This is a genomic window from Sideroxyarcus emersonii (assembly GCF_021654335.1).
GTDB lineage: Bacteria > Pseudomonadota > Gammaproteobacteria > Burkholderiales > Gallionellaceae > Sideroxyarcus > Sideroxyarcus emersonii.
In genome coordinates this window covers 2,315,464-2,429,484 of sequence record NZ_AP023423.1, presented here as the reverse complement: position 1 = coordinate 2,429,484, position 114,021 = coordinate 2,315,464, and the positions used below count along the sequence as shown (strand labels likewise).

At 61.0% G+C, this 114,021-nt stretch carries 110 protein-coding genes and 1 tRNA gene (2 of these 111 cut by a window edge); 89 read left to right on the top strand and 22 right to left on the bottom strand.

The features are described 5' to 3' along the window. The 3 genes in view from L6418_RS11715 to gpmI are tightly spaced (at most 15 nt apart) and all read right to left on the bottom strand, a layout consistent with a single transcriptional unit that may run on beyond the window. Positions 1-1,129 carry the 5' portion of a S41 family peptidase gene (locus L6418_RS11715; protein WP_237247103.1) on the bottom strand. It extends 269 nt beyond the left edge of the window, so 1,129 of the gene's 1,398 nt are visible here — the first part of the coding sequence; its start codon is at positions 1,127-1,129; its stop codon lies off the left edge, out of view. A 15-nt stretch (positions 1,130-1,144) separates the two neighbouring features. After that, positions 1,145-2,269, bottom strand: coding sequence for a murein hydrolase activator EnvC (locus L6418_RS11710; RefSeq protein WP_237247102.1), 1,125 nt, complete (start codon positions 2,267-2,269; stop codon positions 1,145-1,147). Next, positions 2,266-3,816 carry a 2,3-bisphosphoglycerate-independent phosphoglycerate mutase gene (gene gpmI, locus L6418_RS11705; RefSeq protein ID WP_237247101.1) on the bottom strand — a complete coding sequence of 517 codons (1,551 nt, stop codon included), beginning with the start codon at positions 3,814-3,816 and terminating at the stop codon, positions 2,266-2,268. Before gpmI ends, L6418_RS11710 begins: the two co-directional genes overlap by 4 nt. 136 nt (positions 3,817-3,952) lie before the next feature. Here gpmI and L6418_RS11700 point away from each other — a divergent pair, with 136 nt between their 5' ends. The 10 genes from L6418_RS11700 (at position 3,953) to L6418_RS11655 (ending at position 13,177) form a co-directional block, all read left to right on the top strand. Then, the gene (locus L6418_RS11700) at positions 3,953-4,255 is read left to right on the top strand and encodes a metalloregulator ArsR/SmtB family transcription factor (protein WP_237247100.1); all 303 of its coding nucleotides are present in this window, start codon (positions 3,953-3,955) and stop codon (positions 4,253-4,255) included. A gap of 104 nt (positions 4,256-4,359) precedes the next feature. Continuing rightward, a complete protein-coding gene (locus L6418_RS11695; protein ID WP_237247099.1) occupies positions 4,360-5,394 on the top strand; it encodes an efflux RND transporter periplasmic adaptor subunit in 1,035 nt (344 codons plus the stop codon). After that, entirely contained in the window at positions 5,391-8,594 is a 3,204-nt protein-coding gene (locus L6418_RS11690) for an efflux RND transporter permease subunit (RefSeq protein WP_332875545.1), read from the top strand. The genes L6418_RS11695 and L6418_RS11690 overlap by 4 nt, the downstream gene beginning before the upstream one ends. 28 nt (positions 8,595-8,622) lie before the next feature. Further along, positions 8,623-8,832 carry a DUF2892 domain-containing protein gene (locus L6418_RS11685; RefSeq protein ID WP_237247098.1) on the top strand — a complete coding sequence of 70 codons (210 nt, stop codon included), beginning with the start codon at positions 8,623-8,625 and terminating at the stop codon, positions 8,830-8,832. Beyond that, positions 8,826-10,619 carry a PglL family O-oligosaccharyltransferase gene (locus L6418_RS11680; protein ID WP_237247097.1) on the top strand — a complete coding sequence of 598 codons (1,794 nt, stop codon included), beginning with the start codon at positions 8,826-8,828 and terminating at the stop codon, positions 10,617-10,619. The genes L6418_RS11685 and L6418_RS11680 overlap by 7 nt, the downstream gene beginning before the upstream one ends. Beyond that, positions 10,597-11,010 (top strand): rhodanese-like domain-containing protein, encoded by a 414-nt coding sequence (locus L6418_RS11675; protein WP_237247096.1) that lies wholly within the window; start codon positions 10,597-10,599, stop codon positions 11,008-11,010. The genes L6418_RS11680 and L6418_RS11675 overlap by 23 nt, the downstream gene beginning before the upstream one ends. Further along, entirely contained in the window at positions 11,010-11,273 is a 264-nt protein-coding gene (gene grxC / locus L6418_RS11670) for a glutaredoxin 3 (RefSeq protein WP_237247095.1), read from the top strand. Before L6418_RS11675 ends, grxC begins: the two co-directional genes overlap by 1 nt. 10 nt (positions 11,274-11,283) lie before the next feature. After that, the gene (secB, locus tag L6418_RS11665) at positions 11,284-11,751 is read left to right on the top strand and encodes a protein-export chaperone SecB (RefSeq protein ID WP_237247094.1); all 468 of its coding nucleotides are present in this window, start codon (positions 11,284-11,286) and stop codon (positions 11,749-11,751) included. Next, positions 11,751-12,185: an SH3 domain-containing protein gene (locus tag L6418_RS11660; protein WP_237247093.1), complete on the top strand. Its 435-nt coding sequence runs from the start codon at positions 11,751-11,753 to the stop codon at positions 12,183-12,185. The genes secB and L6418_RS11660 overlap by 1 nt, the downstream gene beginning before the upstream one ends. Next, the gene (locus L6418_RS11655; RefSeq protein ID WP_237247092.1) at positions 12,185-13,177 is read left to right on the top strand and encodes an NAD(P)H-dependent glycerol-3-phosphate dehydrogenase; all 993 of its coding nucleotides are present in this window, start codon (positions 12,185-12,187) and stop codon (positions 13,175-13,177) included. Before L6418_RS11660 ends, L6418_RS11655 begins: the two co-directional genes overlap by 1 nt. On the opposite strand, the gene L6418_RS11650 is transcribed toward L6418_RS11655, so the two are convergent. Continuing rightward, positions 13,150-13,635 (bottom strand): tRNA (cytidine(34)-2'-O)-methyltransferase, encoded by a 486-nt coding sequence (locus L6418_RS11650; protein ID WP_237247091.1) that lies wholly within the window; start codon positions 13,633-13,635, stop codon positions 13,150-13,152. The two genes, L6418_RS11655 and L6418_RS11650, sit on opposite strands and share 28 nt — an antisense overlap. Before the next feature lie 93 nt (positions 13,636-13,728). On the opposite strand from L6418_RS11650, the gene L6418_RS11645 reads away from it, so the two are divergent. From L6418_RS11645 to L6418_RS11565, 17 genes are all read left to right on the top strand, one after another. Further along, positions 13,729-15,432 carry a GspE/PulE family protein gene (locus L6418_RS11645; RefSeq protein WP_237247090.1) on the top strand — a complete coding sequence of 568 codons (1,704 nt, stop codon included), beginning with the start codon at positions 13,729-13,731 and terminating at the stop codon, positions 15,430-15,432. Further along, positions 15,432-16,673 carry a type II secretion system F family protein gene (locus tag L6418_RS11640; protein ID WP_237247089.1) on the top strand — a complete coding sequence of 414 codons (1,242 nt, stop codon included), beginning with the start codon at positions 15,432-15,434 and terminating at the stop codon, positions 16,671-16,673. The genes L6418_RS11645 and L6418_RS11640 overlap by 1 nt, the downstream gene beginning before the upstream one ends. After that, positions 16,670-17,266 (top strand): type II secretion system protein, encoded by a 597-nt coding sequence (locus L6418_RS11635; protein ID WP_237247088.1) that lies wholly within the window; start codon positions 16,670-16,672, stop codon positions 17,264-17,266. Before L6418_RS11640 ends, L6418_RS11635 begins: the two co-directional genes overlap by 4 nt. 142 nt (positions 17,267-17,408) lie before the next feature. Beyond that, complete coding sequence (locus L6418_RS11630) at positions 17,409-18,026, top strand: hypothetical protein (protein WP_237247087.1); 618 nt, start codon at positions 17,409-17,411, stop codon at positions 18,024-18,026. A gap of 196 nt (positions 18,027-18,222) precedes the next feature. After that, positions 18,223-18,657 (top strand): type II secretion system protein, encoded by a 435-nt coding sequence (locus L6418_RS13455; protein WP_269807813.1) that lies wholly within the window; start codon positions 18,223-18,225, stop codon positions 18,655-18,657. 248 nt (positions 18,658-18,905) lie between these two features. After that, entirely contained in the window at positions 18,906-19,340 is a 435-nt protein-coding gene (locus L6418_RS11620) for a type II secretion system protein (protein WP_237247086.1), read from the top strand. Beyond that, positions 19,330-19,821, top strand: a complete 492-nt coding sequence (locus L6418_RS11615) for a type II secretion system protein (RefSeq protein ID WP_237247085.1) — start codon at positions 19,330-19,332, stop codon at positions 19,819-19,821. Before L6418_RS11620 ends, L6418_RS11615 begins: the two co-directional genes overlap by 11 nt. Beyond that, entirely contained in the window at positions 19,821-20,699 is an 879-nt protein-coding gene (locus L6418_RS11610) for a type II secretion system protein J (protein WP_237247084.1), read from the top strand. Before L6418_RS11615 ends, L6418_RS11610 begins: the two co-directional genes overlap by 1 nt. A 7-nt stretch (positions 20,700-20,706) precedes the next feature. After that, entirely contained in the window at positions 20,707-21,150 is a 444-nt protein-coding gene (locus tag L6418_RS11605) for a hypothetical protein (RefSeq protein ID WP_237247083.1), read from the top strand. Positions 21,151-21,163: 13 nt separating this feature from the next. Further along, positions 21,164-24,784 carry a DUF6701 domain-containing protein gene (locus L6418_RS11600; RefSeq protein WP_237247082.1) on the top strand — a complete coding sequence of 1,207 codons (3,621 nt, stop codon included), beginning with the start codon at positions 21,164-21,166 and terminating at the stop codon, positions 24,782-24,784. 179 nt (positions 24,785-24,963) lie between these two features. Then, positions 24,964-25,902 carry an agglutinin biogenesis protein MshI gene (locus L6418_RS11595; RefSeq protein ID WP_237247081.1) on the top strand — a complete coding sequence of 313 codons (939 nt, stop codon included), beginning with the start codon at positions 24,964-24,966 and terminating at the stop codon, positions 25,900-25,902. Continuing rightward, positions 25,899-26,528 carry a fimbrial assembly protein gene (locus L6418_RS11590; protein WP_237247080.1) on the top strand — a complete coding sequence of 210 codons (630 nt, stop codon included), beginning with the start codon at positions 25,899-25,901 and terminating at the stop codon, positions 26,526-26,528. Before L6418_RS11595 ends, L6418_RS11590 begins: the two co-directional genes overlap by 4 nt. Continuing rightward, positions 26,525-27,202: a type II secretion system protein GspM gene (gene gspM, locus L6418_RS11585; RefSeq protein WP_237247079.1), complete on the top strand. Its 678-nt coding sequence runs from the start codon at positions 26,525-26,527 to the stop codon at positions 27,200-27,202. The genes L6418_RS11590 and gspM overlap by 4 nt, the downstream gene beginning before the upstream one ends. Then, positions 27,187-27,621, top strand: a complete 435-nt coding sequence (locus L6418_RS11580) for a hypothetical protein (RefSeq protein WP_237247078.1) — start codon at positions 27,187-27,189, stop codon at positions 27,619-27,621. The genes gspM and L6418_RS11580 overlap by 16 nt, the downstream gene beginning before the upstream one ends. Continuing rightward, a complete protein-coding gene (locus L6418_RS11575; RefSeq protein WP_237247077.1) occupies positions 27,618-29,357 on the top strand; it encodes a secretin N-terminal domain-containing protein in 1,740 nt (579 codons plus the stop codon). Before L6418_RS11580 ends, L6418_RS11575 begins: the two co-directional genes overlap by 4 nt. 5 nt (positions 29,358-29,362) lie before the next feature. Continuing rightward, a complete protein-coding gene (locus L6418_RS11570; RefSeq protein ID WP_237247076.1) occupies positions 29,363-30,316 on the top strand; it encodes an ExeA family protein in 954 nt (317 codons plus the stop codon). Then, a complete protein-coding gene (locus L6418_RS11565) occupies positions 30,313-31,383 on the top strand; it encodes a lipopolysaccharide assembly protein LapB (protein WP_237247075.1) in 1,071 nt (356 codons plus the stop codon). The genes L6418_RS11570 and L6418_RS11565 overlap by 4 nt, the downstream gene beginning before the upstream one ends. Before the next feature lie 15 nt (positions 31,384-31,398). On the opposite strand, the gene L6418_RS11560 is transcribed toward L6418_RS11565, so the two are convergent. Continuing rightward, positions 31,399-32,184, bottom strand: a complete 786-nt coding sequence (locus L6418_RS11560) for a ComF family protein (RefSeq protein ID WP_332875544.1) — start codon at positions 32,182-32,184, stop codon at positions 31,399-31,401. A gap of 6 nt (positions 32,185-32,190) precedes the next feature. On the opposite strand from L6418_RS11560, the gene bioB reads away from it, so the two are divergent. The 18 genes from bioB (at position 32,191) to L6418_RS11465 (ending at position 50,214) form a co-directional block, all read left to right on the top strand. After that, positions 32,191-33,186: a biotin synthase BioB gene (gene bioB, locus L6418_RS11555; protein WP_237247074.1), complete on the top strand. Its 996-nt coding sequence runs from the start codon at positions 32,191-32,193 to the stop codon at positions 33,184-33,186. A gap of 58 nt (positions 33,187-33,244) precedes the next feature. Then, positions 33,245-34,399 carry an 8-amino-7-oxononanoate synthase gene (bioF, locus tag L6418_RS11550; RefSeq protein WP_237247073.1) on the top strand — a complete coding sequence of 385 codons (1,155 nt, stop codon included), beginning with the start codon at positions 33,245-33,247 and terminating at the stop codon, positions 34,397-34,399. Next, the gene (gene bioH / locus L6418_RS11545; protein WP_237247072.1) at positions 34,383-35,150 is read left to right on the top strand and encodes a pimeloyl-ACP methyl ester esterase BioH; all 768 of its coding nucleotides are present in this window, start codon (positions 34,383-34,385) and stop codon (positions 35,148-35,150) included. Before bioF ends, bioH begins: the two co-directional genes overlap by 17 nt. Before the next feature lie 100 nt (positions 35,151-35,250). Further along, positions 35,251-36,120 (top strand): malonyl-ACP O-methyltransferase BioC, encoded by an 870-nt coding sequence (bioC, locus tag L6418_RS11540; protein WP_237247071.1) that lies wholly within the window; start codon positions 35,251-35,253, stop codon positions 36,118-36,120. Positions 36,121-36,211: 91 nt separating this feature from the next. After that, positions 36,212-36,892 (top strand): dethiobiotin synthase, encoded by a 681-nt coding sequence (gene bioD, locus L6418_RS11535; RefSeq protein ID WP_237247070.1) that lies wholly within the window; start codon positions 36,212-36,214, stop codon positions 36,890-36,892. Continuing rightward, positions 36,885-37,595, top strand: a complete 711-nt coding sequence (locus tag L6418_RS11530) for a sulfite exporter TauE/SafE family protein (RefSeq protein ID WP_237247069.1) — start codon at positions 36,885-36,887, stop codon at positions 37,593-37,595. The genes bioD and L6418_RS11530 overlap by 8 nt, the downstream gene beginning before the upstream one ends. Beyond that, positions 37,582-38,169, top strand: a complete 588-nt coding sequence (locus L6418_RS11525) for an SCO family protein (RefSeq protein ID WP_237247068.1) — start codon at positions 37,582-37,584, stop codon at positions 38,167-38,169. Before L6418_RS11530 ends, L6418_RS11525 begins: the two co-directional genes overlap by 14 nt. Continuing rightward, complete coding sequence (locus L6418_RS11520) at positions 38,166-39,986, top strand: hybrid sensor histidine kinase/response regulator (protein ID WP_237247067.1); 1,821 nt, start codon at positions 38,166-38,168, stop codon at positions 39,984-39,986. Before L6418_RS11525 ends, L6418_RS11520 begins: the two co-directional genes overlap by 4 nt. A gap of 55 nt (positions 39,987-40,041) precedes the next feature. Beyond that, entirely contained in the window at positions 40,042-40,728 is a 687-nt protein-coding gene (locus L6418_RS11515; RefSeq protein ID WP_237247066.1) for a response regulator transcription factor, read from the top strand. After that, on the top strand, positions 40,728-43,001 hold the full coding sequence (locus tag L6418_RS11505) for a DNA translocase FtsK (protein WP_269807812.1): 2,274 nt from the start codon (positions 40,728-40,730) through the stop codon (positions 42,999-43,001). The genes L6418_RS11515 and L6418_RS11505 overlap by 1 nt, the downstream gene beginning before the upstream one ends. A gap of 75 nt (positions 43,002-43,076) precedes the next feature. Beyond that, entirely contained in the window at positions 43,077-43,691 is a 615-nt protein-coding gene (lolA, locus tag L6418_RS11500) for an outer membrane lipoprotein chaperone LolA (protein WP_237247065.1), read from the top strand. Continuing rightward, positions 43,691-45,013 carry a replication-associated recombination protein A gene (locus L6418_RS11495; protein ID WP_237247064.1) on the top strand — a complete coding sequence of 441 codons (1,323 nt, stop codon included), beginning with the start codon at positions 43,691-43,693 and terminating at the stop codon, positions 45,011-45,013. The genes lolA and L6418_RS11495 overlap by 1 nt, the downstream gene beginning before the upstream one ends. A gap of 5 nt (positions 45,014-45,018) precedes the next feature. Further along, on the top strand, positions 45,019-46,383 hold the full coding sequence (gene serS, locus L6418_RS11490; RefSeq protein ID WP_237247063.1) for a serine--tRNA ligase: 1,365 nt from the start codon (positions 45,019-45,021) through the stop codon (positions 46,381-46,383). A 108-nt stretch (positions 46,384-46,491) separates the two neighbouring features. After that, positions 46,492-47,199, top strand: coding sequence for an ABC transporter ATP-binding protein (locus L6418_RS11485; protein WP_237247062.1), 708 nt, complete (start codon positions 46,492-46,494; stop codon positions 47,197-47,199). Next, the gene (locus L6418_RS11480; protein WP_237247061.1) at positions 47,196-47,357 is read left to right on the top strand and encodes a hypothetical protein; all 162 of its coding nucleotides are present in this window, start codon (positions 47,196-47,198) and stop codon (positions 47,355-47,357) included. Before L6418_RS11485 ends, L6418_RS11480 begins: the two co-directional genes overlap by 4 nt. Further along, on the top strand, positions 47,354-48,616 hold the full coding sequence (locus tag L6418_RS11475) for an ABC transporter permease (RefSeq protein ID WP_237247060.1): 1,263 nt from the start codon (positions 47,354-47,356) through the stop codon (positions 48,614-48,616). The genes L6418_RS11480 and L6418_RS11475 overlap by 4 nt, the downstream gene beginning before the upstream one ends. Positions 48,617-48,621: 5 nt before the next feature. Continuing rightward, on the top strand, positions 48,622-49,377 hold the full coding sequence (locus tag L6418_RS11470) for an outer membrane lipoprotein-sorting protein (RefSeq protein ID WP_237247059.1): 756 nt from the start codon (positions 48,622-48,624) through the stop codon (positions 49,375-49,377). Positions 49,378-49,425: 48 nt separating this feature from the next. Next, a complete protein-coding gene (locus L6418_RS11465; protein WP_237247058.1) occupies positions 49,426-50,214 on the top strand; it encodes an SDR family oxidoreductase in 789 nt (262 codons plus the stop codon). Between the two features lie 2 nt (positions 50,215-50,216). On the opposite strand, the gene mltF is transcribed toward L6418_RS11465, so the two are convergent. Next, positions 50,217-51,593 carry a membrane-bound lytic murein transglycosylase MltF gene (gene mltF / locus L6418_RS11460; protein ID WP_237247057.1) on the bottom strand — a complete coding sequence of 459 codons (1,377 nt, stop codon included), beginning with the start codon at positions 51,591-51,593 and terminating at the stop codon, positions 50,217-50,219. A 95-nt stretch (positions 51,594-51,688) separates the two neighbouring features. On the opposite strand from mltF, the gene L6418_RS11455 reads away from it, so the two are divergent. The 5 genes from L6418_RS11455 (at position 51,689) to L6418_RS11435 (ending at position 57,988) form a co-directional block, all read left to right on the top strand. Then, a tRNA-Ser gene (locus L6418_RS11455) sits at positions 51,689-51,779 on the top strand. 390 nt (positions 51,780-52,169) lie between these two features. Beyond that, a complete protein-coding gene (locus L6418_RS11450) occupies positions 52,170-53,042 on the top strand; it encodes a DUF3365 domain-containing protein (RefSeq protein ID WP_237247056.1) in 873 nt (290 codons plus the stop codon). Between the two features lie 21 nt (positions 53,043-53,063). After that, positions 53,064-55,154, top strand: a complete 2,091-nt coding sequence (locus tag L6418_RS11445; protein ID WP_237247055.1) for a protein kinase domain-containing protein — start codon at positions 53,064-53,066, stop codon at positions 55,152-55,154. 261 nt (positions 55,155-55,415) lie between these two features. Beyond that, a complete protein-coding gene (locus tag L6418_RS11440; RefSeq protein ID WP_237247054.1) occupies positions 55,416-56,462 on the top strand; it encodes a cytochrome-c peroxidase in 1,047 nt (348 codons plus the stop codon). 305 nt (positions 56,463-56,767) lie between these two features. Then, on the top strand, positions 56,768-57,988 hold the full coding sequence (locus L6418_RS11435) for a 4Fe-4S binding protein (protein WP_237247053.1): 1,221 nt from the start codon (positions 56,768-56,770) through the stop codon (positions 57,986-57,988). Positions 57,989-58,010: 22 nt separating this feature from the next. On the opposite strand, the gene L6418_RS11430 is transcribed toward L6418_RS11435, so the two are convergent. Together L6418_RS11430 and L6418_RS11425 are read right to left on the bottom strand one after the other, a co-directional pair. Beyond that, positions 58,011-58,844, bottom strand: coding sequence for a class III extradiol ring-cleavage dioxygenase (locus L6418_RS11430; RefSeq protein ID WP_237247052.1), 834 nt, complete (start codon positions 58,842-58,844; stop codon positions 58,011-58,013). A 25-nt stretch (positions 58,845-58,869) separates the two neighbouring features. After that, positions 58,870-59,406, bottom strand: a complete 537-nt coding sequence (locus tag L6418_RS11425) for an NAD(P)H-dependent oxidoreductase (protein ID WP_237247051.1) — start codon at positions 59,404-59,406, stop codon at positions 58,870-58,872. A gap of 136 nt (positions 59,407-59,542) precedes the next feature. Between L6418_RS11425 and L6418_RS11420 the strand changes: the two genes are divergently transcribed. The 5 genes from L6418_RS11420 to L6418_RS11400 are packed head-to-tail and all read left to right on the top strand — an operon-like array spanning position 59,543 to position 64,846. Then, positions 59,543-59,926, top strand: coding sequence for a helix-turn-helix domain-containing protein (locus L6418_RS11420; protein ID WP_237247050.1), 384 nt, complete (start codon positions 59,543-59,545; stop codon positions 59,924-59,926). 23 nt (positions 59,927-59,949) lie between these two features. After that, positions 59,950-60,639 (top strand): esterase, encoded by a 690-nt coding sequence (ypfH, locus tag L6418_RS11415; RefSeq protein WP_237247049.1) that lies wholly within the window; start codon positions 59,950-59,952, stop codon positions 60,637-60,639. Continuing rightward, entirely contained in the window at positions 60,636-62,234 is a 1,599-nt protein-coding gene (locus L6418_RS11410) for an MFS transporter (protein WP_237247048.1), read from the top strand. The genes ypfH and L6418_RS11410 overlap by 4 nt, the downstream gene beginning before the upstream one ends. Positions 62,235-62,275: 41 nt before the next feature. After that, positions 62,276-63,382 (top strand): metallophosphoesterase, encoded by a 1,107-nt coding sequence (locus L6418_RS11405; protein WP_237247047.1) that lies wholly within the window; start codon positions 62,276-62,278, stop codon positions 63,380-63,382. Positions 63,383-63,427: 45 nt separating this feature from the next. Beyond that, entirely contained in the window at positions 63,428-64,846 is a 1,419-nt protein-coding gene (locus tag L6418_RS11400) for a phospholipase D-like domain-containing protein (RefSeq protein ID WP_237247046.1), read from the top strand. A gap of 24 nt (positions 64,847-64,870) precedes the next feature. Here the strand turns inward: L6418_RS11400 and L6418_RS11395 are convergent, their stop codons facing one another. The 3 genes from L6418_RS11395 to L6418_RS11385 form a co-directional block, all read right to left on the bottom strand. Then, positions 64,871-65,140 (bottom strand): hypothetical protein, encoded by a 270-nt coding sequence (locus L6418_RS11395; RefSeq protein ID WP_237247045.1) that lies wholly within the window; start codon positions 65,138-65,140, stop codon positions 64,871-64,873. A 120-nt stretch (positions 65,141-65,260) separates the two neighbouring features. Beyond that, positions 65,261-65,482 carry a hypothetical protein gene (locus tag L6418_RS11390; RefSeq protein WP_237247044.1) on the bottom strand — a complete coding sequence of 74 codons (222 nt, stop codon included), beginning with the start codon at positions 65,480-65,482 and terminating at the stop codon, positions 65,261-65,263. Next, the gene (locus tag L6418_RS11385; RefSeq protein ID WP_332875543.1) at positions 65,479-67,728 is read right to left on the bottom strand and encodes a bifunctional diguanylate cyclase/phosphodiesterase; all 2,250 of its coding nucleotides are present in this window, start codon (positions 67,726-67,728) and stop codon (positions 65,479-65,481) included. Before L6418_RS11385 ends, L6418_RS11390 begins: the two co-directional genes overlap by 4 nt. 24 nt (positions 67,729-67,752) lie before the next feature. Here L6418_RS11385 and L6418_RS11380 point away from each other — a divergent pair, with 24 nt between their 5' ends. The 3 genes from L6418_RS11380 to L6418_RS11370 all read left to right on the top strand — a co-directional run bounded on the left by L6418_RS11380 (position 67,753) and on the right by L6418_RS11370 (position 69,449). Next, positions 67,753-68,004, top strand: a complete 252-nt coding sequence (locus L6418_RS11380) for a hypothetical protein (RefSeq protein ID WP_237247043.1) — start codon at positions 67,753-67,755, stop codon at positions 68,002-68,004. A gap of 271 nt (positions 68,005-68,275) precedes the next feature. After that, entirely contained in the window at positions 68,276-68,809 is a 534-nt protein-coding gene (locus tag L6418_RS11375; protein ID WP_237247042.1) for a heme-binding protein, read from the top strand. A gap of 73 nt (positions 68,810-68,882) precedes the next feature. Further along, entirely contained in the window at positions 68,883-69,449 is a 567-nt protein-coding gene (locus tag L6418_RS11370) for a hydrolase (protein WP_237247041.1), read from the top strand. A gap of 64 nt (positions 69,450-69,513) precedes the next feature. Here the strand turns inward: L6418_RS11370 and L6418_RS11365 are convergent, their stop codons facing one another. Further along, positions 69,514-69,918: a hypothetical protein gene (locus L6418_RS11365; protein WP_237247040.1), complete on the bottom strand. Its 405-nt coding sequence runs from the start codon at positions 69,916-69,918 to the stop codon at positions 69,514-69,516. 198 nt (positions 69,919-70,116) lie between these two features. Between L6418_RS11365 and L6418_RS11360 the strand changes: the two genes are divergently transcribed. Together L6418_RS11360 and L6418_RS11355 are read left to right on the top strand one after the other, a co-directional pair. After that, positions 70,117-70,782, top strand: coding sequence for a dUTP diphosphatase (locus tag L6418_RS11360; protein WP_237247039.1), 666 nt, complete (start codon positions 70,117-70,119; stop codon positions 70,780-70,782). A 229-nt stretch (positions 70,783-71,011) separates the two neighbouring features. After that, positions 71,012-71,758 carry a UPF0149 family protein gene (locus L6418_RS11355; protein WP_237247038.1) on the top strand — a complete coding sequence of 249 codons (747 nt, stop codon included), beginning with the start codon at positions 71,012-71,014 and terminating at the stop codon, positions 71,756-71,758. Between the two features lie 57 nt (positions 71,759-71,815). Here L6418_RS11355 and L6418_RS11350 read toward each other — a convergent pair whose 3' ends face one another. The 3 genes from L6418_RS11350 to L6418_RS11340 are packed head-to-tail and all read right to left on the bottom strand — an operon-like array spanning position 71,816 to position 72,774. Continuing rightward, a complete protein-coding gene (locus tag L6418_RS11350; RefSeq protein WP_237247037.1) occupies positions 71,816-72,046 on the bottom strand; it encodes a hypothetical protein in 231 nt (76 codons plus the stop codon). Positions 72,047-72,103: 57 nt separating this feature from the next. Next, positions 72,104-72,472, bottom strand: coding sequence for a TusE/DsrC/DsvC family sulfur relay protein (locus L6418_RS11345; RefSeq protein WP_237247036.1), 369 nt, complete (start codon positions 72,470-72,472; stop codon positions 72,104-72,106). A 44-nt stretch (positions 72,473-72,516) separates the two neighbouring features. Further along, the gene (locus L6418_RS11340) at positions 72,517-72,774 is read right to left on the bottom strand and encodes a hypothetical protein (RefSeq protein ID WP_237247035.1); all 258 of its coding nucleotides are present in this window, start codon (positions 72,772-72,774) and stop codon (positions 72,517-72,519) included. A 314-nt stretch (positions 72,775-73,088) separates the two neighbouring features. Here L6418_RS11340 and L6418_RS11335 point away from each other — a divergent pair, with 314 nt between their 5' ends. The 3 genes from L6418_RS11335 to L6418_RS11325 all read left to right on the top strand — a co-directional run bounded on the left by L6418_RS11335 (position 73,089) and on the right by L6418_RS11325 (position 74,570). Continuing rightward, positions 73,089-73,502: a hypothetical protein gene (locus L6418_RS11335; protein ID WP_237247034.1), complete on the top strand. Its 414-nt coding sequence runs from the start codon at positions 73,089-73,091 to the stop codon at positions 73,500-73,502. Beyond that, a complete protein-coding gene (locus tag L6418_RS11330; protein WP_237247033.1) occupies positions 73,499-74,032 on the top strand; it encodes a MerR family transcriptional regulator in 534 nt (177 codons plus the stop codon). The genes L6418_RS11335 and L6418_RS11330 overlap by 4 nt, the downstream gene beginning before the upstream one ends. Before the next feature lie 94 nt (positions 74,033-74,126). Further along, positions 74,127-74,570, top strand: coding sequence for a ribonuclease HI family protein (locus L6418_RS11325; RefSeq protein ID WP_237247032.1), 444 nt, complete (start codon positions 74,127-74,129; stop codon positions 74,568-74,570). A gap of 193 nt (positions 74,571-74,763) precedes the next feature. On the opposite strand, the gene L6418_RS11320 is transcribed toward L6418_RS11325, so the two are convergent. The 4 genes from L6418_RS11320 to L6418_RS11305 all read right to left on the bottom strand — a co-directional run bounded on the left by L6418_RS11320 (position 74,764) and on the right by L6418_RS11305 (position 82,946). Then, the gene (locus tag L6418_RS11320; RefSeq protein ID WP_237247031.1) at positions 74,764-77,088 is read right to left on the bottom strand and encodes an NACHT domain-containing NTPase; all 2,325 of its coding nucleotides are present in this window, start codon (positions 77,086-77,088) and stop codon (positions 74,764-74,766) included. Between the two features lie 59 nt (positions 77,089-77,147). Further along, positions 77,148-79,520: a DNA topoisomerase IV subunit A gene (gene parC, locus L6418_RS11315; protein ID WP_237247030.1), complete on the bottom strand. Its 2,373-nt coding sequence runs from the start codon at positions 79,518-79,520 to the stop codon at positions 77,148-77,150. 155 nt (positions 79,521-79,675) lie between these two features. After that, on the bottom strand, positions 79,676-81,634 hold the full coding sequence (locus L6418_RS11310; protein ID WP_237247029.1) for a DNA topoisomerase IV subunit B: 1,959 nt from the start codon (positions 81,632-81,634) through the stop codon (positions 79,676-79,678). 415 nt (positions 81,635-82,049) lie between these two features. Further along, the gene (locus tag L6418_RS11305) at positions 82,050-82,946 is read right to left on the bottom strand and encodes a DMT family transporter (RefSeq protein ID WP_237247028.1); all 897 of its coding nucleotides are present in this window, start codon (positions 82,944-82,946) and stop codon (positions 82,050-82,052) included. 143 nt (positions 82,947-83,089) lie between these two features. Between L6418_RS11305 and L6418_RS11300 the strand changes: the two genes are divergently transcribed. Next, entirely contained in the window at positions 83,090-83,392 is a 303-nt protein-coding gene (locus tag L6418_RS11300; RefSeq protein WP_237247027.1) for a hypothetical protein, read from the top strand. 19 nt (positions 83,393-83,411) lie between these two features. Here L6418_RS11300 and L6418_RS11295 read toward each other — a convergent pair whose 3' ends face one another. Further along, on the bottom strand, positions 83,412-83,828 hold the full coding sequence (locus L6418_RS11295; protein ID WP_237247026.1) for a diheme cytochrome c: 417 nt from the start codon (positions 83,826-83,828) through the stop codon (positions 83,412-83,414). Then, a complete protein-coding gene (locus tag L6418_RS11290) occupies positions 83,825-84,172 on the bottom strand; it encodes a hypothetical protein (RefSeq protein WP_237247025.1) in 348 nt (115 codons plus the stop codon). The genes L6418_RS11295 and L6418_RS11290 overlap by 4 nt, the downstream gene beginning before the upstream one ends. On the opposite strand from L6418_RS11290, the gene dnaE reads away from it, so the two are divergent. From dnaE to L6418_RS11185, 21 genes are all read left to right on the top strand, one after another. Further along, a complete protein-coding gene (gene dnaE, locus L6418_RS11285) occupies positions 84,140-87,658 on the top strand; it encodes a DNA polymerase III subunit alpha (RefSeq protein WP_237247024.1) in 3,519 nt (1,172 codons plus the stop codon). The genes L6418_RS11290 and dnaE overlap by 33 nt on opposite strands. Before the next feature lie 228 nt (positions 87,659-87,886). Beyond that, positions 87,887-88,600: a Crp/Fnr family transcriptional regulator gene (locus tag L6418_RS11280; protein ID WP_237247023.1), complete on the top strand. Its 714-nt coding sequence runs from the start codon at positions 87,887-87,889 to the stop codon at positions 88,598-88,600. 47 nt (positions 88,601-88,647) lie between these two features. Further along, positions 88,648-92,316, top strand: a complete 3,669-nt coding sequence (locus L6418_RS11275) for a PAS domain S-box protein (protein WP_237247022.1) — start codon at positions 88,648-88,650, stop codon at positions 92,314-92,316. 323 nt (positions 92,317-92,639) lie between these two features. Beyond that, positions 92,640-93,245 carry an LPP20 family lipoprotein gene (locus L6418_RS11270; protein WP_237247021.1) on the top strand — a complete coding sequence of 202 codons (606 nt, stop codon included), beginning with the start codon at positions 92,640-92,642 and terminating at the stop codon, positions 93,243-93,245. A gap of 131 nt (positions 93,246-93,376) precedes the next feature. After that, a complete protein-coding gene (locus L6418_RS11265; protein ID WP_237247020.1) occupies positions 93,377-93,532 on the top strand; it encodes a hypothetical protein in 156 nt (51 codons plus the stop codon). 8 nt (positions 93,533-93,540) lie between these two features. Continuing rightward, on the top strand, positions 93,541-94,311 hold the full coding sequence (locus L6418_RS11260; protein WP_237247019.1) for a FecR domain-containing protein: 771 nt from the start codon (positions 93,541-93,543) through the stop codon (positions 94,309-94,311). 22 nt (positions 94,312-94,333) lie between these two features. Continuing rightward, a complete protein-coding gene (locus L6418_RS11255) occupies positions 94,334-94,726 on the top strand; it encodes a hypothetical protein (protein WP_237247018.1) in 393 nt (130 codons plus the stop codon). Positions 94,727-94,746: 20 nt separating this feature from the next. Further along, complete coding sequence (locus L6418_RS11250) at positions 94,747-96,222, top strand: hypothetical protein (protein ID WP_237247017.1); 1,476 nt, start codon at positions 94,747-94,749, stop codon at positions 96,220-96,222. 169 nt (positions 96,223-96,391) lie between these two features. Then, the gene (locus L6418_RS11245) at positions 96,392-96,994 is read left to right on the top strand and encodes a penicillin-binding protein activator LpoB (RefSeq protein ID WP_237247016.1); all 603 of its coding nucleotides are present in this window, start codon (positions 96,392-96,394) and stop codon (positions 96,992-96,994) included. A 115-nt stretch (positions 96,995-97,109) separates the two neighbouring features. Then, on the top strand, positions 97,110-98,426 hold the full coding sequence (locus L6418_RS11240) for a COG3014 family protein (RefSeq protein ID WP_237247015.1): 1,317 nt from the start codon (positions 97,110-97,112) through the stop codon (positions 98,424-98,426). 53 nt (positions 98,427-98,479) lie between these two features. Then, the gene (locus tag L6418_RS11235; RefSeq protein ID WP_237247014.1) at positions 98,480-99,487 is read left to right on the top strand and encodes an LPP20 family lipoprotein; all 1,008 of its coding nucleotides are present in this window, start codon (positions 98,480-98,482) and stop codon (positions 99,485-99,487) included. 193 nt (positions 99,488-99,680) lie between these two features. Then, positions 99,681-101,690: a hydrogenase 4 subunit B gene (gene hyfB, locus L6418_RS11230; protein WP_237247013.1), complete on the top strand. Its 2,010-nt coding sequence runs from the start codon at positions 99,681-99,683 to the stop codon at positions 101,688-101,690. Further along, the gene (locus L6418_RS11225; protein ID WP_237247012.1) at positions 101,687-102,649 is read left to right on the top strand and encodes a respiratory chain complex I subunit 1 family protein; all 963 of its coding nucleotides are present in this window, start codon (positions 101,687-101,689) and stop codon (positions 102,647-102,649) included. The genes hyfB and L6418_RS11225 overlap by 4 nt, the downstream gene beginning before the upstream one ends. Beyond that, a complete protein-coding gene (locus tag L6418_RS11220) occupies positions 102,649-103,311 on the top strand; it encodes a formate hydrogenlyase (protein WP_237247011.1) in 663 nt (220 codons plus the stop codon). The genes L6418_RS11225 and L6418_RS11220 overlap by 1 nt, the downstream gene beginning before the upstream one ends. Next, positions 103,304-104,761: a hydrogenase 4 subunit F gene (locus L6418_RS11215; protein ID WP_237247010.1), complete on the top strand. Its 1,458-nt coding sequence runs from the start codon at positions 103,304-103,306 to the stop codon at positions 104,759-104,761. The genes L6418_RS11220 and L6418_RS11215 overlap by 8 nt, the downstream gene beginning before the upstream one ends. A gap of 4 nt (positions 104,762-104,765) precedes the next feature. Beyond that, a complete protein-coding gene (locus L6418_RS11210; RefSeq protein WP_237247009.1) occupies positions 104,766-106,316 on the top strand; it encodes an NADH-quinone oxidoreductase subunit C in 1,551 nt (516 codons plus the stop codon). 9 nt (positions 106,317-106,325) lie between these two features. Further along, on the top strand, positions 106,326-106,862 hold the full coding sequence (locus L6418_RS11205) for an NADH-quinone oxidoreductase subunit B family protein (RefSeq protein WP_237247008.1): 537 nt from the start codon (positions 106,326-106,328) through the stop codon (positions 106,860-106,862). 140 nt (positions 106,863-107,002) lie between these two features. Next, complete coding sequence (locus L6418_RS11200; protein ID WP_237247007.1) at positions 107,003-107,287, top strand: hypothetical protein; 285 nt, start codon at positions 107,003-107,005, stop codon at positions 107,285-107,287. A 74-nt stretch (positions 107,288-107,361) separates the two neighbouring features. After that, entirely contained in the window at positions 107,362-108,063 is a 702-nt protein-coding gene (locus L6418_RS11195; RefSeq protein ID WP_237247006.1) for a phytochelatin synthase family protein, read from the top strand. 65 nt (positions 108,064-108,128) lie between these two features. Then, on the top strand, positions 108,129-108,893 hold the full coding sequence (locus tag L6418_RS11190) for a class I SAM-dependent methyltransferase (RefSeq protein ID WP_237247005.1): 765 nt from the start codon (positions 108,129-108,131) through the stop codon (positions 108,891-108,893). A gap of 48 nt (positions 108,894-108,941) precedes the next feature. Beyond that, a complete protein-coding gene (locus L6418_RS11185) occupies positions 108,942-109,379 on the top strand; it encodes a hypothetical protein (protein ID WP_237247004.1) in 438 nt (145 codons plus the stop codon). A 114-nt stretch (positions 109,380-109,493) separates the two neighbouring features. Here the strand turns inward: L6418_RS11185 and L6418_RS11180 are convergent, their stop codons facing one another. After that, complete coding sequence (locus tag L6418_RS11180; RefSeq protein ID WP_237247003.1) at positions 109,494-109,715, bottom strand: hypothetical protein; 222 nt, start codon at positions 109,713-109,715, stop codon at positions 109,494-109,496. Between the two features lie 749 nt (positions 109,716-110,464). Between L6418_RS11180 and L6418_RS11175 the strand changes: the two genes are divergently transcribed. The 4 genes from L6418_RS11175 to L6418_RS11160 all read left to right on the top strand — a co-directional run. Further along, entirely contained in the window at positions 110,465-111,040 is a 576-nt protein-coding gene (locus L6418_RS11175; protein ID WP_237247002.1) for an ANTAR domain-containing response regulator, read from the top strand. A 381-nt stretch (positions 111,041-111,421) separates the two neighbouring features. Further along, positions 111,422-112,639 carry a CmpA/NrtA family ABC transporter substrate-binding protein gene (locus tag L6418_RS11170; RefSeq protein ID WP_237247001.1) on the top strand — a complete coding sequence of 406 codons (1,218 nt, stop codon included), beginning with the start codon at positions 111,422-111,424 and terminating at the stop codon, positions 112,637-112,639. Continuing rightward, entirely contained in the window at positions 112,636-113,409 is a 774-nt protein-coding gene (gene ntrB, locus L6418_RS11165; RefSeq protein WP_237247000.1) for a nitrate ABC transporter permease, read from the top strand. The genes L6418_RS11170 and ntrB overlap by 4 nt, the downstream gene beginning before the upstream one ends. A gap of 11 nt (positions 113,410-113,420) precedes the next feature. Then, positions 113,421-114,021, top strand: partial view of an ABC transporter ATP-binding protein gene (locus tag L6418_RS11160; RefSeq protein WP_237246999.1) — the 5' portion only. 191 nt of this gene lie beyond the right edge of the window; 601 of the gene's 792 nt are visible here — the first part of the coding sequence; it begins with the start codon at positions 113,421-113,423; the stop codon falls past the right edge of the window.

Below are 114,021 nucleotides of genomic sequence, written 5' to 3'. Positions count from 1 at the left end.
CGATGCCCTTGGCCTGAATGGAGCGCCCGCTCGGTGTGTAATAGCGTGCAGTCGTCAGTTTGATGGCGGTGTTGTTGCCTAGTGGCAGGATGGTTTGTACGGAGCCTTTGCCGAACGACTGGGTGCCCATGATGACGGCACGCTTCTGATCCTGTAATGCGCCCGCCACGATTTCGGAGGCCGAGGCCGAGCCGCCATTAACCAGCACAACCATCGGGACGGTCTTGAAAGCTTCCGGCAAATCTTTCAGGTAATCGCTCTTGCCGCTGCCGCGCAGGTAATTGTCCGGGCTGGCGGTCAGGCGCATCTTGGCATCTTCAGTTCGCCCTTCGGTATAGACGACCAGCGCATCTTTGGGCAGGAAAGCGGCCGATACTGCGACCGCGCCGGTGAGCAGTCCGCCCGGATCGTTGCGCAGGTCGAGCACCAATCCCTGCAATGGGCCATTGTTCTGTTTCTGCAGGTTCTGCAGTGCCGTTGCAAGGTTCTCGCCGGTGTGTTCCTGGAACTGGGTCACGCGAACGAAACCGAAGCCCGGTTCCGCCAGCTTGGATTTCACGCTCTGCACCTTGATGACCGCGCGCGTCACGCTGATCTGCAGCGGTTTCGGTTCGTTCTTGCGCACGATGGTGAGCAGGATGGAGCTGCCCGGTTTGCCGCGCATGCGCTTCACCGCATCGTTCAGGGTGAGTCCTTTTACCAGCGTGTCGTCCAGCTTGATGATGAGGTCGCCGCTCTTTACGCCGGCATTGAAGGCAGGGGTGTCCTCAATCGGAGAAATGACCTTGACCAGCCCGTCTTCCATGCCGACTTCGATGCCCAGTCCGCCAAATTCGCCTTGCGTACCGACCTGCAGTTCCTTGAAGGCGTCGGCGTCCAGATAGGCGGAATGCGGATCGAGGCCGCTCAGCATGCCGTTGATTGCCGATGTGATCAGGGTCTTGTCGCTGACGGGCTCGACATAATCGCTCTTGATGCGTCCGAACACTTCCGAGAAGGCGCGCAATTCTTCGACCGGCAGGGAAAGCTCGGTATCTTTGTCGGCGACAGCGGAAAATTGCAGGCTGACCAGAATTCCTGCCACCAGTCCAATGCCGATGAGACCATATTCTTTGAGGCGACGACTCATTTGATTTTCCTTGTTTTAATGCCTGACCCATTTGCCTGGGTCGAAGGGTTTGCCTTCGAAACGCAGCTCGAAGTATAAACCGGAATCCTGGTTGCCGCCGCTACTGCCGACGGTTGCTATCACGTCGCCACTGTGCAGGCTGTCACCCACCTGCTTGTACAGGGTCTCGTTGTTGCCATACAGGCTCATGTAGCCCTGGCCATGATCGATGATGAGCAGATTACCGAAGCCGCGCAGCCAGTCGGCATACACTACCTGTCCGGCGGCCACTGCCTTGACGGGCTGGTTGGGCGCTGCACGCAGGAACCAGCCGGTCCATGCCATGGTGCTCTCCGGACGTCGCGCCCCGAACTTGTTGCCTATTTTGCCCTTGACCGGCAATACCAATCTTCCCCTGAGGGATTTGAACGGGACGTTGTCGGTGTGAGCGTCAGGCAGGGCGTGCGCCAGCTTGTCGATCAATTGTGACAGACGGTTCTCGTTGTGCTGCAAACGCCCAATTTCGCGACGTTGCTGTTTGAGCTGAAACGCGATCTTGTTCAGCACCTGCTGGCGGGCGCGCCGGTCCTGCTCGAGATGCTGCCGCTGCCCCTGTTCTTCGGCCCGCAAATCGGATATCTCGGCACGTTTCCGGTTGACCTGATCGGTCACCGCCTGCAATTGGGCCAGGCCATTGCGCAGCGACTTCAGCGTTGTGGCACGGTCGCGTGCGATGTATTCGTAATAGCGGAATTCACGTGCAACCTGGTTGGGGTCGCTGTTGTTGAGCAGGAGCTTGAGATATTCCTGGTCGCCCCCGTCCAGGTATTGCTGGTATAGCAGCCGCCCCAGCATGGCCTGCTGGCCTTGCAGTTCCTTGTCCATCGCTGCTGCGCGCTGCTGCAATGACGCCAATTCGCGGTTAGCCGCTTGCTGCTGTTGCGCGAGCTCGTGCAGCCTGCGGTTGCTGTCGCTGATGGCACGTTCGGATTCGCGCAATCCATCCGCAACCTCGGATTTCGATTCGCTGGTTTTGTCGAACTCCTGCTGCAACGCAGCGATGCGTTTGCGCAACTTCTCGAGATCATCCGCCTGCGCGGCGTGTGCTGTCCCTGTCAGCAGCAGGAGGGGCAGCAGAACGAAACGCAGCGCAGCGATCACAGAATATGGATGAGCGACTTGCCGGTCATTTCCGGAGGTTGTGGCAGTCCCATCATTGCCAGCAAGGTGGGGGCGACATCCTGTAGTGCGCCTGTTCCGGTCGGCGCAATGTTCGCCTTGCGCCCGATATAGATGAACGGAACCGGATTGAGGGTGTGTGCAGTGTGCGCCTGGTGTGTCGTGCGATCCAGCATCTGTTCGGCATTGCCGTGGTCGGCGGTGATAAGAACTTCGCCGCCGCATTCCAGCATCGCCTTCACCACGCGACCGATGCAGACATCCAGCGCTTCCACCGCCGTGACTGCAGCGTCCATGATGCCGCTGTGGCCTACCATGTCGCCGTTAGCGTAATTGCACAGGATGGCCTGGTACTGCCGGCTGCGAATGGCTGCTTCCAGTTTGTCGGTGACTTCGAATGCGCTCATTTCTGGCTTCAGGTCGTAAGTGGCGACTTTGGGTGAGGGCACGAGGATGCGGTCTTCGCCGGGGAAAGGTTGCTCCTTGCCGCCGTTCATGAAATAAGTGACATGTGCATATTTTTCTGTTTCGGCGATACGCAGCTGCTTCAGCCCCAGATTGGACAGGTATTCGCCGAAACTGTTGTGGATTTCGTCGGCGGTATATGCGCACGGCAGGTGAAAATCTTCACCGTAACTGCTTAACGTGGTGAAGTTCGCCAGCCTGGGGAAGCGGCTGCGGGTAAAACCTTCGAACTTCTCCTCGGTCAGGGCGCGGGTGATTTCTCGTGCCCGGTCGGCACGGAAGTTCATGAAAACGGCCACGTCTCCATCCTGCATCGCGATGGGGTCGCCGACGATGGTGGCCTGCACGAACTCGTCGTTTTCACCGCGTGCATAAGCAGATTCCAGTGCGGCCTGCGGAGTGGCTGCATGGTATGGAGCCTTGCCGGAAGCAAGCATGTCGTAGGCGATCTGCACGCGTTCCCAGCGATTGTCCCTGTCCATTGCGAAGTAACGCCCGACCATGCTGGCGATGCGCCCGGCACCGAGTTGCGCACATTTGTCCTGCAGCGCCTGCAGCGATTGCGCTGCGCTGCGCGGTGGCGTGTCGCGTCCGTCGAGGAAGGCGTGGATGAATATTTTCTTTAATCCTGTGCGCGCTGCCAGTTCCAGCATGGCGTGGATATGCGCCTCATGGCTATGCACCCCTCCCGGGGAGAGCAGGCCGAGGATGTGCAGTGCAGTGTCGTGCTGTTTGGCCGTTGTCGCTGCCTGCAGTAACGCTGGATTGCCGAAGAAGCTGCCGTTCTCGATGGCCAAGTCGACTTTGGTCAGGTCTTGGTATACCACGCGGCCGGCGCCAATGTTCAGATGGCCTACCTCGGAATTGCCCATTTGCCCGTTAGGTAGCCCGACATGCAATTCGGAAGCGTTGATTAAAGTATGCGGATACTCACTCCAGATTTTTTCCCAGTTCGGTTTGTGCGCGTGGGCGACAGCGTTGAAGTCGGCATCTTCGCGATAGCCGAAGCCGTCGAGTATGAGCAGTAAGACGGGAGTGATAGCTTGAGTAGGATGGTTGGTCATGCTGGCTTTTTTGTCACCAAAATATCAAAATATAAGCGGTTGCTAATCTACGGTGTTTTGACGCAATACTTTTAAGGTGTAATTTTAGCTGATTTCGGGGCGCTATACGCCCCGCATCCAATGACGGCAGGCAAATATGACGAACGCACTGATTGATAAAGACGAACACATTCTGCAAGCATCGCTGGCGATGAAGGCTATCGCCCACCCTTTGCGATTAAAGATACTCTGCGTACTGGCGGACAGCGAACTGAGTGTCCAGGAGATCGTGGATAGTGTGGGAACCTCGCAAAGCAATATTTCCCAGCACCTCGCCATCCTGCGGGACAAAGGAGTATTGTCGACGCGTAAGGACGCCAACAGGGTGTTCTATCGTATCGGCGATCCGCGTACCCTCCGGCTGGTGGGGATGATGCGCGATGTGTTCTGTACTGTATAAGAGGCCCTGACCAGATTCCGGTATTTGAGTATTGCGGGTGTGGGGTTGGCATAGCATATTAGAATATGCTAATATACAAAGACACTATTTCCTGAGGTAAGGCAATGAAACTGAATCTTGGTCTGTTTTTTGGTTTGTCGGTCTGCCTGTTCGCACCAGTCCAGGCGGCGGAGCCGCTGGCGACCGCTGCGGTGCAGTTGCGCGAAGTCGAGCAGACATACAGTATAGACGGCGTGGTCGAGGCGACACGCCAATCCACCGTGTCGGCCCAGATATCGGGTCGCGTGAAGGCGATCTATTTCGATGTCGGGGATCGCGTCAGCAAGGGGCAGGTCATCCTGCGCATCGACGAGCGCGAGGCAAACCAGGCCTTGGCGGGCAGCAGGGCACAATTGTCGCAGGCGGAGGCGGCATTGCAGAATGCGCGGCTGAACTACGAGCGCTCAAAGCAGCTGTTCGAACAGAAATTCATCAGCCAGGCGGCACTGGACAAGGCCAAGTCGGATTACGAAGTGGCGAAGGCTCAGGCAGCGGCGAGCGAGGCGGGTGCGGAGCAATCGGCCCTGGCACAGAGCTACACATCCGTGCTTGCGCCCTATCCCGGCGTGGTAGCCGCGCGCCTGGTGGAGCTGGGCGAGATGGTGACTGTGGGCAAGCCATTGATGACCGGCTTCGATCCGTCGCAACTGCGGGTCATTGCCAGTGTGCCGCAAGAAAAACTCAAGGATATCGGCAGCCATCCCGTCGTGACGGTGGAAGTCCCTTCGCTGGAGCGCTGGATCAAGGCCGCTTCGGTCACAGTGCAGCCTTCGGCGGATGTGCGCACGCACAGTACTCAGGTGCGCGTCGATCTGCCAGCCAACCAGGCTAACCTCTATCCCGGGATGTTCGTGCGCACGCATTTTGTGGTGGGCAAAGAGAAGAAAATGCTGATTCCCAATAGTGCGGTCGTACATCGCAGTGAGGTCGTGGCGGTATATGTGGTGGACGAGAAGGATGTGCCGCACCTGCGTCAGGTACGCCTGGGCGAGGTGAACGAACAGAATGAGATCGAGGTGTTGGCCGGTTTGAATATCGGCGAACGTGTTGCCCGCGATGCGGTGAAGGCCGGGATGGCGGCCGCGGAGAGCAAGCGATGAGCATGGGCGTTTCCGGTCGTATCGCCAGGATATTCCTTCACTCCCAGATGACGCCATTGCTGGCGCTGGTGGCGGTCCTGCTCGGCCTGTTCGCAGTGCTGGTGACGCCGCGCGAAGAAGAGCCGCAGATCAACGTCACCATGGCCAACGTGCTGATCGCCTATCCGGGGGCATCGGCGCAGGATGTGGCAAACACGGTGGCGACGCCTGCCGAGCAGGTACTGTCACAGATCGCCGGCGTCGATCACGTGTATTCGGTGTCGCAGCCGGGCATGGCTGTACTGACGGTGCAATTCAAGGTGGGGGAGCAGCACGTCCCATCGCTGGTGAAGCTGTATGACGTCATCCTGTCGCACGCCGATTGGCTGCCTCCGACACTGGGCGTGTCCCAGCCCATCATTAAGGCCAAGGGCATCGACGATGTGCCGGTACTGGCGGTCACGCTGTGGCGCGAGAATGGCATCGGCGGGGTGGCGCTGACGCAGGTTGCGCATGCCATCGAAGCGGAATTGAAGCGAGTCGGCGGCACCCGCGAAGTGTCGACCCTGGGAACGACGCCGCGCGTAGTCCGGGTGTTGCTCGATCCGGAAGCCCTGAATGCGCACCAGCTCTCGGTGCAGGAAGTGCGTAATGCACTGCAGGCATCCAATGTCTCCCAGAGTGCGGGTAATCTGGTGCAGAACAATCGCGAGGTGCTGGTGCAGACGGGCGTTTTCCTCAGCGATGCCCGGGAAGTCAGCCAGTTGGTGGTCGGGGTGACCGACGGTAAACCGGTATTCCTGCGCGACGTTGCTGAAATACTGGATGGTGCCGACCAGCCGACCAGTTATGTGTGGATGGGTTCGGGAGCGGCAGGAGAAGACAAGAACATCAAGGCCAAGGGCGAGTTCGGTGCGGTGACCATCGCGGTGACCAAGAAGCCGGGCGAGAACGCAGTCGATGTTGCCGACAAGCTGCTGCATCGCGTGGACGAGTTGAAGGGCAGCGTGATTCCCGACGACGTGAAAGTGACCGTTACGCGCAACTACGGCGAGACCGCCAACGACAAGGCGATGAAGCTCATCAAGAAATTGTTCTTCGCCACTTTTGCCGTGGTCGCCTTGGTGTGGTTTGCGCTTGGCCGGCGCGAAGCCGCGATCGTCGGCGTGGCCGTGCTGCTGACCCTGGCGGTGACGCTGTTTGCATCCTGGGCTTATGGTTTTACGCTGAATCGAGTGTCCCTGTTCGCGCTGATCTTCTCCATCGGCATCCTGGTCGACGACGCGATCGTGGTGGTCGAGAATATCCACCGGCGCCGCGAACTGGCCCAGCATCAGCCATTGTCGGAAATCATCCCGGAGGCTGTGGACGAGGTCGGCAGCCCGACTATCCTGGCTACCTTTACCGTCATTGCGGCGCTGCTGCCGATGGCGTTCGTCAGCGGCCTGATGGGACCCTACATGAGCCCGATCCCGATCAATGCCAGCATGGGCATGCTGATCTCGCTGGCGATCGCCTTCATCATCACGCCCTGGCTGGCGCACAAGCTGGCAGCCCCGCACCATGCGGTGGTCAAGGACGAACGCGACAGCAAGATCATGCACTTTTTCCGCAACCGTCTGTCGCCGTTCCTGAACAAGGAGCACGGCAAGCCGGCGCGCCGCAAGCTGTGGCTGGGAATCATGGGGGCTCTGCTGTTCGCGGTGTCTCTGGCCGTGGTCAAGCTGGTGGTGCTGAAGATGCTGCCATTCGACAATAAATCCGAGTTTCAGGTGGTGGTCGACATGCAGAGCGGTACGGCGCTGGAGCAGACCGCCGGCGTGATGCATGAGATCGGCGCATATCTGGCGACCGTGCCGGAAGTGACGGATTACGAGGCCTACGCGGGAACGGCTTCGCCCATCAATTTCAACGGACTGGTGCGTCAATACTATCTGCGCAGTGCGGCGGAGCAGGGCGATATACAAGTCAACCTGCAGGACAAGCACCATCGTTCCCGCAGCAGCCATCAAATCGCCACTGCGGTGCGCGAGCCGATCGAAAAGATCGCCAAGGTCTGGGGCGCAAAGGTCAAGGTTGTCGAGGTGCCGCCGGGACCGCCGGTGATGTCGCCCATCGTCGCCGAGATATACGGACCGGAATATAACGGCACCCGCCAGGTGGCGACCAAGGTGCGCGAGCAGTTTGTCGCCACCCCCGACATCGTCGGCATTGATGATACCGTGAGCGAGGTCGCCGCCAAGGAGGTGTTGCGCGTGATGCAGAGCAAGGCAGCCCTGCTCGGCGTGGCCCAGCGCGATATCGTGGATGCGGTTCAGGTCGCCTTGTCGGGGCAGGATGTGACCGCGCTGCACGATGCCGATGCGAAGTATGCGCCGCCGATACGCCTGGGATTGCCCGCGGAGAAGCGCAGTCGCATCGATGACGTGCTGAAGCTCAAGGTTCGCGCTCGCGACGGTGCGATGGTGCCCCTGTCGGAGGTGGTGCAGGTGGTGAAGATGCAGCGCGATTATCCGATCTACCACAAGGACCTGCTGCCGGTGGTCTATGTGACCGGCGATATGGCCGGCAAGCTGGATAGTCCGTTGTATGGCATGTTCGGCATCAACGGCAAGACCAGCGGCATGGATCTGGAGCAGGGCGGCAAGCTGCAATCCTATTTCATCAAGCAGCCTTCGGATCCCTATTCGAGCTATGCATTGAAGTGGGATGGCGAATGGCAGGTCACCTATGAGACCTTCCGTGACATGGGCATCGCTTATGCCGTGGGGCTGGTGCTGATCTACCTGCTGGTGGTGGCGCAGTTCAAGAGCTACATAGTGCCGCTGGTCATCATGGCGCCGATCCCGCTTACCATCATCGGCGTAATGCCCGGACATGCGCTATTCGGCGCGCAGTTCACCGCAACCTCGATGATCGGCATGATCGCCTTGGCCGGCATCATCGTGCGGAACTCCATTCTGCTGGTGGATTTCGTCAATCTGCAGCTGCGGGATGGCGTGGATCTGCAGCATGCGGTGATCAACGCTGCCGCGGCGCGCGCCAAGCCGATCCTGTTGACCGGGCTGGCGGCCATGCTGGGAGCATTGTTCATCCTGGACGACCCCATCTTCAATGGCCTGGCCTTGTCGCTGATCTTCGGCATCCTGGTGTCGACCTTGCTGACGCTGATCGTCATCCCGGTGCTTTATTACGCAACGCTGTACAAGAAATTCCAGTAAAATCGTCAAACGTTAAGGAGCTTTGAGCATGAACGCAGAACGTATCGTCCGTATCGTCGCAGGTGGATTCATCTTGCTGTCGCTGGCGCTGGGCGTGGAAGCCAGTCCGTTGTTTGTCAGCAAATATTTCCTGTTTTTCACCGCCTTTGTGGGGCTGAACCTGTTTCAGAGCGGTTTCACACAGATTTGCCCATTGAATAACATCCTCGCCCGCCTAGGCGTCAAAGGCAGTTGCTAAACAAAAACCCTTCCTTTTCGCTAACACTCGCCCACATCAGCCTGGCCTTCGTAGGCCTGATGTGGGTTTTGCCTTTTCTGTACTACAAGCACGACTATCCCATCACCACTTTTTATCAGGAGTGGGGGGCGGGGTTGCTCGGCCTGTGCGCGTTGCCGCTGTTGTTGACCACGCGCTATTGGCAAGCGCCGGAAATACCGCGCATCGTGATGCTGCCCATCGGGCTGATGCTATTGCTGATGCTCCAATTCCTGGTGGGGCGGATTGCGTATTTCGATCACGTGATGCTGCTGGTGTTGTACTTCCTGTTCGCCGCCTTGCTCGTCATGTTGGGGCAGCGCCTGCGGGTGGAATTGGGGTTGCCGGCTGCGGCAACGACCTTGGCAGTGTTCCTGCTGTGCGGCGCGGAACTGGGCACGCTGACAGGCATCCTGCAGCATTTTCGCTGGAACACCTTCCTGAACCCGTTTGTTGTCATGAAGACTTCCAATGCGGTGTATGGCAATACTGCCCAGCCTAATCATTATGCGGATTACCTCGCGCTGGGCATGATCTCGCTGGGGGTGCTGCATGTTCGCTGGTCCATGCGTATCTGGCAAACCGGATTGTTGGCGATCCCGATGCTGTTCGTCATGGTGCTGTCGGGTTCGCGCAGTTCATGGCTGTACCTGATCGCTGTCGTTGTTTTGTCTTACCTCTGGCAACGCCGCGATAAGGCGTTGCGCCCGTTGCTGCATTTCAGCCTCGTTTTGCTGCTGGGATTTGCGCTCATGCATTTCGTGGTGCAGATTCCTTGGCTGGAAGGCGCAACCGGCAGTATAACGACGACAGAACGGCTGTTTGGCGACAACGCCAGCGGCGCAATCCGCGTGTTCTTGTGGCGCGAGGCAGGGCTGATCTTTGCCCATTTCACCATGATAGGGGCGGGGTTCGGGCAGTTTGCATTCCAGCACCTGCAGCTGGCAGCGGAGATGCGCAACCCCGGTGTGGTCGGCCTGTACAACAATGCGCACAATCTGGTGATGCAGATCGCGGCAGAAGGCGGTCTGGTCGGCCTGGCGATATTGTTTGGCACGTTGGCCCTGTGGTTCAGGCAATCGGTCATGCGCAACGCGCAGTTCACGCTTTATCACTGGTGGGGCTATGCATTGCTGACGGTGCTGGGGATACACAGCCTGCTCGAATATCCGCTGTGGTACCTCTATTTCATTGGGATTGCCGCCATCTTGCTGGGCATGTTCGATACGACGACTTACCGTCTGGAGTTGCGCGGTCTCGGGCGTGTCTCGGTCGCCTTGATGCTGCTGCTGGGAGTGATATCGTTGCTGCAGGTGGAGCAGGGATACCAGCGGCTTGAGAATGCCCTGGCTTTGCGCGGAAAATCGGCAACGGATCCCAGTCTGGTGCAACACACGCGCGAGGAACTGCTGGTGGTACATGAGTACACTTTGTTGAGCTCATATTCCGAGTTGTTCATCGCGACCATGATGGAGCCCAGTGCGGACCACCTGCAGGAAAAAATCGAGTTGAACGAACGGGCACTCAGATTCATTCCGGTTGCGCCGGCCGCCTATAATCAGGCGTTGCTGCTGGGGCTGTCGGACCGGATGGGGGAGGCCAGGGCGCAATTGGAACGCGCGATCTGGGCTTATCCCGCCGATTATCCGACGGCGCATGCTGCATTGGAGCGGCTGGCGCGTAACGACCCCGCGCACTTTTCCGCTCTGTTAGAATTCGCCACCCAAAAATACGAGGAGTATCGACGTGCTGCAATTCCTGCAAAATAACATCTGGACGGTTCTTATCACGCTGGTCAGCGGCGCGATGCTGTTCTGGTCGTTCTTTGGCAACCGACTGCGCGGTATCCGCGAGGTCGATCATATCGCTGCCACGCAGCTCATCAACCACAAGAGTGCGCTGGTACTGGATGTGCGCGAACAGGGCGAATACGATGCTGGGCATATCGTGAACAGCAAGCTTATTCCGCTGGGCAAGCTGTTGGAGCGTATCGGCGAGCTGGAAAAATATCGCGAACGTCCCATCGTGGTCGTTTGCCGCAGCGGGCAGCGGTCTGCTTCGGCATGCGCCTTGCTGGGCAAGGAAGGCTTTGCACAAGCGCACAATCTGAACGGCGGCGTCATGGCCTGGCAGAAGGCCGGTCAGCCTCTGGAGAGATGATGGCAAAGATCGTCATGTATTGCACGGAGGTCTGCCCATATTGCGTTCGCGCCGAACACCTGTTGCAGCGCAAGGGCATTAAGGACATCGAGAAGATCCGCATCGACCTGCAGCCCGAATTGCGCGAGGTGATGATAGCGAAAACCGGTCGCCGCACCGTCCCGCAGATATTCATCAACGGCGAACATGTCGGCGGATTTGACGATATGGCGGCGCTGGATCGGGCCGGTAAACTGGATGCCATGTTGGCGCACAATCCCTGAGGAAGAGGCTATGACTGAAGCAGCACAAGCAAACACGCAACCCGTCTTCAATATCGAGAAATTGTATGTGAAGGATCTGTCGCTGGAAGTCCCGGGCGCACCCGAGATATTCCTGGAGCGCGAAAATCCGCAGATAGACCTGCAACTGCATACGCAAGCAGCCGCCATCCAGGACGGCGTGTTCGATGTCACTGTCACCGTCACCGTGACTGCCAAGCTGGCCGAGAAGGACAAGGTGCTGTTCCTGATCGAGGCCAAGCAGGCCGGGATATTCCAGATTCGCAACCTGCCTGCTGAAGATATGGAGACTGTGCTGGCAGTGGCATGTCCCAATATCCTCTATCCCTATTTGCGTGAAGTGGTGTCGGATGTCGCAGTGCGCGGCGGGTTTGCGCCGGTGCTGCTGAATCCGATCAACTTTGAAGCGCTCTTCCAGCAACAGAAGCAGGCGCAGGCCGCGGAGGCGGTCAAGCACTGATGAGGCGTACGGCGACAGCGCTGCTGCTGTTGGGCGTGAGCCTGTCGTCTCACGCCTTCGATTTCGTCTCGGTTGCCGAGCCGGCCATTCTGTACGATGCCAATTCGCTCAAGGCGAAGAAACTGTTCGTCGCCACGCGTTTTCTGCCGCTGGAGCAGGTGGTGGAATTGGCCAACTGGGTCAAGGTGCGCGACAACTCGGGCAAGCTGTTCTGGATCGAGAAGCGGCAGCTGAGCAGCAAGCGATATGTCATGGTGACGGTCCCGCTTACCATCGTGCGCAGCAGCCCAGACGAGGGGGGCGAGGTGGTGTTCAAGGCCGCGCAGCAACTCGGGCTGGAATGGCTGGGTAACACCGGTACCGGCTGGGTCAAGGTGCGACACGAGGACGGCAGCACGGGTTACCTGAAATCCGGCGACGTGTGGGGCGACTGATGAAAGTCGCAATACTGGGTTCCGGCGCATGGGGAACCGCCCTGGCAGTCAGTTTCGCCTCGCGCCATCAAGTCAGCCTGTGGGCGCGCGATGCAAGCCTGGTCGAGACGATGCGGGGCTCACGGCACAACCAGCGCTATCTCCCCGATATTGAACTGCCTTCCGGGCTGCACCTTTCTTCCAATCTGGACGAGACCCTGGCGGGAGCAGAGCTGGTCATCGTGGCGGTGCCGGTGGCGGCGCTGCGCGATACGTTGCAGCAGATCGCCAAGCGGGCTGTGCCCGTGCCGGTGATCTGGCTATGCAAGGGTTTCGAGAGCGGTACTTCGCAACTTCCGCATCAGATCGTGGCCGACACCTTGCCTGCTTCCTTTCCGCGCGGCGTGTTGTCCGGGCCGAGTTTTGCCCAGGAAGTCGCGCGCAACCTGCCCACGGCACTGACGCTGGCGTCCGGCGATGGCGAGTTTGCACAGCGCACGGCGAAGGCATTGCACCACTCCCGTTTGCGCATTTATTCCAGTACCGATGTGGTGGGGGTCGAGATCGGCGGTGCGATCAAGAACGTGCTGGCCATCGCCGCCGGCATCTGCGACGGCATGCGCATGGGGCTCAACGCGCGCGCCGCCCTGCTGACGCGCGGACTGGCCGAGATGACGCGGCTGGGGCTGCAGATGGGCGGACGTGCCGAGACACTGGGGGGATTGTCCGGCGTGGGCGACCTGATCCTCACTTGCACGGGGGATCTTTCGCGCAACCGCCAGGTCGGCATGCTGCTGGCGCAACACAAGTCGCTGCCCAACATCCTCGACGAACTGGGGCATGTGGCCGAAGGCGTTTACACCGCACGCGAGGTCCATCGCATCGCCCGGCAGCATGGCGTCGAGATGCCGATCTGCGAAGCGGTGTATCGTGTGCTGTACGAAAACCTGGCGGCCGACCAGGCCGTCGAAATGTTGCTCAGCCGTCAGCCGGGCAGCGAATTCATGGGCTGACTGCCCGCGTAGCCGCATTGCCGCCAGGCCTCATAGACCGCCACTGCCACCGTATTCGACAGGTTCAGGCTGCGATTGCCCGGCAGCATCGGCAACTTCAATCGCCGTTCAGGCACGAATGCTGCTAATACCTCTGCAGGCAAGCCTCGGCTCTCCGGCCCGAACAGGAATGCATCACCTTGCTGGTAATGCACTTCGTGGTAGGGGTGCGTGGCCTTGGTGGTGAACGCGAAGACGCGAGAGTCCGGCAGACTGTCCAGACATTCGACAAGAGTGTCGTATTCCCGAACACTGGCGTATTCGTGATAGTCCAGCCCGGCCCGGCGCAGGTGCTTGTCATCGAGCAGGAAGCCGAGCGGGCGGATCAGGTGCAGGCGAGCGCCGGTATTTGCGCATAAACGGATGATGTTGCCGGTGTTGGGCGGGATTTCGGGCTCGAACAAGATTACGTTGAACATGAAGAAAACACTCAGAAGGCTTGTCAGTACAGGGAAAAACAGCTAATTTCCGTCCTGTCAGCCAGGGTTTGGGAAAGTCACACAGGGGGAATTATGGCGCGTCCGGAGAAAATCCGCTTAGGCGATCTGCTGGTTCAGCAGAAACTTATTTCGCTGGACCAGCTCCAGTTTGCATTGGAGCAGCAAAAACGCAGCGGACGGAAGCTTGGCCGCGTGCTGGTGGATAACGCCTTCGTCAGCGAAGACCAGATATCCGAGGCGATCGCCAAGCAGCTCAGCATTCCCTACATCAACCTCAAGTACTACAACGTCAATCTCGAGATCGTCCGCCGGCTGCCGGAGAACCAGGCGCGGCGTTTTCGTGCGGTGGCACTGGAAGAGCGTAACGGCGCGCTGCTGGTTGGCATGGCCGACCCGACCGACCTGTTTGCGTTCGACGAGATCGCGCGTCTGCTGAAGCGCGACATCGATGTCGCCGTCGTCACCGAAGGCCAGTTGCTGGAGACCATTGACCGCGTCTATCGCCGCACCGAAGAGATCAGCGGTTTGGCGCGCGAGGTCTCGGAAGAACTGGGCGACAGCTACATCGACTTCGGCACGTTGACCGATTCGGTCGGGCTGGAAGAGGCGCCCGTGGTTAAGTTGCTGCAGACCATGTTCGACGACGCGGCACAGATACGCGCTTCCGACATCCACATCGAGCCGCAGGAGTCGCGGTTGCAGATACGCTTCCGCATCGACGGCGCATTGCACCTGCAAACGGAGACCGACAGCAAGATCGCGCAGGCCTTAGCCTTGCGCCTGAAGTTGATGTCCGGTCTCGATATCTCCGAGAAGCGCCTGCCGCAGGACGGTCGTTTCAACATGCGTGTGCGCGACCAGGCGATCGACGTGCGTATCTCCACCATGCCCACGCAATACGGCGAATCGGTGGTGATGCGACTGCTCAACCAGAGCGGCAGCTTCCTTACGCTGGACAAGCTCGGCATGCCGCCGGACATGCTCAAGCGTTTCCGCGAGATCATCCAGCGCAGCAACGGCATGGTGCTGGTCACCGGCCCCACCGGTAGCGGCAAGACCACCACGCTGTATGCCGGCCTGGCCGAGATCAACACCGTCGACCAGAAGATCATCACCGTGGAAGACCCGGTGGAATACCGGTTGCCGGGCATCAACCAGGTGCAGGTGAACGAGAAGATCGAACTGACATTCTCCCGTGTGCTCAGGTCCGCCCTGCGCCAGGACCCCGACATCATCCTCGTAGGCGAAATGCGCGATGCCGAAACTGCACAGATCGGCATGCGCGCCGCGATGACGGGACACCTCGTATTTTCCACGCTGCACACCCGCGACACGGCCGGTACGCTGTTCCGCCTGGTTGACATGGGGGTGCCGAAATACATGGTCGCCTCTTCGGTGCAGGCCGTGCTGGCCCAGCGCTTGCTGCGCCGCGTGTGCGAAAGCTGCAGCGAGGCGCATATCCCGACTCCCCAGGAGGCGGAATGGTTGCAAGCGGAGGGAGTTGCTCCCGGCGATAGAGGTACGCTGCTGCACGGCCGCGGTTGCTCGCACTGCAATGGCACCGGTTATCACGGTCGCATGGGCGTGTACGAGATGCTGGAGATGGGGCAGGAACTGGTGGATGCTGCGGCGCATGAGGACAGTTCGTATTTCATGCAGGCCGCGCGCAGCCACCTGAAAGGAAGAACCTTGCTCGATGCGGCATTGCGTGAAATGAAGCTGGGACGCACTACGGTCGCAGAAGTGATGCGGATCAGCAATCAAGTGGAAGACTGATGCCGGTATTCGCCTATAAGGGAAGAAGCTCGCGCGGCGATCTGGTGCAGGGCTCGCTGGAGGGCGCAGATAGCGGTGTCGTCGCCGACCAGTTGCTGAACACCGGCATTACGCCGACCGAGATCAAGCTGACCACGCAGGCCGTACGGAGCGGCAGCAATCCCGAGATCAGTTTGTGGAAGCGACTGACGACGGAGAACAAGGTCGATGCGCTGGAACTGATGCTGTTCAGCCGCCAGATGTACACGCTGCTCAAGGCCGGGGTGCCGATCATGCGTGCATTGGCTGGCCTGCAGGAATCCTCGCGTAATCCCGTTTTCTCAGCCATGCTGCAGGATCTGCGCGAAAGCCTGGACAGCGGGCGTGAGCTTTCCACCGCGCTGCGCCGCCATCCCAAGATATTCTCCCCGTTCTACCTCAGCATGGTGCAGGTCGGCGAAATGACCGGCATGCTGGATGTCACCTTCCTGCGCCTGTACGAGCATCTCGAATTCGAGAGGGACATGAAGGAGCGCATCAAGTCTGCAGTGCGCTACCCGATGTTCGTGCTGATCGCGATGGCCGTTGCCATCGTCATCGTCAACATCTTCGTCATCCCCGCGTTTGCCAAGGTGTTTGAGGGCTTCCATGCCGAGTTGCCGCTGATGACCCGGATCCTGATGGGTTTTTCCGGTTTCATGGTGCATTACTGGCCCATTCTGCTGGCGGTGGTGGTCGGTGCGGTGGTCGCATTTCGCTCATGGATCGGCACTGTGGACGGGCGCTATAAATGGGATCGTTACAAGTTCCAGATCCCGATCGCCGGACGGATCATCATGAAAGCCACGCTGGCGCGTTTTGCGCGCAGCCTGGCGCTGTCTTTCAAGAGCGGCGTTCCCATCGTGCAGGGGTTGAATTCCGTCGCGCTGGTGGTGGATAACGAATTCATGCGCAGCCGTGTGGAACAGATGCGCGACGGCGTTGAGCGTGGCGAGAGCATCTTGCGCACGGCGACGGCGACCGGGGTGTTCAACCCCACCGTCCTGCAAATGATCGCCGTGGGCGAAGAGACGGGCGACATGGACGGCCTCATGTTCGAGATCGCCGGCATGTACGAGCGCGAAGTGGAATACGAGATCAAGACCCTGAGCGCGAACATCGAGCCCATCCTGATTGTCCTGCTGGGCGGCCTGGTATTGGTGCTGGCGCTGGGTATCTTCCTGCCGATGTGGGATCTGGGCAAGGTGGCATTGCATCGATGATCAACCCGGTACGGAGTGCTGAGTACCAAGTGCGGAGTGGCGCGCGTGCCACTCCGCACTCCGCACTCCGCACTCAAAACTGTCATGGCTTCACCCTCCTCGAACTCATCGTCGTTGTTTCCATTGTGGCGATCCTGGCGGGCCTGTTCCTCAGCCGTATCCCGTATTACCAGGAACAGGCTGAGAAGACGGCCATGGAGCAGGTCGTCGGGGCATTGCAAAGCGCCTTGGTGATGCGGACGGGTTCCTTGATGGTGCACGGTGCGGCCAACGCAAAGGAACTCAATGCGCTTGCCAACGACAATCCGATGAACTGGTTGCAGCAGAAGCCCGGCAGTTATGCGGGCGAATTTTTTGATCCGACGGACAGGACGGTCATGCCGGGACACTGGATGTTCGACCTGAAGTCGCACGACCTGATCTATGTGCTGGAGCGCAGCGATTATTTCACGCCCGGCAAGGATGGCCGGAAATGGATACGCTTCCACGTCCAATTGCAGTTCGAGCTTCCGGCTGGCGTGGCGGCGAGCGGTCCGAAAGAATTGGCTTCATCCCTGTTTATACCTGTCGAGCCTTATCGCTGGCTTGATTGAGCAGCGAATATGCCAAACCGGCGATAGCTTGACTCGTTTGCAGAAGAGGGGGAACTGCTGCACCTACAGTCACAGCTGCGCTATGATGCAGGAGGGTCAGCATAGTGCCTGTCCTGTCGGACTAATGCGCGAGGTGCCAAGATTGAGTCCAATCGTCGAATCGTTGTTATTGCGTTCCTTTGTCATTTTCCTGATGGTGGGCGGCCTGGCGGGCCTGGTCGTCGGTGTGCTGCTGATCTTCAGTCCGCATCGCATCAGCGCAATCGGCATCGTCCTCAATCGCTGGATATCCACTCGGCACATAAATCAGGCACTGGATCGTACGGTGACGCTAGACCCCTGGTTCTACCGCCATCACCGCACCAGTGCGGGACTGATCCTGCTGGCTGCAGGATATATCCTCTATGCTTTCACTGTCGGTCTGGATCGGCACAGCGCCGTCATCGAGTTCGCCAGGCGATTCAACCTGCCTGCCGGTTTGGCGAGTGGATTGCTGGATGGGCTGGTGCTTGCAACATTGCTGGGCGCATTGCTGGCGATTTTCGTCAGTTTGTTCCTGCTGCTGCGCCCCAGCCTGTTGCGCGATTTCGAACAGGCTTCGAATCGCTGGATTTCGCTGCGCAAGGCATTGAAACCCATGGAGATCCGCCGTACCGGCTTGGATGAATATGTCCTCAAACATGCCCGTCAGGCCGGTATCCTGTTGATGATCGGCAGTCTGTATGTGCTGGCACTGCTGGCGACCTGGATCGGACATTAATGTCGACTTCCCGTCAGCAAACCCTTTAAATTTGCGCCATAACCCATTGCTGCGAGGCAATTTTATATTTGCAACCTGGCACGATTTTAGCTACATTTGACAGAGACCGATTATGACGTTGGACGTTGCGACGCTCGACGAAAGAAATCAGTCCGATAAAATGGGGCTGCGGCCCCTAACATTTAGGAGAGATATTATGAAAAAGCAACAAGGTTTTACATTGATCGAATTGATCGTGGTGATCGTGATTCTGGGTATCTTGGCAGCAACAGCACTACCAAGATTCTTGGATGTTCAGCAGTCTGCAAAAGTTGCGGCGCTTACTGGTGCGGCTGGCGCGATTAATTCAGCTGCTAACTTGGCGCACGCAGCGCAATTGGTTGCCGGTACAGCATCTAATGCTTCGGTCACATTGGGAGGATCTACTGTGACTATGATTAATGGTTATCCAGATACCAATACGGCAACCGGTATATTGTTTGCGGCTAACATTACAGCTAATGATTGGACGGTGACTGGCGGTAATACCGTTCAATTGAAAAATGGCCCATCGGCCACCTGTCAAGTGGTTTATACCCCGGCGACGGCTACTCTTGGTCCTCAGGTTGTCACTACCTCTTCGGGTTGCTAAAAAATATTTCTGAGGCTTGCGTAAGGTAGATTTTATTTGTGCAAGCGACTGATCCGATGTTAGTGCGGGGGGGGGCGAAGCCCCCCCCCGGTTTTTATATGAAGTATGTTTGCTTTACTGTAAACGAATTGAGCTTGTAGCCTATGGTGCTATACATGCGATTACGTGACGGACAGGCGAAGACTAAAAAGTGTAAATCTACAAAACATTCTTGCTCGCAAGAGGGGAATGGTTCGATTTTTGGATCTTTGAATAGCCAACGTGGCTTTACGATAGCCGAACTGATTGCCGTCATTGTCATCCTGGGCATCGTTGCGGCGGTGGCGATCCCGCGGTTTTTTGACCGCAACCTGTTCGACAGCCGCAGTTTCTACGACCAGGTCATCGCCACATTGCGCTATGCGCAGAAGTCAGCCATCGCAGAACATGGCTTTGTTTGCGTGGGGTATGCCGCGAACGGTATCACGCTGACTTATGGTGCGACTGCTGCCTGCGGCAGCAATCTGACGAGCCCGACCGGGCAGACGCCCTACGCCATTACTGCCCCGAACGGGGTGACATTGAGCGGCGGGACGGCATTCAGTTTCGATGCATTGGGCAGGCCCAGTGCCGCACAAAGCATTACGGTGAGCGGCTATGCGGCCGCCATTACGGTCGAAGCGGAGACCGGCTATGTCCACTAGAACTTCGTTCATGCGCGAACGGGGGATCAGCCTGGTCGAGCTGATCATGTTCATCGTCATCGTCAGCGCCGCGCTCACCGGCATATTGCTGGTGATGAACCAGGTCACCGGGCACAGCGCCGATCCGCTCATACGCAAGCAGGCGCTGGCGATCGCCGAATCGATGCTGGAAGAGATCAGGCTGCAGGACTTGTCTGGCACTTCCTGCACGGGCGTGCTGGGGGCCAATGCGCTGCGCGCAAATGCCAGTTCCGTCTGCGATTACAACGGCTACAGCACTACGGGCGGCATCCGCGATTTCTCCACCAATGCCGTGGTGCCGGGGTTGGGCAGTTACAACATCAATGGCGTCGCCGTGACGCAGATCTCCTCGCTGGGGGGCACCAGCATCACGGCGGGCAGCGGTGTGATGATCACGGTCACGGTTGCCGACCCGACGGGGGCGACCGTGAGTGCCACGGGTTACAGGGCGGGCAATTGATGAGTGCGCCTTGCAAATCGCAGAGCGGATTCACGCTGGTCGAGATGATCGTGGTGATCGTCATCACCGGCATCATCGGCGGCATGGTGGCGATATTCCTGCGTGCGCCGGTGCAGGGTTATATGGACAGCACGCGCCGCGCCGAGATGACCAACATCGCCGATACGGCCTTGCGCAGGCTGGCGCGCGACCTGCATGCGGCGGTGCCCAACAGCGTGCGCCTGCCGTCCCCGGCCGGCTCGTCGTATTTCGAATTCATGCCGACCCGCGATGGCGGACGTTACCGGGTGAATCCGACCGGCGGCAGCGGCAGCTGCGGTGCAGCGGGAGACGATCTCGATTTCACCGTGGCGGATACCTGCTTCGAGATCGTCGGATCGCCGATCACTTTTTATAGCGGTGACGCGGTCGTCATCGGCAGTACCCAATCCGACGGCAGCCTGCCCTACCAGGCGGTGACCTCGGCGAATGGCGTGCGGCGTATGCTCGCCGCTGCAGGCGTGGGAACGAACGGATTTGTGAAGATCGTTTCAACCGTGCCGTTCCCGGCTTCCTCGGAGCTGGATGGTCGGCGTTTCGCGGTGGTGCCGTATGACCAGCAGGCGGTGACCTATGCATGCCTGAATCCCGGCACTGATGCGAATGGCGATGGTACCGGTACGCTCACCCGCTATTGGGCCTATGGCTTCAAGGTGACCCAGCTGGCGCCCCCGCTGGCGGGCGCGAGCGCGATCCTGGCCGACAAAGTGAGCGCCTGCAATTTTGTCTATAACACCAGCAACGCACGCAACAGTCTGGTGGCGGTCTCGCTTACCATTACCCGTGGCGGCGAAAGCGTGAGCCTGTATCAAGAGATACACGTGAACAACATACCGTGAGGAAAAAGTGAGAGGAAGCAAATATCAGCGTGGTTTCAGTCTGGTCTCCGCCATCTTCCTGCTGGTGGTGCTGGCGGTGCTGGGGGCAGCGATGGTCACGTTCTCGACCTCGCAGAGCCAGGGCCTGGCGATGGATGCGATGGGCTCGCGCGCCTACCAGGCTGCCAATGCGGGGATCGAATGGGCGGCATACAACATCGCCATCAATTCCGGCGTGGCGAAGGCGGCTGCGCCGGTATTCGCGCCGGGCACGGCGACGGCGCTGGGCGGAAACCTGGCACCCTTCACCGTCACGGTGGGATATACCGCCGTTCAGCATGTGGACGATACGGCCTATCCTTCGATCGGCGTGACGCAGGCATTCTGGTCGCACGATATCGCGGCCTCTGCCGTGTACGGCACACCGGGCACACCGGATTATGTTGAACGCGTCGTTAGTGCAAAGATGTAACTTGGAGAAGAAAATGAACCGTATCGCGAATCGTGGCTCGCTTCCTGTTTCGGGCATGTGGAGAGGAGCCTCATTGTTCCTGATGTTGCTGCTTGTTGCCGGCACAGCGAATGCGGTGACTTGCACCAGTGTCGCCAGCCAGGATTGGAACAACAGGAATTCCTGGAGCGGGTGCAACAACAGTCAGCCGCCCACCGGCGCCACGGTGGTCATTTCCAGCGGTACCACCATCACCGCCGATTCGAATACCAACACCGTGGCGGATATCACGATCAATGCCGGCGGAACGCTGGTGGGGCAGAACAATCGTACCATCAGCCTCAGCGGCAACTTCACCAACAATGGCACGTTTACCGCCTCGAACGGTACAGTGGCGCTGGTCGGCACGGCCATGCAGACCATCAGCGGTACGATCACCTTTGCCAATCTGACCCTGAACAATGCGGCGGGAGTCACCATCTCTGGCAATGTCACGGTGACCGGGGCGTTCAATCCCGGTACGACCCCGCTGGTCATCACAGCGGGTTCCACCCTGACCATCAACGGCGTGGTCTATACCGGACCGTGCAGCGGTGTTTACGGAGCAGGTTTCTGTTCCGCTCCATCGGTCGCCTCGATCAACCTGGCCAGTCCCAATCCCACTGCGGGCAATACTGCCGTCTCGTGGACGGTGGTGTTCAGCCAGAGCGTGACCGGCGTGGATATCACCGATTTCGTGCTGGTGCAAAGCGGTGGCGTAGGCGGTGCGAGCATCACCTCGGTGACCGGCAGCGGTACAACATACACGGTCACGGCGAGCACCGGCAGCGGCACCGGCAGCCTGGGATTGAATCTGGTCGATAATGACACCATCGTGAATGCGAGCGGCACCCCGCTGGGCGGAGTGGGGCTGGGTAACGGTAATTTCACCGGGCAGGTGTATACGGTGTCTGCCTGCAGCCCGCCGGCGAACATCCCTTCCAGCGTGATCGTGTCCTGCGTGTGCGACAACTTCGGTCGCACCAACCTGAATCCTTCGCCCATCTTCAATTCGAACTGGATCGTTTCCAGCAGCGACGGTCTCGGCATCCTGCCGTATATCAATGCTACCTCCACCTTCTTGCGCCTGACCGAAAACACCAACAACAACGCCAAGGCCGCCACCGTACCGGGTATATTCCCGGCGGCGGGCAACTATATTTCCGTTGAGTTCAAGCATTACGCCTATAACGGTAGCGGGGCGGACGGCGTGGCGGTCACCTTGTCGGATTACTCGGTGCCGGCCACGCCGGGCGCATTCGGCGGCTCGCTGGGGTATGCGCAGCGGACCATCGCCGGTGGCGGCGGGTCCGACGTCAGCGGCTTTGCCGGTGGCTGGATTGGTGTGGCACTGGACGAGTATGGCAACTACCAGAATCCGACCGAAGGCCGCGTCGGTGGACCTGGGTTCATCGCGGAATCCGTGGGGGTGCGCGGTTCGGGTTCGGGGCTGACGGGATACAACTGGATTGGCGGTACCGCCACGCTTAACCCGATCGTGGACAATCGCGGCTCGACTACGCCGAAACCTGGCTATTCCTACCAGGTGATCGTCGATGCGCGCAATGCTGCGGCGACCGCGGTTGCCGTCAATCGCGACACTGGCGCAGGCTATACCTCGCTGGTTAACATCCCGAACATCTATACTGCCGCGACTGCGCTGGGTTTCACCCAGGCACCGGTTCCGAACAACTGGCAGATCTCCTTTACCGGGTCCACCGGCGGCTCCACCAACATTCACGAGATCGGCGGGTTGCGCATCTGTGCGCAGACCGTGCTGCCGGTCACCGGAGGGGTGGCGAGTGGTTATTCCGCCATCGACGAGGCTTATCCGGTCGCTGCCGGTTCCACCGTTCCGTCCTACCAGAACTTCCAGACCGGCCACATCTACATGAAACTGCCTGCCACGCCATTCAAGCTGTGGGTGGCGGCGCTGAGCAACACGGGGATCTCCAGCGGCTATTCCGCTGCATCGGCCAAATATGCGCAGGTCAAACTGGTGGACAACACTGTCATGGCGGGTGCCAATCCGGTGTGCGGACTGGACTCTGCGCGTACCTGCAACAGCGCCTGTACCGGCCAGCCGGCGGTGGAAACCGGTGCGACGCAAATCGTGACCTTCACCAAGGGTGGCCCGGGAGCGGCGTTGTCGCCTTCGTTCACCCTCAACTCGTCGTGGAAGAATCTGGTCGCGGTGATTCAGGAATGCACCAGTGCATCGTGCAATGCCTTCACATCGACCGCTGCCGCGTGTTCGGCGGACTCGCTTTCGGTGCGCCCGACCAGCTTTGCGTCGGTGACGTCTGCGGCGGCTACCAATACAGGCACTTCGGGTACGCCGACTTTAACGGCAGGCAGCGCACTGTTCGACCTGACGGCGACGACGACAGGCGTGGCGGGTTTTGCCAGCGGTTATACCGGCACGCCGAAGATCAACAGTGCGTCGGTGCAGCCGGCCAGCCCGGCCACCGTCGCGGGCATGCTGGCAGGCGCGTTCTCTGCTGCCATATCGGGTACGCCTTCGTCCACCGCGAGCGGGACAAGCTTCACTTATAACGAGGTTGGCGGGTTCTACCTGCTGGGGCCGGATTTTGCCGTGCCGCGCATCCCCGGCGTATACGACGACAACTGGACCGCTACCGACAGCGACCCCACCAAGAACGATTGCAATAGCGGAACGACCGCAGCGGCTTATTCCAATACCAAGGATGTCAGCGGCAAATACGGATGCAATTTCGGCATCACGGCGAACACCGCGGTATTCGGGCGTTTTGTGCCGGATCATTTCGACACCGCGGTACTGCCCGTTGCGGGGGTGCCGATGCCGTGCCCGTCCGGCCAGGTTTGCCCGACCTTGTATAACGGCTTCGTCTACGCTGGCCAGGCATTCACCACCCAGGTCATCGCCAGGAACCAGGCCGGTTTCACGACGCAGAATTATGCGGGAGGTTATGCTAAGGCAGTGACCCTGAGTGCGTGGGATGCGCTGGGCAGTACGGTGCTGCAAAACCCTGCCGGCGGGACGCTGAACAATCCAGCTGTGTCGGCGGCATCGTTCGCAGCCGGCGTCGCGACGACCAATATCCCGACCTATACCTTTGCCACGGCGGCCACCGTGCCCACCAACATCTATCTGCGTGCCGTGGATACCGATAACGTGACTTCGTTGCGCGTCACCAATCCGACCACCACCTCGGTCGAGGGCGGCGTCAAGGTCGCAAGCGGGCGCATCAAGGTATCCAACGCGTATGGTTCGGAATTGTTGCCGCTGACCTTGATGGCAACAGCGCAGTATTACACCGGGACGGGATGGCTCAACAGCACCACCGACAGCGTGACCAAACTGGCTTCGATCAATGCCGGTTACAGCGTGGGTACGGGCACGAGCAACGTCACCGTCAGCCCGGCCACCAAGGTGTTGTCCCTGGGTAGCCTGACCATCAATCTGGGGGCACCGGGTGCGGCGGGTACGGTGATCCTGGCGCCCACGATCGATCCGGCCTCCCCCGGCAATCCTCCCTTTGCGGTGGGAACCGGCACGATCATTCCGGGCACCGCGACCTTCGGCGTGTACAAGAGCAAGAACAGCTATATCTATCGTCGGGAAAGCTATTGATGTCCGGTTATGGACAACCGGACTGACTGACTGGGATTACTCATGTTGGCAGTCCGGCCCGCGATTGTCGGAATTAAGACGGCGAGTGTCTGCATGCGGACGGCGCGATAGCAAAAATCTCCTTGACAGCAAGGAGTTAGTGAACTAAGTTCGCGCTAATTATGGAAATGCCCCAATTTTTGAAGCTTTTCAAGCGTAGCAGCCGCGATGGCGGGTGGGTCGCCGTCACTACTGGCAAGCGGGGCATCCACATCGCGCAGGTCAAATTCATGGGTGCGCGCCCGCAAGTGACGAAATGCGCGTTCTATCCGCTGACCGAGTTGTCGGCCGCTGCGCTGGAGAAAGTGCGCAAGGATGCACAACTGGGCGATGTCAGGTTCACCACCCTGCTGTCCGCCAACGAATATCAGATGATGATGGTGGATGCGCCCAACGTTCCGGTCGACGAGCTGAAGACGGCGATCCGCTGGAAGATCAAAGATGCGCTCAGCTACCATATCGACGATGCGACCATCGACGTGCTGCAGATTCCGAGCGGCAAATACGGTAGCGATCGTCCGCAATCGCTGTATGCGATCGCCGCTTCCAACGAGACGATACGCAAGCGCATCGCGCTGTTCGAGAAAGCCAAACTCGACCTGAGCGTGATCGATATCCCCGAAACGGCACAGCGCAACCTTGCTGCGCTGTTCGAGATGGAGGCGCGCGGGCTGGCCATGCTGACCTTCGGCGACGAAGGCGGCTTGCTCACCATTACCTGCGATGGCGAACTGTTCCTGGCGCGCCGGATGGATATCACCCTGGGACAGCTGCAGGATGCGGACGAGAACCTGCGCCATCAATATCTGGATCGCATGGAACTGGAAGTGCAGCGTTCGCTGGACTATTTCGATCGCCAGTTCCACCATATTCCGGTGAACCGCATCCTGCTGTCTGCACCAGCTTCCCTGGGTTTGGACAAACGCCTGACGGATAGCTTGGGCATGCCTGTCGAGATGCTGGACCTGGCGCAGGGGATGGATATCTTTGCCGTGCCGGAGCTGGCAGACAGCGAATTCGCCAGCTATGCGCTGCCGGTGCTGGGCGCTGCGTTGCGGCAGGAGAAGAAGGCGCTATGAGCCAGCAGATCAACCTGTTCAACCCGATCTTCATGACGCAGAAGAAATATTTTTCTGTGGTCACGATGCTGCAGGCGCTGGGGCTGATCGTGCTGGGCTCGGTCGTGTTCTATGCCTACGCGGTCTACCAGGTTGCCCAGCTGTCGAAACAGGCGGACGAGATGACCCGGCGTTACGCCGCCGAGCAGACCCGGCTGGCCAATTTCTCCAACGAGTTCTCGCTGCAGCGTTCGCAGCAGATGCTGGATGATGAGTTGAAGCAGCTTGAGGCGCAGGTCAAGGCACAGGAGATGGTGCTGGCCACGTTGAAGAGTGGCGTGATCGGCAACACCGAGGGTTATTCCGAATACATGCGCGCTTTCGCGCGCCAATCGATCAACGGGCTCTGGATCACGGCATTCGACATCGTAGGCGATGGCGCCCAGATGAGCCTGAGCGGGGGCGTGGTCAACCCGCAACTGGTGCCGTCGTATATCCAGCGCCTGGGCAAGGAAAAGATCTTGCACGGCAAGACGTTCTCGACCTTGCAGATGCGGCAGCCGAAAAAGGACGGCGAGCGGGCGGTGCCGCGCTACGTGGAATTCAATCTGCGTTCCAATGCGGCAGCCGATGAGGTGAAGAAATGAAGCTGCCCGCCCAGGTCGACAAGCTCGTTGCCAGAGTAGACGGCATGTCCTTGCGCGAGCGCGCGCTGATTTTCGTGGCCGCCGCGTTCCTGCTGGTTTCGCTGATCGATTCGCTGTTCCTGGAGCCGCTGCTGGCCCGGCAGAAAAACCTGTCGGCCCAGGTCATCCAGCAGCAGGAGCGGATGAAGGATATCCAGGCGCAGATCGCTGCGCTGTTGCAGGCCAAGCAGGCCGATGCCAATTCGCCGCAGCGCGAGCACATCCGTGCATTGCGCCAGCAGCTGGCGGAAGGGGACGCGTACCTGCAGGACCGTCGTGACAAGCTGGTTCCGCCGGAAAGGATGGCCGGTCTGCTCGAGCAGGTGCTGAACCGTAACGACCGCCTGAAACTGGTCGCACTCGATACCCTGCCGGTGAGCCTGCTGATAGAACCGTCCGGCGAAACAGCGCCGGCCCGCACCGCGGGGCCGGAGAAGCAGATATACAAGCACGGAGTGACCATCACGGTGCGCGGCAGTTATGCCGACCTGCTGCAATATCTGACCTCGCTGGAGAAACTGCCCACCCAGATGTATTGGGGCGTGGCGAAGATGGGGGTGATCGAGTACCCCACCGCGGAGTTGTCGTTGACGCTATACACGCTGAGTTTGGACAAGACATGGCTACAGATCTGAGGATGCTGCTGGCAGCCGGGTTGCTGTGCATGCTGCACGTGGCAGCGGCAGAGACATTGCCGGACCCGACCCGCCCTTCGATCGATCTGGGCAGCAGCGGTGCAGGCGGAGCGGGAGAAGCCGCTCCGGTCGAGGCTGCACCGCCGGGTCTGCAGTCGGTCATCATCTCGCCGCAGTATCGTGCCGCCATCATCAACGGCGAGACGGTGGTCCTGGGCGGCAAGAGCGGCGATTCAAGGCTGGTCGAGGTACGCGAGAACAGCGTGGTGCTGGAGAATGCGCGCGGTCGGCGCGTGATGGAGTTGTTCCCCAGGGTGGGCATCAAGAAGAACGAGGCGGCACAGCAAGAGGGTCGCACACAAGAGAAAGCAACCGGTCAGGCCGATCCGCCCGGGCAGGCTGCAGGAGGAATCAAATGAATCGAGTATCGGGATTGTTGCTGGTGTTGCTGTTGTCCGCCTGCGCGGCGGGCGGCGGGCCGAAGAACGAGGCTGCGGAGAAGATCAAGCAGGAGATGGATGCCGCCGCCGCGCCGCGCGAAGCCGCGAAGCAGGAATCGGTGGACCAGGCATTGCTGCCGCCGCTGGCGATCCCGGCCCCGCAGACCGACAACAAGCCGCTGGAGACCAAGTTCGACCTGGCGGTGAACAACACCCCGGCCAAGCAGGTGTTCATGGCGATCGTCTCGGGCACGCGCTACAGCGTGCTGGTGCATCCGGAGGTCAGTGGCTTCATTTCGCTGAACCTGAAAGACGTGACCGTATTCGATGCGCTCGAGGCGATCCGCGAGATGTACGGCTTCGATTACAAGGTGGACGGCACGCGCATCTATATCCAGCCGCTGACCTTGCAGACGCGCATCTTCCAGGTGAACTACCTGACCGGGCTGCGCGCGGGGACCACCTCGGTGCGCGTGACGTCGAGCGCGCTGACCGATAGTACCGGCGCATCCGCCTCGCCAATGGGCGGCAGCGCAGGAGGCATGCAGAATGCCAACCAGGGTACGACCATCGTCGGTGGTGGCGGTGATAAAAGCCTGAAGTTTGAGCGCGGCACCGACAACAGCAGCAAAGTCACCACCACCACGACCTCCGATTTCTGGAGCGACCTGGGCCAGGCGATCCGGGCCATCGTGGGCGACGAGAAGGGGCGCAGCGTGGTCATCAGCCCGATGTCCGGCGTGATCGTGATCCGCGCCATGCCGGACGAACTGCGCAGCGTCGCGGCTTACCTCAAGGCCTCGCAGATCTCGGTCGAGCGCCAGGTGATCCTGGAAGCCAAGATCGTCGAGGTGCAACTGAATGAATCGTTCCAGTCCGGCGTGAACTGGGCCATCTTCAAGAATGGCCCGAACAGCCACTTGACCGCAGGCCAGGGCAGCCCCGCCAGCACGCTGACACCGGGCGGTGCGGCTGCGACCGCCTTGTCCAATACGACCCTGTCCTCGACGCCGGGAGCCAACCTGCAGACGACGGCGGCCACGGCATTGCCGACCGGAACCACGGCGGGTTCGCTGTTCGGGCTGGCATTCCAGACCAGCAACTTCGCCACCCTGTTGAACTTCCTCGAGACGCAAGGCAACGTGCACGTGCTGTCCAGCCCGCGCATCGCCACCCTGAACAACCAGAAGGCCGTGCTGAAGGTCGGCACGGACGAGTTCTTCGTCACAGGCGTCACCGGCGGCATGCAGTCGACCTCGCTGGTGCCGGGTGTACCGCCCACGGTAACGGTGCAGCCGTTCTTCTCCGGCATCGCGCTGGATGTGACGCCGCGCATCGACGAGAACAACGAGATCATTCTGCATGTGCATCCTTCGGTCAGCGCGGTTTCCACCGTGAACAAGATGGTCGATCTGGGGGCGACGATGGGGACGATGAATCTGCCGCTGGCATCCAGCACGATATCGGAGACGGACAGCATCGTGCGTGCGCGCGACGGCCAGATGGTCGCCATCGGCGGCCTGATGCGCCAGGCCGAGACCAACAACGATTCGGGCTTGCCGATGCTGCCGAAATCGATCTTCGGGCAGACCAACCGGGCCACCGAGAAGCGCGAACTGGTGATCCTGCTGAAGCCGACCGTCGTGGATAGCGACAAGGACTGGTCGCAGGACATCGCGCACAGCCGCGACCAGATAAACGGTTTTTCCAAGTAGGCACCATGTACCTGGCGCACTTCGGATTGCGCGAATTGCCGTTCTCGCTGACGCCTGACACCAGCTTCTTCTTCGCTTGCACCAACTACCAGGAGGGATTGAACACCTTGCTGGTGGCGGCACGTACCGGCGAAGGATTCATCAAGATCGTCGGCGAAGTCGGCAACGGCAAGACCCTGCTGTGCCGCAAGTTCCTCGCCACGCTGAGCAGCGACCGCGAGACCACCACCGATATCGGCACGCAGGATGGCGGCGTCAGCGGCCGTCATGCGGCAAAGTTCATCACCGCCTATATCCCCAATCCGTATCTGGAACCGCGCAGCCTGTTGCTCGCGCTGGCGGAGGAATTCCGCATCGAAGTCGACAGTTCCATCGACCAGCACATGCTGCTGAAAGCGCTGACGCTCACGCTGCTCAATTTTGCGCGCGAAGGAAAACGCGTGTTGGTCTGCCTGGACGAGGCGCAGGCGATGCCGCTGGAAAGCCTGGAAGTGCTGCGCCTGTTGACCAACCTGGAAACGGAGAAGCGCAAACTGATGCAGGTGGTGTTGTTCGGGCAGCCGGAACTGGATGAGCGCCTGAAGCAGAATTCGGTGCGCCAGCTGCGGCAGCGCATCAGCTTCCAGTATCAATTGAACGGATTGCATCGCGACGAAATGGATCGCTATTTGCGCCATCGCCTTGCCGTAGCCGGTTTCAAGGGCGAGACCCTGTTCGGTTCCGCTGCCGTCAGTCTGCTCCACCGGGTGACGCACGGCACGCCGAGGCTGGTCAACATCATCGCGCACAAGGCGCTGATGCTGGCCTATGCGGAAGGGCGCCAGCAGGTGCTGGCGCGGCATGTGCGCAAGGCTGCAGCCGATACCCCGGAATCCTACCAGGACTGGATGCGCCGGGTCTGGTGGGGTGCCGCGGCTGCGCTGTCGATCTTGCTGGCAGTGGGTATCTGGCTGCGATGAGCCTGATCAACCAGGTGCTGAACGAACTGGAGAACCGGGGGACGACCGTGCCCCTGGGCGAGTCCACGATACGTCCGGTCCCTCCGCGCAAGCGCTCCCACTTGCTGCGTTACGCGCTGCTGGCGTTGTCACTGCTGGCGCTGCTGGCAGCGGTCATGTGGTATTCGGGGCGCACGGCAGCGCCTGTGCCGGAAAAGGCACTGGCGGTTGTGCCGGTTATTGCCGCTGTCCCGCAGGCCGTCAGCGCGCCGCTGGCGCCCGTTTCGGCACCGGTCGAGACGATGGTGAACATGATTGGCGAGGCAGCGTCATCCGTGCCTGCCGGTATGCTGCATGGCAAACCCTTGCTGGTGGTGAACAGCGAAGAGCCGGCCAAGAGTACTCCCGCTGCCGACAAGCCGAGGCGGCACCGGCCTGAACGCGTTGCGGATGAAAGCGCCGAGGTTGCAGCTGCTGCGCAGGCGGCAGACCTCGAGGGTCAGCAGATCAAGATCGTCACACCGCAGCAGCGCGCCGAGAACGAGTTCCGCAAGGCCAATCTGGCGGTGCAGGAGGGCAGGACTAACGACGCGCTGGCAGGCTACGAGCAGGCGTTGCTGATCGATCCATTGCACAAGGATGCGCGTCTGGCCTGGGCCGGGTTGCTGATCAGCCTCAAGCGCAACGACGATGCCGAAGGCGTGCTGAAAAGAGGCTTGAAGCGGGACCCGCGCGACGCATCGTTCGCCATGCTGCTGGCACGCCTGCAGGTGGAGCGGGGAGCCGTGCCGCTGGCGCTGGAGACCTTGCAGAAGACCCTGCCGCATGCCGAAGGCCTGGCGGATTACCAGGCCTTCGTGGCCGCCCTGCTGCAACGCCAGGAGCGGCACGACGAAGCCATCGCGCATTATCAGGCCGCACTGAAGCTGGTACCCAGCAACGGCATCTGGCTGATGGGCATGGGTATCTCCCTGCAGGCACTGCATCGCAACGACGAAGCACGCGCTGCCTACCAGCATGCACTGGCTTCGAACAGCCTGAATGCCCAGTTGCAGGCATTCGTGCAGAACAAGCTCAAATCACTTTGATGTCGGTCGCATGAATCAGCGGTCGTGCGGCAGCGTGCGCGCGATCACCCACGCGCTGACCTCGCTCGCGCCGGCCTGTTTCAGGGCGCGAGCCAACTCGCCGATCGAGGCGCCCGTGGTCATCACGTCGTCGACGATGGCGACATGTTTGCCGCGTATGTCGGCATCGGGTTTGCAGACAAACGCCTGGCGCATGTTCTTGTCACGCTCTTTCCACGGCAGCGAGGATTGCGGCGGCGTATTGCGCACCCGCTCGCAGGCATCCGGCAGCAGCGGGATGCCCAAGCGGCGCGAAAGGCGGCGCGCCAGCAGCAGGGACTGGTTGAAACCGCGTTCGCGCAGCCGTGTCGCGTGCAACGGCAAGGCAAGCAGGCGGTCGGGATGCGTGGTCACCCGCTCGGCCAGCGCATCCGCCAGAAAATCGACCAGCACCAGCTGGTCGCGGAATTTCAAGGCCTGGACCAGCTTGTCGAGCGGGAAGTTGTAGCTGAAAGCGGCCGCGGTATGGTCGAACGGGGGTGGCTGGCGCAGGCACTCGCCGCACAGGCTGCCGGCCAGCGTGGGCAGCGCGCAGACCGGGCAGTGCTCTGCGGTCAGGCGCGGCAGTTCGGCATCGCAGGCGGTGCAGCATATGCCGTCATGGCTGTTGGCGCCGCACAGCAGGCAAGGCTGGGCCGGCAGCAGGCGCTTAAAATTTGCGCCGATGTCAAACGGGCGTTGGGATAAAATGGACATGTCGTTCCGATCCTGTTGCTGTTCCGGGTCGAGGATGCGTATCCGCCATTCTACTTGCTTGCCCACAACTTTATGCAAACCCAAACCATCGAATTCGCCCGCCCCGCCAAACCGGTAGCATCGTCGCAGCGCTGGAGCGTCGCGGCCATCGAAGCCTTGTTCAAATTGCCGTTCGCCGATCTGTTGTTCCGTGCCCAGCAGGTGCATCGCGAGCATTTCGACCCGAATGCAGTGCAGCTTTCCACTTTACTGTCGATCAAGACGGGCGGCTGTTCGGAGGATTGCGGCTATTGCCCGCAGTCGGCGTTCCACGATGCCGGCGTGGAGAACCGCAAGATGCTGGAAGTGCAGGAGGTCATCAAGGCGGCCAAGGCGGCGCAGGCTGCCGGGGCCGACCGCTTCTGCATGGGCGCCGCCTGGCGCGAGCCCTCCAGGGAAGACATGGCCGCCGTGGTCGAGATGGTGAAAGAGGTCAAGGCGCTGGGCATGGAAACCTGCGCCACCCTGGGCATGCTGAACGACGAACAGACCGAGCAACTGCGCCAGGCCGGACTCGACTACTACAACCACAATCTGGATACCGCGCCGGAGTTCTACGGCAACATCATCAGCACGCGCGACTATCAGGAGCGTCTGGATACGCTGGAGCGCGTGCGCAAGGCCGGCATGCATGTATGCAGCGGCGGCATCGTCGGCATGGGCGAGAACCTCACGCAACGCGCCGGACTCATCGCGCAGCTGGCCAACATGGAACCCTATCCCGAGAGCGTGCCCATCAACAACCTGGTCAAGGTGGAAGGCACTCCGCTGGCGCAGCAGGAAGACCTCGACCCGCTCGACTTCGTGCGCACCATCGCCGTGGCGCGCATCGCCATGCCCGCCGCGCGCGTGCGCCTGTCCGCCGGACGCCAGCAGATGAGCGAAGCGGTGCAGGCGCTGTGTTTCCTTGCCGGCGCCAACTCCATCTTCTACGGTGACCAGCTGCTGACCACCGGCAACCCGGAGGTCGAGCGCGACCGCGCGCTGATGGATAAACTGGGCATGTATCCCTTCGCGGAAAAACATTAGCCACAGAATGCACAGGGATCGCAGAACAGTTTCCTCTCTGCGATCTCTGTGGCAAAGAATGATCTTCCATCAACTCCAACACGAACTCGACGAACGCGCCACGCAGGGGCTGCTGCGTCAGCGGCGCACGCTGGACTCGCCGCAGTCGCCGCACATCGTCGTGGACGGCAAGCCCTATCTCGCATTCTGCAGCAACGATTACCTGGGGCTGGCCAGCCACCCGCAACTGATCGCCGCCCTGCAGCAAGGCGCGCAGGCATGGGGCGTCGGCGCCGGGGCCGCCCATCTGGTCAGCGGGCACTTCGAGCCGCATCGCCAGCTCGAAATGCAGCTTGCCGCCTTTGTCGGCAAACCCGCCGCCCTGCTGTTTTCCACCGGTTACATGGCGAACCTCGGCGTGGTACAGGCGCTGGTCGGCAAAGGGGATGCCGTGTTCGCCGACAAGCTCAACCATTCTTCGCTCAACGATGCCATGCTGCTGGCGCGCGCCGAGGTGCGGCGTTACCGGCACGGCGACATGCAACAGCTGGCACAAATGCTCGAACGCACGCAAAGCGGGCGCAAGCTCATCATCACCGACGCGGTGTTCAGCATGGATGGCGATCTTGCGCCGCTGCCGGATTTGCTGGCATTGTGCGAGCGGCACGATGCCTGGCTGCTGCTGGACGATGCGCACGGCTTCGGGGTGCTGGGCGCGCAGGGGCGGGGTTCGCTGGCGCAGTACGGGATCGATTCCGCCCGCATCGTCCTGATGGGCACGCTGGGAAAGGCCGCCGGCGTTTCCGGTGCGTTCATCGCTGCGGAGCAGGTCGTCATCGATACGCTGGTCAACCATGCGCGCAGCTACGTCTATACCACCGCCACACCGCCCGCCTTGTCGGCCGCATTGCTGCAATCCCTGCAACTGATCGAGCAGGGCGACGCACTGCGCGAGCATCTGCAGGGACTTGTCGCGCAATTGCGCAAAGGTCTGGGCGGCCTGCCGTGGCTGCTCATGCCGTCGGACACCGCCATCCAGCCGTTGCTGATCGGCGACAACCAGCGGGCGCTGGGATTGAGCGAAGGACTGCGCGATCGCGGCATCTGGGTGGCGGCGATCCGTCCGCCCACCGTGCCGCAGGGTACGGCACGCCTGCGCATCACGCTGTCCGCCGCGCATACCGCGGACGACGTCGAACGATTGATCGGAGCCCTGCATGAGCTTGCATGTTGAGGTGACGGGGCAGGGCGAGCCGCTGGTCATGCTGCATGGCTGGGGCATGCACGGCGGTGTCTGGAGCGATGCCGTTGCGCGGCTGGCGCAGGCGTTCGAGGTGCATAACGTCGATCTGCCGGGGCATGGCGAGAGCGGACTGCCGGGTGCGTTCACGCTGGAGGCGGTCACCGGGCAGCTTGCCGCGCATTTCGACCAGCCGTTCATGCTGCTGGGCTGGTCGCTCGGCGGCATCATCGCGCAGCACTGGGCGGCGCGCGAGCCGCGGCTGATCAGGCGCATGGTGCTGGTGGCGAGCACCCCGTGTTTTACCGGGCGCGAGGATTGGCAGTGCGGCATGCCGCAACAGACGCTGGAACAGTTCGCTGCCGAACTGGGCAACAACCATGCTGCGACCTTGCGCCGTTTTCTGGCGCTGCAAGTGCGCGGCAGCGAAGGCGAACGCGAGTTGCTGGGCCTCCTGCGCGAAAGGTTGTTCAGTCGCGGCGAGCCCCATCTGGACGCGCTGCGCGGCGGCCTGCAAATCCTGCGCGATGCGGACCTGCGCGAGGTGCTGCCGCGGATCGCGCAGCCGACCCTGGTGCTCGCGGGCGGGCGCGACAAGCTCACCCCGCCGCAGGCTTCGCATCATCTGGCGCAGCAAATGCCGTGCGCACGCGTTGTGGAGATCGAGGGTGCCGCGCATGCGCCGTTCCTGTCGCACCCGGAAATTTTTGTTGAACAGGTATGCGGTTTTTTGAACATCAATTAGCCGCAGAGTACACAGGGATGCAGGGAAAAACCGCTGCAAACAACTTGTCTGCGGAAACCCCCGTGGCCTCTGGATGCTCTGCGGCAAGAAGGTTGTGTTAATGAATGAATTCGAAATAGACAAGAGGCAGATGCGGCGAGCCTTCAGCAGGGCGGCGACGCGCTACGATGCCGCCGCCGTGCTGCAGCGCGAAGTGTGTATCCGCATGCTGGAGAAGCTGGACATCATCAAGATCCAGCCGGCGCGCGTGCTGGATGTCGGCAGCGGCACCGGCTGGGGAACGCGCCAGCTGGGCGAACGCTATCCGCAGGCGGACATCACGGCGCTGGATATCGCCTTCGGCATGCTGCAGGTGGCGCGCGGCACATCGAGCTGGTGGCAGAAGCTGTTCAGCGGCAGCAAACAGCGCTTCCTGTGTGCCGATGCCGAGGCCTTGCCGCTGGCGGCACAGAGCGTGGACATGGTGTGGTCCAACCTGGCCGTGCAGTGGTGCAACGACCTGCCGGCCACCTTCGCCGGCCTGCACCGCGTCATCAGGACCGACGGCCTGCTGATGTTCTCCACCTTCGGTCCGGACACGCTGCAGGAACTGCGCACCGCCTTCGATGGCGTGGACGGCTACAATCACGTCAATCGCTTCGCCGACATGCACGACATCGGCGACATGCTGGTGGAGGCTGGCTTCGCCGATCCGGTGATGGAAATGGAAAAATTGACGCTCACCTACGACGACGTGAAGGCCGTGATGCAGGACCTGCGCAGCATCGGTGCGCACAACGCCACCGCAGGGCGCGCGCCCGGCATGCTGGGCAAGGCGCGGTGGGCGCGCATCGTGCAGAACTACGAGGCCTTGCGTCGCAACGGCAAGCTGCCCGCGACCTTCGAGATCATCTATGGCCATGCCTGGAAGGCGGCGCCCAGGCAGAGCAGGGACGGGCGTGCCATCGTCAAGACAAATTTCAGACTATGAACACAATTCATTGCCACAGATTGCACAGAGAGAACGGCGCTCCGCCGTGTCTCACTGTGCCCGGCGATCTTTGTGGCAGAAGGCCGCTGAAATGAGCTACTTCATCACCGGCACCGATACCGGCGCAGGCAAGACGCTGGTCAGCTGCGCGCTGCTGCATGCCTTTGCCGCGCAGGGTAGGCGCGTGGCGGGTTTCAAGCCGGTGGCGGCCGGATGCGACGAAGACGATCACAACGAAGACGCCAAACTGCTGCGTGCCGCGGGCAGCATCCAGGCCACATACGGCCAGGTCAATCCCTATTGTTTCCCGCATGCCATTGCGCCGCATCTTGCCGCGCGGCATGTCGGGGTGCGAATCGAGTTCCCGCGCATCCTTGCTTCTTATCGCGAACTTGCCGGGCAGACCGATGAGGTCATCGCGGAAGGTGCCGGCGGCTTCCTGGTGCCGCTGAACGACAGGCAGACCAGCGCCGACCTGGCGAAGCAGCTCGACCTGCCGGTGATCCTGGTGGTGGGCATGCGGCTGGGCTGTCTCAATCATGCACTGCTGACGGTGCGGGCGATCGCCGATTACCAGCTAGAATGCGCGGGCTGGGTGGCCAACGTGCTGGATGCAGGCATGCCCGCCCTGCAGGAGAATATCGACGCGCTGCGCGAGCGCATCGCAGCGCCGTTGCTGGGCATCATTCCCCATCAAGCCATGCCCGACGCACGCGCGGCTTCGGCGCATTTGAACCTGGAGCTGCTGGAGAAAAAACAGATCGATGGTTGAATTCAGTCTCATCGCGGTGTTGCTGGTCGGCCTGCTCGGCGGTGTGCACTGTCTCGGCATGTGCGGCAGCATCGTCGGGGTCTTCACTGCGCAGGTGCCCGCAGACCGCCCGCGCTGGCCGTTCCACCTGGCCTACAGCAGCGGCCGCATTGCCAGTTATGCCGCGGCGGGGGCGCTGGTCGGTGCCGCCGGACAGGCAGGCTTGCTGATGCGCGATGCGGTACCGGTACAGCACCTGCTGTTCCTGCTGTCGAGTTCGATGCTGGTGTTGCTGGGCCTGTATCTGGCCGGGCTATGGGGTGCGGTACGGCGCCTGGAACAGGCCGGAGCGGGGCTGTGGAAGCGCCTGCAGCCCTTTACCACCCGCTTGTTGCCGGTGAACACCGTGCCGCGCGCCCTGGCGCTGGGGGCACTGTGGGGCTGGCTGCCGTGCGGGCTGGTGTACAGTGTGCTTGTCACTGCCCTGGCCAGCGGCAGTGCCGCCCAGGGGGCGCTTATCATGGCCGCGTTTGGGCTGGGTACCCTGCCTAACCTGCTGGCAATCGGGCTGTTCTGGGAAAGCGCCAGAAACTGGGTACAATCGCCGCGCGTGCGGCTGTCGGCTGGGCTGCTGGTGATGATGTTCGGGGTGTATGGCTTGGCGAAGGTCGGCTATACCTTCTACGTAAACGGATGGAGCGGCAGCTGTCATGTACCTGTATAGATTTCTCCTGATCCTGTTGTTGCCAGTGCTGGCCTCGTGCGGCGAGCAGACATTGCCTTCCCCGTTCCTGGCGGGCGATGTGACGGCGAAGTATGCGCATGCGGACTTCCACCTCAGCGATGCAGCCGGCAAGCCGGTCAGCCTGGCGGACTTCCGCGGCAAGGTGGTGGTGCTGTTCTTCGGCTATACCCACTGCCCGCAGGTGTGCCCGACCACGCTCGCCGACCTGGCGCACATGATGCGTCTGCTGGGCAAGGATGCCGACCGGGTGCAGGTGCTGTTCGTCACGCTCGATCCCGAACGCGATACGCCGGAATTGCTGGCGAAATATCCGACCGCGTTCTATCCCACCTTCAAGGGGTTGTATGGCGACAGTGCGGCGACCGCACAGGCGGCGCAGGCGTTCGGCGTGACCTACGAGAAGCACCCGAACAAGAACGGCGGCTACGACCTGGATCATACGGCCGGGACATACTTCATCGCACCCAGAGGCCAGCCGGTGCTGCTGGCGCCTTTCTGGCAGCATGCGGATTCGTGGGTACAGGACGTCAGAATATTGCTGGCATTCAAATGACCCCGCTTTTCGATCTGCTGCGCTTCGAAATAGACGAAGTCAATCTGCCGATCCGCGCAGAGCAGATTCGCGCGCGTCTCCACAGCTATCCGCTGATGGTGGTCACGCAACTTGCGCTGGCGCCCTTGCTGGTGATGCTGATGTGGGACAAGGTCGCGCACTTCAGTCTGCAGGTGTGGCTGACGGCGGTCTATTGCGTGCATGCGATCGAATATTACGTCTGGTACCGTCATCGCAAGCAGACCAGGGATGTGGCCGAGAATCTGTACTGGGATCGCAAGTTCAGGCAGCTGACGGCGATGGTCTCGCTCACCTGGGGCAGTGCCGGGGTGCTGATGTTCGTTCCCGGCGACCTGGCCTACCAGGCGCTGCTGATCTGCGTGGCGATGGGCATCGCAGCGGGCGCGGCGACCAGCAACCCCTTCCATCCCCCTTCGATGTTCATCTACCTGACCGGCATTATCCTGCCGTTGCTGGGCAGGCTGGCCTGGGAAAACGATACGACGCACTGGATATTGTTCACGATGCTGGGCATGTTCTGCGTTTTCGTGCTCAAGTCGGCGCTGGAATTGATCCGCACCTTCGAGCAATCGCAGCGGCGCCGTTTCGAAAACGAAATCCTGGTCGAGGCGCTGATTGCACGCAAACGCGAAGCGGAGTCATCGCGCCAGCTTGCCGAGCAGGCCAGCCAGGCCAAGTCGAAGTTCCTGGCCACCGCCAGCCACGACCTGCGCCAGCCGTTGCAGGCATTGCGCCTGTTCTCGGATGCCTTGCAGGACACGGCCAAGGAAAAGGAGACCGCGCGCCTGGCCGGGCAGATCGGCAAATCGGTCAATGCCTTGGTTGACATGTTCGACGACCTGCTGGACGTGTCGCGTCTGGATGCCGGTATCGTCGAGCCGCGCAAGCAGCATTTCATGCTGGGGGCGCTGTTCGACCGGATATACGGCGATTTTGCGCCGCTGGCCCAGGCGAAAGCGCTGGATTTCCGCCTGCCCGTCTGCCTGGAGGGTGAATGCAACCGGCAAGGCGGATGCGATGTCGCAATCTACAGCGATCCGTTCCTGCTGGAACGCATGCTGCGCAACCTGATCTCCAATGCCATCCGTTACAGCCATAGCGGCAGTGTGGAGGTGCGCTGCCGCAGCCTGCCGGGCAAGGTCGCGCTGGAAGTCGCGGATACCGGCATCGGCATCGCGGAAGAGACATTGCCGCACATCTTCGAGGAATATTACCAGGCGGACAACCCGCATCGCGACCGCCGCAAGGGGCTGGGGCTGGGGCTGGCCATCGTGCGCCGGATCGAGGAACTGCTGGAATGCGAGGTGACGGTGAGTTCGCAGCCCGGTGTCGGTTCGGTGTTCGGTTTCGAGGTGCCGACAGGCAATGCGGAAAACCTGGTGCAGCCCTTCGTCACCGCGCATTCCCAATACGACCTGGGCGGCAGCGTGGTGGCGCTGGTCGAAGACGACCAGGATATCCGCGATGTCACCACCGACCTGATGGAGCAATGGGGTTGCAGGGTGGTGGCGGGGGAATATGCGGAGGATGTGATACGCAAGCTGGATATCGCCCAGGCGAAGCCGGACCTGCTGGTGTGCGATTACCGCCTGCCCCATGGCACGACTGCCATTCAGGTCATCAGGCAGATGCGCGCAGCATGGGGAGAGGAATTGCCGGCCGTGGTGTTGACCGGCGATACCGCCAGCGAGACCCTGCACGAGATCCATGCGAGCGGTGCGATCCTGCTGCACAAGCCCATCGCCCCGATGCGGTTGCGGGCGATGATGTATTTCGCGATGCATGGCGAGAGCTAGAAACCCCTGCCCGGAGTGATATGATTACGGGTGCCATGGGTCGGAGAGGTGCAAGATGAAAATAAAGGTGTTGATGGCGGATGACCACGCGTTGTTTCGCGATGGAATGCGCTATGTATTGCAGCAGCTGGCTGACGAAGTCGAGATACTGGATTCGGGGAATTTTCAGGATGCCCTGCAACTGGTGCATGACAATCCCGACACGGACCTGGCCCTGCTCGACCTGAACATGCCAGGCAGCGAAGGCGTTCCGTCCATCCAGTTCTTCCATCTGCGCCATCCCGATATCCCGCTGGTGGTGGTCTCCGGCTCCGACCATCGCGACGACATCGAAAGCGTGATGGAATCGGGCGCGATGGGATTCATCTCCAAGATGTCCTCCAGCAAGATCATGCTGTCGGCGTTGCGCATGGTACTCGAAGGCGGTGTCTACCTGCCGCCGCAACTGCTGCAGCAGGCGGTCAACAACGTCGACCAGGGCGAGACGCTGGCCAGCCGCCGCGCGCAGCGCGCCGCCAAGTTCGGCCTCACTTCGCGCCAGCTAGAGGTGCTGACCAACCTGGCCGCCGGCATGGCGAACAAGGAGATCTCCAAGAAGATGAACCTGGCCGAGGGTACCGTGAAGATACATACGGCCGCCGTCTACCAGGCCTTGCACGTCAATTCGCGCCTGGAGGCGGTCAGCGCGGCGCGGCGACTGGGATTCCTGCCGCCCGCCCCCAACGATTCCGAGGGGCATTGATGGCATTGCCTGCAAGTCCCCGTCCGCCTTTGCCGGAAAGGCTGCTCGGCCTGCTGCGCGAATCGCGCTGGCTGCTGCTGGTGGCCGTCGCGCTCTATCTCATCCTCATCCTGTTCGGTTTCGATCGTGCCGACCCGTCCTGGTCGCACAGCGCCAGCGGCGCGACCACGCACAATCCCGGCGGCGTGCTGGGGGCATGGCTGGCCGATGTGCTGCTCTATCTGTTCGGGTTCTCCGCCTGGTGGTGGGTCACGCTGATGCTGCAGCGCGTGTGGGCAGGCTATCGCCGCATGCGCGCCGACAGCCTGTTCGACCAGCGCGCCTTGTGGGTTTCGCTGCTCGGTTTCGGCGTGCTGCTGTTCTCCAGCAGCGCACTGGAAGCGTTGCGCCTCTATACCTGGAAGGTCGCCTTGCCGCTGGCCCCTGGCGGCATGCTCGGTGCGGTGCTGGGCAGCGCGTTGTCGCACACCCTGGGATTCACCGGCGCCACCCTGTTCCTGCTGGCATTGATGGTGGTCAGCTTCAGCCTCTACACCGGCTTGTCGTGGCTCAGGTTCGCCGACTGGCTGGGTGGCATGCTGGAGAACGGCTGGCTGTGGGCGCGCAATACCTGGCAGACCCGGCAGGACAAGCGCATCGGCGCGCAGGCGATGCAGGAGCGCAGCGTGGTGGTGGAAGAGGAAAAGAAACGCGTGGAAGAGCACGAACCCATCCACATCGAGATGCCGGTCTACGAAGTGCCGCGTTCGAAGCGCGTGGAAAAGGAGAAGCAGGTATCGCTGTTCGCCGAGATGCCGGATTCCGACCTACCGCCGCTGCACCTGCTGGATGAGGCGAAGCAGCAGGTGGAGGTGGTGTCCGCCGAGACGCTGGAATTCACCTCGCGCCTGATCGAACGCAAGCTCAAGGACTTCGGCGTCGAAGTCAAGGTGGTCGGCGCCTATCCCGGCCCCGTCATTACGCGTTACGAGATCGATCCCGCCGTCGGCGTGAAGGGCAGCCAGATCGTCAACCTGGTGCGCGACCTGGCGCGCGCGCTGTCGGTGGTGAGCATCCGCGTGGTCGAGACCATCCCCGGCAAAGCCTACATGGCGCTGGAACTGCCCAACCCGAAGCGGCAGATCGTGCACCTGTCCGAGATCCTCGGTTCGCAGGTGTATGCCGAGATGAATTCGCCGCTGACCATGGCGATGGGCAAGGACATCTCCGGCAAGCCGGTAGTGGCCGACCTGGCCAAGATGCCGCACGTGCTGGTGGCCGGCACCACCGGTTCCGGCAAGTCGGTGGCGATCAACGCCATGATCCTGAGCCTGCTGTACAAGTCCACGCCCAAGCAGGTGCGCTTGCTGCTGGTCGACCCGAAGATGCTGGAGCTTTCCGTCTATGAAGGCATCCCGCACCTGCTGGCGCCGGTGGTCACCGACATGCGCCAGGCTGCCTCCGCCCTCAACTGGGGGGTGCAGGAGATGGACAAGCGCTACAAGCTGATGTCGGCGCTCGGCGTGCGCAACATCGCCGGCTACAACCAGAAGGTGCGCGACGCGATCAAGGCCGGCGAACCGCTGACCAATCCGTTCAGCATCACGCCGGAGAATCCGGAGGCGCTGGAAGAGTTGCCGTTCATCGTCATCTTCATCGACGAACTGGCCGACCTGATGATGGTGGTGGGCAAGAAGGTGGAAGAACTCATCGCGCGGCTGGCGCAGAAGGCGCGTGCCGCCGGCATCCACCTGGTGCTGGCGACGCAGCGGCCGTCGGTGGACGTCATCACCGGCCTGATCAAGGCCAACGTGCCGACGCGCGTCGCGTTCCAGGTGTCCAGCAAGATCGACTCGCGCACCATCCTCGACCAGATGGGCGCCGAATCGCTGCTCGGTCAGGGCGACATGCTCTACCTGCCGCCAGGCAGCGGCCATCCGCAACGCGTGCACGGTGCTTTCGTTTCCGACCAGGAAGTGCACCGCGTCACCGAGCACCTCAAGGCGCAGGGCCAGCCGGACTACATCGAAGGCGTGCTGACCTCGCTGGATGAACCGGCCGAAGGCGAATACGATGGCGGCGGCGGAGATGCCGAAGCGGATGCGCTGTACGACCAGGCCGTGGAGATCGTGCTCAAAACGCGCCGTCCTTCCATCTCGCTGGTGCAGCGCCACCTGCGCATCGGCTACAACCGCGCTGCGCGCCTGATCGAGGCGATGGAGAAAGCAGGTCTGGTATCGGCGATGCAGCCGAACGGCAACCGCGAGGTGCTGGCGCCGAGTCGTGAAGGGTGAGCGGAATACCGGTGCGCCTCGGCATGCAAAGCCGGCCGTCATTTCCCTTGTTTCCCATTAATGCAGGTCTGGAAAATGCTCAATAAACTTTTGCCTTCCCTTTTGTTGTTTGTGGCGGTATCCGCGCATGCGGCGGCCACCGACAAGCTGAAATCGTTCATCGCCGGAACGCGCTCTGCGCAGGCCGGTTTCACCCAGGAAGTGCTGGACAAGAGCGGCAAGCGCATCCAGCTCGCCTCCGGCACCATGCAGTTCGTGCGCCCGGGCAAGTTCCGCTGGGTCTACCAGAAACCGTATGAGCAGCTCATCGTCGGCGACGGCAAGAAGTTCTGGCTGTACGACATCGACCTCAACCAGGTCACGGTGAAGAAGCTGGATGCCGCGCTGGGCAGCAGCCCGGCGGCGCTGCTGTCCGGCGACAACGAGATCGAGCGCGGTTTCGTCCTGAAGGACATCGAAGGCCGCGACGGCCTCGAATGGCTGCAGGCCACGCCGAAATCGAACGAAACCACCTTCGAGAAGATACTCATGGCGTTCGATGCCAGATCCGAACTGGCGGTAATGGAGCTGTACGATGCTTTCGGCCACCACACCGTGTTGCGTTTTACGGAGCTGAAGAACAATCCGGCGTTGCCGTCGAAGCTGTTCCACTTCGTTCCGCCCGAGGGGGCGGATGTGCTGGGCGAGTGATGAGCAGCGCAGACCTCTTCGCTGCCAACCAACCCGCCGCACCGCTGGCCGAGCGGCTGCGCCCAAAACATATCGACGAAGTCATCGGGCAGTCCCATTTGCTGGGCGAGGGCAAACCGCTGCGGCTGGCGTTCCAGTCCGGCAAGCTGCACTCGATGATCCTGTGGGGGCCGCCGGGGGTGGGCAAGACCACGCTGGCGCGGCTGATGGCGTCGGCTTTCGATGCCGAGTTCGTGCCGCTGTCGGCCGTGCTGTCCGGCGTGAAGGACATCCGCGAAGCCATCGCGCAGGCGGAGCTCACGCTGCAACAGAGCGGTCGCCACACCATCCTGTTCGTGGATGAGGTTCACCGCTTCAACAAGTCGCAGCAGGATGCCTTCCTGCCGTTCGTCGAGCAGGGACTGGTCACCTTCATCGGCGCCACCACCGAGAACCCGTCGTTCGAGGTGAACGGCGCGCTGCTGTCGCGCGCGCAGGTGTATGTGCTGAAGTCGCTGTCCGAGGCCGAGATGGGGCAATTGTTCGTGCGCGCGCAGCAGGCGGCGCTGCAGGGCATCGCTTTCGATGACGATGCGAAGGGGCGCATCATCGGCTATGCGGATGGCGATGCGCGCCGGCTGCTCAATGTGCTGGAGCAATTGCAGACTGCCGCCGAGACCGCCAGGGTCGCGCGGATCGACACGCAGTTCCTCGATGCCACGCTGGCGCAGAACCTGCGCCGCTTCGACAAGGGCGGCGAGGCGTTCTATGACCAGATCTCCGCATTGCACAAGTCGGTGCGCGGCTCCAATCCCGATGCGGCGCTGTACTGGTTCACGCGCATGCTGGACGGCGGCGCCGACCCGCGCTACCTGGCACGGCGCATCGTGCGCATGGCGTGGGAGGACATCGGCCTGGCCGACCCGCGCGGCATCGACATCGCGCTTGCCGCCGCCGAAACCTACGAGCGCCTGGGGTCTCCGGAAGGCGAGCTGGCGCTGGGGCAGGCGGTGATCTACCTGGCCGTGGCGGCCAAGTCGAATGCCGGATACGTCGCGTATAATGCCGCCCGCGCCTGGGTCAGGCAGGATGGTTCGCGCGAAGTGCCGCTGCACTTGCGCAACGCGCCGACCAAGTTGATGAAGCAGCTGGATTACGGCAAGGATTACCGCTATGCGCACGACGAGGCGGGCGGCTATGCGGCAGGAGAGGATTATTTCCCCGCCGATATGCCGGAAGTGAGTTTCTACCAGCCCACCGAACGCGGGCTGGAAGCGAAGATTGCAGAGAAGCTGGCGCATCTGCGGCAGCTGGATGAAGTGGCAAAAAACAAAAAAGGATAGGCAGCATGTTGGATATTCAAACATTGAGGAATGACTTGGCCGGCGTCGCGGCACGCCTGGCGGCGCGCGGCTACACGCTGGACACGGCGAAGTTCGAGCAGCTGGAAGCGGAACGCAAGACCATCCAGACCCGCACGCAGGAACTGCAGGCCAGGCGCAATGCGGCTTCCAAGCAGATCGGGCAGGCCAAGGCCAAGGGCGAGGATGTCACCGCCATCATGGCGGAGGTGTCCTCGCTGGGAGATGAATTGAAACTGCTGGAATCGGACACCTTGCCCAAGGTGCTGCAGGCGCTGGATGCTTTCCTCGCCGAGATCCCCAACGTGCCGCATGCGAACGTGCCGGTCGGCAAATCGGAGGCGGACAACGTCGAAGTGCGCAAGGTCGGCGACGTGCCGAAGTTCGCCTTCGAGGTGAAGGATCACGTCAGCATCGGCGAAGGGCTGGGCGGACTGGATTTCGATACCGCCGCGAAAATAAGTGCTGCGCGCTTCTCTCTGCTGAAAGGGCCGCTGGCGCGGCTGCATCGTGCGCTGGCGCAGTTCATGCTGGACACGCACACCGAGAAGCACGGCTACACCGAAACGTATGTGCCCTACATTGTGAATGCGGAGTCGATGCGCGGTACCGGACAGCTTCCAAAATTCGAGCGAGATTTATTTCAAGTAAGTTTTGGAGGAGTTGATTCAAAAGCTATTGAGCAAGGCTATGAAGTTAAGACCGATCTTTCTACAGGTGAACAAACGGGCAAAGTATTTGAACGTTTGTGGTTTCTCATTCCCACCGCCGAAGTCCCCGTGACCAACATGGTGCGCGACGAGATCGTGCCACTGGAAAAACTGCCGCTGAAGTTCGTGGCGCACACGCCGTGCTTCCGCAGCGAAGCCGGTTCCTACGGGCGCGACACGCGCGGCATGATCCGCCAGCACCAGTTCGACAAGGTGGAACTGGTGCAGATCGTGCATCCGGAAAAGTCCTACGAGATGCTGGAGGAACTGCTCGGCCACGCCGAGACCATCCTCAAACTGCTCGGCCTGCCGTACCGCGTGGTCAAGCTGTGCACGGGCGACATGGGTTTCTCCTCCGCCACCACCTACGACATCGAAGTGTGGCTGCCGGCGCAGAACACCTACCGCGAGATATCCTCCTGCTCCAACTTCGAGGCCTTCCAGGCACGCCGCATGCAGGCACGCTTCCGCAACGCCGCCGGCAAGCCGGAGCTGGTGCACACGCTGAACGGTTCCGGTCTCGCCGTTGGCCGCACGCTGGTGGCCATCCTCGAGAACTACCAGCAGGCCGACGGCAGCGTGCTGGTGCCGGAAGTGCTGCGCCCTTACATGGGCGGGCTGACTTCCATCAACGCGATCTGATCCGGACGGGGAGCATGGCTGCTTCCCGTTTGCCGGCGTCGCCTGTCCGGCATGTACGCTGCCAGCGGTTGCTGCCAGTACGTCATTCATTCCTGGTTGAGGTCGAACATGGGCGATAAGGCCAGTCATCCGCCGATCCTGAAGCTGCGCAACATCCGCCGCCGTTTCCTGCTGGGCGAAACCACCATCGATGCGCTGCACGGCATCTCGCTGGACATCCATGCGGGCGAATTCCTGGCCGTGTGGGGCCCCTCCGGCAGCGGCAAATCCACCCTGATGAACATCATCGGCCTGATCGACAATCCAACCGAGGGCGAGGTGCACTTCGAGGAACAGGACACGCGCGCGCTGGCGGACGACGAACTCACCGATTTCCGCAGCAAGAAGATTGGTTTCGTGTTCCAGAACTTCAACCTGGTGCCCGTGCTTTCGGCGCTGGAGAATGTGATGCTGCCGTTGCAGATACAGGGCGTGGCGGAACACGCGGCGCGCGAGCGGGCCGCGGCGCGGCTGGTGGATGTCGGGCTGGAACGATTCAAGGACTCGCTGCCGGACAAGCTTTCCGGCGGCCAGCGCCAGCGCGTGGCCATCGCGCGCGCACTGGTGGTCGATCCCCGGCTGGTCATCGCCGACGAGCCGACGGCGAACCTGGATTCCGAGAACAGCCGCATGGTGGTCGAGTTGATGCGCGAGATGAACCGCGCGCGCAAGGTCACCTTCGTGTTCACCACGCATGACCAGCGACTGCTCGACCATGTGGACAGGAAAATATTGCTGCAGGACGGCAACATCGTCAGCGACGAGGTGATGGCATGAGCAATCAAACCCGTCATTCCGGCGCAGGCCGGAATCCAGGCAATCCAATAATCTCCTGCGCAGCAGGACGACATTCCGGTTTTGTCCGCTGCGCGGAATCTGTTTTCTGCTGGATTCCGGCCTGCGCCGGAATGACGATTGCCGAGGTGATGGCATGAGGAACATGCTCAAGCTTGCCTTGCGCGGGCTGCTGCGCAACCGCCGCCGTTCGCTGGTGACACTGCTCGCCATCTCTTTCGGGTTTTCCGCCATCGTGCTGTTTGCCGGTTACACGCACAACGTGTACGGCGGACTGGCGCGCCAGTCCATCCACGGTGAGATGCTGGGCCACTTGACGCTGAGCAAGCGCGGCATGCGCAAGGAAGGCAAACTCGATCCGGAGCGCTATATGCTCACCGCGGCTGAGGTTGATGCCATCACCAGGCTGCTGAAGGAAGAGCCGCACGTCGAGATGGTCGCGCCGCGCCTGGCGTTCAGCGGGCTGGTCAGCAACGGCCGCGCCAGCACCATCTTCGTCGGCGAGAGCATCGAACCGGCGGCGATGGAGCGCCTGCAGCAGAATGTGCTGACCGAGGCGGAGAAGAAGAGCGGCATGTTCGACCGGCTGAGGAAACAGCTGGATCCGGCGCATCCCGACGTGGTGGAACTGAGCGAAGGCCTGGCCGACATGTTGCATCTGGCCGCGGGCGGGCAGGCACAGATGCTGGTGAATACGCTGGCCGGCCAGGCCAACGCGCTGGACGTCAGCGTGGGCGGCACCTTCAACACCGGCAATGCGGGCAGCAACGACAAGTTCGCCTTCGCCTCGCTGGCATTGGCGCGCACGCTGCTGGATGCGGAAGGGCGCGCGGACCGGCTGACCATCCTGCTGGACGACATGGCGCGGACCGATGCGATGCGCGACCGTTTGCAGGCCAGGCTCCAGGCGGCAGGATTCGATGTCGAGATCATGACCTGGCAGGAACTGTCCGATTTCTACAACCAGGTGCACGGCATGTTCGACATGATCTTCGGCTTCATTTTCTCCATCGTGCTGACCGTGGTGGTGATGAGCGTGGCCAATTCGATGGGCATGACGGTGATCGAGCGCACCCGCGAGATTGGCACACTGCGCGCCATCGGCCTGAAGCGCAGCGGCGTGGTGCGATTGTTCACCGTCGAATCGATGCTGCTCACGCTGATCGGCTGCAGCGTCGGCTTGCTGATCTCCTTTGCGGTGCGCTGGGGCGTCAACATGGCCGATATTTCCTACGTGCCGCCCAACAGCGCCAGCCGCGTGCCGCTGCTGGTGGACCTGGATGCCGGGCGCACGCTGTTCACTTTCGTGCTGATGGCGGTGGTGGGCACGGTGGCGGCCTACCTGCCGGCCAGGCGCGCGGCGCGGAAGGACATCATCGATGCCCTGGGACATGTGTGACTGCCATGCGTGAACACGTTGCCATGCGGCGGGTCTTCGGCGCGCTGCTGTTCGGGCTGTGCTGTCTGGGCGGTCCCGCAGCGGCGGTGCCCGATGCGAACCGCATCCTGCAGGATGCCGACCGTGCGCGCGGCGGCAGCCTGCCCGGCATCGTATGGGAGATCAGGGTGACCTCGCATGACGCCGACCGCGTGGCCGAGCCGCAGCGCATGCGGGTCATGGCGATGGGCGATGCCAGCGTGGCGGAGACGCTGGAACCCGCCCGCCTCAAGGGTTACCGGGTGCTGCAGGTGGGGCGCGACATGTGGCTGGCGCGTCCTGGCCTGTCCAGGCCGGTGCCCATCTCCCCGCACCAGCGCCTGATCGGGCAGGCCGCCAATGGCGACATCGCGGCGACCAACTATGCGGGCGATTACGATGCGCGGCTGGCCGGCACGGAGCCGCTGGCCGGCGAAGCGTGCTATGTGCTCGACCTGCATGCGAAGAACAAACGGGTCACTTACGACCGCATCCGTTACTGGGTCTCGGTCAGGCGCATGGTCGGCATCAAGGCCGAGTTCGAATCGGTCAGCGGCAAGCTGCTGAAGACGGCGCGCTTCGAATACGGCAACACGATCGAAGCCGGAGGGAAGTCCCTCCCCTTCGTCAGCAGGATGGTCATCGAGGACGCGCTGTCCGATGCCGAAACGACGATGGAATTTTCCGGGGTGCAGGTCCGGCAGATCGATGCGTCCGCATTCGATCTCGGCCAGGCGCAATAGGCGCTCATTATTATTGTGCGGGCATCGCAGCTTGCGGGTGGAGGAGCCATGAACAGGAAGACGGCAGTGATCACCGGGGCATCCAGCGGTATCGGGCAGGAATTGGCGCGCCTGTTTGCGGCGGACGGTTACGACCTGATCGTGTCGGCACGCCGGGTGGAGCGATTGCAGCAATTGGCGAGCGAGCTGCGCGATGCCTGCGGTACCGCGGTTCGCATCGTTCCGATGGACATCGCACAGCCGGGTGCGGCCGACGCGCTGTGGCAGGTGATCCGCGATATCGCGCCCGCGGTCGACGTGCTGGTGAACAACGCCGGTGTCGGCGATTCCGGCCCATTCGCGCTGGAGCGCCCGGAAGCCATCGAGCGCATGATCCAGCTCGACATCTCCGCGCTGACGTTGCTCACGCGCCATGCACTGCCGGGCATGATTGAACGCGGGCACGGCCGCATACTCAATGTTGCCTCGCTGGCCGGTTTCCAGCCGGGCGGGCCCGGCATGTCGGTGTATTACGCGAGCAAAAGCTATGTGCTGTCGTTTTCGCGTGGCATCCGGCGCGAATTGCGCGGCAGCGGGGTGAGCGTGACCGCATTGTGTCCCGGTCCCACGCGCACCGAATTCGAGGAAACCGCCGGTGCGCAGGGGACGCTGCTGTTCTACTGGTCGAGGCCGATGGAGGCGCGCACCGTGGCGCTTGCCGGCTATCGGGCGATGCAGCGCGGATGCGGGGTGGCGGTGCCGGGCTTGCTGAACAAGCTGCTGGCGGCCGGCGCGAGGTTCTCGCCCGCGGCCATCGCACTGGAGGTCAACCGCTTCCTGCTGGCGGTGCGGCGCTAGGCCTATTTGATCAGGCTGCCGACGAAGCTGCGTTTCAGCACTGGCGGCAACTGATACAGCGATTTCTGCGCTTCCAGCCGTTTCAGCATGTCGCTATACAGGCGCACCGTTTCGACCAGGATCACCGCCTCGCCGCCGCGCGCCCTGCCGTGTTTGGTCTTCTTGTAGAAGGACGGCCGCGAGAGCAGCGGCATCATGCGCTTCACGTCGGCCCAGATGTCCGGGTTCAATCCCGATTCGCTGGCCAGGATGCGTGCATCTTCCAGGTGTCCCATGCCCTGGTTGTATGCGGCCAGGGCCATCCACAGGCGGTCTTCATCGTTGATGCGCAGCGGCAGCTGTTCCTTGAGCAACTGCAGGTAGCGGGCGCCGGCCAGGATGCTGCCGTGCGGGTCGAGCCGGTCTTCCACGTTCATCCGGTCGGCGGTCTCCTCGGTCAGCATCATCATGCCGCGTACATTGGTGTAGGAGGTGGCGTTCGGGTCCCAGTGCGATTCCTGGTAGGACAGCGCAGCGAGCAGTTTCCAGTCGATACCGGTGAGGTCGGCGGCTTCCTCGAACCAGTGCCGGTAATGCGGCAGCAGGGTGCGTGTCTGCGTGATGAAGGCTTCCGCGTTGATCGAATCGAGGCGTTCGTTGTAACCGTAGTAGCGGTCGATCAGGTGGCGCAGGGTGCCGTCCTGCTTGATATGGGTGAGGAAGAGCTGCGCTTCGTCGAACAGCTGCGGGTCGCTGTCCCTGGCAAATGCCAGCGACAGGTCGGTCGGGGAATCGAGATCGAGCGCGCTGCCCAGCTCCGGATAGAAGTTGCGCGCTGTCGCCAGTTGCTCCTCGTTGGCCACCGTACAGTCGAGCTTGCCGTCGGCCACCTCTTCCAGCAATTCGACGGGGGAGGTGTCGCGACGGGAACTCCATGACAGCCTGTCATGGTCGCGCCGGACTTCGCGCAGGGCGGTTTCCTGCGGCGATCCGGCTGCCACCACCAGCGTGTGCCTGGCGAGATTGTCGATGTCGTCCGGCGTGGCGCCGTGGCAGATCACCAGTTCGTCCAGCGATTGGTAGGATTTGCTGAAATGCAGGGGGTAGTCGGTGGTGCTGCGCATGCCGGTCGCCAGATGCGCCTTGTGCGCCGCCAGGGCAGGCAGCGCCTGGTCTATCGCCAGCGGAACGGTCTTGAGTTTCACCTGCAACTGCTGGGCGAACAGACCCGCCAGTTCGGTATCGAAGGCGTTCTCCGTCTCCATGTCGGGGGGCGGCACGATCACCACCAGTTCGCCCTGGCGCCAGTCCGGCAAGGGGTCGACAGCGGTGGTCTTCATCCAGAGCCAGGCACACAGCGCGAGGACAACCGCGAGTTGCAGGGGTAATAGACTTCGCATGGCGAACATTCTGCCCGAAATTCCGAGGTTGCTGGTAAAATGCGCGCCCTCACGTTGCCGAGGCAGTTGCGGCAAGGTGCAGCAGAGCAGTATTCGGAGAGGTGGCAGAGTGGTCGAATGTACCTGACTCGAAATCAGGCGTACGGTAACCCCGTACCGAGGGTTCGAATCCCTCCCTCTCCGCCAAATTAGAGAACCGCCCCTCGTGGGCGGTTTTTGATTTTGCGCATCGGAAACGCGGGCGCGACCTCGCCGATTCGATAACTCGCCGCGAGTTGCGGCGCAGGCCCAATGTCGGGCGCGCAAACTGAACCATCCTCCCATCTCCCGGCTGGCCGAGTGCGGTGCTATCCCGACACAATCTTCATGATGTCCCCATCGATCTGAAAATGGCGCGGTTCGATGTTTTTTGTGCGGGGTTATTGATATAGTTGAGCCGGTTAGTCTTGCAAGATGAATGTGTTATTGTTTTTAATGCGGAATATGTAGCCCGGATGCGATAAGCACGGCGTTGGCCGCCGCTTGGCAGTTCCGGGCCTGTACTGATTTCTGAGCCGACTTGGCGATGGGGAAAACATGGGAATTCGATTCAAATTAAATCTGGTTCTGATCGCGGTCTTCGTCATCGGATTTGCCACTGCGGGGGCGGTGTCATACCAACTGTTGCAGGAGAACGCGCGTGACGAAGTCCTCCACAATGCCTCGCTGATGATGGAGTCGGCCTATTCCGTGCGCACCTATACGGTCGAGCAGATCCAGCCCAAGCTGATCGCGCAACTGGATACGGTGTTCCTGCCGCAGACCGTTCCCGCCTACGCCGCCACGGAGACCTTCGCCGAGCTGAGGAAGAAATATCCTGACTACAGCTACAAGGAGGCCACGCTCAACCCGACCAACCCGCGCGACCGGGCGAGCGACTGGGAGGCGGATATCATCAACAATTTCCGCCAGAACGGCGAGGTCAAGCAGATCGTGGCGGAACGCGACACCCCGACCGGGCGCCAGCTCTATATCGCCAAGCCCATCAAGATCAGCAATCCGGCCTGCCTGCAGTGCCATACCTCGGCCGAATCGTCGCCGCCCAGCATGGTCAAGGTCTACGGCGTTGCCAACGGGTTCGGCTGGCAGCTGAACGACATCGTGGGGGCGCAGGTGGTGACCGTGCCGATGGATGTGCCGATGGGCAAGGCAAGGAAGACGTTCGCGACCTTCATCACGTCGCTGTTCGTGATCTTCAGCGTGATCTTCATCATCCTGAACCTGATGCTGACCTATCTGATCATCAACCCGATCCGCCGCATCTCGCAGTCGGCGGACAAGATCAGCAATGGCGAGTTCGGCGAACCCGAGCTGTCGGAGGCCGGCAAGGACGAGATGTCCGCGCTGTCGGGCTCCTTCAACCGCATGCGCAGGAGCCTCGAAAAGGCCATCCAGATGATGGAAGACTGATAGCGCGCGGCACGCCAGCATATGAACCAGATCGAGCCGAACAGGGGGAAGAAGCCGAAGGGCGCAACGGCCAATGTGCTGGCGCTGCCCGAGCAGCATCAGCTCTACGAATACCAGATCCAGCGCACGCTCGGGGGCGGCGCATTCGGGATCACCTATCTGGCGCGCGACACCAATCTCGATCTGACCGTGGCCATCAAGGAATACATGCCCATGGACCTGTCGGTGCGGGATGGTTCGCAGCATGTCCGGGCCAACAGCGACGAGTCGCAGGAGCTGTTCCAGTGGGGGCTGGAGCGATTCATCGACGAGGCCAGGGTGCTGGCCAATTTCCGCCACCCCAACATCGTGCGGGTCCTGCGCTACTTCAAGGCGAACGGCACCGCCTATATCGTGATGGAATACGAATCGGGGGAGCCGCTCAAGAACTGGATGTCGGCGCATTCCCCGATCGATCCGGAAGGCCTGCTTGCCGTGATCAACCCGCTGCTGGACGGCCTCGAACTGATGCACAAGGGCGATTTCCTGCATCGCGACATCAAGCCCGACAACGTCTATATCCGGCGCGACGGAACCCCTGTGCTGCTGGACTTCGGTGCAGCCAGGCGGGTGACGCCGGATCGTGAGCTGACCGCCATCTTCAGTCCCGGTTTCGCCCCGTTCGAGCAGTACCACTCGCATGGCAACCAGGGCCCGTGGACCGATATCTATTCGCTGGCAGCCGTGATGTACTGGATGATCGGCGGCGAGAAGCCGACGGAAGCGGCGGCGCGCCTGAAGAACCATGCCATGGTGCCCGCGGTCGGCATCGACCGCAACAACCTGTTCCCGGCCGCGTTCCTGGAGGCGATAGACTGGGCGCTGGAGACGGAAGAAAGCCAGCGTCCCCAGAGCATCCCGGAATTCCGCACGCGGCTCAACCAGTCGCTGGCCGGCCCCACGGCGGTATCGCGCGCCGGTACGGAGGCAAACCGGCTCGATTTCCATATCGATTCGAATACCCGCTTCAATGCCAACTTCCAGACCGAGGCGAACGGCAAGCGCAATTTCATCTGCACGCTGATGTTCCTCGATATCGTTGCCTACTCGAAATGCTCGGTCGACGAGCAGTTTTCGCTGAAGTCGGAATTCAACCAGATCATCTCCGCGCGGCTGTCGCACATCCCGCATGATTCAAGGATCACGCTGGATACCGGCGACGGCGCCGCGATCTGCTTCATGGGCGATCCGGAAGAGGTGCTGCACGCCGCGGAAGAGATCCAGAAGATGTTCCTGGCGCAGCAGCGCCTGCAGGTGCGCATGGGATTGCATATCGGACCCATCCGCATCCTCAACGACCTGAACAACCGCAACAACCTGATCGGCGACGGGATCAACGTCGCGCAGCGGGTGATGAGCTTCGCCGACAACAACCAGTTGCTGGTGTCGCGTGCCTATTACGATGTGGTCTCGTGCCTGTCGGACGACGCGGCCAAACGCTTCCGCAGGCTGGGCGAGCACCGCGACAAGCATGATCGCCCCCACGAACTGTATGCGGTGATCTCGCAGGTGGGGGAAGACGATGGCGGCGTGCGCACCCGGTTGATGCCGCAGCCGGAAGCGGAGGCGGCGAAGCCGATCGATGCGGAGAGCGTCGAGATCCTGGGCGCCGAATTGTGCCGGTTGATCGGCCCGCTGGCGCCGATCCTGGTGCGCAAGGCGGTCGCCCGGGCAAGGTCGGTCGACGACCTGCGCGAGATATTGAGCCAGAGCATCACGGACCCGGTACAGAAGCAGTCGTTCCTCTCCAGCTCGGGCCGGCAATTGGATCTCAGCGCCATTTCCAGTATCACCGGGGGCTCGCAAAGTACGGGCAGCAGGTCTAAGATGAACGACATGGGTTCTGCGAAACCCGGTATCACGAACACGCTGAAGTCGGCGCTGACTGAAGAGGATGTTGCCAGGCTTGAGAAACTGTTCGTTCAATTCATCGGTCCGGTCGGGCGCATCCTGATGAAGAACGAACTGAAAAAGACCGACGATTATCGGCATCTGTGCGAGCAGCTGGCTCAGCACATCGATAACCCGGAAGCCAGGGCATCGTTCATCGGCAAGCTGGCCGGCCCCATCTGACGCGCATATCCGCACGTCCCTGTTCAGACTGTTCGCATCGCCGCCGCATGGCCGGACATCCCCCGCGGGCTGTCCGGCGCAAGGAGGAAACGAAGTGACACTGCACGAAATCATCGGCCCCCGTGCCGACATCCGATTGATAAATCTAATCGCGTTTATTTGAACAATAAAATTGTTCGATAGCCGCGAAGCCCATAAGCTTCCGTCCCGTGAAGAGAAGCAATACCCGCTTTTTTATCGATGAACTGAAAGGAGTTTGACATGGAACGAAACGCAATCAAGTCCATTCCCGTCGGCGGATTCCGTGCGATGGTCCTGTCTCTGGCGCTGGCGGGGTTTGCTCCGGCAGGGCATGCGGTAGACCTGTCCGGCTGGAAGCTGCCGCAGGTTCCCGTGCCCGCGGACAATCCGCAGTCCGCCGCCAAGATCGCACTGGGCCACCAGCTGTCGTTCGATCCGCGCCTGTCGAAGAACGACGCCATGAGCTGTGCCGGCTGCCACCTGCCTGCCGCAGGCGGCGGCGGGCCGACCGCAAGGGCCTTCGGCCAGGGCGGCGAGCTGGGGCGGTGGGCGCCCACTTGGGATAATTCTGGCTATTACACCTCGCAGTTCTGGGATGGCCGCGCAGTATCCCTGGAAGAACAGACCGGCGCCTTGCCCGGCCACATGGGGCCGATCACTTCGCCGGGCGAGATGGGCGAAGACATCAACAACGTGGTGGCGAAACTGAATGCCATCCCCGCCTACAGGAAGCAGTTCAACCAGGTGTTCGGCGCGGATGCGACGCCGGAGAACGTTGCCAAGGCCATCGCCGCGTTCGAGCGTACGCTGGTGTCCGGCAATGCGCCGTTCCAGCGCTATGTGAAGGGTGACAAGAAGGCGCTCTCTCCCGCCGCGAAACGCGGTTTCGAGGTGTTCCGCGGCAAGGGGCTGTGCATCACCTGCCATACGCCGCCGCTGTTGACCGACAACGGTTTCCACAACATCGGCACGCCGCAGGTCGGGCCGCTCAAGGAAGACCTGGGCCGTTATGCGGTGAGCAAGGACGAGGCGGACAAGGGCAAGTTCAAGACGCCGTCGCTGTACAACTCGGCATCGCTGGCCTTCTTCATGCACGATGGCTCGTTCTCCACGCTGCGCCAGGTGGTCGAGCATTACAACCGCGGTGGCGATCCCAGTGTGGCGAACCAGGACCCGCTGATCATGCCGCTGAAACTCAGCGAGCAGGAACAGGAGGATCTGATCGCTTTCCTGCAGAGCCTGACCGACGAAAGCCTCAACCGCATCCAGCGTCCAGCGCTGCCATGAGCTGAGCGGTCGCAGCAGCGACGTTGAAAAGAGGGGCGGCCATGGGTCGCCCCTCGCTCTTTGTGCAAAGGCGATGCGCGTGTCGCGACAGTTTCCAGGGCGTGCATATCCCTGCAGCGATAGGGGAAATGGCAGGGTTCAAGTTCGGCCGCACTGCGGGTGCCGGACGACGAACTGATCTGTCATGGTCAGGATAATCCGGACCATTTATCCGGCGAGCCGGAATACAATGCCGGGTTGCATCACCGGGCACATATTTCGAATTTCAGAGCGCTTCTGACGACGCGCATTAAATGGGGAAACAGATGGCTACACCGCAATTCAAACCGAAATACCATTGGACGAGAAGAGCGACACAGTTCGGCATGTTGCTGCTGATCGTTCTGATTCCCATCTTCGGTTTGTTCCGGATCGATTTCGCCACCGCCAGTTTCTTCATCCGCGACCTCCAGGTGGAATGGACGAACTATCCATTCCTGGTCGGCCTGGTGCTCGTGGTCGGCACCGCTCCCATCATCACCTACATGACCATAGGCTCCATCTTCTGCGGCTGGGCCTGTCCGCAGAACCTGTTCTCGGAAATGGCGAACGGCCTGACCCATAAACTGCTGGGCAAGCGCGCCGATGTGCGCGTGGACGGCCCGGGAATGGTCGTGGCGGCATCCAAGAACAAGGCGGTCAACTGGCTGGTCCTCGGAGCAAGCTTCCTGCTCGCCTCTGCGGTGCTGGCCTATTTCTTCCTGATGTTCTTCTATACGCGCAGCGACATGTGGGATTTCGTCACCGGCGCATCTAGCCGGCGGCCGAGCATGATCGTCATGTACTGGATGACGACTTTCTTCATCTTCATCGACATTGCCACGGTGCGTTACCTGTATTGCGACTACCCCTGCCTGTATCGCGTCGGCCTGCGGCTGTTCAGGAGCCCGGATGCGCTGCATGTGTCCTACGATGCCTCGCGCGCATCGGAATGCGAAAAATGCAATTACTGCGCAACCACCTGCATCACCGATATCGAACCCACCAATATCCGGATCACCGATACCTGCGTCGACTGCGGCGAATGCATCGATGCCTGCGACCGCCTGCATGCGAAATCAGGGACCATCGGCTTGCTGCGCTTCAAGGTCGGGGAGAGCGAAAACCGGATGACCTGGCGCAAGATGCTGGGCAAGGTCTTCGCCCGATCCAGGTGGCTGGTGGGTGTCCTCTTCCTGCTCGGGTGCGCCCTGATGATATGGGGCGCGGAAGCCGCCGCGCAAAAGATCGCCGACAAGGAAAAGCGCCTGCAGGAAGACCAGAAGATCCAGCGCATCGCCGACGTTTGCAACAGGCAGTGTGCCCCTCTGCAGGCGGCATGCTCCAGCAAGAACATGGCGGGCTGTTACCAGGCCTCCGCATGCGTGTGCGCATGCACGCTGGAGCATGACCCCGCCAGTCCGTCCGCCGATTCGCTGCGGCAGTGCGTCCGCAACGGCGCGGCGCATGCCCAGGCGTCCGGGTTGAACACTCCACAGGCCAGGTAGCGCTGCGAATCCGGCCGGACCGTCAGATGGCCGGTGCCCGGCCGAACTGGAAGCCGGACACGCTCTTGCCCAGCACCTTGTCGTTGTAGGCGACATGTCCGGCATCGTCGGCTGCCGCGCCTGCCGCCACCATCAGCGGGATCAGGTGCTCGCTGCGCGGATGGCAATCGCGCGCATTCGGCGCCTGCCGCCAGTTCATCAGCAAGTGCTCGCGTTCCGCTGGCGGCGCAGTGACGGCAGCGCGCAGCCAGCGGTCGAAGTTGGCTGCTGCCGCATCGGCTGCCGGGACCGGCAGGAAGAATTCGCGCAGGTTGTGGTAGCTCAGCCCGCTGCCGACGATCAGCACGCCCTCGTCGCGCAGCGGCGCGAGCGCGCGGCCCAATGCGAAGTGAGCGGCGGGATCGAGGCTGTGCAGCAGCGAGAGTTGCACGACCGGGATGTCGGCATCCGGATAGATCAGCTTGAACGGGATGAATACGCCGTGATCGAGGCCGCGCTCGTGTTCCTCGTCGGTCTTGATGCCGGCCTGTGCCAGCAGCTCGCGCACCCGGTCGGCGACGGCGAGCGAGCCGTGGGCCGGGTAGGTGAGGCTGTAGGTGTGCTCGGGGAAGCCGTAGTAGTCGTACAGCAATTCGTAGTTCCCGCTGTTCAGCACGGTGGCCTGCTCGCATTCCCAGTGGCCGGAGATGACCAGCACCACCCTGGGCCGCTGTCCGATGGCCTGCGGGATGCCGCGCAGGTACGCGGCCATCCTGTCCCAGGTGTCGGGCGGCATGCCCGGCATCGGCTCCATGAAGAAACAGGGGCCGCCGCCGTGCGGGATGAACAGGGTGGGAAGACGTGCCGGAGCATCCATGATGAGTACCTTTCGTCGTCAGATCTTATGCCGTCGCCAGCACATGTTGCACATATGCCTGGGCGTTCTGTTCCACCTCGGCGTCGGACGGATTGTAAAGCGCGCCCTGCATCGCGAACACCGGCAGATATTTCGCCCGCGTATATTGGGCCGTCATCTGCAGCGGCCGCAGCAGTTCGCTGAGCGTGTACTGGTTCTGTGCACCCGCCTGGTAAGCGTGCGCCGGCCCGCCTGTGGAGACCGCCACCCCGATCTCCTTGCCTTCCAGCTTGTCGCCGCCGGGACCGAACGCCCAGCCATAGGCGAACACATCGTCCATCCACTGCTTCAGCAAGGCGGGCGTGCTGAACCAGAACAGCGGGAATTGCAGGATGATGCGGTCATGCGATTCCAGCAGCTTCTGTTCGGCCGCGGCATCGATCTTGCCGTTCGGGTAGGACTTGTACAATTCATGCACGGTGACCTTGTCGGCATGCGGGTGCAAGTGCTTCAGCCAGGTGCGGTTGATGCGGGATTTGTCCAGGTCGGGGTGGGCGACGACAACCAGGGTCTTTTTGCTCATGAAGGCTCTCCAAAAAAAGCATTAGATTCAAAAAAGGAATCTGGTTACTATATTGCACCACGGTAAAAATACCGCACAAGTAGGGCGTCGAAAGTTACTTGGTTACCCGGCGGTAACCATGAAAGGAGGCAGCACCATGACTCTGCACAAATCCAAGGATCCCAAATCGGGCCTGTGCCCGATCCGCGATGTGCTGGACCGGCTGGGCGACCGCTGGTCGCTGCTGGTGATCCACGAACTGGAAGGCGGCACCTTGCGCTTCACCGAACTGCGCAAGCGCATCGGCGATGTGTCGCAGCGCATGCTGGCGCAGACCCTGCGGCGCCTGGAGCAGGACGGGCTGGTGTCGCGCGAGGTGTTCCCGACCGTGCCGCCGCGCGTCGAGTACACGCTGACGCCGCTCGGCCACTCGCTGCTGCTGCCGCTGGGCAGCATGATCCAGTGGGCGCTGGACAACCACGACGCGGTGCGCGCCGCCCGCGCCGCCTATGTCGCGCCGATGGCCTATGCGGCGAATTGAACATGCGACAAGCGGGAGCCGCCATGACTGACCCCTCCTTCGAAGGCATCGAACTCTTTCCGGCCACCGGTCCGGCGCGGCAGCTGTTCGTGCTGCTGCACGGCGTGGGCGCGACCTCGTCCGACCTGCTGCCGCTGGCCCACAAAATCCTGGAAGCCTTTCCGGATGCCGCCCTGCTGCTGCCGGACGGCACCTTCCCGTTCGACGGCGGCGGCAGCGGACGGCAGTGGTTCTCGATCCGCGGCGTGACCGACGAGAACCGGCCGGAGCGGGTCGCGGCAGCGATCCCCGCGCTGCGCACGCTGCTGCGGCAGGCGCAACAGCGCTACAACATCCTGCCCACCGACACGGCGCTGGCCGGCTTTTCGCAGGGCGCCATCATGGCGCTCGAATTCAGCGCGCGCCATGACGGCGAAGTCGGCCGGGTGCTGGCATTCTCCGGCCGCTATGCGCAGCTGCCCGACAAGGCGCCCGAACTGACCACGCTGCATCTGCTGCATGGCGAGAACGACACCGTGATCCCGGTCAGCCACGCGTATGCGGGCTACGCGCGGCTCACCGAACTGCAGGGCGACGCCACGCTGGATGTCGCGTCGACGGTCGGCCACGAACTTCACGACGCACTGGCTGCGCGGGCCATCGTGCGGCTGCAGACCTGCGTGCCGCTGCGCATGTGGCAGCGCGCGCTCGGCGCCAACAGCGGACAGGCATGAGCGCGGCAGCCGACAACAACTCCTCCGCATCGCCGTGGACGCCGCTGCGCCACAAGGTGTTCCGCATGCTGTGGATCGCCTCGGTATTCTCCAACATCGGCAGCTGGATGCACGAGGTCGGCGCGGGCTGGCTGATGACTTCGCTTGCGCCCAGCCCGCTGATGGTGGCGCTGGTGCAGGCCGCCACTTCGGCCCCCGTGTTCCTGCTCGCATTGCCGGCCGGCGCGCTCGCCGACATCCTCGACCGGCGGCGTTACCTGATCGCCTCGCAGTTGTGGATGATGATCACCGCCGCCATCCTCGGCGTGTGCACGCTGGCCGGGCTGACCACCGCCACCATCCTGCTGCTGTGCACGTTCGCGCTCGGCATCGGCACCGCGATGATGATGCCGGCGTGGGGCGCGATCACGCCGGAACTGGTCGGTCGCGCCGAACTGCGCGCCGCCATCGGCCTCAACACGCTGGGCATGAACGTGGCCAGGTCGGTCGGGCCGGCGCTGGCCGGGCTGATCGTGGCGGCCACCGGTCCCGGTACGGTGTTCCTGCTCAACGCCGTCTCGTTCCTCGGCGTGATCGCCGCGCTGAAGCGCTGGCAGCGTCCGCAACAGGGTTCGGATTTGCCGGCAGAGCGTCTGTTCGGCGCGATCCGCACCGGTCTGCGTTATGCGCGCCACTCGCCGGAATTGCGCGCGGCGTTGGCGCGGGGCAGCGCCTTCTTCGTGTTCGCCAGCGCCTCCTGGGCACTGCTGCCGCTGATCGTGCGGCAGGAACTGCATAGCGGTCCGGGCACGTATGGACTGTTCCTGGCCTGCCTCGGCATGGGCGCGATAGCCGGCGCCCTGCTGCTGCCGCGCGTGCACCTGCACCTGTCGCGCGACTGGATCGTGGCGGGTGCCACCGTGCTGTATGCGGCGGCCATGCTGGCGCTGGCACACAGCGGCAATATCTATGCGGCCGCAGCGGCGATGCTGGCGACCGGGCTGGCCTGGATCAGCGTCGTCTCGTCGCTGATGACCGCTACCCAGACCGCGCTGCCCGGCTGGGTGCGCGCGCGCGGCCTGGCGCTGTTCTGGGTCGTGCTGATGGGCGGCATGGCGGCGGGCAGTGCGCTCTGGGGACAGGTCGCATCGTGGGTCGGCATCTCCACCGCGTTGACCGCGTCCGCCGTCGGCGCGCTGCTGGGCAGCGCCGCCGCATGGCGTTACCGCATCGGGCTGCACGACCTGCATGACCTGTCGCCCTCGATGAAATCGCCTGCGCCGGCGACCGCCGACGAGTTCGAGATCGACAGCGGGCCGGTAATGGTCACGGTGGAATACCGCATCGATGCGCAGCGGGTCGAAGAATTCACCCGCAGCATGCAGCAGATCCGCCGGATCCGGCGGCGCGACGGCGCCTTCATGTGGGAACTGTTCAGCAACATCGAGGCGCCCGGCCACATGGTGGAATGCTTCATGGTCGAATCGTGGCTGGAGCACCTGCGCCAGCACGAGCGGCAGACCGTCGCCGACAGCGAAGCCATCGCCAGGGTGAAGGAGTTCCATCTGGGCGCCGGAGCGCCCAAGGTGACGCACCTGGTGGCACGCTGGAACTAGCCGCCCGGGCGGCAGCAGCAATCACAACAGGGGGATGGAAGATGCTGGGTTTCCTGATCGTCGCGTTCTTCATCTACGGCAGCATGCACCTCTATGCCTTCGCCAAGCTGTGGCAGGTGCTGCCGCACTCGTGGTGGCTGGGCCTGTCGCTGCTGGCGGTGGGGTTGCTGCTGACCTTCCTGCCGCTGCTGCTGTGGCAGATCACGCGGCTGAACTGGCACGGCGCTGCAGCGCTCACCTCCTGGGTGTCCTACGTCTGGATGGGCTACCTGTTCCTGTTCTGTTCGACCGCGCTGCTGTTCGATATCGCCCATGTGCTGGCCGTATTCGCCGGTATGCGGTGGCCGCTCGGCGACGCCGCATCGCTGCTTGCCGTCGGCCTGCTCTCGCTGGCGCTGCTCGGTTACGGTTCCTTCGAGGCGCGGCACATCCGCATCGCGCAGGTCATCGTCACCACATCCAAACTGCCGGCAACCGTCGGGCACGTGACCATCGCGCAGATCTCCGACCTGCACCTGGGCGCGATGCTGAACGACGAGTTCCTCGACCGCGTCATCGCCGGCTTGCGCGAAGCCAAACCCGACATCGTGGTGGCCACCGGGGATATCGTCGACGGGCAGGGCGACCACCTGGATGCACTGGCCAGCCGCCTGCATGCGCTGCAGCCGCCCATGGGCGCATACGCCGTCATCGGCAACCATGAGACCCATGTCGGGTTGGACCGCTCGCTGGACTTCCTGCGCAGTGCCGGTTTCACCGTGCTGCGCGGCGAAGCGGCACATGTCGGCGGCATCGTGCTGGTGGGCGTCGACGATCCCAGTGCGGCGATGACCGGCCAGGGCGTGCGGCTCGATACTGCGCACTTGCTGGCGACGGTGCCCAAGGGCAGCTTCGTCGTGCTGCTCAAACACCAGCCCGTGGTGGACAACGGGATCCCGTTCGACCTGCAGCTCTCCGGTCATATCCACGGCGGCCAGATTTTTCCGTTCGGCCTGCTGACGCAGCTCACCTACCATGTGCACACCGGCCTCACCCAGCTTGCCGGCGGCAGCAAGCTGTATGTCAGCCGCGGCACCGGCACCTGGGGGCCGCCGATACGGCTGTTCGCGCCGCCCGAGATCGCGCTGATCAGGATCGAACGGGAATAGACAATCAGACATGCCGGGCGGACAGGACCCGGCAAAGGGGAAGGGATGAAAGAGATATACGAGTCCTTGATCGGACACTGGGTGACGCTGCACAGCCTGATCGCCATGGCGGGGCTGGCCATCTACATCACGTCATCGCACAGCTTGCACCTGCGCCGCCATCCCTCGGCCTCCATCGCCTGGGTGGTGGCGCTGGTCCTGCTGCCTTATGCGACGCTGCCGCTGTACCTGATCTTCGGCATCCGCAAGGTCGGCAGCGGACACGCGGGCAACCGGCTGCTGGCCGCACCTGCGCAACCATCCGATCTCGCCTCGCTCGCGATGCGCACCCGGCAGCTTGCCGCCATCATGGCGCTGCCCGCCGCCGCGGCGTACCGGCAGCTCGCCCTGCATGAAGACGGCGCGCAGGCACTGCAGGCGTTGCGCGGGATGATCGCCGCCGCGACGCGCAGCATCGACCTCAGCACCTTCGTCTTCGCGCGCGATGCGCTGGGCACGGAGATCGCCGCGCTGCTCGCACGGCGTGCGCGCGAAGGCGTGCAAGTGCGGTTGCTGGTGGATGGCATCGGCGCCTATCTGGGCCGGCGCACCGACTACCGCAGCCTGTCCGCGGCGGGCGTGCAGGTGGCGCTGTTCGTGCCGCCGCTGCGTTCGTCGCTGCGCGGCCGCACCAACCTGCGCAACCACCGCAAGATGGTGGTGGTGGATGGCGAGTGGCTATGGTGCGGCGGCAGGAATCTGGCCGCAGAATACTTCGAGGGCGAAGCGAATGCCTCGGGCAACCCGCCCTGGATCGACCTGAGTTTCGACCTGCGCGGCGCGCTGGCACAGCAGGCGCAGCAGCAATTCGAACAGGACTGGCGTTTCGCCACCGGCGGCGAATTTGCCGAAGCGCGCGCATCGGCCGCTCCAGAGGCAACGCCCGGTGCCGCCATCGGGCAGCTGATCGCAAGCGGGCCGGACCAGAAGGACGACACCTTCTATACCTTGCTGATCTCGGGCTTCTTCATCTCGCGCAAGCGCATCCTGATCGCGACGCCGTATTTCGTGCCCGATCCCACGTTGCTGATGGCGCTGACGCTGGCCGCGCGCCGCGGCGTCACGGTCGATCTGCTGATGCCGCGACGCTCGAACCATCGCCTGGCCGACATGGCGCGCCACCACGCGCTGCGTGAACTGACTGCCGCCGGGGCGTGCGTCCGTTTCCTGCCGCACATGCTGCATGCCAAGGTAGTGGTGATCGACGACGAGGTGGCGCTGGCCGGCACGGCCAACCTGGACGAGCGCAGCCTGTTCCTGAACTACGAGCTGATGGTGTCCTTCTATGAACCGGGCGATGTCGCGCGCATCGCGCAGTGGGTCGAACGCCGGCAAGCGCCTGCCGAGCGCTACGCGCCGCAACCGCCGAGCTTCTGGAAACGGATCAGGGAAGGCCTGCTGTTGTGGCTGGCCTTCCAGCTGTGAAGCGCAGGCTGCGCGGCGCAACGCTCATCTTCTGAGGCCGGGGCGGGACTGGTCGTAGAGAGCCTTGAGATTGAATATCTCCTGCCAGGCCTGGTCCGGGAAACCGTCTCGGTCGAAGCGGCCGCCGCCGCGCCCGTTCGGCTGCAACAGGTCGTTGAGATAGGATTCACCTTCGGGCGAGTTCCAGAGCGAGAGGATCCTCTCCAGCACATGCGGGAACTTCTCTTCCAGCATGAACGGATAATCGCTCTGGCTGCATTTCAGTGTCTGCAGGACTGCGTCTCGACTCAACATCGTGCTTCTCCTTTGACTTCAGATCACTTCATGGCGGGCCGGCATCGGGAAAATCGCCCCTTTCCCGTGGAAGGGTAAATCGGAGCGGAGGAGGGCGTCAATCCCCGGCTTTCCCGCGCTTCAGCTGCCGGTGAACGCCTGATGTATCCAGCTGGCCAGCACCAGCAGGACGAGGATACCGAAGACGAGGATGGCGATGTCCATCTGCGTGCCGAGAAAGCGCGAGCCATCCTGCCGCGCCTTCCGCTCGTTGCGCCTGGACCAGAAATACGCGCCGAATACGATCAGTGCGGGAATGGATACGCACAGCAACACGACGACCAGGCCCCAATCGATTTTCACAGCCTCTCCTTCGCATCTTCCTGGTCAAGGCTGGCGTCGACGACCGTGATCAGTTCGGCTGCAAACTGTTCGGCCGGCACCGGCTTGCCGAACAGGTATCCCTGAAACTGTTCGCAACCCTTGCCCACGAGGAACTGCCGTTGTTCCTCGGTTTCCACGCCTTCGGCGATCACGCCCAGGTAAAGATTCTGGGCCATCGCGATGATGGTACCCACGATCTCCCTGTCGCTGCTGTCCGAGGTGATGTCGCGCACGAACGACTGGTCGATCTTGATCTGGTCGAGCGGCAGCCGCTTGAGGTATTGCAGCGACGAATAACCGGTGCCGAAATCGTCCAGCGAGAACTGCACCCCGATCTCTTTCAATGCGTTCATGGTGCTGATCGTGTCCTCGATGTTTTCCAGCAGCATGCTTTCGGTCAATTCCAGCTTGAGCAATGCCGGGTCGATGGCATGGTGCTGCACGGTCGCCTGCACGCGGGCAACGAAATCGGCCTGGCGGAACTGCTTGGCACTGACGTTCACCGCCAGCACGAGGTTGCGGGTGCACGCATCCTGCTGCCAGGTCTTGAGCTGGGCGCAAGCCGTATCCAGCACCCATTGTCCGATGGGCAATATCAGGTCCGTTTCTTCGGCGACCGTGATGAACTGGTCGGGGGACATCAGGCCGCGCTCGGGGTGCTGCCAGCGGATCAGCGCTTCCGCGCCCAAAGGCCGAACCAATCGGTCTACCTGGATCTGGTAGAGCAAACGGAATTGCTTTCGCTGGATCGCCTTGCGCAATTCGTCTTCGAGCGCGACGCGGGCAGTTACCGCATCCTGCATCTGCTGGTCGAAGAAGCGCAGGGTGTTGCGGCTGGCTTTCTTGGCCTGGTACATGGCGATGTCCGCCTGCTTCAGCAATTCTTCCTTTGTCAGCTGGTGGCCGTTGAACAATGTCGCCCCGATGCTGGGGGTGCAGCGGTATTCGTGCGCACCCAGCTGGCACGGCTGACCCAGCGTCGCGAGGATCTTCTCGCCGATGCTTTCCGTCTGTGCCGCCGCTTTCAGATCGTATTCCCCCAGGTCTTCCAGCAACACCACGAATTCGTCCCCGCCCAGTCGCGCTACCGAATCGCCCTGGCGTACACAGGCGGTCAGTCGTTGCGCGACCTGTTGCAGCAGCAGGTCGCCCATGTCGTGCCCCAGCGTGTCGTTGAGAGTCTTGAAATTGTCCAGATCGATGAACAGCAGCGCGCCCTCCCTGCCGCTGCGTGCACTGGAAGCGAGCGCCTGCTGCAGCCGGTCCAGCAGGAGGCGCCGGTTGGGCAGTTCGGTGAGGGGATCGTAGAAAGCCAGATTGTTGATCTTTTCTTCTGCCGCCTTGTGCTCCGTGACATCCTGGACGATCGCGATGCCGCCGACGATATGACCGCTGTCGTCCAGTACCGGAGCGCAGGTCATGTATATCCACCCCTCGGCGTTGCTGAAAGTCGCCTGGTAGCGCCCTTCGTAATGGCTCATCTCGCCTTTCAGGGCCTTGAACAGGCTGGGCAGGATGGAGCGATCCTTCAGGTGCGTCAGATCCAGCCCGACGATGCAGTCAACCGAGTTGCGCAGCATGATGGCGCAACGGTCGTTGCAGAAGGTGATGATGAGATCGGTGTCGTAATGGAAGATGCCAACTGGCAAATGGCGCAGCAACAGGCGATAGCGTTCCTCGCTTTCCCGCATCTCTTTCTCGCGCTTGCCGGCATCGAGGTGCAGGGTGATATTTTCGGACACGTTCCGGTTGATGCGGCGCATGCTCATGATCATGAAGCCCAGGTACAGCAGCACCGCCACTGCCATCGCCACGGACAGGCTGTCGCCCTCGGCAAACAGGCGGAGCGTGATCGGCAAGCTGAGCAACACCGAGAAGGCAATGGCACTGAACAGGTCGGCAGAGAACGAGATGACCCCGCCGGCCGTCATGCCGGCCAGCACGAAGATCAGGAACATCGCGTGTCGCGGATGCTGGTCCGGGAAGAGCAGGAAGCCGGCCGAACCCCAGACCGCGCCGGCAACGATCACCCCAAAACGGAACCAGCGCAGCTGGGTGCGGGTAGCATTGCCGCTCGGCTGCGGCGAATGCGGTGAAAAGACCAAGCCGATCCGCAGCAACGAGGCCAACACCGTGAGGGAGCACCAGACAAAGAGTGCGCTGGCAGGGACCACCGTGCTCTGTATGTAGGCAAGGATCGCGGCGAGAGAGATACTGGCGATCAAGGACACCCTGCTTACGGAAACCAGTTGTCGCAACTGCGCAGATTGTATTGCCGTCTTGTCGCCCAATTTTTTATCGCTTGCGATCTGGTGATCGGATATGTTGTCTTAACGGTCCAGCAGTTCAGCAAAACCGCTTCGTTGATGATGAAATCGACGCGGATTATGCCTCATTTTTATTACAGCAACTTTCAGTTGCCAACAGCCACAATGACGGCAGCATGGGCTTTCCGGGGCGGCGGGTTGTGCCTGTTCCAATTTTGTATCGACTGGCAATGACTTGGCGGCGCACGGTCCGGCATGGTGGGCTGGAAACCTGCGGCCGACTCCTACCAGTCCGGATCGGCGATGGCCTCGATCCACCGCGAACACCCTGCTGCAGGCGGTGTTTTTTATTCATCGCTTTCTGTCAGAATGCGCAGCAGTTCCTGCGTGGCAGCCGCTCTGCTGCAGCCCCGATCTTTGGCTGGCGAGCGTGCGTGGTTTGCAATGCGGAACCGGAGCATCCTGACAACTTGACCATCGCTATTTCCAACAGGGGAGTGACATCATGAAATTGAAATCGATCTTGGCTGCCGTTGTGCTTTGTCCCGCATTGCTCGTTTCCGTCGATTGCCTGGCCGAAGAGGCCAAGCCGGCAAATCCGCTCGATGCCGTTCCGGAAAAGATGAATTTCGATATCCCGTATGGCGCGCCCATCTCGCTGGAGCGTGCGACGGTAGCAATTAACGCCGCGGTTGCAGAGGCGAAAAAACGCGGCTGGAAGATGAATGTCGCGGTGGTCGATTCCGGCGCCAACCTGGTGGCGTTCCAGCGCATGGACGGAGCGCAGCTGGCATCCATCCAGATCTCCGAACATAAGGCCCGTGCCGCAGCCAGCTTCCGCCGCGAAACGAAGGTATTCGAGAATGCGATCCAGGTGAACAACATGCCCTACGTGGCGACGCTGGATGGCGCCATCGGTTCGCGCGGCGGCATTCCGCTGGTCGAGGATGGCAAGCTGATCGGGGCCATCGGTTGCTCCGGCGGCAGCGGTTCCCAGGACGAGGTCGTCTGCAAGGTGGGCGCCGCCACGATCAAGTAGCCCGGTTCCTGCAGCATCGGTCACTTTCGGTCATGATGCCGGCGCTGGATCTCGATATTGAATGGAGAGATGAATGTCCACCCAGAACAAATTTCTGCTGGATCCGGCAAAGGCCTTGCTGCTCGTGATCGATGTGCAGGAAAAACTGTGCGCAGCGATGGATCAGCAGGTGCTGCGCCAGCTGACCAAGAATGCCGGCATCCTGCTGGAAAGCGCGAACGAACTGGCGGTGCCGGTGCTCTTCACCGAGCAGTATGTCAAAGGGCTGGGCTCGACCTTGCCCGAGCTGAAGAGCCGGGCAACCGCAGCCCCGAGCTTCGAGAAGCTGACCTTCAGCTGCTGCGGCAACCAGACTTTCGTCAAGCAACTGAAAGACAGCGACCGGACGCAAATCATCGTCGTCGGCATGGAAACGCATGTGTGCGTGCTGCAGACCGTCATCGAACTGCTGGCCGACGGCTTTCATGTGCATATCGTCAAGGATGCGGTGATGAGCCGCAGCCGCGACAACTGGCAGACCGCCATCGAAGCCATGGTGCTGGCCGGAGCCGTGCCCACCAGTACCGAGTCTGTCGTGTTCCAGCTGTTGAAGATCGCCGGGACCGACGCGTTCAAGAAGCTGTCGAAGCTGGTCAAGTAAACTGCCTGCAGTCGCGGCAACGATGGCGCCGAAGAGGTTGCGATGTCGAACCGACTGGCCTGATTCAGAACTTCGCGACCTGGTCGAAGCCGAACCACACGATCGCGTAGTAGAGCACCGCAAACACCGCGTTGCTGATCGCCAGCGGCAGCCAGATCCGGCGCATGTCCACACCCAGCCAGCGCAGCGCCACCAGGATCGGCTCCTGCCCGACCAGGGCGCAGCCGAGCGTGAGGCCGCCCCAGACTCCCCACCTGTCTGCCAATGCAGTGCTCCTCGGCGTGCGCATCCGCGCGACCCACTTGCCGATGAAGTCGATGCGCGTGCTCTCGCAGGCGATCCAGGCGACGGCCAACCCCTCGACGTAGCCCGCCACCGCCACCACCGGCAGCAGCAGCCACGGGTCGTAGTGCGCTGCGATGCCCACGCCGATCGCCGCCGACGGCCCCAGTATCAGGTTGGGGGTCATCGACAGTCCGATGATGGAGAGCCATGTCCAGAAGGATGTCATGTGCACAGGAAATTGGATCGCATGAATCGCAGTATCCGCAGCCGCAGCGTTCCGGTCAATGCCAGACAAAACTGATGCTGGCGCTCGTGGTGCATTCAGCGGGAAGTGTGGGGCGGGCCTTACTGTAAAATGGCTGTTTTATTCAAAGCCAGAATCATGACGATCTCCGACACCCAGCTCCTCACCATGCTCGAATTGCAGGACGGCATGAACAGCAAGGTCAACCCCGACTGGGTTGCCGCCAACAACAACTGGCATCGCGCCATCCAGGTCGAAGGCGTCGAAGCGATCGAACACCACGGCTGGAAATGGTGGAAGAAGCAGGAATGCGACTGGGCGCAGTTGCGCATGGAGCTGGTCGATATCTGGCATTTCATCCTGTCCGCATCCATCCAGCGCAACCTCGGCGACATCGCCCAGGCTAAGGCAGAGATGCAGGCCGAGCTGGCTCTGCACCACAAGTCGGTGCAGTTCGATAACCAGAGCTACGTGCTCGCCCAGCTCAGCCTGCTGGACAAGCTCGACCTGCTCGTGGGCCTCGCCGCAGCCAAACGCACCAGCCTGGCGCTGTTCGAATCGCTGCTGCACGACTGCGACATGGAATGGAACGATCTGTTCAAACAATACGTCGGCAAGAACGTGCTCAACGTATTCCGCCAGGACCACGGCTACAAGGCCGGTACCTACATCAAGATCTGGGATGGTCGCGAGGACAACGAACATCTGGTCGAAGTGCTGGAAGTGGTCGACCTGGATTCGGCCAATGTGCGCGACGAACTCTACAGCTCGCTCAAGGCTAGATATTTAATGATCGTTCCATAATTCATCACGCACCGATCTTCAGCATTCGTCATTCCGGCGCAGGCCGGAATCCAGACAATTAACAAAATCCCACGTAGTGGGACAACATAGCAGATATGGCTTTGCCCGCTGCGCGGAGCTGTGGATAAACTGGATTCCGGCCTGCGCCGGAATGACGGAGTAGAGTGCTCTGAGACACTGTCGTCAATTATGGAACTCAATAATCATTTGCAAGGGAAGTAACAACACCATGCCCAAACAAGAATCCTTCGAGGAAGAAGAAGTCACCCCCGCGCTCTCCGAAGAGGAGATGGACGAGCTCGACAGCTTCCTTATGTCCGATGCCACCACCAACGAAGTCATGCTGCTGGATTGCCTGGATGGCTTCCTCACCGCGCTCGCTTCCGGCCCGGCCATGCCCAAGCCGGAGGTATGGATGCCGCGCATATGGGGCCCGACGACAGCAGATACGCCGGCATTTGCAAGCGACGCCCAGGCTGCAAGGATCACCGACCTGCTGACGCGCCACCTGAATGCCATCGTCTGGAGCCTGCAGCAGGATGCGGAACATTTCGAGCCCGTCTTCGACCTGCAAGTCTATGAAGGCGACGAACACGAATACATGGACGGCGAGATGTGGGCGCACGGATTCATGACCGGCATCGACATGCAGCGCGACAAATGGAAGGCCCTGTTCGAATCCAGACACGGTCCGGTGGCATTGCGGCCGATCTACCTGCTGGGTGCGGCGGAGATCACCGAGGCCGAAGAAGCACTGGTACAAACGCCGGCGCAGCGCGAAGAGCTATCCAGACAGATCCCGGCCAGCATCGGTTGGGTATACAAATTCTGGGCGCCGCAACGCCGTGCGGCAGACAGCGCCAGGGGCAAAACCGCTGACAATGAAACTCAAAAAATAAGCCGCAATGCACCTTGCCCTTGCGGCAGCGGCAGAAAATACAAGAAGTGTTGCGGGGCAACCCGGGTTGAAGATTGAGCGGCTGTTTGACAGTTTATCTGGCCGTCCAATCGGCAACCGCATTGTCTGCCGAAACTAAAGCCCCACTATCGCCGCCGCAGGATCGGCATTGCGTACCATGTTCAATATCTGCATGCCCTGAATCGCGTCCGGATCATACCTGACCATCATTGCATGATGATGCGTGTGAGAATTGAACTGTGCGCAATCGACGCCGAGACGCCCCTCCACAATTCTTTCCAGCGCACTCCTGCTTTTCGCATCCAGCGTGGGATGCACGTAGATCAACATATCTGCAGTGTTCATGATCTTCTCCTTGCGTTGCGGGAAACTGCTGTAGCAAATCAAAGCTGCGTAGCGTACTCAGCTCGCCCAGCCGAACGAGGGATCGCTCGCATACTGGGGAACGGGCACACCCGCCAGACGCGAACCCTGGCTGACAGGCCCTTTCGGGAACAGCTCGTAAAGGTAGCGACGTCCGCCTTCATCCACAAAATCCTGCGCCAGCATCTGCATGACGATGCGCGCATTCTCCGCACGTCCCTGTTCGCGATACAGGTTTCGCAACGCATAGATCACGTGCCAATGCGCCTCGGTGAGTTCCCCAATCCCCTCGTCAAGCGCCAGTTGCTTGGCAAGGAGCGGAGACCAATGTTCAAGATCGTACATATGGCCTTCAGGATCAAGGCGGCCATTCGCCTGTTCATTAATAATGTGGTTGATATCAAGCATGGTGATCTCCTTGTCTTGATCTTGCGTTAACGGGCCATCGAAACTCAGGTGAGTTTGTTGGCCCATTCGTTCAGCGTCATGCGGGCCACTCCGCTCGTGCGGCAGATCATCTCGCTGCCTTTGTCATCGCGCAGGTTTACGAATGGTCCGGGGCCAAAGTGCTCGTAAGAATCACGATGGCCGGAACAGCCCTCAAGCTCGGACTCGGCCGGCGCCAGCGTAAATGCCATCGCCCTCGCAGTCAGAAAGCGGGAGGAAAACGATTCACTGGAAAACGGCTGGGGAACGCTGAGTTTTTTCATGACTACTCCTCGTCACATCTCGAGGGGCATCCCGTCGTCGGACGGGACGGCGGGGCGCCGTATCGGGAAATCATTGTTGTATAGCCGATTGCGGATGTCAACAATACCACTCCTGCAAACGTCAGCTTTGGCAGCAGGTCGTACTGGAAATATTTCGACGCTGCTCCATTTGATTTGAATGAACGCAATGTCTTGGCTGCTGCTAACAATTCGAGCCTGGCCCCTTTGAATTCTATGGAGCGATGCCTATGGGCTGTGCTTGACCTGTCTATCGCTGACACCCTCAGGCTTCGGTTTTTCAACCAGGAGCCATCATGAACACAAGCACCCTGTCCACCGACGACGCATTCTTCGCCGCCTTCAACGACTGTTCCGCACCGCCTTCCGCCTTCAACCATCTGGGCCACATTCGCATCGGCTGGATCCACCTGCAACGCTATCCTGTGCCGGAAGCCATCCAGCGCACCTGCGACGGCATCGAACGGTTTGCCAACCACCTCGGCGCGCCCGGCAAATACAACCGCACACTATCCGAAGCCCTGATGATCCTCATGGCCCACGGCGGCGCAACAGACAGGCACAAGACATGGAACGACTTCCTTGAAGAAAATCCCCAACTGGTGAAAGATGCGCTCGGGCTTCTTGCGCGTCACTACAGCAACGAACGCCTCAATTCAGACACCGCCCGAAAGACTTTCATGCCGCCAGACCTGAACCCCTTGCCATGAGCCCACTCAAGATCAGAGAACTCGCCCGCCGTGCGGGCCTCTCCCGCGCGGCACTGCTGCACTACGAATCGCTCGGCCTGCTCACCCCGGCCCGACGCGATGCCAATGGCTATCGCCTGTACGGGCCGGAACAGATCGAGCGCTTGCGTACCATCCGCGCCTATCGCGAGGCCGGGCTCTCCATCCCGGCCATCCAGTCACTGCTGGCGAACAAACCAGAGGCATCGATGCAACTGCTCGAAGACCGCCTGCTCGACCTCGACCGCGAGATCAGCGTCCTGCGCGAACAGCAGATCACCCTCGCGCGCCTGCTCGCCCAAGCCACACTGGAATTGCCCGGCAAGGTCAAAGACAAGGACGCCTGGGTCGCGTTGATGCGCAGCGCGGGATTCTCGGAAGAAGACATGAAACGCTGGCATGCCGTGTTCGAAGCACAGGCGCCGGAAGCGCACAGGAAGTTTCTGGAGTCGCTGGGGCTGGGGGCGGTGGAGGTGAAGGCAATCAGGGGGTGGGCGCGGGGAGAGGGGTGATGGGGGCTCGTGCAAAATCAATTCGAGCCACTTTGATTCCTTTTTAGCAGCACAAAATCAGCACAAACACCGCCTTGCTCGCTACCATGTGGGCATGAACAAAGAGCATCTCTGGCAAGCTTGGTGCGATGGCTGCGCCCACCCTAACCCCGGCCATATCGGCCTCGGAGCCCTCCTGCTGGAACCGGATGGTAGCCGCCACGAACTCTCGCAACGCAGCCCGCACAGCGGCTGCAACAACGAAGCCGAAGCCCGCGCCCTGCTGGCCACCCTGCAACTGGCACGCACACTGCAAGCCAGCGCCTTGCTCATTCACTGCGATAGCGACGTCGTCGTGCGCCTTGCGCAAAATGCCAGTAGCACCGAAGCTGCCCGCCTAGCCCCCTTATTCGCCGAAATCCGCGCGCAGATAAAGTGTTTTGACCAATTCGAGTTACGCTGGATTCCGCAGCACCGCAATACAGAGGCAGACCATCTTTCCCGCAGCGCCCTTGGGCTGCCTACTCGAAGCCCCGCAAAACCCCGCAAGCGGAAATGAAAAAAGCGCCCGCAGGCGCTTTTTTTTCCGATCAAGCAAATCAAAGAGGACAGCATCGAATTGTTTTTTTGTGGATAAGGCTGAGAAGGTAATGCGATGCTGACCCCATCTCACTGACTCCATCTCACTCCTGCTTTAGTTCTGAGCGCGGGAATTGTGGACTGTCCCCGATTGTTTGTCCTTTTCGTTTCGGTTATAGAGCCGTAATTTCTGCAACGATAGGGTCAGTTGAAATTCTGGGGCTATTTAATATCTTTTCTACCCTTGAGCCTTTTTTGCGAACTGGGTGTACTACCTTGTTAAAGATTGTTATGAACTCATTGCGTTCCAGCACTTGGAGCACGGGGTCAATATAATTCTGAACGTCAGTTTGAGTAATTCCCCTTGTAAGAGCTTCAAGCTTCCGTCCCGCTCCAGATTGTTTGTAGAGCTTTCGTAGAATGGTAAGCAGGGCTTTTAGCTGGGGTGATATGTCCAATTGAAGCACGGCATTATTGGTAGCCATGTTGTCATACTGAATAATTTCACAATCTGTCCCGATAATGTTTCTAGGGAGCCCATCGTCATTCGCAACACCTCCAATTCTCGAAATCAGACAGCCGTTGAATTTAATTGCGCCATCAACTTCATTTGGTCCAATCGTAACTTCCTTTACAGTGCAGTTTCGTATCTCAATGCCGTCAATTGAAATTTCATCAAGTCCGATTCGGCCGAGGCTGGCTGACTCAACTACAATTCCGCGAAAAGACAGCTGTTGCATATCAAGTTCTATCGCCATGTTAAGCGCGACCATTACACAATCAGCCAATAATTGATGTGAGTTCCTTTCGAAACGCGCATCTCTGTGTAAACCCTCTGCAATCGATACAACTGTTTCCGGTCTGGAGTTGCTCTTCAGGAGCATGTACGTGGCCATTGCAATTGCTTTGTCTGATAACTCAGCAAGTGGGATTTTGTGGCCTTTCCTTAAATTACCTAGTATCTGTTTTGCGAAGGCGCCACCCTGAAGTGCACCAAGCATATCCTCGTCTACAAAAGAACGAGATCCCGGTTCACTATCTCGTTGTGTTAGACCAGGCAGCCTTTGCAGTTGAGCAAGAACACCTTCACCTGCCGCTTGCCCAGTCTCCAAGTTATACGCTTCAGAAAGGTCATTTCCAGTTATTGGGCCAGAGCCTGAAGCTTTGCTGCGGACTGAGTCTGCGAGCCTTTCCAAAACCGCCCTTAGACTCTCGGGATCCATTACGGAGCCTTCCAAAGATGCTTCTCGCTCGCAAATTCTGTCAAGGAAAGTGTCCCAGGCGAAACCGAAGCCTTTAGATGAGTCAATTGACAATATGTCGCCGAATAGCTGGTGTCGAAGCAAGTAAGACAAAATCAGAGGTTTGCGTGGGAGCCAATCTGGCAGGGCGTCCTTAATCCCATTTCGTTGCAAAAATTCTTGAGCGCCGTCTTCTGTAAATTCGTCCAATGTGACAATACGAAATTTCTTGCCGCTAATACCGAGTGATGAAATGAGTTCTTGTTCGGCATCGAAATAGTGATCCCGCCCGCACAAAAATATTCCGGTATTAGCTGGAATCTTGCTGGTGAAATCGCGTACACCCTTAAGAGCATTTCTACGTGCGTCCCGCATAAAATTCTTATCGTCAGTGCGCACGACGGATTGCGAAGCCACTTCGTCAAATCCATCTAGCAAGAGGCATGACAGGCCAGCTCGCCACGCAATCACGAGATCTTCTCGAGGAGTGTACCCAACGGTGCGAGCATGCCTATCCAATATCTCATCGCTGAAATCTTCGCCCCAATGCTCGCGTAGATTCAACACAAATGGCGTTGGCGCAGTTTGATCGGACATGTGTCGTTTGGATAGCTCACGGAATATTTCACGAGCCGTTAGGCTCTTCCCGGCCCCAAAGGGGGCAAGCAATACAACTATGCCGCCTCCCAAAATATATTGACATATATCCTGCAATTGAATTGACTGATTCACCGATCCGGTTGGCCGAGAGTTTGAGTCATATGTAACCGCCATCGGAAGTGGCACATATGCATTCTCAGAAATACTTATTGAATCAGTATACGGGTCTCGGGCTGATCCAAAAGCAGCACGTGCACGAAGGGATATGTACTTAAAACTATCAAAGAACCTTCTCTGAAATTGCTCAAAAGTTAGAACGGTGACGTTTGACTTTCTTGCGTGTTCAATATGTTGAGCATCAAGCTGTGTTTGAGTTATTAGCCACTTTGAAACTGCTGGAGCCTTTACGCGCTCGATGGTTTCTGCGGCGTTTAGTTTCTTAACATCGGACTTTGCTTTTTCTAGTTTTGTGCTGGTCGTGACCATTAGTAAATGTGTTACATCGCGGAGACGAGCAATTCCATCTAGCTCACGAATCACAGGGTCACTTTCGTAATGCATTGGCTGACATGTGCCTGGAGCCAGATTCCACACGGCTTCAGCAACGCGCCGGACATCCGCCTCGAAACTCATGTTCTCTTTATATGTACCTGACATAATGAATTTTCCTGAACTAGAAGTAAGTCAATGCAATGCTCTTTGGCCAAATACTTTACCTACTCAAACCTCAACCCCTTCTGCCTAGTCTCCACCACTTTCCCTGCTCTGGCCCGCGCGCCAAAGTAACTCTGCAATTCCTTCCCGCCGATCTTCAGTTGCTGCATCTTGCTGCCCACTGTGCCTTCGAGCGTGAGTTCGGGTTGGTTGATGACCTTGCACGCGGCGAGTTCGTCGCCGTCCTTCAGGTCGATGAGCATCATGCCTTTGCCGCCGCCTTGCAGCAGCTTCAGTTCCGAGAGCATGAACACCAGCAACCTTGCGTTCTTGCTCAGCACGGCGACGAGCGAGTGCTGCGTGGGGGTTACGATAACCGGCGGCAGGATGGTTTCTTCCTTCACGGTGATGAACTGTTTGCCTGCCTTGTTGCGGCCGACCATGTCGCCGATGAAGCAGGGGAAGCCGTAGCCGCCGCTGGTGGAGAGCAGCACGGGCGATTCGGCTTTGCCGCAGAAGGCGTGCGCGATCTTGGCGCCGGGGGCGAGTTCGATGAAGGTGGCGAGCGGTGCGCCGTCGCCGCGGCCTGAGGGCAGCGACGAGACGGGCACGCTGCACACGCGGCCGTTGCTGCAGATGACGATGCACTGGTCGGTGGTGCGCACCTCGTAGGTGGCGGCGATGCTGTCGCCGTCCTTGAAGGCGATGGCCGAGGCGTCGATGCCGTGGCCCAGTCTTGTGCGCACCCAGAAGCGTTGCGAGATGAACACGGTCACCGGTTCGTCGCTCACTTGCGCGGTCACTTTGGTCACCTGCGCTTCTTCAATCAGCGTGCGGCGCTCGTCGCCGTATTGTTTGGCGTCGGCTTCGATCTCGCTCACCACCAGTTCGCGCAGCGCGTCTTCGCTGCCCAATACTCGTTTGAGCTCCTTGGCTTCGGCCTTAAGTTCCTTGATCTCTTTCTCGATCTTGATGCCTTCGAGGCGGGCCAACTGGCGCAGCCTGATTTCGAGGATATCCTCGGCCTGACGCTCCGACAGATCGAAGCGTTTCATCAGGTCTTCCTTCGGGCTGTCCGAATTGCGGATGAGCTTGATGACCTCGTCGATGTTCAGGAGCACGATCATGCGGCCATCGAGGATGTGCAGGCGGTCGGTCACCTGGCCGAGGCGATAGTCGCAACGGCGCGTGACGGTGCGCAAACGGAACTCGACCCACTCGCGCAGCACCTGCGCCAGCGACTTCTGCTGCGGGCGGCCGTCGAGGCCGATCATGGTGAGGTTGACCGACACCGAGTTCTGCAGGCTGGTGTGGGTGAGCAGCACCGCCATCATGTCGTCCGGGTTCAGCTTCGAGGTCTTGGGCGACAGCACCAGCCGCACCTTCTGCGACTTGTCCGATTCGTCGGCCACCGCATCCAGCACGCCGAGGATGAGCTGCTTGTTCTGCGTCTGCTCCGGCGTGAGCGATTTCTTGTTGGCCTTGACCTTGGGGTTGGTCAGCTCGTCGATCTCTTCAAGCACCTTCTGCGCCGAGACGCCGTGCGGGAACTCATGCACCACCACCTGCCACTGGCCGCGCGCCAGTTGCTCCACGGTCCAGCGTGCGCGCATCTTCAGCGAGCCGCGCCCGGTGCGGTAGGCGTCGCGGATGTCGGCCTCGGAAGAGATGATCTGCCCGCCGCCGGGGAAGTCCGGGCCGCTGACGTAGGACATCAGCTTGTCGTCCTTGAGGTTGGGGTTCTTCGCCAGCGCGGCCGCGGCCTTGGCCACTTCCTTCAGGTTGTGCGAAGGGATCTCGGTCGCCATGCCCACCGCGATGCCAGAGGCGCCATTGAGCAGCACCATCGGCAGGCGCGCCGGCAGCATCGCCGGTTCCTGGAAGGCGCCGTCGTAGTTGGGGATGAAATCCACCGTGCCCATGTCCAGCTCGGACAGCAGCAGGTCGGCGATCGGCGTGAGCCGCGCCTCGGTGTAACGCATCGCTGCCGCGTTGTCGCCGTCGCGCGAACCGAAGTTGCCCTGGCCATCCACCAGCGGATAACGCATCGCGAAATCCTGCGCCAGGCGCACCATCGCCTCATACGCGGAAGAGTCGCCGTGCGGGTGGTACTTACCCAGCACATCGCCGACCACGCGCGCCGACTTCACATGCTTGTTGCCATGCGTGAGTCCCATCTGGCGCATCGCGTAGAGGATGCGGCGCTGCACTGGCTTCTGGCCGTCGCACACTTCCGGCAGCGCGCGGCCTTTGACCACGGAGACAGCGTATTCGAGATAGGCGCGCTCGGCGTAATCGGCGATGCGCACTTCGTCGCTGTCGGGCAGCGGGGGCAGGGGGGCGAATTCGCGCTTGCCGGTGGTGGTTTCAACCGGCGCTGCGGCGGCTTCGGCTTCTGGTGTGTCCTGGGATGGATCGTTTTCGTTTATGGTCATTTTTTATGTAGCAATATAAATTATCAGTGACACATCACTTCCAAGTCGTCATTCCGGCGCAGGCCGGAATCCAGTGTTCTTATTCGACTGGACACCGGCCTGCGCCGGTGTGACGAATCAGGTTGAGGTTTTATGCGGGTGAATGTTCACGCATCTCAAATATCCGCCTCAACCTCATTCCCGTGATACTCCAGCCATGCCCGGCGCGTGGAAGCCTCCTGCTTGCCCATCAGCATGTTGAATATTCCCATTGTCGCCTTGTACGAAGCGGCATCGGCCTTCACGCACAGCGCGCGGCGGGTGTCCGGATTGAGCGTGGTCTCCCACAGTTGCTCGGGGCTCATCTCGCCCAGGCCTTTGAAGCGCGAGATGGACCACGAGCCTTCGCGGTATTTCTCCTTGCGCAGTTTGTCCTGGGTGCTGGTCAGCTCGGCTTCGTTCAGTGCGTAGATCTTGTGCGCCTGCTTCTTGCCGTGCGCGGGCACGTCGATGCGGAACAGCGGCGGCTGCGCGATGTAGATCTTGCCGGCTTCCACTACCTTGTAGAAGTGGCGGTAGAACAGCGTGAGCAGCAGCGTGGAGATGTGCGAACCGTCCACGTCGGCATCGGCCATGATCAGGATGGCGTTGTAGCGCAGGCCGGAGAGGTCGACGTCTTCGTTCGGCGCATGCGGATCGACGCCGATGGCGACGGCGATGTCGTGGATCTCGTTGTTGGCGAACAGGCGGTCCTTCTCCACTTCAAACGTGTTCAACACCTTGCCGCGCAGCGGCAGCACGGCCTGGAATTCCTTGTTACGGCCCTGCTTGGCGGAGCCGCCGGCGGAGTCGCCCTCGACCAGGAACAGTTCGGTGCGGCTGGAATCGGAAGAGCTGCAGTCGGTGAGCTTGCCAGGCAGCACGGCGACGCTGGAGCCTTTCTTCTTCTCCACCTTTTGCGCCGAGCGCATGCGTGCCTGCGCCTGCTGGATGGCGAGCTCGACGATCTTTTTCGCCGGCTCCAGGTGTTCGTTCAGCCACAGTTCCAGCGGGTCCTTCATCATGGAAGAAACGAGGCGCAGCGCATCGCGCGACACCAGCTTCTCCTTGGTCTGGCCCTGGAACTGCGGGTCGAGCACCTTGGCCGAGAGTACGAAGCTGGCGCGCGAGAACACGTCTTCCGGCACCAGCTTCACGCCCTTGGGCAACAGGCTGTGGATCTCGGCGAAGGCCTTCACCGCGTTGAACACGCCGTCGCGCAGGCCCGCTTCATGCGTGCCGCCGGCGGGGGTGGGGATCAGGTTCACATACGATTCGCGCACCACGTTGCCTTCGGCGCTCCAGGTGAGCGCCCAGGTCGCGCCTTCGCCTTCGGCAAAACCGCTGCTGTCGCCCTTGCGGGTGAACTTCTCCTGCAGCAGGATGGGCGTGGCCAGTTCGAATTCGCTCAGTGCTTCGGCCAGGTAGCCGCGCAGGCCGTCGGGGTAGGTCCACGACTTGGTCTCGCCGCTCTTCTCCAGATGCAGCGTGATGGTGACGCCGGGCAGCAGCACGGCCTTCGAGCGCAGCGAGAATTCGAGCTGCGCGAGGTTGACGTTGGGGCTGTCGAAATACTTGGGATTGGGCCAGGCGCGCACCATGGTGCCGGTCTGGTTCTTCGGGCAAGTGCCCACTTTCGCCAGCGGCTTCTCGGCCACGCCGTCCACGAAGCGCAGCTCATGCTGGCCACCCTCGCGGTAAACGGTCACTTCCACCTTCTTCGCCAGCGCGTTGGTGACGGCCACACCGACGCCGTGCAGGCCGCCGGCGAACTTGTAGGCGCCGTCCTTCTCCTTGTCGAATTTGCCGCCGGAGTGCAGCACGGTGAAGGCGACCTCGACCACCGAGCGGCCTTCCTCCTTGTGGATGCCGACCGGGATGCCGCGGCCATCGTCCTTTACCGAGACCGAGCCGTCCGTGTGCGCGGTGACGAAGATATTCTTCGCAAAGCCCGCCAGCGCTTCGTCGCAGGCGTTGTCCACCACTTCGGCGATGATGTGGTTGGGCGATTCGAGGTTGGTGTACATGCCGGGGCGCTGGCGCACCGGTTCCAGGCCGCGCAGTACTTTGAAACTTGCTTCGTTATAAGTAGCCATTATTCAATCGGTTGGTGATTTATTGCGGGTGACGGGTTGCCGCTCAGGGTTCTATCTTACCGGATGGAACCCCAGAGGGACGACAGCAGACTGTCGTCGCGAGCTTCGTTTTGTGACGGGGGCGGGGCTGGAACTGTGGCAGGAAGGCGCGTTGGCAAGCCGGCGTCGGATGGGGTTGAAAATACAACTGTTTAATTATTAACGATATATAAAATCTTTTCGCGCCGAAGGAACTATTTAAGTGTTTCCTTATCTTATTCTCCGGGTGACGCAAGTTGCCCCGCGTTTCTCCTCCCTGAGCGCGCGATCTTAACTTCCCCTTTGTTAAGATACTCGCCCCCGATCCGCAAGGCTCGGGGGCATTTTTTTGCCTGTGGCAAGCTGCTGCCGCGTTTGTTCCCGCGTTTCCCCGCAGTTATTTCCGTTTGCGCCGGCTCGCGGCCCAGCTGATCAGCGAAAGCATCGCCAGGCCGCCGCCGATCAGCACGATCCCCGCTATCTCAAGGAGCTTGAAGCTTTCGCCCAGCATCAGGCGGGACGAAAGTATCGCCACCACCGGCGTACCGAGCACCGACAGGCTGGCCTCCCAGGCGGGCACGCGGTCGAGGATGTATATCCACAGCCACCAGCACATCGCGGTGCTGAAGATCGACATGAACGCCAGTATCCCCACGAAGGAAAACGACCAGTCCGTGGCCCGTTCCAGGATGACCCCGGCCAGGAGGAGCAGCGGGACCGCGCCCAGGATCATCTGCCATGCGGTGAGGGAGAGCAGGTCGACCTGATGCCGCGCACGCAAGCGCTTGACCAGGATCGTCCCGGTCGCCCAGCACAGCGCGGCCATCACGCCGAGGAACTTGCTCAACAGGCTGGCATGCATGTCCCACGGTTCGATGATCAGCAGCAGGCCGGTCAGCGTGCTCAAGGCAGCCAGCCATTGCTTGCCGACGATGCGCTCCCCGAGGATCGGCCAGGCCAGCAACAGCGTCCAGATCGGCATGGTGAAGATCAGTACTGCCGTCTTGCCGGGGCCGCCTTCGACCAGGGCCCAGGTCTGGAACAGCATGAAGCCGGTTACCTGCGCCATGGCGATGGCCAGGGTCGGCCACGGGGCATCCAGCCTGAGCTTGCGACCGGTGAGCTTGAGCACGACGATCAATGCCAGTGCCGCACCAACGCAGCGTTCCGCCGCGAAGGCGAACGGCGGGGCGTAAGTCAGGGCCTGCTTGGCCAGCACCCAGGTGTATCCCCAGGTCAGGGAGAGGACGGCGAGGGCGATTGCGGGCAGCCAGCGATTCAGGGAAGAGGACATCGATCGATATTTCAGCGGCAGAGGGTCAAGTTTCGAGGGGTTCGTTTTTTGGGCGATCAGGCGCACAATTCCGTATGCACAGTGCGGGAACGCTATCGCACTGCGGCAAACGACGATCCGATCATTAAAACAGAAAGCGGGCGATGAGCACAGAGCTGTATATCGCGGTGATGGCAGGCATGGTCCTGGCGTTCTTCCTGATGGTCAGCGAGATCGTCTTCATGCGCAAGCGGGTGGTGAACATCCGGGCGCGCCTCGCGCATTTCTATCGCTCGGGATGCTGGTTCAGGTTCTCGTTCGGCATCTTCGCGATCTGCGCTTTCTTCCTAGTACAGCCGGTGATTGTCGGCTATCTGGTGGTGATGGCGCTGGACCAGGTCGATCCGCATTTCTCGATCTCCGTCATGCGGCAGATGCGCCATGCATTCATGACGGTGACCGGCTGACGTTTCTAGCAGCGGCGGCTCAGTCGCCGAGTATCACCTTGCCGTGGCAGGCCGAGCAGTTGGAGCGGCTGCGCACTTCCGGGTTGATCCATTCCTTGTCGGAGATGACGTGATGCTCGTGCTTGAACCAGGGCGTGTCGCTGATGCGCAGGCTGTCCGCACTGTAGCGTGCGCCGCTGCCTGCGTTGTGCTCGAGGAAGTTGAGGATCTTGCGGTTGTCGCCGGCATCGAGGGTCGCGTTCACGCCGAAGTGCCTGTCCAGGCTGCCCATCAGGCGTTGCCAGTTCTCGGCCGACAGCAGTTGCGGAGGGTAGGGGATATGGCAGCTGCCGCATTCCTGTTTCCAGGTTGCATTGTTGGGAACCGATAACCTGCCTGCTTCCGCGTGCGCCAGATTGACCTCCAGCGCCAGCAACAACACTGCGACCCGCTTCATGCTTTTCCTCCTTGGATGATATCGATCCGGCTTGTACTTCCGGTGGCGGCATGCCCGTCGCCGCGGAGCCCGATCTCAGGGCGGGCAGTGTAGCCAATAATCGCCGGCAGGGGCATGCCGGCCGCAACAATATTTTTGCGCCCACCCGCAGAGGGCCGCTGCGCAAGCGTTGCGTGCCCATGCCTGGTGCGCGGGTCTATGGCTGTGCGGCGTTCGATAAAATCAATATTTATAATCGAGACGGCAATTTCTTTTCCGGGGGCGCATATCTGCGGTGGTAAAATTCCGCCGAGATTTTTTTCACGAGCGTCATGCAACCCTCCTTCGTCCACCTTCGTCTGCATAGCGAATATTCCATCGCCGACGGCATCGTGCGCGTGGGCGAGGCGGTCGCTGCCGCCAAGGCGGACACGATGCCCGCGCTGGCGCTCACCGACCTGTCCAATGTGTTCGGGCTGGTGAAGTTCTACAAGGAGGCGCGCGGCGCCGGTATCAAGCCGGTCGTCGGCTGCGATGTGTTTGTGACCAACGATGCGGTGCGCGAGCAGCCGTTCCGGCTGCTGCTGCTGTGCCAGTCGCATGCCGGCTACCTGCGCCTGTGCGACCTGATCACGCGCGCCTACCTCGAGAACCAGTATCGCGGCCGTCCAGAGATCCGCAGGCAATGGCTGCGCGACGGGACGGACGGGCTGATCGCGCTGTCCGGCGCGCATCTCGGCGAAGTGGGAGTGACCCTGCTGAACGGCAGTGCGGCAGGCGCGAAGGTGATCGCGCAGGAATACGCCGGCTTGTTCCCCAACCGCTTCTATCTCGAAGTGCAGCGCTACGGCGCGCCGCGCGAAGAACTGCACCTGCGCGATACGGTCAAACTGGCGGCGGAACTGGCGCTGCCGGTGGTCGCCACCCATCCGGTGCAATTCCTCAGCATTGACGACTTCAAGGCGCACGAGGCGCGCGTGTGCATTGCCGAGGGCTACGTGCTGAACGACAAGCGCCGCGTGAAGCAATTCACCGCACAGCAATACTTCAAGACCCAAGCCGAGATGGCGACGCTGTTCGCCGACCTGCCCGAGGCGCTGCAGAACAGCGTGGAGATCGCCAGGCGCTGCAACCTTACACTCAAGCTGGGCAAGCCGCACCTGCCGGACTTCCCCACCCCCAACGGCGAATCGCTGGACGATTTCCTGCGCAGCGAATCGCAGCGCGGCCTGGAGCAGCGCATGCTGCAGTTGTATCCGGACGAGGCGCAGCGCGCGGCGAAGATGCCGGAATACCAGGCGCGGCTGGATTTCGAGGTCAACACCATCATCAACATGAAGTTCCCCGGCTACTTCCTGATCGTGGCCGACTTCATCCGCTGGGCGAAATCCTTCCGCGACGCGAGATTCCCCAACGGCGTGCCGGTGGGACCGGGGCGCGGTTCCGGTGCCGGTTCGCTGGTGGCGTATTCGCTCGGCATCACCGATCTCGATCCGCTGCGCTACGAACTGCTGTTCGAGCGCTTCCTGAATCCCGAGCGGGTGTCCATGCCCGACTTCGACGTGGACTTCTGCCAGGACGGGCGCGAACTGGTGATCCAGTATGTACGCCATCATTACGGCGAAGCGTGCGTGTCGCAGATCGCCACTTTCGGCACCATGGCGTCCAAGGGCGTGATCCGCGACGTCGGCCGCGTGCTCGATTTCCCCTACGGCCTGTGCGACAGGCTCTCCAAGCTGGTGCCGGTGGAAGGCGTGAAGCCGGTGTCGCTGCGGAAGGCGCGCGAGATGGAACCCGAGTTCAACGCCGTCATCGCCAGCGAAGAAGGCGTGGAAGAGCTGATGGAGCTGGGCGAACGGCTGGAAGACCTGACCCGCAACGTCGGCATGCATGCCGGGGGGGTGCTGATCGCGCCGGGCAAGCTGACCGACTTCTGTCCGCTGTATTGCGCGGAAGGCAGCGAGAGCACGGTCAGCCAGTTCGACAAGGACGATGTGGAAGCGGTCGGTCTGGTGAAGTTCGACTTTCTCGGTCTGCGCACGCTGACCATCATCGACTGGGCGGTGCGTTACATCAAGGGATCCGGCATCGAGGGGACGCAGTCCTTCAATATCGACACGATCCCGCTCGACGACAAGCCGACCTACGACAGGATCTTCAAGACCGCGAACACCACTGCCGTGTTCCAGTTTGAGTCGCGCGGCATGAAGGACACGCTGGTGAAGGCGAAGCCGGATTGCCTGGAAGACCTGATCGCGTTGAACGCGCTGTACCGGCCGGGCCCGATGGATTTCATCCCCGATTACATCAACCGCAAGCACGGGCGCGAGCAGGTGGTGCTGCCGCATCCGCTGCTGGAGAAAGTGGTCGGCAACACCTACGGCATCATGGTGTACCAGGAGCAGGTGATGCAGTCAGCCCAAGTGGTGGCCGGCTATACGCTGGGCGGCGCCGACATGCTGCGCCGCGCGATGGGCAAGAAGAAGGCCGAGGAGATGGCGGAGCAGCGCAGCATCTTCGTGGCCGGTGCGGCAAAGAACGGCATCGAGGAGAAGAAGGCGAACGAGATCTTCGACACGATGGAGAAGTTTGCCGGTTACGGCTTCAACAAGTCGCACGCGGCAGCCTATTCGCTGGTCGCCTACCAGACGGCCTACCTCAAGTGCCATTTCCCCGCCGCATTCATGGCCTCGACCATGACCTCGGAAATGGTCAACACCGACAAGGTCAGTTTCTTCTATCAGGACGCGCTGCAGCAGGGACTGGGCATCCTGCCGCCCGACATCAACAGTTCTCTGTTCCGCTTCACCCCGGTGGACGAGAAGACCATCGCCTACGGCCTCGGTGCGGTCAAGGGCACCGGCGAGGCGGCGGTGGAGAACATCGTGGCGGGGCGCGCGGCGGGACCATTCAAGGATCTGTTCGACTTCTGCCGCCGCGTGGACAAACGCATCGTCAACCGCCGTGCCATCGAGGCGCTGATCCGCGCCGGCGCGTTCGACGGCATCAACGATCACCGCTACCAGTTGCTCGCCTCGCTGGATGCGGCGCTGGGCAGCGCCGAACAGCACGCGCGCGCGGCCAACCAGAACAGCCTGTTCGGCGACGACGAGAGCGTCGACATGCCGGTGCAGATGGCGGACGTGCCACGCTGGAAGATGCGCGAGCAACTGGCACAGGAGAAGACCGCGCTGGGCTTCTACCTGAGCGGACACCCGTATCAGGAGTTCGCCGCCGAGCTGTCGCACTTCGTCAAGCACAAGCTGGCGGACATCACGCCGGATATCGTCGCGCCGGCCGGCGGCAACGGCGGCGGCTACGGCAACGGCGGCGGGCGGCGCAACAACGCCAAGTCGCTGGTGCTGGCGGGCATGGTCAGCGGCGTGCGCATCCTGCAGACGCGGCGCGGCAAGATGGCGGTGCTGACGCTGGACGACGGCAGCGCCGCGCTGGAGGTGGTGGTGTTCAGCGAGCTGTTCGATGCCAACCGCGCCTGGATCCGCGACGACGAACTGCTGGTGGTGAACGGCAAGGCGGAAATCGATGCCTATTCTGGCGGCATGCGCATCACTGCGGACGAGCTCTACGATTTCGCTTCCGCGCGTGCGGCCTTTGCCAAGCGCCTGGACATCTTCTGTTCCATCGACGACAAGGTGCGCGTGCCGCAGCTGGCGGAGATACTCAAACCCTACTGCGGCGGCCAGTGTCCGGTGCAGATCAATTACCGCAACCTTATCGGCGCCGCTCCGCTGCGCCTGGGGGATGCCTGGCAGGTCACCTTGCCGGACGAGTTGCTCGACGGGCTGCGGTCGGTATGCGGCGCGAAGAATGTGCAAGTCGTGTACGCATAACCCTGTTTTTTGCTCTGTTAATCTGCGCCGTTTGAACTTGTGTGTGCTACCGTACAGACTATGTCGGGCCGGCCTTGCTAGTCTTGCGACCCGACGGGTTTTAAGGGAGCCCGCGTTTCTCCATAGGCGCGAACTGTGCCAATGGGCTCTCGATCAAGGTTTTAGGTGGTCATCTGAAACAGTGCTTCGATGAGCGCAGAGCGCAAGTCAGAAAATACAGGGACACAGATGCCGCATCACCATGACCCGAACCAGAACCGGCTGTTGGCTGCGCTGCCGCCACAGGAACTCGAATCATTGCTTCCCCACCTGCAGGTCATCCATCTAAAAGCGGGCGAGCAGCTTGCCGAACCGGGCGAATGCCTGGACCATGTGTATTTCCCCATCGATAGCGCGATTTCGCTGCTCTACCGGCTGGAAAGCGGCGAGACGGCAGGAGTCGCCGTGATCGGCAACGAAGGCATGTTCAGCATCGCCCAGGCACTGGGCGGTGCGGCGATGCCCTACTGGACCACCGTGGAGACGTCCGGCCATGTGTTCCAGGTGGCGGCGGATACGCTGGAAGAGATGGGCAAACGCCTGCCCAGCCTGCAGCACATCCTGTTGCTGTACGCGCAGGCGTCGCTGACCCAGGTGGCGCAAGCGGTGGTGTGCGGCAAGCATCATTCTCTGCTGAACCAGTTCTGCCAGCACCTGCTGTTGATCAACGACAAGTCGCTGTCCGACGATTTCCGGCTGACACATGAGGCCATCGCCAACATGCTGGGGGTACGCCGCGAGACCATCACCGAAGTGGCGGGCGAGTTGCGCGACCAGGGGCTGATCGAATACAACCGGGGGCATATCAAGATGCTGGATCGTCCCCAACTGGAAAAACTCTGTTGTGAATGTTACGGCGTGGTGCGGGAGGAATTCACCCGGCTGCTGGGCGTCGCGCAGTAACGCGTCCGGTCGCCCGCTGCAACTGAAGCTTGTCGTGTGAGTGATACATGATGGATATACGGCAACAATTGATCGACATCGCCACGCGCGATGTCACCTGTCTTACCGCCGATGCGACCATCGGCGAGGCGGCACGCATCATGGCGCAGCGCCGCTTCTCTTCCATCGTGGTGACGGATGCGGAGAACGTTCCGCTGGGCATTGTCACCGAACGCAACATCCTGCACGCGATGCGTGCGGCTTCCCCGCCCGAAACCCCGTTGCGCACTAGCATGTCTGCACCGGTGGTGGTGGTCCCGGTTGCCATGGATTGCCTGGATGCCTATCAAGTTTGCATGCGCGAAGGGATACGCCACCTGGTGCTGGTGGACGGCGACGGTGTCGTCGCCGGCGTGGTCAGCGAAACCGATTTCCGCTTGCATCTGAATCTGACCCTGCTGGCCGGGCGGCGCCAGCTCATCTCCGTGGCGCAGCGGGCCGTTCCCAGCCTGCCGCCGCATAGCAGCCTGATGCAGGCGCTCAACCTGATGCAGGGGCAGCGCGCCAGTTGCGTGGTGGTGGTGGACGAGGAGAAGCCAGTCGGCATCGTCACCGAGCGGGATGTGGTGCGTTTGTATTCAAGCGGGCCGGAGCGTGTCTCCGTTCCGCTGGCGGAAGTGATGACGTCGCCGGTGCTGACCATTCCCGGCGATGCCACCATCAACCAGGCGGCCGAACAGATGCTGGCGAGGAAAGTGCGTCATCTGGCCCTGGTGGATGGCGCGGGCAAGATGGTCGGGCTGGTGAGCGAACATGACCTGACCCAGACCATGGCGACGGGGCTGCTGGACGAGAAGCACGAAGTGGATGAAATGTTCCTGCGCACCTTCATCGATACCATCCCCGACCTGGTCTGGCTGAAGGATAAGCAGGGCGTCTACCTGGCATGCAACCGGCGCTTCGAACAGCTATATGGCGCGAAAGAACGGGACATCGTCGGCAAGACCGACTTCGATTTCGTCGACAGCCAGCTGGCCGATTGCTTTCGCAAGCACGACCTCAAGGCGATGTCGGAGGAGCGGCACAGCATCAATGAGGAATGGCTGACTTTCGCGACCGATGGTTACCGCGGTTTGTTCGAGACCATCAAGACGCCGATGCACGACAGCCAGGGGCAACTGATCGGCGTGCTGGGGGTGTCGCGCGACATCACGCGGCGCAAACATACCGCGCAGCAGCTGGAAGATTATCGCCGTCGCCTGGAAGGGCTGGTCGCCGAAGAATCGACCAAGTTCCGCGCACTGGTGGAGCAGTCGCTGGTCGGGATCTATATCATCCAGGACGGATTGTTCCGCTACGTCAATCCCGGCCTGGTCGGCATGTTCGGCTACGATTCGGCCGAGGAACTGGTCGACGTTTTTCCAGCCATTCAATTGGTCAAGGCCGAAGACCGGGCGAGGGTCGAAGAGAATATCCGGCGCCGGTTCGCCGCCGAGGTGGACGCAACGCGTTACAGTTTCACCGCATACAAGCGCGACGGTAGCGAGATCATCGTCGATTCCCATGGGCGCCTGATCGAGTATCAGGGGCGACCGGCCATCATCGGGACGCTGGTGGACGTGACCGAGCTGCGGCGCAGCAAGGAAGAACTGACCCGGCTGGTGGAGCAGAAATCGGCCAGCTTGCGCCAGAGCGAAGAATTGCTGCGCACGCTGATCGAGGCGATCCCCGATCCCATCCGTTTCAAGGACGGTACAGGACGCTGGCTGGAATACAACCAGTCGGCACTGCAGACTTTCGGGCTGACGGCGGTGGATTGCCGCGGCAAGACCGACCGGCAGCTGGCCGAGATTGCGCAACCTGGCTACAGGGAGGCGCTGTTGCGTTGCCATCAAAGTGACGAGGCGGCCTGGCAGGCGGAGGGCGTCCTGCGTCTGGAAGAGATGGTCCCGGTTCCGGGGGGCGGCGAACTGAACCTGGATGTCATCAAGAAGCCGCTGTTCGGGGCGGAAGGCGGACGCAAGGGGCTGGTCATCGTCGGGCGCGACATCACCGAGCTGAAACGGGCGGAAGCGGAATTGCGCATCATCGCCAGCGTGTTTGGCAACAGCCAGGAAGCGATCACCATTACCGATGCGGACAATGCCATCATCGACGTCAATCCGGCATTCACCCGCATCACCGGTTACAGCCGCGAGGAGGTGCTTGGCCGGAATCCCCGGATTCTGAGCTCCGGACGCCAGGACGATTCGTTTTATGCCGCGATGTGGAAAGCATTGAATGAGAACAAGGCATGGCGCGGCGAGATATGGAACCGGCGCAAGAACGGCGAGATATACGCCGAGCTGCTTTCCATTTCGGTCATCTGCGACGATGCGGGCAAGGTGCAGCGCCACGTGGCGGTGTTCTCGGACGTCACCTATTTCAAGGAACACGAGGCCGAATTAAGCCGCATCGCCAACTACGATGCGCTGACCGGCATTCCCAACCGGCGCCTGCTGGCCGACCGGTTGAGCCAGGCCATTGCCCATGCGCAACGCAACGGCAAGATGCTGGCCGTCTGCTACATCGATCTCGACGGATTCAAGGACGTCAACGATCGCTACGGACACGAGATCGGAGACCGGTTGCTGGTGGATATCACCCGCCGCTTGCAGGAAGTGCTGCGCGCGGGCGATACCTTGGCGCGTCTGGGCGGCGACGAGTTTGTCGTGCTGTTCAACGACCTGTCGCTGGAGAGCGAATGCTTTCAGGTGCTGGAACGCATCGTGCAGACCATCGCCCGGCCCATGCTGCTCGGGGAACACCAGATCGCCGTGTCGGCCAGTATCGGCGTGACTTTCTATCCGGCCGACGATGAAAGCGGCGATTCCCTGCTGCGGCATGCCGATCAGGCGATGTATGTGGCCAAGCAGTCCGGCAAGAACCGCTTCCATCTCTACGACACCATCCATGACCAGCGCGTACATTCGCTGCATGAAGCCAGGCGCCGCATATCGCAGGGTCTCGAAGCGGGCGAGTTCGAGCTGTATTACCAGCCCAGGCTGGAGCTGGCGACGGGCCGCATCACCGGTGTGGAGGCGCTGGTCCGCTGGCATCATCCGGAGCATGGTTTGCTGCACCCGGCCGCATTCCTGCCGAACATCGAGCATGCCGAGCAGGAGGTCGGGCTGGGAAACTGGGTGATCGATACTGCGCTGGCGCAACTTCAGGCTTGGGAGCAAGCCGGCGTCGCGATGGAGGTCAGTGTCAATGTTTCCATCCGCCATTTGCAGTCGCCGGACTTTGTTGCCGAGTTGCAACGCAAACTGGCGCAGTATCCGGCAATGGCGCATGGCAGGTTGCAGATCGAAATATCCGAAACGCTGGCGCTGGAAGACATCGCACAATCTGCCGCGTTGATCGATGCGTGCCGCGACCTCGGCGTCAGTTTCGCTCTGGACGATTTTGGTGCCGGTTATTCCTCGCTGATGCACCTGCGCAAACTTGGTGCCGGCACACTCAAGATCAGCCAGTCTTTCGTGCAGGACATGGCGTCGAACGAAGGCGACCGCGCCATCGTGCAGGGAGCAATCGCACTGGCGAACACGTTCGGCCGCAAGACCGTGGCCAAAGGTATCGAAGACCCGAGGCTGATACAGGTGCTCGCCGGCATGGGATGCGGTTATGTGCAGGGTTATGGGCTGGCCCATCCCATGACTGCTGCGGAATTCCTGGATTGGTATCGCAAACGCTGAGTAAGGATATGCATCCGGGGTGGCTCGGACACTGTTTGCGCAGGGTGGTATTAAGACGGTTTTTCAGGCATGCTGTTTCTGGTGGCATGGAGTAAAGAATAGTAGAGCCGAGGCCGGATTTCTGGTGTGTTTGGCATAAATACGACAGGGCGCTTGTGTCTCTGCCGGGCCGGCTTGTAGCATCTGCCCGCATGCTGTAGATTTCAAACAGGTTCTTCAGAAAGTGGATATCGGTGGGTGGCGGCGCGCTAAAATGCCCCCACATGTGATCGCCGTATTTTGCACCATGTTTATTCGTTAACCCAGATTAGGAGTGTACTCAAATGTCCAAGATCACCAATGTGCTGTTGATGTCTGTTATCGCGCTGGGTGTTGCTGCCTGTTCTACACCGCCGGCCAAGGTCGAGAAGGTTGCCGACTGCGTATTCCCGGGCACCGACAAGGCGGCGCCCTTGTGGGTTTGCGATGCGCCGGTTGAGGGCATGTCCGTCGGTGCAGTCGGTTCTGCAGCGAAGTCGGATGCGGGTATCGCCTTCATGAAACAGATGGCCGCCACCGAAGCGCGCGTCCAGCTTGCCCAGAACATGAAAGTGCAAGTGCAGAACATGATCAAGCAATATGCCGAGACGACCGGTGCCGGCAGCAAGGAAACCGTGGATCGCGTGAACACTTCGGTCACCAAGCAGATCACCGACCAGACTCTGCAGGGCACCAAGATATTCCGGAGCATCGTGGCTCCGGATGGCACGATGTATGTGCTCGTCGGTCTGGATGAGGCCGCTGCGCAGAAGCTCACCGAAACGGCAGTCAAGACCAGCATGAACAACGACCAGGCAGCCTGGCAGCAATTCAGGGCACAAAAGGGCCAGGATGAACTGGCGGCAGATATTGCCAAGCAGAAGATCGGCAACAGCGGCACTGGTCAATAACCAGCAGACTGCGCCGAATGGTGGCTGGTAAAGCCCGCTAGCCATTGAAGCAGACGATACCGGGGATGGGCAGCCTAGTGCTGCCCTTTCTCTTTTGGGCAAATCTTGTGGCGGCAATGAAGGAGGGACTCATGCATCAATCGATTCGTGCAGTATTTTTGTTGCTGCTGTTGTTCGGCCTGGCCGCTTGTGCAAAACCGCCTGCCAAGGTCGAGAACAGTCCCGAGACCCAGCGCAGCCATGCCCAGGGGGCCCAGGACGAGCTGTCGTCGGAAGTGCACAAGTGAGGTCAGTCATGAGCATTGCCAAGTTGAGTGCAGGTATCCTTCTTTGCCTGACCGGTATCGCCGCGGCGATACCGTGTTCTGCTGCAGGAGGCCGGATCGAAATCGTCAAGGCGGAAGGCGCGGTAGCCACCAGCGATGCGGCCGGGAAGAAGCAGAAGGCTGTCGGGGTCAAGGCGATCCTGCCTTCCGGGAATACCCTGTCGACAGGGCCGAACGGCCGTGCGGTGGTGCGCGTGGGGAGTTCCGGCTACATCGTGCTCGAGAAGAACAGCAAGATAGCGATCGACAACAGCCAGGAGAAAGCCGGCTTCCTGAGGCAACTTACCGGCCTGATCTATTACGCGATGAACACCCTCAAGGGCGACCAGAAGCTCGAGGTCCGCACCGAGGCTGCCACCATCGGGGTGCGCGGCACGCGCTTCCTGGTGGCGGTGCTGCCCGACCGCAACGAGGTCGACATGCGCAAGGGCCAGGTCAGCATCAGCAGCACGGACGGCGAATTCGAGATACACAAAAAGGCCGAACAGGATGAATTCGAGGCTTACAAGCAGGAAGCGCAGGATGCCATTGCGAAGGAGCAGCGCAAGTTCGACGAATACAAGGCCAGGACTGAGCAGGAGTTCATCGAATACAAGCGCGAATTCAGCCTGGGGGCGAATCGCATGGCCAGCTTCGACGGCAATCAGGTGGAGGACCGTCCGCTCAGTGCCGAATCGGTAAAAGACCTGGAGAACTTCGAGTCGTATGCGGATGAATGGTTGAAGCAGGTCAACGATTGAGGGCGTGCGGTGCAATGGATCGATGCTGCACAGCCTGCTTGCAATGCTGGTGTCCCTTGCCCTGTCGGCGTGTGTGGCCGGTGTTCCGCAAGCGGCCAATGAACGGCCAGCATGGATAGACAATCCGGGCAATGGCGTATCCGCGTCAGCCGGCATGCATGTGCGCGGCGATGCCGCCCAGGAAGAGCTGGCGATCCTGCGCGCGCGTGAAGAGTATGCGAAACGTTTCGGGGTGAACATACAATCTGCGCAGGTCGTTTCCACGACCGTGGCGCATGACAGGTCGAGCACCGTCGGGGCTCGGGTTGCACATGAGGATTCCAGGCAGGTCGACGTCAAGGCCATGGTCAAGGCGAAATGGCGCGACCCGGATACCGATGAACTGTGGGTCTGGTTGGTACCCAGCGACCAGTGACGATGAATCGAGGAGGATGTATGCGCAAGTTTGGCGAATTGTTTGCAGCGACACTGCTGTTCTCCGTGGGGATGTACGGGCAGGCCGCTTGCGCCCAGAGCGATTTCGAGACATATCGCGAACAGCAACAACAGGGCGCGCAGAAACTCAAGACCGAATTCCAGGCATACAAGGAAAAGCAGGATGCCGAGTTCGCCGACTTCCTGAAAGGCCGCTGGCGCGAATTCGAGACGCTGCATGGCAAGCCGCTGATCAAGGAGCCGGAGCCCAAACAGGCGCCGGTGTATACGCCGCCGGTACCGGCAAAGCCGGCCCCGTTGCCCGTCGTGGAGCAGCCTGCCGCTCCACCTGTGTTGCCGCCGGCCCCGCCGCAGCCCAAGCTGCCGCTCGCGGCGAACACGCTGGAAGTCATGTTTTACGGCAATGCGGTGAGGTTCCCATTCGATCCGCAATGGCGGGAATATCGTGTGTCGACCGGCGAAAAGCCGGAAGAGATGAGCGCCTTCTGGAGCATGATGAGCGGCAGCCAGTACGAGCCGACATTCCAGGCGATCAGCGATGCGCGACGCCAGCTGCAACTGGACGACTGGGGCTATGCATCGCTCTGGCGCAGTGTCGTGCAGGCGCTGCAACCGGACCGCAGGACCGAGCAGAACCTGCTGCTCTGGTTCTTCCTGGTCAAGTCCGGTTACGACGTTCGCCTGGGCTATGTCGGGATGGATGTGCACCTGTTCGTGGCGGTCCGGCAGCAGGTCTATTCGACCAAGTTCATCAAGGTTGGCGATCAGACCTATTACGCCGTGCTGGCCCAGGATCATGGCGACAGCATCCGCAGTTTCTATACCTATGAGGCCAGCTATCCGGTCCAGCTCAAGCCGCTCGACATTCGCTCCGCCGCGATCGGCTTCCCCAGGCCGGAACCTGGGCAGCGCGCACTGGCCTTCGAGTACAAGGGCAACCAGGTCAAGGTGAACGCCCCCTACGACCGCCGCCTGGTCGAGTACCTCGATACCTATCCGCAATCCGACTTCGAGCTCTATTTCAATACCGGGGCGAGCTCCCTGTTCCGCCAGGGATTGCTGCCCGAACTGAAGAAATATACCGCTGCGATGGATGAGGAGGAGGCGGTCAACTTCCTGCTGGCCTTCGTGCAGAAATCGTTTGCCTACAAGACCGACGAGGAGCAGTTCGGCCATGAGAAATCGTTCTTCGTCGAAGAGTCGATGTATTTCCCCTATAACGACTGCAAGGAACATTCGGCGGTGTTCTCCTGGCTGGTGCGCGAGCTGCTGGGGATCAAGGTGATCGGCCTGCTCTATCCTGGGCACCTGACCACTGCAGTGAAGCTCAAACGCGTGAAGCCGGAATTCGCCACGGTGGATTACCAGGGCAGCCAGTACGTCATCGCCGATCCGACCTATATCAACGCCTCGGTCGGAATGGCGATGCCCTCCTATGCGAAGCTGAAGCCGAATCGCGTGGTGGATATCCGGTAGTGCGGAGTGCCGCAATCGGCGCCCCTGCCGGGGCGATCCCGCCGGATGCGGCTATTGGAAGTTCAATAATTTTTTAATGGTATCGAAAAGTTTTTGCTGTTAGATTCTGGGGTTGCGAGCCCCGCAGTTTGGCGATTTACTTGGATATTTTTAGCAAAGGGAGACGGAAATGTTGAGCAAGAGAATCTGGATGCTATTGGGCACTTTCGTGGCTGCACTGGTGTTGGGGGGCTGTTCGACGGAAGTGAAACGTGTCGGGGTCGATGAGGTCAAGGACCTGTCCGGTTACTGGAACGATACCGATTCGCGCCTGGTGGCGGAAGAGATGATCCGCGACTCCCTGTCCGGCGGCTGGATCGACCGTTATGCGCAAAAGACCAGCCATACGCCGGCAGTGATCGTCGGCGAGGTGCGCAACCTGTCGAATGAACATATCAACACCCGTACCTTCGTCAACGATCTTGAGCGTGCCTTCGTCAATTCCGGCCGTGTCGATGTGGTCGCTTCCAAAACGCAACGCGAAGGGATACGCCAGGAGCGTTCCGATATGGACCTGAATGCATCGGATGCCACCCGCAAGGAGATGGGCAAGGAGCGGGGTGCCGACTTCATGCTCATGGGCACCATCAATACCATCACCGATGCGTCGGGGCGGGAACAGATCCGTTTCTACCAGATCGACATGACCTTGATCAGCCTGGCGGACAACCGCATGGTCTGGACCGGACAGAAGAAACTCAAGAAAGACATAACGGAAGCGCGCTTCCGCTAGCAGTCGCGATGTCGTTGCCCCCCTCGCGGGGCGGCGACATGGCAGAGAGATTCGCGACGGTCTTGAAATGAGCGCATGACGCGGCTTTGCGCAACCAGGAATTCAGGGAAGAGAAATGCGAGATATTGTTACAGGGGGGGCGGAGGTCGTAACCGGCAAACAAGAATTGCATCATCTGTCGCAAATCTTTCTTGGCCTGGCGGCAATGGCTTTGGTGTTGGCGTTGCCGGGTTGCGCCACCTACAGTGCAAGCCTTGCCAGCGTGGAGAAGGCCGCGGCTGATCGCGACCTGGACGGCGCCAGCAAGGCGCTGGACAAACTCAAGTTGAGCGGCTCGGACGAAACCTTGCTGCATCTGAACAAGGGGACGTTATTGCGCTGGCAGGGACAATACGCCGATTCCAATACGCAATTCGAAGCGGCGAAGAACCTGATGGAACAGCTTGATGCGATCAGCATCAAGGAGCAGGCAGCATCGGTGACGATCAACGACACCTTCAAGGCATATGAAGGGCTGCCCAGCGAGCAGCTCATGGTGTACTCGTTCGAGGCGCTGAACTACCTGCAGATGGGCACGGTGGATGACGCGGCGGTCGAGGCGCGCCAGTTCAACCTGAAACAGCGGCTGCTGGCCGAAAAGCACCGGAACGCGAAATACCTGTCGGGCGCTTTTGTGCGCTACCTGAACGGCATGGTATACGAGGCCGCGGGTGAGCCGGATTCCGCGCGCATCGAGATGCAGAAAGCCGTCGATGGCTACAAGGCGCAGAACGCCGGATTCCCGATCCCGCGCAAACTCGGCGACGATCTGGCGCGGTTGAAAGCAGGGAAGCCGGCGCCGAGCGAAGTGGTGTTCATCCTGCACAACGGGTTGGGGGCGACGCTGGCCGAGAACATCATCCGCGTGGCGAATCCGGCATACGATCCGCGCAATCCCAAAAGCATTGGCATGATCAGCCTTGCCGTGCCGCGCTTCGTCAGGCGGCCGGTACCCGTCGACCACGTGGTGCTGAGTACCGGCGCATCCTCCGCCGCTTCGGAAGAGGTCGAGGACGTGAACTGGATTGCCGAAAAGAGCTTCAACGACCGCTTGCCGGCGATCATCGCGCGCGGGGTGGCCAGGATGGCGGTGAAGCTGGCCGCGGAAGCCGAGGTCAACAAGAAGGAAGCGGACAACCCGATGGTGAGCATCTTCACCAATATCGCAGCCAACGCATCCGAGCGGGCCGACACCCGTTCCTGGACACTGATGCCGGGCAATATCCTGATGGCGCGCCTGTCGCTGCCCGCAGGCAGGTATGATGTGACCGCGACGTATTACGACGGTGGCGGAAACGTGCTGGGCAGCCGCGATTTCAAGGACGTCGAAGTCAAGCCGGGACAAAAATCGTTCGTGTCCGATTATTTCCTGAGCCAGCCCGGGCGCAGGTAGTTTGAAGCGTGCAAATGCCACGCAAGATCGAAAGAACAGCTATGGAGATGCAAATGGGAATCGTCAGAAAACTCTTGCCGCTGGCCCTGATCCTGTCTGTGCTGGGCATGCCGGCAGCCGCATGGGCTGGTCGGCCGGACTGGGTGAGCGGCGAATCGGCGGAATACCCCAACGATCAATACCTGGTGGGGCGCGGCGAGGCTTCGACCGAAGCAGAGGCGCAGGACCGAGCCCGCGGCGATCTGGCAACCATCTTTGAAGTGCGTATCCAGGTGGCGAACGAGAACGCCACCACGGTGGTTCAGTCCGGCAGCAAGGAACAGCTCAGCCGGCAATCTTCCCAGCAGGTATCCGCCAGGACCGACAAGGTGATCAGCGGCATCACGATCGCCGGCATCTGGTTCGACCCGGAGACTGCGGATTACCATGCCTTTGCAGTGCTGTCGCGCGCGCAAGCCGCAGCGAGCCTGAGCGAGGAACTGGGCAACATCGACAAGGAGATACAGCAGGATCTGCAGGCGGCAAACCAAGCGGGAGACCTGTTGCTGAAGGTGGGTGCGCTGACCAGGGCGTCGCAGGCCGCCATCCGGCGGGACGGCTTCCAGGCATCGCTGAAGGTGATCGACCCGTCCGGGCGCGGTGTGCAGAGCCAGGTTTCCCAGGCATCGGTACAGCAGATGATCGACGATACGCTGAAGCGTATCCGGATCGCCCCCGAAGTCGTGCAGGACGGCGGAGCGAAATCATTTGCTTCTATACTCAAGGGCGGATTGGCGGCAGCGGGCTTTCTGGCGACCGGCATGGAGGATGCGGATCTGGTGCTGGAAGGCAAGCTGACCATGACCGACATCGGTCGCCAGGAGGGCTGGAACTGGATGCGCGCGACCGTTGAGGTGTCGCTGGTCGAGAAGGCATCGCGTCGCGTACGCGGTACCCAGACCTGGCCAGTGAAGGCGTCGGCACAGGACGCCCGGACTGCGCGTACACGTGCGCTGATCGAGGTGGAAAAACTGCTCAAACAGGAATTGCGCCCGGCGATCGTCGGGTTTGCTGCAAGCTAGCACCTGCGGCGATTTGCGCCGGCTCAGCCTCGCATCGGGATCTGTGCGCTCAGGCTATGACTCATGCGGGTTACGCCGTTGGGTTATTCCGGCCGAAATCGCAATTGCTTCCTTGAATATCCCTTTAACGCAGGAGTAGAATCGCCGGCCTGCAAGATGTGCTTTCAATCGAGGGGTGTATAAGTAACACCAGATGGACGCCGTTGGGATATCGCCGCTGGATGTGGCTGGCTGGTTGGTCCAGTTCTGGATCGTGCTCGGAATCGTGGCGCTGGCTTTGCAGCGATCCCCGCAGCTGATCAATAACGTCGTCTTCCCGCTCAGTGCGCTGGCCTCGCTGCTGCTGGCAGCGACGGGCCTGTGGGCGCTTGCCGCAACGCCCGGCATCATGGTGCTGCCGCTTGGCCTGCCCGACCTGCCGTTCCATCTCCGTCTCGATCCGCTGTCCGGCTTCTTCCTGATCCTGCTGGGCGGTGCCTCCCTCGGCGTCTCCCTGTTCAGTGCCGGCTATTTCCGCACCATGGCGGGCGGCACGCTCGGCCTGCTGTGCCTTGAATACCACCTGTTCCTCGCCGGCATGACGCTGGTGCTGCTGGCGGACGACGCCTACATGTTCATGGTGGCATGGGAGACCATGGCGCTGTCCTCCTATTTCCTCGTCACCACCGACCACGCCATCCCCGACATCCGCAAGGCCGGCTATCTCTACCTGCTGATTGCGCATGTCGGCGCCATCGCCATCCTGCTGAGCTTCGGCGTGATGCAGGGCGGTCATGGCATCGGCGCCTATACCTTCGATGCCATGCGCGGTGCCCAGCTGAGTACGTTCTGGTCGTCGGCAGCATTCCTGCTGGCCCTGTTCGGCTTCGGGGCGAAGGCCGGTGTGTTGCCGCTGCACGTCTGGCTGCCCGAGGCGCATCCTGCCGCACCTTCGCCGGTGTCTGCGCTGATGAGCGGCGTGATGCTGAAAACGGCGATCTACGGCATCCTGCGCGTCACCTTCGATCTGCTGGGAACGCAGCTGTGGTGGTGGGGCGTGCTGGCATTGGCGCTGGGGCTGCTCACTGCGGTGTTCGGCGTGATGTTCGCCGCCGTGCAAGGCGACATGAAACGCTTGCTGGCTTATTCCTCGATCGAGAACATCGGCCTGCTGCTGGTAGGCATCGGGCTCACCATCATCTTCCACGTCTATGGCAAGAACACGCTCGCCGCGCTGTCGCTTACCGCGACGCTGTATCACAGCCTCAATCATGCGATGTTCAAGAGTCTGCTGTTCGTCGGGACCGGCGCCATCCTGCATGCCACCGGCGAGCGCAACATGGGGCGCCTGGGCGGGTTGATCCATCGCATGCCCTGGGCGGCAATGCTGATGCTGGTCGGCGTGCTGGCGATTGCCGGCCTGCCGCCGCTCAACGGTTTCGTTTCGGAGTGGCTGCTGCTGCAGGCCTTCCTGCTGTCGCCCGGTTTGCCCAACAGCTACATCAACATGCTGGTGCCGGTGGCGGCCGCCGTGATCGCACTGGCGGCGGCGCTGGCCGCCTATGTGATGGTGAAGTTCTATGGCGTGATCTTTCTCGGTCAGCCGCGCGAGAAGGTGCTGGAGCATGCGCACGATGCAGGGAACTGGGAGCGTATCGGCATGGCCTGGCTGGCGCTGGTCTGCGTGGCGCTGGGACTGGCGCCGGTGTTCGTGGTGCAGCAGATCGATCTGGTCTCCAGGATGCTGATCGGTTCCGGTCTGGGCAATGCGGCCGCCAACTGGGTGTTCCTCGCGCCGGTGGATACCGAACGCGCCAGCTATAGTCCGTTGTATTTCCTGCTGGCCGTGCTGGCGGTGATGTTGCTCACTACGGTGCTGGTGCGGCGCCTGTATCACGGCCGGGTCCGGCGCAGCCCGCCGTGGGATTGCGGCTTCCCGGCCCAGACTGCACGCATGCAGGATACGGCCGAAGGTTTCGGCCAGCCGATCCGGCGCATTTTCGAACCGTTCTTCAGGATCGAACGGAACGTGCCGAGCCCGTTCGATACGCACCCCCGTTACCACGGGCAGAGCGACGACCGCCTCTGGTACATCCTGTATCTGCCGGTCAAGCAGCTGACGGAACGGCTGTCTTCCCTGACCTCGCTCCTGCAGCACGGGCGCATCCATCTGTATCTGACCTATACCTTTGCCACGCTGCTCGTCCTGCTGGTGTTCGTATGATGGAAAACGCCAACCTCCTCTTCGCTATCCTGTTCCAGCTGGCGCAGCTGCTGGTGGTGGTGCTGCTCGCGCCGCTGCTGACCGGCTGGGTCAACCAGTGCCAGGCATGGCTGCAGAACCGTTCCGGCGCAGGCGTGCTGCAACCGTATCGCGTGCTGCGCAAGCTGTTCCACAAGGATGCGGTGATGGCGCATAACGCCTCGCCGCTGTTCCGCGTCACGCCGTACATCGTGTTCGGCTGCATGTGGCTGGCCGCCGCCATCATCCCGATCATCGCGGTCGACTTGCCGTTCTCGCTGGCGGCGGACGTGATCGCGCTGGTCGGCGTGTTCGCGCTGGCGCGCGTGTTCCTCGCGCTTGCCGCGATGGACATCGGCACCGCGTTCGGCTCGCTTGGTGCCAGACGCGAGATGCTGGTGTCTTTCCTGGCCGAGCCGGCATTGCTGATGGTGTTCTTCACCGCGTCGATGATCAGCCACTCCACCCAGTTGCCGCGCATCGTGGAGACGCTGGCGCATCACCAGTTCATGCTGTATCCGAGCCTGGCATTCGCGGGGCTGGCGTTCCTGATCGTATTGCTGGCCGAGAATGCGCGCATCCCGGTGGACAACCCCAGCACCCACCTCGAACTGACCATGATCCACGAGGCGATGATCCTCGAATATTCGGCGCGTCACCTGGCATTGATCGAGTGGGCCAGCAGCCTGAAGCTGTTTGCCTATATCTCCATCGGCATCGCCTTGTTCCTGCCGCACGGCATTGCGGAAGTGGATAACTGGGGCGGGATGCCGCTGGCGATCGTGGCCCTGCTGGTCAAGCTGATGCTGGCCGGCGCGGCGCTTGCCGTGTTCGAGATCGTCTCGGCCAAGCTGCGCATCTTCCGCGCACCGGAATTCCTGGGGACCGCCTTCCTGCTGGCGGTGCTGGGACTGCTGATCCATTTCCTGCTGGGGGCCTGATGCCGATCCCGCTGACCCTGCAATTCATCAATCTGCTGGCTGCATTGCTGCTGCTGGTTGCATTCGCCATGCTGACCCAGCGGCGCATCCTGTCGCTGATCAACCTGTTTGCATTGCAAGGCGCCGTGCTGGCATTGAGCACCTTCGTCGTCGCCTATTCGACCGGCCAGCATCACCTGTACTACTCGGCAGGCCTGACCCTGCTGCTGAAGGTGCTGTTGCTGCCGTGGTTGCTGCACCGGCTGATCCAGCGGCTGAACGTGCGCTGGGACGTGGAAACCCTGATCAACATCCCAACCACCATGCTGGTCGGGATTGCGCTGGTGATTTTCTCCTTCAACCTCGCCGCGCCGATCACGCAACTGGCCGAAGGATTGACGCGCGGCCTGATCGGCATCGCGCTGGCCAGCGTGCTGCTGTCGCTGCTGATGATGTTGACGCGACGCAAGGCGGTGTCGCAGGTGGTCGCCTTCCTGTCGCTGGAGAACGGGCTGTTCTTCGCCGCCACCAGCGCCACCCAGGGCATGCCGCTGGTGGTGGAACTGGGCATTGCGCTGGATGTGCTGGTGGCCACCTTCATCTTCGGCATCTTCTTCTTCCAGATCCGCGAGACCTTCGACAGCCTGGACATCACCCACATGGAGAAGCTGAAGGATGATTGACCTGCAACTCATGGTGTTGCTGCTCACGCCGCTGCTGGGCGGCGGCCTGCTGGCCGTGTTCGGTTCGCGCCGCTGGGCGGCGGAACTCAATTCGCTGATGAGCTTCGCCACGTTCCTTGCAGCGGTGGTCCTGACCGTGCGTGTGGTCGAATCGGGGCCGCAGGTCGCTTTCAACGAACAGTTCTTCATCGACCAGTTCAACGTGTTCCTGGTCGCGTTGACCGCTTTCGTTGCCTTCACCACCTCGCTGTTCTCGCGGCCCTACATGCGCATCGAACAGCACCACGGCAAGCTTTCCGTCGGCATGCTGCACCTGTACTACAGCATGTACCAGCTGTTCACCTTCGCCATGCTGGTGGCGCTCACCACCAACAATATGGGTATCGTCTGGGTGGCGATGGAAGCCGCGACGCTGACCACGGTGCTGCTGGTTTCACTGTACCGCACGCCGGCCAGCCTGGAGGCGGCATGGAAATACTTCATCCTGTGCGGCGTGGGCATCGCACTCGCGCTGTTCGGCACCATCCTGCTGTACTTCGCCGCCGAGCGCGTGCTGGGCGAGGGCGGCAGCGCGCTGCTGTGGACGCACCTGAACCAGGTCAAGGGCGACCTTGAGCCAACGGTGCTGAAACTTGCGTTCATCTTCCTGCTGGTGGGCTACGGTACCAAGGTCGGCCTGGTGCCGCTGCACAGCTGGCTGCCGGACGCGCACGCGGAAGGTCCGACGCCGGTGTCGGCAGTGCTCTCCGGCCTGCTGCTCAACGTCGCCTTGTGCGCGGTGGTGCGCAGCAAGGTGCTGGTGGACGGCTCGCTGGAATCGCACTTTGCCGGCAACCTGATGATGGGCTTCGGCCTGCTGTCGGTGGTGGTGGCAGCGTTCTCGCTGTTCCGGCAGAAGGACATCAAGCGCATGTTTGCCTATTCCTCCATCGAACACATGGGGCTGATCACCTTCGCCTTCGGCATGGGCGGCCCGGTGGCCACGTTCGCCGGCATGCTGCACATGACCGTGCACTCGCTCACCAAGTCGGCGATCTTCTTTGCCGTCGGCCATGCGGCACAGAAGACCGGCACCCAGTTGATGGAGAACATCCGCGGCCTGCTGCAGGTCAGCCCGACGGTGGGGTGGGGCTTGATGCTCGGTACGTTCGCCATCCTCGGCATGCCGCCGTTTGGCGTATTTGCCAGCGAGTTCCTCATCATCACCACCGCCATGCACGAATATCCATGGTCGACGCCGATCCTGCTGATCGCTTTGGGTGCGGCGTTCGCCGCCATCTTCGGCAAGGTGCAGCCTATCGTGTTCGGCGAGACCACGGCGAAACCGCTGCCGCATCCGCCCGCGCTGATCCCGGTGTTCGCCCACCTGCTGCTGGTGCTGATGCTCGGCTTGTACATGCCGCCTTACCTGGCCGACTGGTATCGCCAGGCGGCAGCCTTGCTAGGATAAAGCGATGCCGATCAAACATCCCAACCTGAAACTGAGCCGCCTGACCGATGCGCTTCCTGCATGGGCCGGCGATATCGCGGTGGACGATCTGCGTGCGGTCTGCCGGCAGGTGCATGACGGCGGCGGCAGGCTGGTGGCGCTGTGGGGCAGCGACGTGCGGCAGTGCGGCGGCGGTTTCAAGCTGCACGTGGTGCTGATCAACGAGACCGGGCTGGTTTGCCTCAATGTGCCGCTGCATGCTGAACATCCGAATTATCCCGATATCAGCGACATCTTCCCGGCGGCCAATCGCATGCAGCGTGCTGCATACGATCTGCTCGGCATCTGCGCACAGGAGGGGCACGACCACCGCAAGTGGTTGCGCCACGGCGCATGGCGCAGCGGCAGCTTCCCGCTGCGCAAGGATTTCGACGCCGCCGCGAGTCGCACCGTAGAGGCCGACGACTATCCCTTCGTGCAGGTGGAAGGGCAGGGTGTGCACGAGATCCCGGTCGGACCGGTGCATGCGGGCATCATCGAGCCGGGGCATTTCCGTTTCTCCATCATCGGCGAACGCGTGCTGCGCCTGGAAGAACGCCTGGGCTATGTGCACAAGGGTATCGAGAAGCGCTTCGAGCGCATGAGCCTGCAGCAAGGGGCGAAACTCGCGGGGCGGGTGAGCGGCGACAGTACCGTGGCCTATGCCTGGGCGTATGCGATGGCGGCGGAAGGCATTGCGAAGGTCACGCCTTCGAACAATGCCTTGTGGATGCGTGCCTTGCTGCTGGAACGCGAACGTGTCGCCAACCATCTGGGCGATCTCGGCTATCTGGGCAACGATGTAGCGCTGTCGTTCGGCTTCGCCCAATTCTGGATACTCAAGGAGCAGGTGCTGCGCAACAATGCGACGCTGTTCGGCCATCGCTACCTGATGGATGCGATCGTCCCGGGCGGTGTGGCCGTGCATCTGTCCATCGAAGGCAAGCATATCATCGAGCAGGAGTGCGACATGCTGGAGCAGCAGGTACGCATCCTGCGCGGCATCTACGACGAGCATGCCGGAGTACAAGACCGTTTCATCGGTACCGGCGTGGTCACGCCAAAATTGGCGGCCCAGCTTGGCTTGTGCGGCCTGGCCGGGCGTGCCAGCGCCCAGGCCTGGGATGCGCGCGTTCAGTTTGCCTGTGCGCCGTACGACAAGCTGGATGTGCAGATGGCGACCTATCGCAACGGCGATGTTGCGGCACGCGTCATTGTGCGCTTCGACGAATTGTTCGAGTCGCTGCGCCTGCAGCGCGAGATCCTGGCCAGGCTGGTGAGCGACGATGCGGCGCCGGTGCTGCTGGAAAGACTGCCGGCGAACGGCTTCGGCATCGGCATGGTGGAAGGCTGGCGCGGCGAGGTGATGGTGGCGATCCATACCGATGCGCAAGGCGGGCTTGCGCGCGTGCATCCGCACGATCCGTCCTGGCAGAACTGGCCGCTGCTGGAGCATGCCATCATCGACAACATTGTGCCGGATTTCCCGCTGATCAATAAATCGTTCAATCTGAGTTACACCGGACAGGATTTGTAGGGGCGCACCATGTACCAGATACTCAAGCAGATCGTGAAAACGGGCATCAAGACGGAAACCCCGCCGCAAGCGGACGGCTCGATGCGCCTGGTCGAGCAGCGGCTGCAGCAGGCGATTCTCGAAGCGTTCGGCGGGGCACTGGCGATCCGGCAGGTCGATGCCGGTTCGTGCAACGGGTGCGAACTGGAGATCCATGCGGTCAACAACGCCTATTACAACATCGAAGGGCTGGGCATCAAGTTCGTCGCCAGCCCCCGCCACGCCGATTTGCTGCTGGTCACCGGCCCGGTATCGCGGCACATGGAGCTTGCGTTGAAACGCACTTACGACGCCACGCCGGAACCCAAACTGGTGGTGGCGATCGGCGATTGTGCCTGCGATGGCGGCATCTTCGGTTCCGGCGACGCCGATGGCTCGGGCGAGAATTACGCCACCTGCGGCAAGGTCTCCAACGTCATTCCGGTGGATGTGGTGGTGAGCGGTTGCCCACCTGCGCCCACCGCCATCCTGCAGGGCATCCTCACCGCCATCAGTGCTCGGAAGTAGAACGCGGAACGATTCCGGGCCGGCGACGATCAAACCGGGTGCTGAAAGGCGCAACGCCTGTCGGTGTTGCCGATATTCAGGCAGATCGGTTTGTACTATGATGTTTCACCGGATCATCGCTTACTTCGAAAGGATGAATAATGGCTAACAGAATATTGCTCGTGTGCCTGTCGCTGCTCCCGCTCTGGGCAAGTGCCGCCGACATGGGGAACGGGGCGGACGATGCGCAGAAACCGCTTCCGGCCAGCGCTGTCACCATCGACGAAAGCGCGAACGATGCGGCAACGTGTGCCGCAAAATGGGACAGATATCAAAAAAGCCAGGAATGCTTCGCGCCCTATCATAATGTGAATGGCACCATGAAGCCCGGGGCGTTCGACAACTGCACCGAGGTAAAGTATCCGGCAGAGTGCCCTCTCCGGTAGTCGTTGCGGCGGCCGGATGCACAGTGGCGTTGGCGGCATCCATGGATGACGGGTGACAGACCCGAAGGGAGATCATGATGGGAAAATTTTCGCGTGCAATCCTCCTGATCGTGCTGATGGCGGCATCGCTCGCCGCGCAAGCGGCCGAGCCTGCGGTCATCTACTGGAACTCCGATGCGGGCAGGATATTGCGTGCCCGCATGCCGCCCGATGCGGACTACTGGCAATTGAGCCCGTGGTTTGCCGAGCAGATCAACCAGACTTACTGTTCCGTCGCCAGCGCCATCACCGTGCTCAATGCGATGCCGATCAAGAAGCCGGTCGATCCGGTCTATGCCCCCAATGCCTATTTCACCCAGAGCAATTACTTCACCCCGGAAGTCGTCAAGGTCATCACGCCGCAGACCGTACTTGCGCAGGGTATGACGCGCGATGAGATGGTGCAGACGCTGGTTCGTCAGGGGGTGAAGGCCGTTTCCATTGCCGGCGACAGCGTGGACGACAAGGCGCTGCGGACATTGCTGCAAAAAGCATTGGGCGACGACGGGCAGTTCGTGCTGGTGAATTATCTGCGCACGGCCGTAGGGCAGGAGGGCGGCGGTCACTGGTCGGTGCTGGCGGCTTACGATGCCGAGTCCGATCGCGTGCTGATCCTCGATGTGGCGAAATACATGTATGCCCCGGTATGGGTCGGCATCGACACCCTGCAAAAGGCGATCGCCACTGTCGATACCACCAGCAACAAGGCACGAGGGCTGGTGATCGTCACGGAGTGAAGGGCGTTTCCCCTGGTTGCAACGGTCCGGCCGTTGCGTTTCCGGTCAGATCGAAGGAGCGAGCCATGTCTGCAGCATATTCGTCGAACCTGAACAAAATCCCTTTTTTGCTGCTTGCAGCCGCCCTGTCGTGGGCCATGGATGGGAATGCCGCAGTGCAGATGGGCGATGCGCAGAATCTGGACGAGCTCTACAAGCAGGTGGCGGCCAGTCCGATACGCACGGACGATGACCGCCGGGTCGATGCCGAACGCAAGCCGGTGGAGTTCCTGCAGTTCGCCGATGTCCATCCGGGCATGCTGGTGCTGGATGTCGCTACCGGCAGGGGCTACACCACCCAGCTGCTGGCACTGGCAGTGGGGCAGGGCGGCACCGTATGGGCGCAAGCGGACAGGCCGCGCTCCGAACTGATCCAGCGGCTGGCCGATCATCCCCAGCCGAATATCATCCCGGTGGTACAACCATACGATGATCCGGTCCCCGGCGATGCCCCCAGGCTGGACCTGATCACCATCGTTCTGAATTACCACGATATCGCTTACATGTCGGTGGACCGTGTCAGGATGAATCAGCGCCTGTTCAATGCGCTGAAATCGGGAGGACATCTGGTCGTCATCGATCATTCCGCGAAAAAGGGCCAGGGAGCGACGGTGGCAAAGACCCTGCATCGCATAGACGAAGCACTGGTTCAGGACGAACTGCAACGGGCCGGCTTCCGGCTCGAACGGCGGGGCGATTTTTTGCGCAATGCATCGGATCTTCGGGAGCAGCCATTCTTCAGAATGAATATGCCGACGGACAGTTTTGCACTGCGCTTTGTCAAGCCTTAGGGGGCGCAGTCCATGGATCCTGTGCAATGGCATTCAGAAGGGGCCGGTATGAAACAAACACTATTGCTCGCAGCGCTGCTGTCCATCAGTCCGCTAGCCAGTGCGGGCGTATTCAAATGCGAGACCCCGGCTGGCTTCGTTTATTCCGAACAGCCGTGTGCCGGGAATTCCAGGCAACTGGACTTCCATCCTGTCAAACCTTCTGAACCCGTGGTCGCGCCGGACAAGACCATGCAACAGCTGGAACAGCAAAGTGCGGCGCAGAAGAAGAGCCGCGAGGCGATGGAGAAGAGTGCGGCCGATAATGCGGCGGCGGCAAGGAAATCCCGATGTGCAGCCGCAAGGCAGCGGCTGGATATCTATCAGCGACAGGTGCGCGTTTACAGTCAGAACGAGAACGGCGAAAGAACCTATGTCGACGACAATGCGCGCGCTGCCATCATCGAGAATGCCAGGAAAGAGGCCGAATCAAATTGCGATTCCTGAAAAGCGGCAACCCGCTTGGCCGCAAGCGCTGGCAAGTCAGCCTGGGTCGATGGGAGGTCGGCGGCTTTCCCGGAACCAGCTGCCGAACCTCCAGGCTGTGTGCAAGGCAAACAGCTAGTGCTTGATCGGGAGTTTTTGCGGTAGTTGCGACAGGCCGTGATCCAGGGATTTGTGCTGTGACGTTGCAGCGAAATCATCGCCTTCACCCTCTCCGCCGAGCAGCGGCATATCCTCGCAGCCCGCCAGTACCGACACCATCAAGCCAATCAGGAAGATTCTTTTCATAAGATGCGTACTTTCAATATTTGCCATAAGAGATAAGAAAATGCCGGACATCGGTCAGGTGCGCGTCATGCATGTTGGTGCGACTGGCCGATGACTGGTTGCATGGTATCAGCTTCTTTTCCTGCACATCAATGAGCGTAGCCTTAAGCTGCGCCATGGATTCAAGAGTTGCGTGAAATCTGCGCATGGTAGCTTAGCAATGGCAGCAATTCGGTGCGGATTCAACCGGTGGGCTGTCGGCATGTCCGCTTAGTGTGTGTACAAGCCGGACGTAATTATGTTGTGCCTAGAACGGCTACTATGGCCTAACTGGGGATGGCAGAAGCCCCCAGCATTACGATATGGCAACATGACTCACCAAACACGGCGAATTCAATATTGGAAATCAAAACATCCACGACAGGGAGAATGGCGATATTCGTCTGCAACGCGTGCAGCGGAAAGAAGCCTCCAATGGCCGCTGGAGGCTAAACAGACGGCCCTGCTGGTCCACATAAGCATAATAGTACGGGCGTGAGTAAACGACTTCTACCGGTCGGGTAGCTGACTTAGTTTTCCAGATTATTCCATGACCGCAATGGCCGAACTTCGGACTCTGCCTGTCAGACCAGCCATGGCAACTGCACTTAATTAGTCTGCTCGACTTCTGAATTCTTTGCGCTAGGCTGCACCAATACGTTACGCATTGCACTTTTTCAGTGCGGTCATTCGCCGCTTCCATCCCGTAAGTCCCATGAGTACAGGCCGGCTACACGTGGCGTGAATATTGCTGGCTTTGAGAGATATGCGAGGGGATTAAATTGAAACGAATTCTGATCATCGATGATTTGAGAGACCGGGCTGCTTGGTTAAAAGCCAGTCTTGAATTGGCAGAGTTCGCTGTCGTTGGTGTTCTGGCCTGGGAGCAGGTGGACGAGCAATCGATACAAGCTGCCGCAGCGGACGTGATCATCGTGGATGCCAACGCGCCCGGACGGGACACGCTTGAACAGATCAGCCTGATGTCCACCAAGCTGGAAAAGCCGGTGGTCGTACTGAGTGCGAGGAACGATCAGCAGAGTATTCAGGAAGCGATGCGCGCCGGTGTCAGCGCTTATGTGGCGCATACGATACAGAGCGAAGATCTGAGCGGCATCATACATGTGGCGGCGGCGCGATTCCTGGAGCATAAGCGCTTGCGTGACGAACTGAAGGAAGCGAAGAGCCAGCTCGTCGAACGCAAACTGGTGGACCGGGCCAAGGGAATATTGATGGCCGACCACGGCTATAGCGAACCGGAAGCCTATAAACGGATGCGCAATATGGCGATGAGCAAGGGAAAACGTTTGGCGGAAATCGCCGAGGCGATCATTTTTGCCAAGGAACTGAGTGCTTGAAAAAGGTGCATCGAATGGCCAATCGGATAATCGATGCACCAAAGAAGGTCTTGAATAGATACTCATCCATCCGGACTGATAGTCGCACCCCGTATATATCCTGATGATTGAATTGCCAATTAGTGATCGACCTGCAATCTGGCACGACTGTTGCTGAACATTGGCTGTCAACGAATCAATGGCGGTTCGGAGGATTTGCAATACAGGACAAAGGCGTCCCACTGCGTACACGCGCAGTCGGACGCCTTTTTGATTTTCGGGTCACGAAATTCCCTTACAGGAGATTGGAAGATGAATAAGCCAACCGAAGAAACGACGAACAGCGAAACAACAGTAGCAGCAAAGACGCAAGCTCCTGAACGAAACGGTCGGAGGGACTTCATGAAACAGACAGGGGCAATTCTGGGCGCGGCAGGAATCATGTCGATGGTACCGATGGGGACTCGAGCGGTCGCATGGGCCGGCGGATCTGACGCACCCGAACTCAAGGAGGTCAAGATCGGTTTCATTCCCTTGACCGATTGCGCCTCTGTCGTGATCGCTTCCGTGATGAAGTTCGACGAAAAGTATGGCATCAAGATCATCCCATCCAAGGAAGCATCCTGGGCGTCCGTGCGCGACAAGGTTGTTAACGGTGAGCTGCACGCGGCACACGTGCTTTACGGCCTGGTTTATGGTGTACACCTCGGCATAGGCGGTCCCAAGAAAGATATGGCGGTCTTGATGAGCATCAATAACAACGGTCAGGGCATCACGCTTTCCGACCAGCTTAAAGATAAAGGTGCGACCACCGGAGACAAACTGAAGAAGCTCATCGAAACGGACAAGCGCGACTACACCTTTGCGCAGACCTTTCCCACGGGCACGCACGCGATGTGGCTGTATTACTGGTTGGCCAGTTACGGTATCGATCCGCTCAAGGACGTAAAAAACATCACCGTACCGCCGCCCCAGATGGTTGCCAACATGCGCGTCGGCAACATGGACGGATTTTGCGTTGGCGAACCCTGGAACAATCGCGCCATCGCAGACAAGATCGGATTCACTGCGGCGACCACACAGGATATCTGGAAAGACCATCCGGAAAAGGTCCTGGGCACTACGGCCGAATTCGCGCACATGTATCCCAACACGGCCCGGGCCATGATCATGGCCATGCTGGAAGCCTCAAAATATATCGACGTCATGGCCAATCGCCGCGGCGTCGCAGAGATCATCGCCGACAAGTCGTATATCAACTGTCCGGTGGACATCATCAATCAACGCATGGAAGGCCAATATGAGGACGGTCTGGGCAGGAAATGGAGCGACCCGAACTACATGAAGTTCTACAACGACGGTGCGGTCAACTTCCCGTACCTGTCCGACGGCATGTGGTTCCTCACCCAGCACAAGCGTTGGGGCCTGCTCAAGGAAGATCCGGATTATCTGGGCGTCGCCAAAAAGATCAACCAGATCGACTTGTACAAACAGGCGGCATCCCAGGTGAAAGTCCCTATCCCCAAGGATGTATTGCGCACGTCCAAACTGATCGACGGGACGGTCTGGGACGGCAAGGACCCGAAAAAGTATGCGGCCAGCTTCAAGGTGCGAGCATGATGAAGATCAACAAATACCTGGTCGAGGATCTGGTACCGCCCGTCATCGGCATGGGATTGTTCATTCTCATCTGGGCACTGCTGGCGCACAACAGCGAAGCGCTGCCGGGGCCGGTCAAGACCTGGCATTCGGCCGTCAGCCTGTTCAGCGATCCGTTCTACCAGAAAGGGCCGAACGACCAGGGCATAGGCTGGAACATCCTCAATTCGCTGGGGCGGGTCGGAATTGGTTTCGGGCTGGCCGCGCTGATCGGCATTCCGCTCGGCTTCATGATCGGGCGCTTCGGCTTCCTCGACAAGATGACCTCGCCCATCGTGAGCATGCTCAGGCCGGTATCTCCGCTGGCCTGGCTGCCCATCGGTCTGCTGGTATTCAAGGCTGCCAATCCGGCAGCCATCTGGGTGATCTTCATCTCCAGCATCTGGCCGATGATCATCAACACCGCGATGGGGGTGCGCCAGTTGCCGCAGGATTACCTGAACGTGGCGCGGGTACTCAACCTGTCGGAATGGAAAGTCTTCACCAAGATATTGTTCCCAGCCACCTTGCCCTACATGCTGACCGGCATACGTCTTGCGATCGGTACCGCATGGCTGGTGATCGTCGCGGCGGAAATGCTGACCGGCGGGGTGGGTATCGGATTCTGGGTGTGGGATGAATGGAACAACCTGAACGTGGAGCACATCATCATCGCGATATTCGTCGTCGGCATCGTCGGCCTGCTGCTGGAAACGATGCTGGTCCAGATCGCCAAACGATTCAGTTATTGATCGGGAATGCCATGAAAAAGTATGTGCAAATAGAGGATGTGCAGATGTCGTTTGAAACCAGACAGGGCACTTTCGTCGCGCTCAAGGACATCGACCTCAAGATCGATCCGGGCGAATTCGTCACGCTGATCGGGCACTCGGGTTGCGGCAAATCCACTCTGCTCAACCTGATCGCCGGATTGCTGATGCCGACCGACGGGATCATGCTCTGTGCAGATCGCGAGATCGCGGGGCCCGGCCCGGATCGGGGAGTGGTGTTCCAGAACCATTCCTTGCTGCCTTGGCTGACCTGCTTCGAGAATGTCCTGCTCGCAGTGGAACGCGTATTCGGCGCGACGGAAAACCGGGAACAGCTCCGGCAGCGCACCGGTGCGGCGCTCTCACTGGTGCACCTGAGCCATGCGGAGCACAAGTATCCGCATGAGATATCCGGCGGCATGAAGCAGCGCGTCGGCATCGCCCGGGCCCTCTCCATGCAACCCAAAGTATTGCTGATGGACGAACCGTTCGGTGCGCTGGATGCGTTGACGCGCGCACATCTGCAGGATGAGCTGATGAAGATCGTGAAAGAGACGAACAGCACCGTGGTGATGGTCACGCACGATGTGGACG

What these genes read in the sequence shown, in the direction of transcription:
- gpmI (WP_237247101.1), bottom strand. Translation starts at nt 3,816, where the DNA reads ATGACCAACCATCCTACTCAAGCTATCACTCCCGTCTTACTGCTCATA.
- L6418_RS11700 (WP_237247100.1), top strand. Translation starts at nt 3,953, where the DNA reads ATGACGAACGCACTGATTGATAAAGACGAACACATTCTGCAAGCATCG.
- L6418_RS11695 (WP_237247099.1), top strand. Translation starts at nt 4,360, where the DNA reads ATGAAACTGAATCTTGGTCTGTTTTTTGGTTTGTCGGTCTGCCTGTTC.
- L6418_RS11690 (WP_332875545.1), top strand. Translation starts at nt 5,391, where the DNA reads ATGAGCATGGGCGTTTCCGGTCGTATCGCCAGGATATTCCTTCACTCC.
- L6418_RS11685 (WP_237247098.1), top strand. Translation starts at nt 8,623, where the DNA reads ATGAACGCAGAACGTATCGTCCGTATCGTCGCAGGTGGATTCATCTTG.
- grxC (WP_237247095.1), top strand. Translation starts at nt 11,010, where the DNA reads ATGGCAAAGATCGTCATGTATTGCACGGAGGTCTGCCCATATTGCGTT.
- secB (WP_237247094.1), top strand. Translation starts at nt 11,284, where the DNA reads ATGACTGAAGCAGCACAAGCAAACACGCAACCCGTCTTCAATATCGAG.
- L6418_RS11660 (WP_237247093.1), top strand. Translation starts at nt 11,751, where the DNA reads ATGAGGCGTACGGCGACAGCGCTGCTGCTGTTGGGCGTGAGCCTGTCG.
- L6418_RS11655 (WP_237247092.1), top strand. Translation starts at nt 12,185, where the DNA reads ATGAAAGTCGCAATACTGGGTTCCGGCGCATGGGGAACCGCCCTGGCA.
- L6418_RS11650 (WP_237247091.1), bottom strand. Translation starts at nt 13,635, where the DNA reads ATGTTCAACGTAATCTTGTTCGAGCCCGAAATCCCGCCCAACACCGGC.
- L6418_RS11645 (WP_237247090.1), top strand. Translation starts at nt 13,729, where the DNA reads ATGGCGCGTCCGGAGAAAATCCGCTTAGGCGATCTGCTGGTTCAGCAG.
- L6418_RS11640 (WP_237247089.1), top strand. Translation starts at nt 15,432, where the DNA reads ATGCCGGTATTCGCCTATAAGGGAAGAAGCTCGCGCGGCGATCTGGTG.
- L6418_RS11635 (WP_237247088.1), top strand. Translation starts at nt 16,670, where the DNA reads ATGATCAACCCGGTACGGAGTGCTGAGTACCAAGTGCGGAGTGGCGCG.
- L6418_RS13455 (WP_269807813.1), top strand. Translation starts at nt 18,223, where the DNA reads ATGAAAAAGCAACAAGGTTTTACATTGATCGAATTGATCGTGGTGATC.
- L6418_RS11615 (WP_237247085.1), top strand. Translation starts at nt 19,330, where the DNA reads ATGTCCACTAGAACTTCGTTCATGCGCGAACGGGGGATCAGCCTGGTC.
- L6418_RS11610 (WP_237247084.1), top strand. Translation starts at nt 19,821, where the DNA reads ATGAGTGCGCCTTGCAAATCGCAGAGCGGATTCACGCTGGTCGAGATG.
- L6418_RS11600 (WP_237247082.1), top strand. Translation starts at nt 21,164, where the DNA reads ATGAACCGTATCGCGAATCGTGGCTCGCTTCCTGTTTCGGGCATGTGG.
- L6418_RS11590 (WP_237247080.1), top strand. Translation starts at nt 25,899, where the DNA reads ATGAGCCAGCAGATCAACCTGTTCAACCCGATCTTCATGACGCAGAAG.
- gspM (WP_237247079.1), top strand. Translation starts at nt 26,525, where the DNA reads ATGAAGCTGCCCGCCCAGGTCGACAAGCTCGTTGCCAGAGTAGACGGC.
- L6418_RS11580 (WP_237247078.1), top strand. Translation starts at nt 27,187, where the DNA reads ATGGCTACAGATCTGAGGATGCTGCTGGCAGCCGGGTTGCTGTGCATG.
- L6418_RS11575 (WP_237247077.1), top strand. Translation starts at nt 27,618, where the DNA reads ATGAATCGAGTATCGGGATTGTTGCTGGTGTTGCTGTTGTCCGCCTGC.
- L6418_RS11570 (WP_237247076.1), top strand. Translation starts at nt 29,363, where the DNA reads ATGTACCTGGCGCACTTCGGATTGCGCGAATTGCCGTTCTCGCTGACG.
- L6418_RS11565 (WP_237247075.1), top strand. Translation starts at nt 30,313, where the DNA reads ATGAGCCTGATCAACCAGGTGCTGAACGAACTGGAGAACCGGGGGACG.
- bioB (WP_237247074.1), top strand. Translation starts at nt 32,191, where the DNA reads ATGCAAACCCAAACCATCGAATTCGCCCGCCCCGCCAAACCGGTAGCA.
- bioF (WP_237247073.1), top strand. Translation starts at nt 33,245, where the DNA reads ATGATCTTCCATCAACTCCAACACGAACTCGACGAACGCGCCACGCAG.
- bioH (WP_237247072.1), top strand. Translation starts at nt 34,383, where the DNA reads ATGAGCTTGCATGTTGAGGTGACGGGGCAGGGCGAGCCGCTGGTCATG.
- bioC (WP_237247071.1), top strand. Translation starts at nt 35,251, where the DNA reads ATGAATGAATTCGAAATAGACAAGAGGCAGATGCGGCGAGCCTTCAGC.
- bioD (WP_237247070.1), top strand. Translation starts at nt 36,212, where the DNA reads ATGAGCTACTTCATCACCGGCACCGATACCGGCGCAGGCAAGACGCTG.
- L6418_RS11530 (WP_237247069.1), top strand. Translation starts at nt 36,885, where the DNA reads ATGGTTGAATTCAGTCTCATCGCGGTGTTGCTGGTCGGCCTGCTCGGC.
- L6418_RS11525 (WP_237247068.1), top strand. Translation starts at nt 37,582, where the DNA reads ATGTACCTGTATAGATTTCTCCTGATCCTGTTGTTGCCAGTGCTGGCC.
- L6418_RS11520 (WP_237247067.1), top strand. Translation starts at nt 38,166, where the DNA reads ATGACCCCGCTTTTCGATCTGCTGCGCTTCGAAATAGACGAAGTCAAT.
- L6418_RS11515 (WP_237247066.1), top strand. Translation starts at nt 40,042, where the DNA reads ATGAAAATAAAGGTGTTGATGGCGGATGACCACGCGTTGTTTCGCGAT.
- L6418_RS11505 (WP_269807812.1), top strand. Translation starts at nt 40,728, where the DNA reads ATGGCATTGCCTGCAAGTCCCCGTCCGCCTTTGCCGGAAAGGCTGCTC.
- lolA (WP_237247065.1), top strand. Translation starts at nt 43,077, where the DNA reads ATGCTCAATAAACTTTTGCCTTCCCTTTTGTTGTTTGTGGCGGTATCC.
- L6418_RS11495 (WP_237247064.1), top strand. Translation starts at nt 43,691, where the DNA reads ATGAGCAGCGCAGACCTCTTCGCTGCCAACCAACCCGCCGCACCGCTG.
- serS (WP_237247063.1), top strand. Translation starts at nt 45,019, where the DNA reads ATGTTGGATATTCAAACATTGAGGAATGACTTGGCCGGCGTCGCGGCA.
- L6418_RS11485 (WP_237247062.1), top strand. Translation starts at nt 46,492, where the DNA reads ATGGGCGATAAGGCCAGTCATCCGCCGATCCTGAAGCTGCGCAACATC.
- L6418_RS11480 (WP_237247061.1), top strand. Translation starts at nt 47,196, where the DNA reads ATGAGCAATCAAACCCGTCATTCCGGCGCAGGCCGGAATCCAGGCAAT.
- L6418_RS11475 (WP_237247060.1), top strand. Translation starts at nt 47,354, where the DNA reads ATGAGGAACATGCTCAAGCTTGCCTTGCGCGGGCTGCTGCGCAACCGC.
- L6418_RS11470 (WP_237247059.1), top strand. Translation starts at nt 48,622, where the DNA reads ATGCGTGAACACGTTGCCATGCGGCGGGTCTTCGGCGCGCTGCTGTTC.
- L6418_RS11465 (WP_237247058.1), top strand. Translation starts at nt 49,426, where the DNA reads ATGAACAGGAAGACGGCAGTGATCACCGGGGCATCCAGCGGTATCGGG.
- mltF (WP_237247057.1), bottom strand. Translation starts at nt 51,593, where the DNA reads ATGCGAAGTCTATTACCCCTGCAACTCGCGGTTGTCCTCGCGCTGTGT.
- L6418_RS11450 (WP_237247056.1), top strand. Translation starts at nt 52,170, where the DNA reads ATGGGAATTCGATTCAAATTAAATCTGGTTCTGATCGCGGTCTTCGTC.
- L6418_RS11445 (WP_237247055.1), top strand. Translation starts at nt 53,064, where the DNA reads ATGAACCAGATCGAGCCGAACAGGGGGAAGAAGCCGAAGGGCGCAACG.
- L6418_RS11440 (WP_237247054.1), top strand. Translation starts at nt 55,416, where the DNA reads ATGGAACGAAACGCAATCAAGTCCATTCCCGTCGGCGGATTCCGTGCG.
- L6418_RS11435 (WP_237247053.1), top strand. Translation starts at nt 56,768, where the DNA reads ATGGCTACACCGCAATTCAAACCGAAATACCATTGGACGAGAAGAGCG.
- L6418_RS11430 (WP_237247052.1), bottom strand. Translation starts at nt 58,844, where the DNA reads ATGGATGCTCCGGCACGTCTTCCCACCCTGTTCATCCCGCACGGCGGC.
- L6418_RS11425 (WP_237247051.1), bottom strand. Translation starts at nt 59,406, where the DNA reads ATGAGCAAAAAGACCCTGGTTGTCGTCGCCCACCCCGACCTGGACAAA.
- L6418_RS11420 (WP_237247050.1), top strand. Translation starts at nt 59,543, where the DNA reads ATGACTCTGCACAAATCCAAGGATCCCAAATCGGGCCTGTGCCCGATC.
- ypfH (WP_237247049.1), top strand. Translation starts at nt 59,950, where the DNA reads ATGACTGACCCCTCCTTCGAAGGCATCGAACTCTTTCCGGCCACCGGT.
- L6418_RS11410 (WP_237247048.1), top strand. Translation starts at nt 60,636, where the DNA reads ATGAGCGCGGCAGCCGACAACAACTCCTCCGCATCGCCGTGGACGCCG.
- L6418_RS11405 (WP_237247047.1), top strand. Translation starts at nt 62,276, where the DNA reads ATGCTGGGTTTCCTGATCGTCGCGTTCTTCATCTACGGCAGCATGCAC.
- L6418_RS11400 (WP_237247046.1), top strand. Translation starts at nt 63,428, where the DNA reads ATGAAAGAGATATACGAGTCCTTGATCGGACACTGGGTGACGCTGCAC.
- L6418_RS11395 (WP_237247045.1), bottom strand. Translation starts at nt 65,140, where the DNA reads ATGTTGAGTCGAGACGCAGTCCTGCAGACACTGAAATGCAGCCAGAGC.
- L6418_RS11375 (WP_237247042.1), top strand. Translation starts at nt 68,276, where the DNA reads ATGAAATTGAAATCGATCTTGGCTGCCGTTGTGCTTTGTCCCGCATTG.
- L6418_RS11370 (WP_237247041.1), top strand. Translation starts at nt 68,883, where the DNA reads ATGTCCACCCAGAACAAATTTCTGCTGGATCCGGCAAAGGCCTTGCTG.
- L6418_RS11365 (WP_237247040.1), bottom strand. Translation starts at nt 69,918, where the DNA reads ATGACCCCCAACCTGATACTGGGGCCGTCGGCGGCGATCGGCGTGGGC.
- L6418_RS11360 (WP_237247039.1), top strand. Translation starts at nt 70,117, where the DNA reads ATGACGATCTCCGACACCCAGCTCCTCACCATGCTCGAATTGCAGGAC.
- L6418_RS11355 (WP_237247038.1), top strand. Translation starts at nt 71,012, where the DNA reads ATGCCCAAACAAGAATCCTTCGAGGAAGAAGAAGTCACCCCCGCGCTC.
- L6418_RS11350 (WP_237247037.1), bottom strand. Translation starts at nt 72,046, where the DNA reads ATGAACACTGCAGATATGTTGATCTACGTGCATCCCACGCTGGATGCG.
- L6418_RS11345 (WP_237247036.1), bottom strand. Translation starts at nt 72,472, where the DNA reads ATGCTTGATATCAACCACATTATTAATGAACAGGCGAATGGCCGCCTT.
- L6418_RS11340 (WP_237247035.1), bottom strand. Translation starts at nt 72,774, where the DNA reads ATGAAAAAACTCAGCGTTCCCCAGCCGTTTTCCAGTGAATCGTTTTCC.
- L6418_RS11335 (WP_237247034.1), top strand. Translation starts at nt 73,089, where the DNA reads ATGAACACAAGCACCCTGTCCACCGACGACGCATTCTTCGCCGCCTTC.
- L6418_RS11330 (WP_237247033.1), top strand. Translation starts at nt 73,499, where the DNA reads ATGAGCCCACTCAAGATCAGAGAACTCGCCCGCCGTGCGGGCCTCTCC.
- L6418_RS11325 (WP_237247032.1), top strand. Translation starts at nt 74,127, where the DNA reads ATGAACAAAGAGCATCTCTGGCAAGCTTGGTGCGATGGCTGCGCCCAC.
- L6418_RS11320 (WP_237247031.1), bottom strand. Translation starts at nt 77,088, where the DNA reads ATGTCAGGTACATATAAAGAGAACATGAGTTTCGAGGCGGATGTCCGG.
- parC (WP_237247030.1), bottom strand. Translation starts at nt 79,520, where the DNA reads ATGACCATAAACGAAAACGATCCATCCCAGGACACACCAGAAGCCGAA.
- L6418_RS11310 (WP_237247029.1), bottom strand. Translation starts at nt 81,634, where the DNA reads ATGGCTACTTATAACGAAGCAAGTTTCAAAGTACTGCGCGGCCTGGAA.
- L6418_RS11305 (WP_237247028.1), bottom strand. Translation starts at nt 82,946, where the DNA reads ATGTCCTCTTCCCTGAATCGCTGGCTGCCCGCAATCGCCCTCGCCGTC.
- L6418_RS11300 (WP_237247027.1), top strand. Translation starts at nt 83,090, where the DNA reads ATGAGCACAGAGCTGTATATCGCGGTGATGGCAGGCATGGTCCTGGCG.
- L6418_RS11295 (WP_237247026.1), bottom strand. Translation starts at nt 83,828, where the DNA reads ATGAAGCGGGTCGCAGTGTTGTTGCTGGCGCTGGAGGTCAATCTGGCG.
- dnaE (WP_237247024.1), top strand. Translation starts at nt 84,140, where the DNA reads ATGCAACCCTCCTTCGTCCACCTTCGTCTGCATAGCGAATATTCCATC.
- L6418_RS11290 (WP_237247025.1), bottom strand. Translation starts at nt 84,172, where the DNA reads ATGCAGACGAAGGTGGACGAAGGAGGGTTGCATGACGCTCGTGAAAAA.
- L6418_RS11280 (WP_237247023.1), top strand. Translation starts at nt 87,887, where the DNA reads ATGCCGCATCACCATGACCCGAACCAGAACCGGCTGTTGGCTGCGCTG.
- L6418_RS11275 (WP_237247022.1), top strand. Translation starts at nt 88,648, where the DNA reads ATGATGGATATACGGCAACAATTGATCGACATCGCCACGCGCGATGTC.
- L6418_RS11270 (WP_237247021.1), top strand. Translation starts at nt 92,640, where the DNA reads ATGTCCAAGATCACCAATGTGCTGTTGATGTCTGTTATCGCGCTGGGT.
- L6418_RS11265 (WP_237247020.1), top strand. Translation starts at nt 93,377, where the DNA reads ATGCATCAATCGATTCGTGCAGTATTTTTGTTGCTGCTGTTGTTCGGC.
- L6418_RS11260 (WP_237247019.1), top strand. Translation starts at nt 93,541, where the DNA reads ATGAGCATTGCCAAGTTGAGTGCAGGTATCCTTCTTTGCCTGACCGGT.
- L6418_RS11255 (WP_237247018.1), top strand. Translation starts at nt 94,334, where the DNA reads ATGCTGCACAGCCTGCTTGCAATGCTGGTGTCCCTTGCCCTGTCGGCG.
- L6418_RS11250 (WP_237247017.1), top strand. Translation starts at nt 94,747, where the DNA reads ATGCGCAAGTTTGGCGAATTGTTTGCAGCGACACTGCTGTTCTCCGTG.
- L6418_RS11245 (WP_237247016.1), top strand. Translation starts at nt 96,392, where the DNA reads ATGTTGAGCAAGAGAATCTGGATGCTATTGGGCACTTTCGTGGCTGCA.
- L6418_RS11240 (WP_237247015.1), top strand. Translation starts at nt 97,110, where the DNA reads ATGCGAGATATTGTTACAGGGGGGGCGGAGGTCGTAACCGGCAAACAA.
- L6418_RS11235 (WP_237247014.1), top strand. Translation starts at nt 98,480, where the DNA reads ATGGGAATCGTCAGAAAACTCTTGCCGCTGGCCCTGATCCTGTCTGTG.
- hyfB (WP_237247013.1), top strand. Translation starts at nt 99,681, where the DNA reads ATGGACGCCGTTGGGATATCGCCGCTGGATGTGGCTGGCTGGTTGGTC.
- L6418_RS11225 (WP_237247012.1), top strand. Translation starts at nt 101,687, where the DNA reads ATGATGGAAAACGCCAACCTCCTCTTCGCTATCCTGTTCCAGCTGGCG.
- L6418_RS11220 (WP_237247011.1), top strand. Translation starts at nt 102,649, where the DNA reads ATGCCGATCCCGCTGACCCTGCAATTCATCAATCTGCTGGCTGCATTG.
- L6418_RS11215 (WP_237247010.1), top strand. Translation starts at nt 103,304, where the DNA reads ATGATTGACCTGCAACTCATGGTGTTGCTGCTCACGCCGCTGCTGGGC.
- L6418_RS11210 (WP_237247009.1), top strand. Translation starts at nt 104,766, where the DNA reads ATGCCGATCAAACATCCCAACCTGAAACTGAGCCGCCTGACCGATGCG.
- L6418_RS11205 (WP_237247008.1), top strand. Translation starts at nt 106,326, where the DNA reads ATGTACCAGATACTCAAGCAGATCGTGAAAACGGGCATCAAGACGGAA.
- L6418_RS11200 (WP_237247007.1), top strand. Translation starts at nt 107,003, where the DNA reads ATGGCTAACAGAATATTGCTCGTGTGCCTGTCGCTGCTCCCGCTCTGG.
- L6418_RS11195 (WP_237247006.1), top strand. Translation starts at nt 107,362, where the DNA reads ATGATGGGAAAATTTTCGCGTGCAATCCTCCTGATCGTGCTGATGGCG.
- L6418_RS11190 (WP_237247005.1), top strand. Translation starts at nt 108,129, where the DNA reads ATGTCTGCAGCATATTCGTCGAACCTGAACAAAATCCCTTTTTTGCTG.
- L6418_RS11185 (WP_237247004.1), top strand. Translation starts at nt 108,942, where the DNA reads ATGAAACAAACACTATTGCTCGCAGCGCTGCTGTCCATCAGTCCGCTA.
- L6418_RS11180 (WP_237247003.1), bottom strand. Translation starts at nt 109,715, where the DNA reads ATGTCCGGCATTTTCTTATCTCTTATGGCAAATATTGAAAGTACGCAT.
- L6418_RS11170 (WP_237247001.1), top strand. Translation starts at nt 111,422, where the DNA reads ATGAAACAGACAGGGGCAATTCTGGGCGCGGCAGGAATCATGTCGATG.
- ntrB (WP_237247000.1), top strand. Translation starts at nt 112,636, where the DNA reads ATGATGAAGATCAACAAATACCTGGTCGAGGATCTGGTACCGCCCGTC.